The 98,396-nt window shown below is 64.1% G+C and carries 88 protein-coding genes and 2 tRNA genes; 39 read left to right on the top strand and 51 right to left on the bottom strand.

What is annotated here, in order from left to right; translation table 11 throughout:
* Nucleotides 1-105: 105 nt before the first annotated feature.
* Nucleotides 106-196: transfer RNA gene (locus HNQ95_RS24875), tRNA-Ser, on the bottom strand.
* Between the two features lie 451 nt (nucleotides 197-647).
* Here HNQ95_RS24875 and HNQ95_RS24870 point away from each other — a divergent pair.
* The 8 genes from HNQ95_RS24870 (at nucleotide 648) to HNQ95_RS24835 (ending at nucleotide 10,803) form a co-directional block, all read left to right on the top strand.
* Nucleotides 648-1,703, top strand: a complete 1,056-nt coding sequence (locus tag HNQ95_RS24870; RefSeq protein ID WP_067964251.1) for a porin — start codon at nucleotides 648-650, stop codon at nucleotides 1,701-1,703.
* 294 nt (nucleotides 1,704-1,997) lie between these two features.
* On the top strand, nucleotides 1,998-2,873 hold the full coding sequence (locus tag HNQ95_RS24865; RefSeq protein WP_246340962.1) for a tyrosine-type recombinase/integrase: 876 nt from the start codon (nucleotides 1,998-2,000) through the stop codon (nucleotides 2,871-2,873).
* Between the two features lie 280 nt (nucleotides 2,874-3,153).
* Nucleotides 3,154-4,263 (top strand): pyridoxal phosphate-dependent aminotransferase, encoded by a 1,110-nt coding sequence (locus HNQ95_RS24860; protein ID WP_182575491.1) that lies wholly within the window; start codon nucleotides 3,154-3,156, stop codon nucleotides 4,261-4,263.
* 195 nt (nucleotides 4,264-4,458) lie between these two features.
* Nucleotides 4,459-5,688, top strand: a complete 1,230-nt coding sequence (locus tag HNQ95_RS24855; protein ID WP_067964254.1) for a CAP domain-containing protein — start codon at nucleotides 4,459-4,461, stop codon at nucleotides 5,686-5,688.
* Between the two features lie 83 nt (nucleotides 5,689-5,771).
* Nucleotides 5,772-7,511, top strand: a complete 1,740-nt coding sequence (locus HNQ95_RS24850) for a type I secretion system permease/ATPase (protein ID WP_182575492.1) — start codon at nucleotides 5,772-5,774, stop codon at nucleotides 7,509-7,511.
* 2 nt (nucleotides 7,512-7,513) lie between these two features.
* Nucleotides 7,514-8,941 (top strand): HlyD family type I secretion periplasmic adaptor subunit, encoded by a 1,428-nt coding sequence (locus HNQ95_RS24845; RefSeq protein ID WP_182575493.1) that lies wholly within the window; start codon nucleotides 7,514-7,516, stop codon nucleotides 8,939-8,941.
* Between the two features lie 91 nt (nucleotides 8,942-9,032).
* On the top strand, nucleotides 9,033-9,677 hold the full coding sequence (locus HNQ95_RS24840) for a TetR/AcrR family transcriptional regulator (RefSeq protein WP_182575494.1): 645 nt from the start codon (nucleotides 9,033-9,035) through the stop codon (nucleotides 9,675-9,677).
* Entirely contained in the window at nucleotides 9,643-10,803 is a 1,161-nt protein-coding gene (locus tag HNQ95_RS24835) for an isovaleryl-CoA dehydrogenase (protein ID WP_182575495.1), read from the top strand. The genes HNQ95_RS24840 and HNQ95_RS24835 overlap by 35 nt, the downstream gene beginning before the upstream one ends.
* A gap of 17 nt (nucleotides 10,804-10,820) precedes the next feature.
* On the opposite strand, the gene HNQ95_RS24830 is transcribed toward HNQ95_RS24835, so the two are convergent.
* Nucleotides 10,821-11,213 carry a hypothetical protein gene (locus tag HNQ95_RS24830; RefSeq protein WP_182575496.1) on the bottom strand — a complete coding sequence of 131 codons (393 nt, stop codon included), beginning with the start codon at nucleotides 11,211-11,213 and terminating at the stop codon, nucleotides 10,821-10,823.
* Nucleotides 11,214-11,554: 341 nt separating this feature from the next.
* On the opposite strand from HNQ95_RS24830, the gene HNQ95_RS24825 reads away from it, so the two are divergent.
* The 5 genes from HNQ95_RS24825 (at nucleotide 11,555) to HNQ95_RS24805 (ending at nucleotide 16,825) form a co-directional block, all read left to right on the top strand.
* Entirely contained in the window at nucleotides 11,555-11,893 is a 339-nt protein-coding gene (locus tag HNQ95_RS24825; RefSeq protein WP_182575497.1) for an AbrB/MazE/SpoVT family DNA-binding domain-containing protein, read from the top strand.
* Complete coding sequence (locus tag HNQ95_RS24820; protein WP_246786995.1) at nucleotides 11,890-12,267, top strand: type II toxin-antitoxin system VapC family toxin; 378 nt, start codon at nucleotides 11,890-11,892, stop codon at nucleotides 12,265-12,267. Before HNQ95_RS24825 ends, HNQ95_RS24820 begins: the two co-directional genes overlap by 4 nt.
* Before the next feature lie 152 nt (nucleotides 12,268-12,419).
* Nucleotides 12,420-14,027: a carboxyl transferase domain-containing protein gene (locus HNQ95_RS24815; protein WP_182575498.1), complete on the top strand. Its 1,608-nt coding sequence runs from the start codon at nucleotides 12,420-12,422 to the stop codon at nucleotides 14,025-14,027.
* 14 nt (nucleotides 14,028-14,041) lie between these two features.
* Nucleotides 14,042-16,003 (top strand): acetyl/propionyl/methylcrotonyl-CoA carboxylase subunit alpha, encoded by a 1,962-nt coding sequence (locus HNQ95_RS24810; protein ID WP_182575499.1) that lies wholly within the window; start codon nucleotides 14,042-14,044, stop codon nucleotides 16,001-16,003.
* A 201-nt stretch (nucleotides 16,004-16,204) separates the two neighbouring features.
* Nucleotides 16,205-16,825, top strand: a complete 621-nt coding sequence (locus tag HNQ95_RS24805; protein WP_182575500.1) for a YitT family protein — start codon at nucleotides 16,205-16,207, stop codon at nucleotides 16,823-16,825.
* A gap of 53 nt (nucleotides 16,826-16,878) precedes the next feature.
* Here HNQ95_RS24805 and HNQ95_RS24800 read toward each other — a convergent pair whose 3' ends face one another.
* From HNQ95_RS24800 to HNQ95_RS24790, 3 genes are all read right to left on the bottom strand, one after another.
* The gene (locus tag HNQ95_RS24800) at nucleotides 16,879-17,541 is read right to left on the bottom strand and encodes a peroxiredoxin (RefSeq protein ID WP_067966898.1); all 663 of its coding nucleotides are present in this window, start codon (nucleotides 17,539-17,541) and stop codon (nucleotides 16,879-16,881) included.
* A 202-nt stretch (nucleotides 17,542-17,743) separates the two neighbouring features.
* Nucleotides 17,744-18,865 (bottom strand): ABC transporter substrate-binding protein, encoded by a 1,122-nt coding sequence (locus HNQ95_RS24795; protein WP_067964270.1) that lies wholly within the window; start codon nucleotides 18,863-18,865, stop codon nucleotides 17,744-17,746.
* Nucleotides 18,866-19,273: 408 nt separating this feature from the next.
* Nucleotides 19,274-19,540: an SEL1-like repeat protein gene (locus HNQ95_RS24790; RefSeq protein WP_067964272.1), complete on the bottom strand. Its 267-nt coding sequence runs from the start codon at nucleotides 19,538-19,540 to the stop codon at nucleotides 19,274-19,276.
* 438 nt (nucleotides 19,541-19,978) lie between these two features.
* On the opposite strand from HNQ95_RS24790, the gene HNQ95_RS24785 reads away from it, so the two are divergent.
* Entirely contained in the window at nucleotides 19,979-20,320 is a 342-nt protein-coding gene (locus tag HNQ95_RS24785) for a DUF2147 domain-containing protein (protein ID WP_067964273.1), read from the top strand.
* Nucleotides 20,321-20,407: 87 nt separating this feature from the next.
* On the opposite strand, the gene HNQ95_RS24780 is transcribed toward HNQ95_RS24785, so the two are convergent.
* Nucleotides 20,408-21,130 (bottom strand): glutathione S-transferase family protein, encoded by a 723-nt coding sequence (locus tag HNQ95_RS24780; protein ID WP_182575501.1) that lies wholly within the window; start codon nucleotides 21,128-21,130, stop codon nucleotides 20,408-20,410.
* A gap of 327 nt (nucleotides 21,131-21,457) precedes the next feature.
* On the opposite strand from HNQ95_RS24780, the gene HNQ95_RS24775 reads away from it, so the two are divergent.
* Together HNQ95_RS24775 and HNQ95_RS24770 are read left to right on the top strand one after the other, a co-directional pair.
* Nucleotides 21,458-21,652: a hypothetical protein gene (locus HNQ95_RS24775; protein WP_067964277.1), complete on the top strand. Its 195-nt coding sequence runs from the start codon at nucleotides 21,458-21,460 to the stop codon at nucleotides 21,650-21,652.
* A 64-nt stretch (nucleotides 21,653-21,716) separates the two neighbouring features.
* Entirely contained in the window at nucleotides 21,717-23,219 is a 1,503-nt protein-coding gene (locus tag HNQ95_RS24770) for an AMP nucleosidase (protein ID WP_182575502.1), read from the top strand.
* Nucleotides 23,220-23,246: 27 nt separating this feature from the next.
* Here the strand turns inward: HNQ95_RS24770 and HNQ95_RS24765 are convergent, their stop codons facing one another.
* A complete protein-coding gene (locus HNQ95_RS24765) occupies nucleotides 23,247-24,407 on the bottom strand; it encodes a hypothetical protein (RefSeq protein WP_182575503.1) in 1,161 nt (386 codons plus the stop codon).
* 127 nt (nucleotides 24,408-24,534) lie between these two features.
* Nucleotides 24,535-25,137, bottom strand: a complete 603-nt coding sequence (locus HNQ95_RS24760) for a DUF922 domain-containing Zn-dependent protease (RefSeq protein WP_067964284.1) — start codon at nucleotides 25,135-25,137, stop codon at nucleotides 24,535-24,537.
* Between the two features lie 209 nt (nucleotides 25,138-25,346).
* Here HNQ95_RS24760 and HNQ95_RS24755 point away from each other — a divergent pair, with 209 nt between their 5' ends.
* Entirely contained in the window at nucleotides 25,347-26,381 is a 1,035-nt protein-coding gene (locus tag HNQ95_RS24755) for an endonuclease/exonuclease/phosphatase family protein (protein WP_067964286.1), read from the top strand.
* A gap of 76 nt (nucleotides 26,382-26,457) precedes the next feature.
* On the opposite strand, the gene HNQ95_RS24750 is transcribed toward HNQ95_RS24755, so the two are convergent.
* Nucleotides 26,458-28,140 carry an electron transfer flavoprotein-ubiquinone oxidoreductase gene (locus tag HNQ95_RS24750; RefSeq protein WP_067964288.1) on the bottom strand — a complete coding sequence of 561 codons (1,683 nt, stop codon included), beginning with the start codon at nucleotides 28,138-28,140 and terminating at the stop codon, nucleotides 26,458-26,460.
* 290 nt (nucleotides 28,141-28,430) lie between these two features.
* Here HNQ95_RS24750 and HNQ95_RS24745 point away from each other — a divergent pair, with 290 nt between their 5' ends.
* Both HNQ95_RS24745 and HNQ95_RS24740 read left to right on the top strand, forming a co-directional pair.
* Nucleotides 28,431-29,045 (top strand): carbohydrate-binding protein, encoded by a 615-nt coding sequence (locus HNQ95_RS24745; protein WP_246340960.1) that lies wholly within the window; start codon nucleotides 28,431-28,433, stop codon nucleotides 29,043-29,045.
* 37 nt (nucleotides 29,046-29,082) lie between these two features.
* Nucleotides 29,083-29,940 (top strand): uracil-DNA glycosylase, encoded by an 858-nt coding sequence (locus tag HNQ95_RS24740; RefSeq protein WP_182575504.1) that lies wholly within the window; start codon nucleotides 29,083-29,085, stop codon nucleotides 29,938-29,940.
* 13 nt (nucleotides 29,941-29,953) lie between these two features.
* Here HNQ95_RS24740 and HNQ95_RS24735 read toward each other — a convergent pair whose 3' ends face one another.
* On the bottom strand, nucleotides 29,954-30,358 hold the full coding sequence (locus HNQ95_RS24735; protein ID WP_182575505.1) for a hypothetical protein: 405 nt from the start codon (nucleotides 30,356-30,358) through the stop codon (nucleotides 29,954-29,956).
* A 132-nt stretch (nucleotides 30,359-30,490) separates the two neighbouring features.
* On the opposite strand from HNQ95_RS24735, the gene HNQ95_RS24730 reads away from it, so the two are divergent.
* Nucleotides 30,491-31,285: a helix-turn-helix domain-containing protein gene (locus tag HNQ95_RS24730; protein ID WP_182575506.1), complete on the top strand. Its 795-nt coding sequence runs from the start codon at nucleotides 30,491-30,493 to the stop codon at nucleotides 31,283-31,285.
* Here the strand turns inward: HNQ95_RS24730 and HNQ95_RS24725 are convergent.
* The 3 genes from HNQ95_RS24725 to HNQ95_RS24715 all read right to left on the bottom strand — a co-directional run bounded on the left by HNQ95_RS24725 (nucleotide 31,263) and on the right by HNQ95_RS24715 (nucleotide 35,604).
* On the bottom strand, nucleotides 31,263-32,270 hold the full coding sequence (locus tag HNQ95_RS24725) for a stealth family protein (protein WP_182575507.1): 1,008 nt from the start codon (nucleotides 32,268-32,270) through the stop codon (nucleotides 31,263-31,265). The two genes, HNQ95_RS24730 and HNQ95_RS24725, sit on opposite strands and share 23 nt — an antisense overlap.
* Before the next feature lie 80 nt (nucleotides 32,271-32,350).
* Nucleotides 32,351-33,298: a DMT family transporter gene (locus tag HNQ95_RS24720; protein WP_182575508.1), complete on the bottom strand. Its 948-nt coding sequence runs from the start codon at nucleotides 33,296-33,298 to the stop codon at nucleotides 32,351-32,353.
* Complete coding sequence (locus tag HNQ95_RS24715; protein ID WP_182575509.1) at nucleotides 33,295-35,604, bottom strand: xanthine dehydrogenase family protein molybdopterin-binding subunit; 2,310 nt, start codon at nucleotides 35,602-35,604, stop codon at nucleotides 33,295-33,297. Before HNQ95_RS24715 ends, HNQ95_RS24720 begins: the two co-directional genes overlap by 4 nt.
* A gap of 149 nt (nucleotides 35,605-35,753) precedes the next feature.
* Here HNQ95_RS24715 and pepN point away from each other — a divergent pair, with 149 nt between their 5' ends.
* A complete protein-coding gene (gene pepN, locus HNQ95_RS24710) occupies nucleotides 35,754-38,399 on the top strand; it encodes an aminopeptidase N (protein ID WP_182575510.1) in 2,646 nt (881 codons plus the stop codon).
* Between the two features lie 234 nt (nucleotides 38,400-38,633).
* Complete coding sequence (locus HNQ95_RS24705; RefSeq protein ID WP_182575511.1) at nucleotides 38,634-40,964, top strand: PAS domain-containing sensor histidine kinase; 2,331 nt, start codon at nucleotides 38,634-38,636, stop codon at nucleotides 40,962-40,964.
* Between the two features lie 3 nt (nucleotides 40,965-40,967).
* Here the strand turns inward: HNQ95_RS24705 and HNQ95_RS24700 are convergent, their stop codons facing one another.
* The 14 genes from HNQ95_RS24700 to HNQ95_RS24635 all read right to left on the bottom strand — a co-directional run bounded on the left by HNQ95_RS24700 (nucleotide 40,968) and on the right by HNQ95_RS24635 (nucleotide 57,068).
* Entirely contained in the window at nucleotides 40,968-42,356 is a 1,389-nt protein-coding gene (locus tag HNQ95_RS24700) for a serine hydrolase domain-containing protein (RefSeq protein WP_182575512.1), read from the bottom strand.
* 138 nt (nucleotides 42,357-42,494) lie between these two features.
* Complete coding sequence (locus tag HNQ95_RS24695; RefSeq protein ID WP_067964310.1) at nucleotides 42,495-42,947, bottom strand: EF-hand domain-containing protein; 453 nt, start codon at nucleotides 42,945-42,947, stop codon at nucleotides 42,495-42,497.
* Between the two features lie 66 nt (nucleotides 42,948-43,013).
* Nucleotides 43,014-45,977: a bifunctional [glutamine synthetase] adenylyltransferase/[glutamine synthetase]-adenylyl-L-tyrosine phosphorylase gene (locus HNQ95_RS24690; RefSeq protein ID WP_182575513.1), complete on the bottom strand. Its 2,964-nt coding sequence runs from the start codon at nucleotides 45,975-45,977 to the stop codon at nucleotides 43,014-43,016.
* A complete protein-coding gene (locus tag HNQ95_RS24685) occupies nucleotides 45,978-47,414 on the bottom strand; it encodes an ATP-binding protein (RefSeq protein ID WP_154384994.1) in 1,437 nt (478 codons plus the stop codon). It lies immediately after the preceding gene.
* Nucleotides 47,414-48,088, bottom strand: coding sequence for a response regulator transcription factor (locus tag HNQ95_RS24680; protein WP_067964316.1), 675 nt, complete (start codon nucleotides 48,086-48,088; stop codon nucleotides 47,414-47,416). The genes HNQ95_RS24685 and HNQ95_RS24680 overlap by 1 nt, the downstream gene beginning before the upstream one ends.
* A gap of 186 nt (nucleotides 48,089-48,274) precedes the next feature.
* Nucleotides 48,275-49,804: a Do family serine endopeptidase gene (locus tag HNQ95_RS24675; RefSeq protein ID WP_067964319.1), complete on the bottom strand. Its 1,530-nt coding sequence runs from the start codon at nucleotides 49,802-49,804 to the stop codon at nucleotides 48,275-48,277.
* Nucleotides 49,805-49,921: 117 nt separating this feature from the next.
* A complete protein-coding gene (locus tag HNQ95_RS24670) occupies nucleotides 49,922-50,389 on the bottom strand; it encodes a cytochrome c-type biogenesis protein (RefSeq protein WP_067964321.1) in 468 nt (155 codons plus the stop codon).
* Nucleotides 50,386-52,371 carry a heme lyase CcmF/NrfE family subunit gene (locus HNQ95_RS24665; RefSeq protein WP_182575514.1) on the bottom strand — a complete coding sequence of 662 codons (1,986 nt, stop codon included), beginning with the start codon at nucleotides 52,369-52,371 and terminating at the stop codon, nucleotides 50,386-50,388. Before HNQ95_RS24665 ends, HNQ95_RS24670 begins: the two co-directional genes overlap by 4 nt.
* A gap of 16 nt (nucleotides 52,372-52,387) precedes the next feature.
* Nucleotides 52,388-52,828 (bottom strand): cytochrome c maturation protein CcmE, encoded by a 441-nt coding sequence (gene ccmE / locus HNQ95_RS24660; RefSeq protein WP_067964325.1) that lies wholly within the window; start codon nucleotides 52,826-52,828, stop codon nucleotides 52,388-52,390.
* A 3-nt stretch (nucleotides 52,829-52,831) separates the two neighbouring features.
* Nucleotides 52,832-53,968 carry a c-type cytochrome biogenesis protein CcmI gene (gene ccmI, locus HNQ95_RS24655; protein WP_182575515.1) on the bottom strand — a complete coding sequence of 379 codons (1,137 nt, stop codon included), beginning with the start codon at nucleotides 53,966-53,968 and terminating at the stop codon, nucleotides 52,832-52,834.
* A 99-nt stretch (nucleotides 53,969-54,067) separates the two neighbouring features.
* Nucleotides 54,068-54,511, bottom strand: a complete 444-nt coding sequence (locus HNQ95_RS24650; protein WP_182575516.1) for an RT0821/Lpp0805 family surface protein — start codon at nucleotides 54,509-54,511, stop codon at nucleotides 54,068-54,070.
* 105 nt (nucleotides 54,512-54,616) lie between these two features.
* A complete protein-coding gene (locus HNQ95_RS24645) occupies nucleotides 54,617-56,017 on the bottom strand; it encodes an ATP-binding protein (protein ID WP_182575535.1) in 1,401 nt (466 codons plus the stop codon).
* A gap of 22 nt (nucleotides 56,018-56,039) precedes the next feature.
* Nucleotides 56,040-56,705: a response regulator transcription factor gene (locus HNQ95_RS24640; RefSeq protein ID WP_067964332.1), complete on the bottom strand. Its 666-nt coding sequence runs from the start codon at nucleotides 56,703-56,705 to the stop codon at nucleotides 56,040-56,042.
* Nucleotides 56,706-56,771: 66 nt separating this feature from the next.
* The gene (locus tag HNQ95_RS24635) at nucleotides 56,772-57,068 is read right to left on the bottom strand and encodes a hypothetical protein (protein WP_182575517.1); all 297 of its coding nucleotides are present in this window, start codon (nucleotides 57,066-57,068) and stop codon (nucleotides 56,772-56,774) included.
* Between the two features lie 445 nt (nucleotides 57,069-57,513).
* Between HNQ95_RS24635 and HNQ95_RS24630 the strand changes: the two genes are divergently transcribed.
* The 3 genes from HNQ95_RS24630 to HNQ95_RS24620 all read left to right on the top strand — a co-directional run bounded on the left by HNQ95_RS24630 (nucleotide 57,514) and on the right by HNQ95_RS24620 (nucleotide 60,902).
* Complete coding sequence (locus HNQ95_RS24630; RefSeq protein ID WP_182575518.1) at nucleotides 57,514-59,667, top strand: transglycosylase domain-containing protein; 2,154 nt, start codon at nucleotides 57,514-57,516, stop codon at nucleotides 59,665-59,667.
* 115 nt (nucleotides 59,668-59,782) lie between these two features.
* Nucleotides 59,783-60,367, top strand: coding sequence for a DUF1214 domain-containing protein (locus HNQ95_RS24625; RefSeq protein ID WP_182575519.1), 585 nt, complete (start codon nucleotides 59,783-59,785; stop codon nucleotides 60,365-60,367).
* A complete protein-coding gene (locus HNQ95_RS24620) occupies nucleotides 60,360-60,902 on the top strand; it encodes a DUF1254 domain-containing protein (RefSeq protein ID WP_182575520.1) in 543 nt (180 codons plus the stop codon). Before HNQ95_RS24625 ends, HNQ95_RS24620 begins: the two co-directional genes overlap by 8 nt.
* Nucleotides 60,903-60,962: 60 nt before the next feature.
* Here HNQ95_RS24620 and HNQ95_RS24615 read toward each other — a convergent pair whose 3' ends face one another.
* Entirely contained in the window at nucleotides 60,963-61,130 is a 168-nt protein-coding gene (locus HNQ95_RS24615) for a hypothetical protein (protein WP_246719269.1), read from the bottom strand.
* A gap of 414 nt (nucleotides 61,131-61,544) precedes the next feature.
* Between HNQ95_RS24615 and HNQ95_RS24610 the strand changes: the two genes are divergently transcribed.
* The gene (locus HNQ95_RS24610; protein WP_182575521.1) at nucleotides 61,545-62,552 is read left to right on the top strand and encodes a DUF2336 domain-containing protein; all 1,008 of its coding nucleotides are present in this window, start codon (nucleotides 61,545-61,547) and stop codon (nucleotides 62,550-62,552) included.
* On the opposite strand, the gene HNQ95_RS24605 is transcribed toward HNQ95_RS24610, so the two are convergent.
* The 3 genes from HNQ95_RS24605 to HNQ95_RS24595 all read right to left on the bottom strand — a co-directional run bounded on the left by HNQ95_RS24605 (nucleotide 62,539) and on the right by HNQ95_RS24595 (nucleotide 65,514).
* Nucleotides 62,539-62,886 carry a DUF1491 family protein gene (locus HNQ95_RS24605; protein ID WP_067964346.1) on the bottom strand — a complete coding sequence of 116 codons (348 nt, stop codon included), beginning with the start codon at nucleotides 62,884-62,886 and terminating at the stop codon, nucleotides 62,539-62,541. The genes HNQ95_RS24610 and HNQ95_RS24605 overlap by 14 nt on opposite strands.
* Before the next feature lie 83 nt (nucleotides 62,887-62,969).
* Nucleotides 62,970-63,764 carry a peptidoglycan-binding domain-containing protein gene (locus HNQ95_RS24600; protein WP_067964347.1) on the bottom strand — a complete coding sequence of 265 codons (795 nt, stop codon included), beginning with the start codon at nucleotides 63,762-63,764 and terminating at the stop codon, nucleotides 62,970-62,972.
* A complete protein-coding gene (locus tag HNQ95_RS24595) occupies nucleotides 63,739-65,514 on the bottom strand; it encodes a sensor histidine kinase (protein ID WP_246340961.1) in 1,776 nt (591 codons plus the stop codon). The genes HNQ95_RS24600 and HNQ95_RS24595 overlap by 26 nt, the downstream gene beginning before the upstream one ends.
* Nucleotides 65,515-65,967: 453 nt before the next feature.
* Here HNQ95_RS24595 and HNQ95_RS24590 point away from each other — a divergent pair, with 453 nt between their 5' ends.
* Nucleotides 65,968-66,369, top strand: coding sequence for a DUF5330 domain-containing protein (locus HNQ95_RS24590; RefSeq protein ID WP_182575522.1), 402 nt, complete (start codon nucleotides 65,968-65,970; stop codon nucleotides 66,367-66,369).
* Between the two features lie 212 nt (nucleotides 66,370-66,581).
* Entirely contained in the window at nucleotides 66,582-67,010 is a 429-nt protein-coding gene (locus tag HNQ95_RS24585) for a SufE family protein (RefSeq protein ID WP_182575523.1), read from the top strand.
* A 327-nt stretch (nucleotides 67,011-67,337) separates the two neighbouring features.
* On the opposite strand, the gene HNQ95_RS24580 is transcribed toward HNQ95_RS24585, so the two are convergent.
* The 9 genes from HNQ95_RS24580 to HNQ95_RS24540 form a co-directional block, all read right to left on the bottom strand.
* Nucleotides 67,338-67,763, bottom strand: a complete 426-nt coding sequence (locus HNQ95_RS24580; protein ID WP_154384984.1) for a Ros/MucR family transcriptional regulator — start codon at nucleotides 67,761-67,763, stop codon at nucleotides 67,338-67,340.
* A 266-nt stretch (nucleotides 67,764-68,029) separates the two neighbouring features.
* Nucleotides 68,030-68,404 carry a monovalent cation/H(+) antiporter subunit G gene (mnhG, locus tag HNQ95_RS24575; protein ID WP_154384983.1) on the bottom strand — a complete coding sequence of 125 codons (375 nt, stop codon included), beginning with the start codon at nucleotides 68,402-68,404 and terminating at the stop codon, nucleotides 68,030-68,032.
* Nucleotides 68,401-68,715, bottom strand: coding sequence for a cation:proton antiporter (locus HNQ95_RS24570; protein WP_083948784.1), 315 nt, complete (start codon nucleotides 68,713-68,715; stop codon nucleotides 68,401-68,403). Before HNQ95_RS24570 ends, mnhG begins: the two co-directional genes overlap by 4 nt.
* Complete coding sequence (locus HNQ95_RS24565) at nucleotides 68,715-69,188, bottom strand: Na+/H+ antiporter subunit E (RefSeq protein WP_067964359.1); 474 nt, start codon at nucleotides 69,186-69,188, stop codon at nucleotides 68,715-68,717. The genes HNQ95_RS24570 and HNQ95_RS24565 overlap by 1 nt, the downstream gene beginning before the upstream one ends.
* On the bottom strand, nucleotides 69,185-70,759 hold the full coding sequence (locus tag HNQ95_RS24560) for a Na+/H+ antiporter subunit D (RefSeq protein WP_182575524.1): 1,575 nt from the start codon (nucleotides 70,757-70,759) through the stop codon (nucleotides 69,185-69,187). Before HNQ95_RS24560 ends, HNQ95_RS24565 begins: the two co-directional genes overlap by 4 nt.
* 4 nt (nucleotides 70,760-70,763) lie before the next feature.
* Nucleotides 70,764-71,141 carry a Na+/H+ antiporter subunit C gene (locus HNQ95_RS24555; protein ID WP_182575525.1) on the bottom strand — a complete coding sequence of 126 codons (378 nt, stop codon included), beginning with the start codon at nucleotides 71,139-71,141 and terminating at the stop codon, nucleotides 70,764-70,766.
* Entirely contained in the window at nucleotides 71,141-71,560 is a 420-nt protein-coding gene (locus HNQ95_RS24550) for a Na+/H+ antiporter subunit B (protein WP_067964367.1), read from the bottom strand. The genes HNQ95_RS24555 and HNQ95_RS24550 overlap by 1 nt, the downstream gene beginning before the upstream one ends.
* Before the next feature lies 1 nt (nucleotide 71,561).
* On the bottom strand, nucleotides 71,562-73,880 hold the full coding sequence (locus HNQ95_RS24545) for a putative monovalent cation/H+ antiporter subunit A (RefSeq protein ID WP_312870988.1): 2,319 nt from the start codon (nucleotides 73,878-73,880) through the stop codon (nucleotides 71,562-71,564).
* Between the two features lie 154 nt (nucleotides 73,881-74,034).
* Entirely contained in the window at nucleotides 74,035-74,397 is a 363-nt protein-coding gene (locus HNQ95_RS24540; protein WP_067966909.1) for an SH3 domain-containing protein, read from the bottom strand.
* A 125-nt stretch (nucleotides 74,398-74,522) separates the two neighbouring features.
* On the opposite strand from HNQ95_RS24540, the gene HNQ95_RS24535 reads away from it, so the two are divergent.
* Nucleotides 74,523-76,622, top strand: a complete 2,100-nt coding sequence (locus HNQ95_RS24535) for a S9 family peptidase (protein ID WP_154384979.1) — start codon at nucleotides 74,523-74,525, stop codon at nucleotides 76,620-76,622.
* A gap of 43 nt (nucleotides 76,623-76,665) precedes the next feature.
* Here the strand turns inward: HNQ95_RS24535 and HNQ95_RS24530 are convergent, their stop codons facing one another.
* The 4 genes from HNQ95_RS24530 to HNQ95_RS24515 all read right to left on the bottom strand — a co-directional run bounded on the left by HNQ95_RS24530 (nucleotide 76,666) and on the right by HNQ95_RS24515 (nucleotide 79,856).
* Complete coding sequence (locus HNQ95_RS24530) at nucleotides 76,666-77,619, bottom strand: cytochrome c (RefSeq protein WP_154384978.1); 954 nt, start codon at nucleotides 77,617-77,619, stop codon at nucleotides 76,666-76,668.
* Between the two features lie 10 nt (nucleotides 77,620-77,629).
* Nucleotides 77,630-78,067, bottom strand: a complete 438-nt coding sequence (locus tag HNQ95_RS24525; protein ID WP_067964374.1) for a c-type cytochrome — start codon at nucleotides 78,065-78,067, stop codon at nucleotides 77,630-77,632.
* 206 nt (nucleotides 78,068-78,273) lie between these two features.
* Complete coding sequence (locus HNQ95_RS24520; RefSeq protein ID WP_067964376.1) at nucleotides 78,274-78,870, bottom strand: superoxide dismutase; 597 nt, start codon at nucleotides 78,868-78,870, stop codon at nucleotides 78,274-78,276.
* 107 nt (nucleotides 78,871-78,977) lie between these two features.
* Nucleotides 78,978-79,856 carry a branched-chain amino acid aminotransferase gene (locus HNQ95_RS24515; RefSeq protein ID WP_182575527.1) on the bottom strand — a complete coding sequence of 293 codons (879 nt, stop codon included), beginning with the start codon at nucleotides 79,854-79,856 and terminating at the stop codon, nucleotides 78,978-78,980.
* A 141-nt stretch (nucleotides 79,857-79,997) separates the two neighbouring features.
* Here HNQ95_RS24515 and HNQ95_RS24510 point away from each other — a divergent pair, with 141 nt between their 5' ends.
* The gene (locus HNQ95_RS24510) at nucleotides 79,998-80,660 is read left to right on the top strand and encodes a haloacid dehalogenase type II (RefSeq protein ID WP_067964378.1); all 663 of its coding nucleotides are present in this window, start codon (nucleotides 79,998-80,000) and stop codon (nucleotides 80,658-80,660) included.
* Nucleotides 80,661-80,838: 178 nt separating this feature from the next.
* The gene (locus HNQ95_RS24505; RefSeq protein ID WP_067964380.1) at nucleotides 80,839-81,579 is read left to right on the top strand and encodes a L,D-transpeptidase; all 741 of its coding nucleotides are present in this window, start codon (nucleotides 80,839-80,841) and stop codon (nucleotides 81,577-81,579) included.
* A 75-nt stretch (nucleotides 81,580-81,654) separates the two neighbouring features.
* Here HNQ95_RS24505 and HNQ95_RS24500 read toward each other — a convergent pair whose 3' ends face one another.
* Nucleotides 81,655-83,202 carry a helicase HerA-like C-terminal domain-containing protein gene (locus HNQ95_RS24500; RefSeq protein ID WP_182575528.1) on the bottom strand — a complete coding sequence of 516 codons (1,548 nt, stop codon included), beginning with the start codon at nucleotides 83,200-83,202 and terminating at the stop codon, nucleotides 81,655-81,657.
* 157 nt (nucleotides 83,203-83,359) lie between these two features.
* On the opposite strand from HNQ95_RS24500, the gene HNQ95_RS24495 reads away from it, so the two are divergent.
* Both HNQ95_RS24495 and HNQ95_RS24490 read left to right on the top strand, forming a co-directional pair.
* Nucleotides 83,360-83,590 carry an AbrB/MazE/SpoVT family DNA-binding domain-containing protein gene (locus HNQ95_RS24495; RefSeq protein ID WP_067964384.1) on the top strand — a complete coding sequence of 77 codons (231 nt, stop codon included), beginning with the start codon at nucleotides 83,360-83,362 and terminating at the stop codon, nucleotides 83,588-83,590.
* Nucleotides 83,587-83,973: a type II toxin-antitoxin system death-on-curing family toxin gene (locus tag HNQ95_RS24490; protein WP_154384977.1), complete on the top strand. Its 387-nt coding sequence runs from the start codon at nucleotides 83,587-83,589 to the stop codon at nucleotides 83,971-83,973. The genes HNQ95_RS24495 and HNQ95_RS24490 overlap by 4 nt, the downstream gene beginning before the upstream one ends.
* Here HNQ95_RS24490 and HNQ95_RS24485 read toward each other — a convergent pair.
* From HNQ95_RS24485 to HNQ95_RS24470, 4 genes are all read right to left on the bottom strand, one after another.
* Nucleotides 83,970-84,440, bottom strand: a complete 471-nt coding sequence (locus HNQ95_RS24485; protein ID WP_067964388.1) for a GreA/GreB family elongation factor — start codon at nucleotides 84,438-84,440, stop codon at nucleotides 83,970-83,972. The two genes, HNQ95_RS24490 and HNQ95_RS24485, sit on opposite strands and share 4 nt — an antisense overlap.
* A gap of 65 nt (nucleotides 84,441-84,505) precedes the next feature.
* A complete protein-coding gene (locus tag HNQ95_RS24480) occupies nucleotides 84,506-85,510 on the bottom strand; it encodes an asparaginase (protein WP_182575529.1) in 1,005 nt (334 codons plus the stop codon).
* Nucleotides 85,511-85,582: 72 nt separating this feature from the next.
* Nucleotides 85,583-86,314: an SDR family NAD(P)-dependent oxidoreductase gene (locus HNQ95_RS24475; RefSeq protein WP_067964392.1), complete on the bottom strand. Its 732-nt coding sequence runs from the start codon at nucleotides 86,312-86,314 to the stop codon at nucleotides 85,583-85,585.
* Nucleotides 86,311-87,474 (bottom strand): acetyl-CoA acetyltransferase, encoded by a 1,164-nt coding sequence (locus tag HNQ95_RS24470; RefSeq protein WP_067966916.1) that lies wholly within the window; start codon nucleotides 87,472-87,474, stop codon nucleotides 86,311-86,313. Before HNQ95_RS24470 ends, HNQ95_RS24475 begins: the two co-directional genes overlap by 4 nt.
* A gap of 201 nt (nucleotides 87,475-87,675) precedes the next feature.
* Here HNQ95_RS24470 and betI point away from each other — a divergent pair, with 201 nt between their 5' ends.
* Genes betI through betB form a run of 5 tightly spaced genes read left to right on the top strand, consistent with a single transcriptional unit; the run spans nucleotide 87,676 to nucleotide 93,952 of the window.
* The gene (gene betI, locus HNQ95_RS24465) at nucleotides 87,676-88,266 is read left to right on the top strand and encodes a transcriptional regulator BetI (RefSeq protein ID WP_182575530.1); all 591 of its coding nucleotides are present in this window, start codon (nucleotides 87,676-87,678) and stop codon (nucleotides 88,264-88,266) included.
* Nucleotides 88,263-89,792 (top strand): choline-sulfatase, encoded by a 1,530-nt coding sequence (gene betC / locus HNQ95_RS24460; RefSeq protein ID WP_067964396.1) that lies wholly within the window; start codon nucleotides 88,263-88,265, stop codon nucleotides 89,790-89,792. Before betI ends, betC begins: the two co-directional genes overlap by 4 nt.
* A complete protein-coding gene (locus HNQ95_RS24455; protein WP_371818657.1) occupies nucleotides 89,792-90,790 on the top strand; it encodes a threonine/serine dehydratase family protein in 999 nt (332 codons plus the stop codon). The genes betC and HNQ95_RS24455 overlap by 1 nt, the downstream gene beginning before the upstream one ends.
* Entirely contained in the window at nucleotides 90,783-92,435 is a 1,653-nt protein-coding gene (gene betA, locus HNQ95_RS24450; protein ID WP_154384973.1) for a choline dehydrogenase, read from the top strand. The genes HNQ95_RS24455 and betA overlap by 8 nt, the downstream gene beginning before the upstream one ends.
* Before the next feature lie 53 nt (nucleotides 92,436-92,488).
* A complete protein-coding gene (betB, locus tag HNQ95_RS24445; protein ID WP_182575531.1) occupies nucleotides 92,489-93,952 on the top strand; it encodes a betaine-aldehyde dehydrogenase in 1,464 nt (487 codons plus the stop codon).
* 289 nt (nucleotides 93,953-94,241) lie between these two features.
* On the opposite strand, the gene HNQ95_RS24440 is transcribed toward betB, so the two are convergent.
* Entirely contained in the window at nucleotides 94,242-96,482 is a 2,241-nt protein-coding gene (locus tag HNQ95_RS24440; RefSeq protein ID WP_182575532.1) for a mannose-1-phosphate guanylyltransferase/mannose-6-phosphate isomerase, read from the bottom strand.
* A gap of 12 nt (nucleotides 96,483-96,494) precedes the next feature.
* Complete coding sequence (locus tag HNQ95_RS24435; RefSeq protein ID WP_182575533.1) at nucleotides 96,495-98,015, bottom strand: phosphomannomutase/phosphoglucomutase; 1,521 nt, start codon at nucleotides 98,013-98,015, stop codon at nucleotides 96,495-96,497.
* Between the two features lie 200 nt (nucleotides 98,016-98,215).
* On the opposite strand from HNQ95_RS24435, the gene HNQ95_RS24430 reads away from it, so the two are divergent.
* Nucleotides 98,216-98,292 (top strand) — tRNA-Pro (locus HNQ95_RS24430).
* The last annotated feature ends 104 nt before the right edge of the window (nucleotides 98,293-98,396 follow it).

Below are 98,396 nucleotides of genomic sequence, written 5' to 3'. Positions count from 1 at the left end.
ACAGAGGACCCTGCAGACCATCGACAACCCGTTCGGCACGAGGTTGTCACCCATGTCTTAGGTACAAACTGTTACCTATGTCTTCGGGCTGTACAAGCCTGAGGCTGGCGGAGAGGATGGGATTCGAACCCACGAGAAGCTTTTGACCTCTACTCCCTTAGCAGGGGAGCGCCTTCGACCACTCGGCCACCTCTCCGTTGCGCCGCTGGATAAAGAAAAGGCGCGGCACAATCAATAAGCCATTCTACATATCGGCATGAAAAAGCACCGCCTGGCGAGCTCGGCGTACGAATCGTCCGCTTAGCCGGGCTCCCGAAGAATCGGATCACCCACGATTCTGCGGAAAGAGTCCTCGATCAGGATCTGTGCCAGGCGCAAAAGCTGCGCTGGAATGGCTCCATTTCTTAATGACTTCTTTATGGGGGGTATCAAATCGTGTCATTTGTGCAACATGCCCCGGCGATCCAGCGTTGCGGGAGGCTTGCGGGCCGTGTTGGCTGTTGAACCGCGAACGCTCATGGGTAATGTCGGGGTCGAAGAGGGAGCGCGGTGCGCATCTTTTTCAAACGGGGATGGGGCAGGGAACGCTGTCCTTCAGCAAAAAATACCCAGACCCTCTTTTGAAACTTTTGACTGGAGGTCAGAAAATGAACATTAAGAGCCTTCTTCTCGGCTCCGCTGCGGCTCTGCTCGCAGTCTCCGGCGCTCGTGCGGCCGACGCTGTCGTCGTCGCTGAGCCGGAACCCATGGAATACGTCCGCATCTGCGACGTTTACGGCGCGGGCTTCTACTACATCCCCGGCACCGAGACCTGCCTCAAGATCGGCGGCCTCGTTCGCTACCAGATCGACTGGGACGACCAGGATGAAGGTTGGCGCAAGACCGCTGCTGCGCGCGTGAACCTGGATGCTCGTTCGGAAACCGAATACGGCACGTTCCGCCGCTTCATCGAGCTGCACTTCCAGCACAACGGCCAGGAATACGTCGTTGACACGACCGATGGCTCGTCCGAGTGGTCAGACACCCAGGGCTCCTGGATTCGTTATGCCTTCTTCGAACTCGGCGGCCTGATGATCGGTCGTAACGACACCCTGTTCGACGGCGCCCTGTCGGGTGAATTCGACGCCGGCGGCGGCGACTTCATCAACTCGATCCGCTACACCTTCGACGCCGGCAACGGCATCGCAGTGTCGGTGGCTCTCGAAGAAGAAGACAACAACTTCGACTACGTCCCGCTCGTCGTCGGCAAGGTTTCGGTTGCCCAGGGCTGGGGTTCGGTCGACCTGTTCGCCGCTTATGACGACCGCTTCTCGGAGTTCGCTCTGAAGGGTGTCGCCAAGATCAAGGCAACCGATGCTCTGACGCTCGAGCTGCTCGCAGCTTATGAGTCGGGCGCCACCTGGTTCGGTCTGGCTGACTTCTATGCCGGCTACGAATGGTCGGTCGGCGGTTACCTGAAGTATGCCGTCAACGATCGCCTGACCGTCGGCGCCGGTGGTCAGTACTTCGCTGACAGCCACTTCGGCAACTTCCTCACCAACACCACGACCGAAGTCGGCAACGACGACTGGTCGATCGGCGCGGTCATCGACTACAAGATCGTCGAGAACCTGAACGCCAAGCTCGCAGTCAACTACGACGACGGCGACAGCTTCACGGACGGCTCGTTCAACGGCTTCCTCCGTCTCGACGCATCGTTCTAATCGACTGACGTCTTAAGCATAAGCGGCCCGGGTTTAGACCCGGGCCGTTTTTCTACCAGCGGAAAGCGGCTGGGACATCGAACCGAAAGGGAGAAGCACGACGCTGTCAGGCTATTGAAGCCGAGCCCGGGTCGATCTGCCCCTGCCCGTTCAACAGCCCGAAGCTTGATCCATTAGTCCCCTTGCCTTGGCGGCCCGAGTGCGTAACTTTGCGCGCGGGGGAGTTGCCGAGGACTTATGAAAAAAGCAACTTCAAAGGACGATATTGTGAGCGGCCACATTTCAGCCGCCCTGATGACTGATTGCAAGGTAACTTACAATTTCAATACAATTAAAGAAGTAAAGTCATTCAGGGTCATAGACCTTTTTAATTCTTACAAAGACATTCTCTGGGACGACGGCAGGCACAAATACAACGTCAGCTCCTTCATCGGCGAGATCGACGAGATTCTTCTAGGCGAGCGCTTCAGCGCATTTTCCCAGGAGACACTCGACGGCCTGATAGGCTCCCTGCGCCAACGCGGTAACAGCAATGCGACCATCAATCGGAAGATGGCCGCTTTGAGCAAACTGCTGCGCAAGGCCTACAAGATGGGAGATGTCCACAGCCTGCCCGAGTTCCGCCGCCAGAAGGAGCGGGCGGGACGAATCCGTTTTCTCGAGCTCGAGGAAGAGGACAGGCTGTTTGCTGCCATCCGGGCCAAGAGTGAAGACGCCTACCGGCTTTCCGTTTTCCTGGTCGATACCGGTTGCCGCCTCGGCGAGGCGATCGGACTGATCTGGAACGACATCCAGGACACACGCGTCAGCTTCTGGATCACCAAATCCGGGCGCAGCCGGACGATTCCCCTGACCGCACGCGCCAGAGAAACGGCCAAATGGCCGGCTGATCGTGGGCCGCGTCCGAAAGGACCGTTCGCCATGCTGACGCAGCCGCAGTTCCGGGCAATCTGGAACGAGGCCAAGGCGGAAGTGGGTCTCGGCGCCGACGATCAGGTGGTGCCGCATATCCTGCGCCACACCTGCGCCTCGCGCCTGGTCCAGGGCGGCATCGACATCCGCCGCGTGCAGATGTGGCTCGGTCACCAGACGCTGTCGATGACGATGCGTTACGCCCATCTCGCGACAAACGATCTCGACCGCTGCGTGGTGGTGCTGGAGCGGCACTGATGCCGGCAAATGATTCGCATGATGCGCCCGGATTCGGGCCGCATCTGCGCGCGCGCCGGCAGCAACACGTTGCAATGGCTCGCGGGCTTGCTCGTCGTCACGCCGTCACGACCGCTCGGACTTTGCCGGATCGCCACGTCGCGGTGGCGTGAAGCCGGTCGCTGGCGCGCAAATAGGCTCACAAATCATATCCCTGCCCGGCTGCTTTTGTCGTATAGGCAAAACATCCAGAGATTGCCGCGCCCGGCCAGGGCCGGATGACGCCATCGAGTATGCTGCCATGACCAACCGCCCTGCCCTCACCCCCGTCATCGACGCCCTGCCCGTTACCGTGCCGTTTGTCGGGCCGGAGGCGCAGGAGCGCGATCGCGGCACGCCGTTTCGCGCCCGAATCGGTGCCAATGAGAGCGGTTTCGGACCTTCTCCGCGCGTGATCGCACGGATGGCCGAGGCCGCGGCTGAGATGTGGAAATACTGCGATCCGGATAATTACGATCTCAAGGTCGCACTGGCGCGCCATCTCGGGCTCGGCGTCGACAATGTCGTTGTTGGCGAAGGCATCGACGGCCTGCTCAACCTCGTCGTGCGCATGTATGCCCGCGAGGGTACACCAGTGGTGACCTCGCTCGGCGCCTATCCGACCTTCAATTTCCACGTCGCCAGCGTCGGCGCGCGCCTGGTGCCGGTGCCGTTCCGCGACGACAAGGAAGATCTCCAGGGCCTGCTCGACGCGGTGAAGCGCGAGAATGCGCCTGTCGTCTATCTGTCCAACCCGGACAATCCGATGGGCAGCTGGTGGGAAGCGGAGGAGATTCTTCGCTTTGCCGAGGCCTTGCCCGAGACGACGATGCTGGTGCTCGACGAAGCCTATGGCGAGACGGCGCCAGCCTCGGCGCTGCCGCCGGTCGACATTGCGCGCCTCAATGTCGTGCGCATGCGCACCTTCTCCAAAGCCTATGGGCTTGCCGGCATCCGCTGCGGTTATGCCTTTGGCGATGCCGAGGTGATCGCGAACTTTGAAAAGGTGCGCAACCACTACGGCGTCAGCCGCATGGCGCAGATCGCAGGCGAGGAAGCGCTCGCGGATCAGGCCTATCTTGCCCAGGTGGTCGCCAAGGTCGACGCCGGACGCAAGCGGATCGCTGGAATCGCCAGGGATAACGGGCTGAAGCCCCTGCCCTCGGCGACAAACTTCGTCACCATCGACTGCGGCGGCGATGCTGCCTTCGCGCTTGCCGTGATGCGCAACATGCTTGCCCGCGACGTCTTCATCCGCAAACCGATGGCGCCGGCGCTCGACCGCTGCATCCGGGTGAGCGTCGGGCTCGACCACGAGCTCGACATCTTCGCCGAAGAACTGTCCAAGGCGATCGCTGCCGCCCGCGGCTGATCACGACACGGGATTTTCAACCGTCGATAGACGGCGCATCCGCGCCCTGTCGTCTCGCGCGAAGATATATGCGTATATCCTAATTTATTCATTTCAGCGCCGCATCATCAACACACTTCCTGCCTAGGCCGGACGTGGGACGGACGGGACATTTGGGGGTTCATCAGCAATCAAGAACCAAACCGGGGAGACCCTATGCCTCAGCACAGCGCCAACGAGCAGTATTTGCTCGAGCTCATCAACGCGGAGCGCGCCAAAGTCGGCGCCCAGCCTCTGGCATTCGACAACGACCTAAGCGAAGCCGCCGAAAACCACGACAAGTGGATGCTCTCGGCAGATGTCTTTTCACACACAGGCTCCGGCGGCTCGTCGCCGACGACACGCATGAAGGCGGCCGGCTACACGCTCAGCGGCTCCTGGGCGACGGGCGAGAACATCGCCTGGGCCACGACCCGCGCGCCGACCGGCTATGTCGACGAAGTGAAGCTGCTTCACACCAACCTGATGAACTCCTCCGGACATCGGGCGAACATTCTCAACCCGAACTTCCGCGAGGTCGGCCTCGGCTTCGAGGTCGGTGACTACAAGGGCCGTTCATCCGCCTTCGTGACCGAAGATTTCGGCAAGACCGGTTCCGACCTGTTCCTGACCGGCGTGACCTTCGACGACAAGGACGGCGACCGCTTCTACGATCCCGGCGAAGGGCTTGGCGCGATCACCGTGACAGCCAAGAACGCCGCCGGCCAGACCTTCAAGACCACGACCTCGGCGGCAGGCGGCTACGACCTGGTGCTGAAGCCCGGCACTTACACGGTGACCTTCACTGGCGCCAACATCGCGACCTCGACGCAGACGGTCACGATCGGCACCAAGAACGTCAAGAAGGACCTGATCGACCCGGTGATGAAGTCGGGCACGCTGGCAGCCACCGCTTCGGTCGACGATGCCGGCGCAACAGCACCGACGACGCCGACCAAGACGGTCGACGTCGCCGACACCACCGATACCGGCGGCGACAATACCGGCGCAAACCTTGCGAACAACTGGCTCGCCGACTTCTTCAAGAAGATGGACCATTTCGGCCAGGACCAGGGTACGCGTAGCGACCCGGGTACGCGTGGCGTACGCGAGGTGGCCGGCTCCACTGAGACTTCTGCCAAGAAGACGGTGGCGTTCGATGGCGACCACTTCAACTTCAGCTCGAAGGTGGCAGCACATGTGAATGCCGATCATGTCAACGACATCGTCGATGGCGGCCATGTGCAGCAGGCCATCGACCACGTTGTCGCGACGCTGCAGGCCCATCTGCCGGCGGATGGTCACGCGGTGGCAGATGCGGGCGACGCAGCCCAGGCGGCGGTCGCCAAGATCCTGGCGCAGATGGCCGCCCATTCGAGCCATCAGAATGCCGACGTCGTCGCCTGATTTTCTGGCGATTCCAAAAAGGCGGGCTTCGTTCGGCGAGGCCCGCCGTATTGCAGTCAATCAATTGACCGCCATCAAGGGGAATGACCCTGTCTCACCCGTCCACTGACCTGAACCGCACGTCAGAGCTTTTCAAGGCGCTGCATTCGTTCAAGGGCGCCTTCGTCGCCGTTGCCGGCTTCAGCGGCCTGATCAACATCCTGATGCTGTCGGGCTCGCTGTTCATGCTGCAGGTCTATGACCGGGTGCTGCCGAGCCGCAGCGTGCCGACGCTTGTCGCGCTGATCATCCTGGTGGCCGTGCTCTATGCCTTCCAGGGCGTGCTCGAAGCCGTCAGGGCACGGGTGCTGACGCGGATCGGCGCCGGCATCGACGAAATCATCAGCGGCCGCGTGTTCAACTGCATCGTCAGGCTGCCGCTGCGCACGCGCGACCGCGGCGAAGGCCTGCAGGCCATGCGCGACCTCGATCAGGTCAGCGGTTTTCTCTCCGGCGCGGGACCGGCAGCCTTGTTCGACCTGCCGTGGATCCCGATCTATGTCGGCATCTGTTTTCTTTTCCATCCCTGGATCGGCGTTGCCGCACTTGCCGGTGCTGTGCTGCTTGTCGCGCTCACCGTCCTGACCGACCGCCTCGTGCGCGGGCCGACCAAGGCGATGTCGGGCTTCAGCACACGGCGCAGCGCGATCGCCCAGGCCGGCGCCCGCAATGCCGAGGTGCTGGCCGCAATGGGCATGGGCGACCGGCTGGCGCAGCGCTGGGCTAAGGCGAATGGCGACTTCCGCGAGGCGCAGGAACGCGCCAGCGACCTGACCAGCGGCTTTGGTGCCGTGTCGCGCATCCTGCGCATGATGCTGCAGTCGATGGTGCTGGCGCTCGGCGCCTATCTCGTCATCTACCAGCAGGCGACGCCCGGCATCATCATTGCCAGCTCGATCCTGACGTCGCGCGCATTGGCGCCGATCGAACTCGCCATCGCGCATTGGAAAGGCTTTCTCAACGCACGCCAGAGCTGGCACCGGCTCGACGCATTGTTCGCAGCAATGCCGGCGTCGGAAGGCGGCATGGAGCTGCCGGCGCCGACAGACGAACTCACTGTCGAGGGCATCAGCGTGGTCGCGCCCGGCGATCGGCGATTTGTGCTGCAGGACGTCGAATTCTCGCTTCGGGCGGGAGCCGGCATGGGCGTCATCGGCCCCAGCGGCTCCGGAAAATCCTCGCTGGCGCGCGCGCTGGTCGGCGTCTGGCCGCTGATGCGTGGCAAGGTGCGGCTCGATGGTGCGGCGCTGGAGCAGTGGCCGGCTCAGGCGCTTGGCCGCCATGTCGGCTACCTGCCGCAGGATGTCGAACTGTTTGCCGGAACCGTCGGCCAGAACATTTCGCGTTTCGAGGATAGCGCTCCTTCCGAGACGATCATCGCGGCGGCGAAGGCTGCGGGTGTGCACGACATGATCCTGCGTCTGCCCGAGGGCTACCAGACCGAGATCGGCGAGAGCGGTGCTGCCCTGTCCGCCGGCCAGCGCCAGCGCGTGGCGCTGGCCCGCGCGCTCTACCGCGATCCGTTCCTGGTCGTGCTCGACGAACCCAATTCCAATCTCGACGCATCGGGCGACCAGGCGCTGACGCAGGCCATCGAGCGCATCAAGGCGCGCGGCGGCATCGTCATCGTGGTGGCGCACCGGCCGAGCGCGCTGGCGGCACTCGACCATCTGCTGGTCCTCGGCGGCGGCAAGCAGCAGGCCTTCGGCCTCAAGAGCGAGATTGCAAGGCAGGCACTGCAACCGGTGCCGGTGCCGCTGCATGCGGTGGGAACGGCGGGCTGACCATGACACTGGTGACCAACCATTTTTCGGCAGACCGGCTGAAGGCAGCGAGAGATCTTGCGACCTCGGCAAAGACGCAAATGCTTGCCCTGCTCGACAAGGGCGCGATGCCGGTTGCCGGCGCCACTCCGCAACAGCAGCGGCTGCGCAAGGACATCAGGCGCAACGTCCGCCTGGGCGGCTTCGCCGCGCTGGCGCTTGTCGGCGGCCTCGGCCTGTGGGCGGCAACAAGCAGCCTGTCGGGCGCGGTGGTGGCGGCGGGTCACCTTGTCGTCGATTCCAACGTCAAGGCGGTCCAGCATCCGCAGGGCGGCGTCGTCGGCGCGCTCAACGTGCACAATGGCAGCATGGTGTCGGCCGGCGAGGTGCTGGTGCGGCTCGACGACACCGTCGCCAAGGCCAATCTCGCCATCGTCGACAACGGCCTGGACGAGCTGATGGCGCGACGCGCCCGGCTGATCGCCGAGCGCGACGGAACCGAGGCGGTCGCCTATCCGGCCGAACTCACGGCCCGCGCCGCCGATCCGGCGATCGCGCAACTGATCGAGGGCGAGAACAAGCTTTTTGCGCTGAGGCGGCAGGCACGCGACGGGCAGGTGTCGCAATTGCGCGAACGCATCGCCCAGTTCCGCGAGGAGATTTCCGGCATCGAGGCCCAGCAGAAAAGCAAGAAGCAGGAGATCGCCCTGATCAAGGTCGAGCTCGCGGGCATGGAAGAGCTGTGGAAGAAGAAGCTGGTGCCGATCTCGCGGCTGGCCGACCGGCAGCGGGCGCAGGCGCAGCTCGACGGCGAGGACGGCCAGCTGACGGCGTCCGCGGCGCAGACGCGCGGCCGCATCAGCGAGACCGAGCTCGCCATCATCCAGATCGACCAGGACATGCGCAGCCAGGTGGCCGGCGAGCTGCGCGAGATCGACGCCAAGGCCGGCGAACTCAGGGAACGGCAGGTCGCCGCCGAGCAGTCGCTGAGGCAGATCGACATCCGCGCGCCGCAGGCCGGCCGGGTCCACCAGCTGGCGATCCATACCGTCGGCGGCGTGGTCACGCCGGGCGAAGCGATCATGCAGATCGTGCCGACGGCGGATGCGCTGGTGGTCGAGGCGCGCGTTGCGCCGCAGGATATCGACCAGGTGCGCATCGGCCAACCAGCGACGCTCAGGCTGTCGGCCTTCAACCAGCAGACCACGCCTGAAGTGGACGGCACCGTCGACCGTGTGTCACCCGACATGATCGAGGACCAGAAGGCCGGGCTGTCCTATTATGCCGTGCGTATCGCCCTGTCGGCCAAGAGCCTGGAACAGGCGGGCTCACCGGAGCTCAAGCCAGGCATGCCGGCCGAGGTGTTCCTCAAGACCACCGACCGCACGGTGCTGTCCTATCTGTTCAAGCCTTTGACCGACCAGGCCAGCCGCGCCTTCCGCAGCGACTGACGCCGGCCGTCATCCACAGACGGCGTTTCGTACCCCTTGAATTAATTAAACGTTCGTTTTATTAATCCAGCCATTCGGGAGGAATGGCTGGATGGCGCGAACTGCGGGTTCGGACGGCGGCAGGACGGAAGCGGCGATCCGCGAAGCGGCGGTACAGCTGATCGCGCGTCACGGCTTCGAGGCGGTGACGATGCGCCAGCTGGCGGCCGAGGTCGGCGTCCAGGCTGCCGCGCTCTACCGCTATTTCCCGACCAAGGAAGACCTGCTTCACACGCTGATGCGCGAGCATATGGAGGCGCTGCTCGGCGCCTGGGAGGCGGCGCGTCCCGACAATGACGATCCGCTGGCGCGGCTGACCAGCTTCGTCGCCAACCACATCCGTTTCCATGTCGAACGCCGGCACGCCACCCATGTCTCCAACATGGAGTTGCGCAGCCTTTCGCGCGATAATCTGACCAGCATCCTCAAGCTCCGCACGGCTTACGAGAAGGAGCTCAGGACCATCCTGCGCGACGGCGCGGATGCCGGCCTGCTTGATATCGACGACACCGGCCTGACGGCGATGGCGATCATCCAGATGATCACCGGCGTCATCGTCTGGTTTCGTCCCGATGAGAGACTGTCGGTCGACGAAGTCACCGCGACCTATCTTGCCATGACGATGCGCCTGACCGGCGCCAGGACCAATGCGGAGGACCGCCATGTACGACAAGACGCTGAACTTCGGGCTCGGTGAGGACATAGACAGCCTGCGCGAGATGGTCCGGCGCTTCGCCCAGGAGCGCATTGCCCCCATCGCCGCCGACATCGACCGCAGCAATGAATTTCCCGCCCATCTCTGGCAGGAGCTGGGTGCGCTCGGCCTGCTCGGCATCACTGCCGAGGGCGAATATGGCGGCTCGGAAATGGGCTATGTCGCCCATGTCGTGGCGGTCGAGGAAATCTCCCGCGCCTCGGCCTCGGTCGGCCTGTCCTATGGCGCGCATTCGAACCTCTGCGTCAACCAGATCAAGCGCTGGGGCACGCCGGAGCAGAAGGCGAAATACCTGCCCAGACTGTGCTCGGGCGAGAATGTCGGCGCGCTCGCCATGTCGGAAAGCGGCTCCGGCTCCGACGTCGTGTCGCTGCGCCTCAGGGCCGAGAAGCGCAACGACGTCTATGTGCTCAACGGCTCCAAGATGTGGATCACCAACGGGCCCGATGCCGACACGCTGGTGGTCTATGCCAAGACCGATCCGGAGCGCAAATCGCGCGGCATCACCGCCTTCATCATCGAGAAGACGATGAAGGGCTTTTCGGTGGCGCAGAAGCTCGACAAGCTCGGCATGCGCGGCTCCAACACCGGCGAGCTGGTGTTCGAAAATGTCGAGGTGCCGTTCGAAAACGTGCTGCACGAGGAAGGCCGCGGCGTCGAAGTGCTGATGTCAGGCCTCGACTATGAGCGCGTGGTGCTGGCCGGCGGGCCGATCGGCATCATGGCGGCGTGTCTGGATGTCGCCGTGCCTTACGTGCACGACCGCAAGCAGTTCGGCCAGCCGATCGGCGAGTTCCAGCTCGTGCAGGGCAAGCTTGCCGACATGTATTCGACGATGAATGCCGCGCGCGCCTATGTCTATGCCGTGGCCGCTGCCTGCGACCGCGGCCAGACGACCCGCAAGGACGCCGCCGGCTGCGTGCTGTTTGCGGCGGAGAAGGCAACCGTGATGGCGCTCGATGCGCTGCAGCTGCTCGGCGGCAACGGCTACATCAACGACTATCCCACCGGCCGGCTGCTGCGCGACGCCAAGCTCTACGAGATCGGCGCCGGCACCAGCGAGATCAGGCGCTGGCTGATCGGCCGCGAGATCATGGCGGAAGGCTGATGAAGCCTCCCGCCCGGTCACTGGAAAGCCCTTGGCAGATCGGCCGTCGGCTTCGACACGATCTGATGGGCGTCGCGCCAGATGACCTCGCGCTGGCCGGCCGTTTTGATCGTGCGCACTGGCAGACCGCCCTCGCCGATCAGCCAGGCGCAGTAGCGCGCACGGCTGATCGCCTCGGCGGCGTGCGGGTCGAACCAGCAGATGCCCCAGATCGAGTTACGCCGCTTGAAGTGGCGACCGATCCTGCCGGGCATCGGCAAATGCTCGTTGAACCAGTCGAACTGCTCACGCAGTTCGGCCAGGATCCAGTCCGGGCAGCCATTCCTGTAGAGATACCAGGACGCGCGGAAGAAGCCGGCCTCCACCCGGCTGTTCGGATGGATGAGCGGCGTAACGAAACGCACATACATGATGACAACCGCGCGGCCTCGACGGCGGCGCGCTCCCCTGCAACTTCGGTGAATTCGAGCTGTGAAAGTGCCGCCCTTCGGCGGCCTCAGCCTTTTGCCGAAGGGAGACGGAATGTCAGGCGCATATCGATGCGTCTCATCGGTCGTCTCCAAGAGGACGGGTTGCGGAGCATGCGGACGAGCCAGCAGCTCGCCCCATCGGGAGCGGGCACGTACACGCATTCCGGATCGATATCAAGCCAAAACAATCAGAGGTTTCCGCAACTGCCTGGCAGCCTGTTTGCCGCAAATGGTCATTCATGGCACAATCTCTCTTTCTGCCACAGATCGGGGTTTGCGCCATGACTGAGCCAGAGACGCCCAAAGGCTTCGCCGAGGAGCCGCAGAAGCCATACAACTCCAGGATCCGGGCCGAGTTGCTGCGCAAGCCGCCGAAGTTCGAGCGCTTGCGCGTGGGCGACGGCGGCCGCATCGTCATCCCCGCCGCCATGCGTGAGGAAATGGGCATCAAGCCCGGCGACGATCTCGTCGCCCAGGTCGAGAACGGAGAGCTGAGGCTGATCTCGCACCAGATGGCCCTCACCCGTGTGCAGCAAGAGATGGCCAAGTACAAGAAGCCGGGAGAAAGCGTTGTCGACGAGTTCCTGGCCGAACGCCGCGCTATGTGGGGTGAAGAGTGATCGTGCTCGACGCCTCGGCCGTGCTGGCGGCGATGTTGCAGGAGCCCGGAGCCGACCGGGTCCATGCGCTCGTCGACAAGAGCGTGATCTGCGCCGTCAATGTCACGGAGGTCATCTCGAAGCTGACCGACAAGGGCTACGACGAAGTTGACGTACGCCAGCAGTACGAGAACTTGAGTCTCGATGTGGTGTCGTTCGACCAACACCTGGCGCTGGTCGCCGGGCACCTGCGCGCATCGACGCGCCACAAGGGCTTGTCGCTGGGTGACCGCGCCTGCCTGGCGCTGGCGATACTGACGGAACGAACAGCCGTCACCGCCGACAGGAAATGGGCCGACCTGGATGTCGGCTGCAAGATAGAGGTCATTCGCTGAGAGGCGATCGAGAGCGGAGATGGCTCGACAGCAACAAACCGACGTCTGGACTTCGCCGAAATTACGAGGCTAGTGCGTTAGATTCGCCACCCACCATGACTGCTTCGCGCTCTTGCGCGCTGCATCGCATGGGTATCACTCCAAGAGGAAAAATGCCGACGCTTCATTCCCAGCTCTCCCCCTCCTCCGAAAGCTTCAAGGCCAATGCGGCGCGCCTGCGAACGCTGGTGGCCGACATCAGCGAGAAAGCTGCGACGGTGGAGCGCGGCGGTTCGGAGGATGCGCGCAAGCGGCATATGTCGCGCGGCAAGCTTCTGCCGCGTGAAAGGCTGGCGCAACTGCTCGACGCCGGCTCGCCCTTCCTCGAGGTCGGCCAGTTCGCCGCCTTCGGCCTCTATGGCGGCGACATCGCGTCCGCCGGCGTGATCGCCGGCATCGGCCGCGTCGAAGGCACCGAGGTGATGGTGGTGGTCAACGACGCCACGGTGAAGGGCGGCACCTATTATCCGATGACTGTGAAGAAGCATCTGAGGGCGCAGGAGATCGCGCTGCAGAACAATCTGCCCTGCATCTATCTCGTCGATTCCGGCGGCGCCAACCTGCCCAACCAGGACGAGGTGTTTCCCGACCGCGATCATTTCGGCCGCATCTTCTTCAACCAGGCCAACATGTCGGCGGCGGGCATTCCGCAGATCGCCTGCGTCATGGGCTCGTGCACGGCGGGCGGCGCCTATGTGCCGGCGATGTCCGACGAGACCGTCATGGTGCGCAACCAGGCCACCATCTTTCTCGCCGGCCCGCCGCTGGTCAAGGCGGCGACGGGCGAAGATGTCAGCGCAGAAGAGCTGGGCGGCGCCGACCTGCACACGCGGGTGTCGGGTGTCGCCGACCACTATGCCGTCGACGACGAACACGCTCTGGCGATCGTCCGGCGCATCGTCAAAAACCTGAATCGGAAGAAGGACATCGGGCTGGTCCTGAAGACATCGATTCCGCCCGTTCATGCGCCGGAAGAGGTCTATGGCGTCATCCCGGCCGACCTGCGCCAGCCCTATGACGTGCGCGAGGTGATCGCGCGCGTCGTCGACGGCTCCGAATTCGACGAGTTCAAGCAGAACTACGGCACCACACTGGTGACGGGCTTTGCCCATGTCCACGGCATGCCGGTCGGCATCATCGCCAACAATGGCGTGCTGTTTTCGGAGAGCGCGCTGAAGGGCGCACATTTCATCGAGCTGTGCTGCCAGCGCAAGATCCCGCTTGTCTTTCTGCAGAACATCACCGGCTTCATGGTCGGCGCCAAATACGAAGCCGGCGGCATTGCCAAGGACGGCGCCAAGCTGGTGACGGCGGTGGCGACCGCCCAGGTGCCGAAGGTCACCATCATCATCGGCGGTTCGTTCGGCGCCGGCAATTACGGCATGTGCGGCCGCGCCTACTCGCCACGTTTCCTGTGGATGTGGCCGAACGCGCGCATATCGGTGATGGGCGGCGAGCAGGCAGCGACAGTGCTTGCCATGGTCAAGCGCGAAGGCATCGAGCGCAAGGGCGGCAGCTGGAGCAAGGAAGAAGAAGCCGAGTTCCGCGCACCGATCCTCGAGAAATACGAGCGCGAGGGGCACCCGCTCTATTCGTCGGCCCGACTGTGGGACGACGGCATCATCGACCCGGCCAGGACGCGCGAGGTGCTGGCGCTCAGCCTGTCGGCAGCGCTCAACGCGCCTGTACCAGACACCAAATTCGGCGTGTTCAGGATGTGATGGGGGATCAAGGAATGTTTTCGAAAATCCTCATCGCCAATCGCGGCGAGATCGCCTGTCGCGTCATCCGCACCGCCCGCAGGATGGGCGTGAAGACGGTGGCGGTCTATTCGGACGCCGATGCGCGCGCGCTGCATGTCGCCATGGCCGACGAGGCCGTGCATATTGGCGGCTCGCCTGTCGCCGAGAGCTATCTGCGCGGCGACGTCATCATCGCGGCGGCCAAGGCGACCGGCGCCGAGGCGATCCATCCCGGTTACGGCTTCCTGTCCGAGAACCCCGGTTTCGTCGACCAGGTGACGCAGGCAGGCCTCGTCTTCATCGGCCCGTCGGCAGATTCGATCCGCGCCATGGGGCTCAAGGATGCCGCCAAGCGGCTGATGGAAAAGGCCGGCGTGCCGGTCGTTCCAGGCTATCACGGCGAGGCGCAGGAGATCGTCATCCTCGCTTCCAAGGCGCGCGAGATCGGCTATCCCGTACTGATCAAGGCGCGTGCCGGCGGCGGCGGCAAGGGCATGCGCCGCGTCGACCACCCCGACGATTTCGCCGATGCGCTGTCCGGCGCACGGCGCGAGGCCAAGGCCGCCTTCGGCGACGACCGCGTGCTGGTCGAGAAATATGTCGACAAGCCGCGCCACATCGAAGTGCAGGTGTTCGGCGACAATTTCGGCAATGCCGTGCATCTGTTCGAACGCGACTGCTCGGCGCAACGCCGCCACCAGAAGGTGATCGAGGAAGCCCCTGCCCCCGGCATGACCGCCGAATTGCGCGCGGCGATGACCGATGCCGCCGTCAAGGCCGCCAAGGCGATCCAGTATTCCGGCGCCGGCACGATCGAGTTCATCGTCGATGCCTCGGACGGGCTGAAGCCGGATCGTTTCTGGTTCATGGAAATGAACACGCGGCTGCAGGTCGAGCACCCGGTGACCGAGATGATATCGGGCGTCGACCTTGTCGAATGGCAGCTTCGGGTCGCCTCGGGCGAGCCGATACCGCTGGCGCAGGAGGACATCACGCTATCAGGCCATGCCTTCGAGGCACGGCTCTATGCCGAGGATCCCGCCAAGGGTTTCCTGCCGGCGATCGGCACGCTGCATCATCTCAGCTTCCCCGGGGAAGCTGCGGCGGGCACCGAACTCCGCATCGAGACCGGCGTGCGCCAGGGCGATGCGATCTCGCCCTTCTACGATCCGATGATCGCCAAGGTGGTGACGCACGGGCCTGATCGCACAACCGCGCTCGCAGCACTCGCCGACGCAGTCACCCGCACCGAAGTGGCGGGCTCGACGACAAATGCGGCGTTCCTGGCTGCCCTTGCCCGCGACCCCGACTTCGCCTCAGGAGATGTCGACACCGGTCTGATCGGGCGCAAGCAGGACGAGCTGACGGTGACCGCGCCGCCGAGCAGCCGGGCCGTGGCGCTTGCCGCACTGGCTGCCACCGGAGCCATGGCATCTGCTGCCTCTGACGATCCGTGGTCCAGCCTCACCGGCTATGCCCATTTCAACCCGCTGGCGCGGCGGGCGACTTTGTCGTTCGGCGGCACGGGCATTGTCGCCCACATCACGGCGCGGCCGGACGGGCGTTTCCAGGTCAGGCCGGAGGGCGGCGAGGCCTTCGTGCTAAGCGCGGGCGCGGGCGCGGGCGATGCGGGAGCGACGGTCGCGGCGTGGCCCGGCCATGTCACGGTGTTCGAAGCTGGCCGCTCCTTCGACTTCGCCATCAGCGATCCGTTCGCACGCGCTGCCGAAATCGGCGAAGGCACGTCGAGCATGCGCGCGCCGATGCCGGGCCTGGTCAAGCTCGTTCGCGCGACAAAGGGCGACAAGGTGGCAAAGGGCCAGCCGCTGCTGGTGCTGGAGGCGATGAAGATGGAGCACACCATCACCGCCACCCATGACGGGGTGATCAGCGAGATCGCCGCCGAGGGCGCGCAGGTGACCGACGGAACGGTGCTGGTGCGCTTCGAGGAGTAGTCAGTCTCCGCTTTTCTTCGAATCGCGGAAGCCCTCCATCTTCTTGTTTTTGCGCAATTCCCGGGAAAACCGCCGCACAGTTTTCCCGGCTCTTACGCGAGCCTTGCTGTTTGCGCATGCCAGACCAGCCCGAAAATCTGTATCGGATTTCGGGCTGGTGCCGTATTGCTGCGATGCAGCAAACATGGACAGGCACGCGCAGTGACCAATATCAGCAACAGTGATGCCCTCCCGCATCGCCAGTACGAGGACGTGCTGGCACTGCTCACCGGTACCATGATGGTGGCGCTCGGGCTGGTGCTCTACACCAATGCCGGGCTGATCACCGGCAGTTCGGCCGGACTGGCGCTGCTTGTCCAATACGCCACCGGCTACGGCTTCGGCGCCATCTTCTTCGTCATCAACCTGCCGTTCTATTATCTCGCCGTGAAGCGCATGGGCTGGCCGTTCGCGCTGCGCACCTTTGCCGCCGTGGCGCTGATTTCGCTGCTGTCGCGGCTAGTGCCCGACTGGATCGGCATCGGCCACCTCAACCCGCTCTATGCAGCGATAGCGGGCGGCGGCCTGATGGGCATGGGCCTACTGGTGCTGTTCCGCCATCGCGCCGGGCTCGGCGGCTTCAACATCCTGGCCTTGTACCTGCAGGACAATCATGGCATCCGCGCCGGCTATTTCCAGCTCGCGGTCGACCTCGTCATCCTTGTCGTGTCGCTGTTTTACCTTGAGCTCGACAAGGTCGCACTTTCGGTGCTGGGTGCCGCGGTGCTCAACCTGATCATCGCCATCAACCATCGCCCCGGCCGTTATGTCGGCATGAGCTGAAACGCAAAAGCCGCGCCAGACGGCGCGGCCCTGCGTGCGACAGCTATGCCGGATCAGCCGGCGGTCGGCTGCTTGGTCTTCCTGAGATAGGGCAGGACGCGCTCGAACGAGCCGAAGCGCTTGATCGCGTCCTCGTCGGAGACGGCTGCGGTGACGATGACATCGTCGCCCTGCTTCCACTGCACCGGCGTTGCCACCTGGTATTTGGCGGTCAGCTGGATCGAATCCAGCGCGCGCAGGATCTCGTCGAAGTTGCGGCCGGTCGACATCGGATAGGTCAGGGTCAGCTTGACCTTCTTGTCGGGGCCGATGACAAACACCGAACGCACCGTGGCATTGTCTGCCGGGGTGCGGCCTTCCGAGCTGTCGCCAGCCGTCGCCGGCAGCATGTCGAAAAGCTTGGCAATGGCAAGCGTCGGGTCACCGATCATCGGATAGTCGACCTTGTTGCCGGAGAGCGTCTCGATGTCGGCCTTCCATTTGTGGTGGTTCTCGACCGGATCGACCGAAATGCCGATGATCTTGGCATTGCGCTTGGCAAAGTCGGCCTTCAGCCCGGCCATGTAGCCGAGTTCGGTGGTGCAGACGGGCGTAAAATCCTTGGGGTGCGAAAACAGCACGGCATAGCCGTCACCGATCCAGTCGTGGAAGCTGATCGCGCCTTCCGTCGTGTCGGCCTTGAAATCCGGGGCAGTGTCATTGATGCGAAGGCTCATGGTCGGTTCCTCCTGAATGCGACGCACACGGCTTGCGCCGGCCAGAACGGCCTGATTTCGGCGTCCACGTGCGAAAATCTCATTTTGCGCCAAGCGCGTGAAAACGACAATGGCCGGGACGTGCCCGGCCATTGAATGCATCTCTGTGGCTTACTGCCACAATGGCCGGGACGTGCCCGGCCATTGAATGCGTCCAGACGGCTTACTGCTTGATCGGCGCGTATTTGCCGTCGTGCCACTGGTTGATGTCATAGCTGGCGTTCTTGAGATCGCCCTTCTCGTCGAAGACGACATCGCCGACGACGGTGCTGATCGGCTTGCCATCCTTGAGCGCCTCGGCGACCTTCATCGGATCATCCGTGCCGGCACGCTCGATGCCCTGCGCGAAAGCCTGGATGGTGGCGTAGGAGAACAGGGTAAAGCCTTCCGGCACGAAACCGCCGGCCTTGATCTTCTCGACAGCTTCCTTGGCCTCGGGCTTGGCCTGCGGGTCGGAGGGGAACACGAACAGCGTGCCCTCGCCGGCCGGGCCGGCGATCTGCCAGAACTCGGGCGAAGCGATCGAGTCGGGCATGATCAGCTGATACTTGAAGTTCTGCTCGGCCGACTGGCGCAGGATGAGGCCGGCTTCGGGGTGGTAGCCGCCGAAATAGACGACGTCGGCCTTGAGTTCCTTGAGCTTGGTGACCAGCGCCGAATAATCCTTCTCGCCGGCATTGATGCCTTCGTAGAGAACTTCGGTCAGGCCACCGGCATTCATCGTCGCCTTGACGGCGTCGGCGACACCCTGGCCGTAGGCGCTCTTGTCGTGCAGCACGACGACGTTCTTGCCCTTGTACGTCTCGGCGATCCACGGGCCGATGAAGGCGCCCTGGGCGTCGTCACGCGTGTAGAGACGCATGATCGTCGGCCAGCCCTTCTTGGCGGCGTCGTCGGTCAAGACCGGGTTCGAGGATGCCGGCGACATCATCAGCGCGCCGCTCTCGGCATAGACGGCGGAGGCCGGGATGCTCGAGCCCGAGCAGGCGTGGCCGTCGATGAACTTGATGCCGTTGGCAACGATGCGGTTGGCGACCGAAACCGCCTGCTTGGGATCGCAGACGTCGTCTTCGATCGACAGCTTGAGCTGGCGCCCGAGAACGCCGCCCTTTTCGTTGATCGCCTTGACGGCGGCTTCCGCACCTTGCTTGAACTGGTCGCCGATATTGGCGAGCTGGCCGGTCATCGGGCCGGCTACGGCAATGCCGATATCCTGCGCGTAGGCTGCGCCGGCGCTGAGCGACAGGCCGACCAGTGCCGCGCCAAATGTACGTTTCAAATGCATTGTTACCCTCCCTGGGACGCTCCGGTTTCCCCGGATCGCGTCATGCGTGCAATCGCCGAAAGCTGTCATTGCGACCGGGACTTGTCTTGGCGCATCGGCGTCAGGATGTTGTGCCTGCAAACGGGGCGGCGGGCAATGCGGTGGCCGAACGATGCTGCCACGCCATGGGGCCAAAACAAAAAGGCCGCGCCGATCTTATGTGATCGGTCACGGCCTTTTTCGTGGAGAGCGCCGCGAGCATCTTCGGCCCGTCGGACATTCGCCTGCCCTGTCTAACTCGGTCCAGCTGGTGATGAGACATGCTGGAGGTCATGTCCCTGGCACATCTTGCTCGTCCTTCAAGCAGTGCGCTCTTGGAATTGGGGGCTGCCATCCCGGCGCCCCGGCTCTTCCCCCGAAGAAGCTTGATCAGTGCATCGTCATCCATTCGCGCGCTTCGCGCAGCGCCTTGACGATGTCGAGCTTGGACATCGTGCCGGAGAGCTCCGAGCGCAGGGCGGCCGCCCGGGCCGAACCCTTGATCGCGGCGATGTTGAACCATTTGTGGGCGGCAACCACGTCGACCTCGCAGTCGCGGCCGGTCGCATACATCATGCCGAGTTCGAGAAGAATGTCGGCCTGAGCGGTGGTTCCCATCGCGCCGAAGCCAGCGTCAAAGATTTCGAAACGTGCCATTTTCTTATCCCCTGCCTGTCTCCTGAGAGCCGGCCCGGTGGTGTTCCGGAGCTGCCCTTTCGATGCTTCCGAGAATGCCGGGGAGCCTTGAATCCGCCGTTAAATGGCTTGCTTAACTCGAAGAAAACAAACTGAAAACAAAGGGTAAAGCTCGGAATTCATTAAGGATAGGAGTCCTTGCGGCAGCTGGAATTTGCAGAAAATGCGATGAAAATTCTCCAGTCGCCGGATAAGTCTTTGATAACCACGCGGCACATTGATCGATAGCCAGGGATGAACTTCGGCACCCGGATGGCGCTTTTCGGCGGTCTCAAAAAGGCTCAAAACTAACCCAGCGGCACCACTTTCGTTTTGCCGACGGCTGCATTACGCTTACGTTTGCGTAAATGTCAGGCAGGGAGAGTGCCTGTGGGCGACAATTCAACCGGGAGGACTTCAATGCTTCGCAAGATGAGCCTGGCCATCGCGGCCACCCTGATGATGGCGGGTGCGGCCTATGCCGATCCGATCGAAGGCAACTGGAAGACGGAAGCCGGATCGACTGCCGCGATCACGCCCTGCGGCGGCGGCTTCTGCATCACGCTGAAGGACGGCAAGCACGCCGGCAAGAAGATCGGCACCTTCAATGCCAATGGCGGCACCTATGCCGGCAAGATCACCGACCCGGCCAATGACAAGACCTATACCGGCAAGGCCTCGGTCGCCGGCTCGACGCTCAAGATGAGCGGCTGTGTGCTCGGCGGCCTGATCTGCAAGACGCAGAACTGGAAGAAGCTGTAAGGCGACCAGGAAACAGTCGTCAGTATCAGGGGGAGGCAGTGCCGGCGGGCGCTGCCTCCCCCATTCGTTTTTGCGCTGTCTGCGCGTTCAGGCCCTGGCGCGCTGGCCGAACAACACCTTCTGGGCTTCCTTGTCGTCGGCGAGGTTGCGGCGGTGGTCCTCACCGACGGCGAGGCCACGGCTCACTGCCGGACGAGCCAGCAACGTGTCGAACCAGCGCTTGAGATGCGGGAAGTCCTCGAGCTCCTGGCCCTGGTTCTTGTAAGGCTTGACCCAGCCGAGCGAGGCGATGTCGGCGATCGAATAGTCGCCGGCAAGGAATTCGCTATCGGCGAGGCGCTTGTTCATCACGCCATAGAGCCGGTTGACCTCATTGGTGTAGCGATCGATGCCATAGGCGATCTTCTCCGGCGCATATTGCCGGAAGTGATGGGCCTGGCCGGCCATCGGGCCGAGGCCGCCAACCTGCCAGAACAGCCACTGATCGACCTCGGCGCGGCCGCGCTCGTCCGAGGGATAGAGCTTGCCGAACTTGCGGCCGAGATATTGCAGGATCGCCCCGGATTCGAAGATCGAGATCGGCGCGCCGCCCCATTTGCCGTCAGCGGTCGGCCCTTCCGGGTCGATGATCGCCGGCATGCGGTTGTTGGGCGCGATCTTGAGGAATGACGGCTCGAACTGCTCACCCTTGCCGATGTTGATGTATTTGACGGTGTAAGGAACGCCCAGTTCCTCCAGCATGATCGAAATCTTCCAGCCATTGGGCGTCGGCCAGTAATAGAGTTCGATCGGCAATGTCTGGCTGGTCATTCCGCAGTCTCCGTTGGTGAGCGTTGCTCAGGAGATATGCGCAGCGGGGCGAAACACAACCCTGCGGACCCATCAAGGCTCGTCAATAAATTTGAACCGAAGATGAACGGAGGTCTCAGAACCCGTTCAGTCGCAGCTTGGCATAGTCCGATCCATCGAAGGAGAAGACACCAATGCTCGCCCGCCGGTTCACCATCGTCTGCCTGCTCAGCGCCCTGTTCGGGATCATGTTCGCAACGCTGGTGGCAGAGACCAGCCGCCCTGCCCGCTCCTGGGAAATCGTGAAGAAGTAACGACGCAACACAAGATCGAAAAGAAGCAACGCCAATGACCCGCACCGCAACCCAGATCAAGAAGACGCTCCGGCTGCTGCCGCGCGCCGCCATGATCCTGATGGTCCTTGCCGCTCCGGTGCTGGCCGTTCCGCAGCTTCGCGCCGATTACGGCTCGACCATCGAGGCACCTGCCGCCCGCAAGAGCGGCGTCGGCTTCGTGCTCCTGGTCAGCCTGCAGCGCACCTGAGAGATTTGAAAGGACGCGCCGCGAGACCTCTCGCAGCCGTCATAATTGATCTCTATAATAGGTCATGGAAAAGCGAATCTATCCTCAACCTATCGAATCGATCTCTTCGCCGCTGCCGTTTCCTCGGCAGAGCTTTACTGATGCCGACAAGGCGGTTGCTGCCTTGCAGGCGCTTTACGAGCGCAACACCGCCTTCCTGCGCGACGCCTTCGCCTCGCTGGCAGCCGGCGCCGACACCAATGTCAGGTTCCGCGCCTGCTATCCCGAAGTCGGCGTCACCACGACATCCTACTCCCAGGTCGACTCGCGCCAGGCCTATGGCCACATGCCGACCCCGGGGCATTTCTCGACCACGATCACCCGGCCGGACCTGTTCCAGAGCTACCTCACCGAGCAGCTCAAGCTGATCATGCGCAACCATGGCGGCCCGGTGACGGTTTCGGAATCGACGACGCCGATCCCGCTGCATTTCGCCTTCCTCGAGGGCACCCATGTCGACGGTGCCGCCGCTGACCGCATCCAGCGGCCGATCCGCGACCTGTTCGACGTGCCGGATCTCGACGGCACCGACGACCACATCGCCAACGGCACCTTCGAGATCATGCCGGGCGAATCCCGCCCGCTGGCCGTGTTCACCGCCCAGCGCATCGACTATTCGCTGCACCGGCTGGCGCATTACACGGCCACGACGCCGCATCACTTCCAGAACTTCGTGCTGTTCACCAACTACCAGTTCTATATCGACGAGTTCGTCGTTTTGGCCCGTGACCTGATGGCCAAGGGCGTCGGCGGCTATACGGAATTCGTCGAGCCGGGCGGCGTGGTGACCAAGGCGGGCCAATCGGCGCCATCGGAAGGCACGCCGGCGGCAAGGCTGCCGCAGATGCCGGCCTATCACCTGAAGAAGCCGGGCCATGCCGGCATCACCATGGTCAATATCGGCGTCGGTCCTTCCAACGCCAAGACCATTACCGACCACATCGCCGTGCTCAGGCCGCATGCCTGGCTGATGCTCGGCCACTGCGCCGGCCTGCGCAACACCCAGGCGCTGGGCGACTATGTGCTGGCGCATGCCTATGTCCGCGAAGACCACGTGCTCGACGACGACCTGCCGGTGTGGATCCCGATCCCGCCGCTGGCCGAGGTGCAGGTGGCGCTGCAGGAGGCCGTGGCAGAAGTAACCGGCCTGTCCGGCTACGACCTCAAGCGCATCATGCGGACGGGAACCGTCGCCACCATCGACAACCGCAACTGGGAACTGCGCGACCAGCGCGGGCCGGTGCAGCGGCTGTCGCAGTCGCGCGCCATCGCGCTCGATATGGAGTCGGCGACGATCGCCGCCAACGGCTTCCGCTTCCGCGTGCCCTACGGCACGCTGCTGTGCGTGTCCGACAAGCCGCTGCATGGCGAGCTCAAGCTGCCGGGAATGGCGACCGAGTTCTACAAGCGGCAGGTGGCGCAGCATCTGACCATCGGCATCCGCGCCATGGAAAAGCTGGCCGAAATGCCGAATGAGCGGCTGCATTCGCGCAAGCTGCGCAGCTTCGCCGAGACGGCGTTCCAGTAAGCTGCCGACCGAGAGCTCGGCCGCAGCCTAGTGCTTGCGGCCGAAGACGGCGGTGCGTCTGACAAAGCCGCCGCCGAAACGCGGCGGCGATCCTGCAGGCGGCTCGTCCGAGCCGCCCTCGCCCTTGCGGTAGAGCTGCAGGCTGTTGCCCACGGCCTTTGCCGTGCGCTCCTTCTGCTCCCAATCGGCGATCAATTCGCGCCGCTTGTCCCGGTCAGGCTCGACCGAGGCGGCGACCGAGCGCATGCCGCCTGGGACCAGCGTGCGGCTCTCATGTTCCATCGTGGTGTAGCTGTGCTGCCGGGAGAAGCGCAGGGTCAGCGCGTAGCACGGCTCGCGCATGCCGATCGGGTGCTGCTCGGCAGCAACATGCCGGACACGATAGGAATAGTCGCCGTTTTCGGGACCGAAGGTCTCGTCGTCGGGGACGACATAGCCATTGGGCTGAATGGCGACGCGGATGAAGGCAAGCGCTGCGTCGTAAAGATCGATCCACGGAATGGGCGCCGGTGCGACATAGACTTCGCGGCCGATATAGTCGGCGCCGCCCAGGGTCAGCAGGCCAGCCGGTTGTTCGTTGAAACCGGGCGCCGGCTCGCCGGCGAAAAGCTTGGGATGGACGGTCAGCATGCTGGGCTGCGGCTGGTCCAGAAACGCCGTGAACTGCTCGCCGGCGATCAGCATGTTGCTCTGGGTCCAGTGAATGGCGCTGGCGGGCTGGACCTTGAGAAGGTGGCGGCAGACCTCGCCGAGGATCTCGACGCGCATGTTGAATTCGCGCAGCGTCGCCCCCGGGCGCTGCATGCCGATCTGGCTGAAGAAGCCCGCAATGTCAGGATTGTCGGTGACGCCGCCCATCACGCCATGGTGGACCTCGACAAGGACATGCGCGGTGTGCCGGCGCACGCGCTCCCGGGCATCCGGCATCAGCAGCGTGGTTGCCGCGGAGCCGAGGGTCGGGGCGAAAACCGCCGCATCGGCGGGCCGGGGAAAATAGGTGACGAGGATCTGGAATTCGCCGGGGCCCCTCATCAGGACGAAATGGCGGTCCTCCTGGACGACGTTGAGCGGCAATTGCCTCTCGAGCATCGCCTTGCGGAAGGCGTTGAGATGCGGCGACGGATAGATCTCGTCGCCGCCCTCATAGAGGATCGCTGCCTGGATGTTGTTGGTGTACCTGCCGGTCATGGTTGCACCTCGCCTCACCGCAACGGTGCCATTTGGCCGCAAAAGCAAGGTTAACTTCCAGCGCAACCACAAGCTGTGGTTAAGAATCCCCTTGCGTCATAGAGCTTTGCGCCCGAGGCGGGCAAGATCACTGCCCGTTGACGAAGGACAGGATCAGGCGATGGACGTTGCCGCCATCGTTGAGCTCGACGCGGTCGAAGTCGCTGCTCTGCTGGCGTTGCGCCAGCGACGCCTCCGACAGCGGCTTGATGATCTCCTGCCTGATCTTTTTGCAGCCGGGATCGCCCGGCACAGAGAGGCCGATGGTGGTCCGCTCGATCGTCGCCACCATGTCCTTGATCATCTGGCCGTGCACCAGCTCGTGGCGGCGGACGCCTTCGTAAAAGACGTCCCAGCGCTGCTTCAGCCCGTCCGGCAGGCGTCCGGACGGTTTGGGCAAGGTGTAGGTGATGATCAGCTTGGGCTTTGCCGAAACCAAGGTGCAGCCGTCGCCTTGCGGCACGTAGTTGCGCTGCCATGTAAGCTTGAAATTGGTGTGGGCGATGGCGCGGCCGATGCCGGCCTTCGGGCCGCGCTCGCCGATCGAGGCGTAGAGCTCGGGGGCCGTGCTTCCCGAGATTGCGTAGGTCTTGACCTGCTCGACCACCTGCCCCTCGGCATGCGCGGCAAAGGGAGCCATGACGAACAGCGCCGCACATGCGCGCAGCCAGCGATGGGCGGTCGAATTCATTCCAGTCTCCACAAGGCCGATCAGTTGCGCATCACGAGCGCATCGATGCCGATTTCCCGGCCATCGGTCTCACAAGTCGCCCGGCATTTCAACCGCCGGTCGCCAGCGCTGCCACCTTGCCCGTCCTCGCCGACGGAGCTTTCCAGCAAAGCGCAAGCGGCCCATAATCGATCATCAATGGGCCGCATTTGTTGCTACATGAAACTGGAATGACGACGTTCTACAGACTGGGCAGGATCGCCTGCTTCCTGGCGATGATGATCTTGTCGGTGCCGCTGGTCGCCGGCTTCTTCGGCGCCTGGCATCCGGCGCTCGACTCCTTTGCGCATTTCAGGGTGCACCTGGCGGTGGCGATGATGCTGGCGGCATTGCCGCTGCTGTTGACCTCGCTGCGCTGGCAGGCCGTTGCTGCGCTGGCATTCGGTGCCGCAGCCCTGTCCACCACCTCGAGTTCGCTGCCTTTGCCCGGGCTCGGGCCTGTGCATGCGGCGTTCCAGCCGCGCGCCGATGGCCGGCCGGTCTACAAGATGCTGCAGATGAACCTGCGCTTCAAGAACACCCAGCCTGAGAAGGTGCTGTCGCTTGTCGGTCGCTGGCAGCCCGACGTCATCACCTTCCAGGAGGTGTCGGCGATGTGGGAAGGCAAGCTGCAGCCGCTGTTTGCGCGCTACCCCTACCGCATGATGTGCCCCTATCCGAACGGCATCTTCGGCTCGGCGATCCTGTCGCGGCGGCCATTTGTTGAAGGCAGTCAGCCGCAGTGCTTCGGCGGCGGCGCGCTGGCAACGGCCAAGGTCGATTTCGGCGGCCGGGCAAGCGACGTGGTGTCGATCCATCTCGGCTGGCCCTGGCCGTTCGAGCAATCGCAGCAGATTGGCGAGTTGAGCGGCAATCTCGCAGCGCTTGGCGAGAGCGCCATTCTCGGCGGTGATTTCAACGCCACGCCGTGGAGTGCCGCGGTCGCCCGCGTCGCCAGGCTCGGCGGACTGACGCTGATGCCGGCTGCCGGCCGCACCTGGCTGACCTTCATGCTGCCCGACTTCATGCGCTTCGCCGGGCTGACCATCGATCATGTCATGGCCAAGGGCGACGTGCTGGTCCACGCGGTGACGATGGGCGAGGATGCCGGCTCGGACCACCGTCCGCTGCTGATCGAGTTCTCGTTCCGCGACAGCGCCACCCATCCGGAAGACAGCGAGACGCAGACGGTCAGGATCGAGACCGGCGAGCCGCCGCACAGCTGAGATCGCCCCGCAGACGGAAACGGCCCGGAAGTCGATGACCCCGGGCCGCTGAAATCGTCATGTGCTGCTTGCCAGCTCACATGTTGGGATAGACCGGCCCTTCGCCGCCCTGCGGCGGCACCCAGTTGATGTTCTGGTTGGGATCCTTGATGTCGCAGGTCTTGCAGTGGACGCAGTTCTGCGCGTTGATGACAAACTTGGCGTCGGCGTGGCCGGGATCGCCGGCGATCGAATTGCCGTCCTTGTCGACCCACTCATAGACGCCGGCCGGGCAGTATCGGCTCGACGGGCCGGCGAAGACGCCATATTCCGAGCGCTTCTGCAGCTCCATGTCCTTGACCTGGAGGTGGACCGGCTGGTCTTCCTCGTGGTTGGTGTTGGACAGGAACACCGACGACAGGCGGTCGAAGGTCAGGACGCCGTCAGGCTTGGGGTAGTCGATCTTCTTGTGCTTCGACGCCGGCTCGAGCGACTGGGCATCCGACTTGCCATGCTTCAGCGTGCCGAAGGGCGAGACGCCGAACAGCGTGTTGAGCCACATGTCGAGGCCGCCAAGGCTGACGCCGAGGATGGTGCCGAAGCGCGACCACAGCGGCTTGACGTTGCGGACTTTCTTCAGATCCTTGCCGATGTCGGTCGAGCGCCATGCGGCTTCATAAGAAGCGAGCTCATCATTGGCACGGCCGGCGCCGATGGCCTCCGCCACGTGCTCGGCGGCGAGCATGCCCGACAGCACGGCGTTGTGCGACCCCTTGATGCGCGGAACGTTGACCAGACCGGCCGAGCAGCCCATCAGCACGCCGCCGGGGAACGAAAGCTTCGGCACCGACTGGTAGCCGCCCTCGGTGATGGCGCGCGCGCCATAAGACAGGCGCTTGGCGCCGTCGAAGGTGTGGCGGATCGCCGGATGCGTCTTGAAACGCTGGAACTCCTCGAAGGGCGACAGATAGGGGTTCTTGTAGTTGAGGTGGACGACGAAGCCGACCGCAACCATGTTGTCCTCGAGGTGATAGAGGAACGAGCCGCCGCCGGTCTTGAAATCGAGCGGCCAGCCGAAGGAGTGCTGGACGAGGCCCGGCTTGTGATGCTCGGGCGCGACCTGCCACAGTTCCTTGAGGCCGATGCCGAATTTTTGCGGCTCCTTGCCGGCGCCGAGATCGTATCTGGCGATCAGCTGCTTGGCGAGCGAACCGCGGGCGCCCTCGCCGATCAGGACATATTTGCCCATCAGCGCCATGCCGGGCGCGAAGGACGGGCCATGCGAGCCGTCGCGCTCGACACCCATGTCGCCGGTGTAGACGCCGGTGACGGCGCCTTGGTCGTTGTAGATGAGGCCGGCAGCGGCGAAGCCGGGATAGATCTCGACGCCGAGCGCCTCGGCCTTCGTTGCCAGCCAGCGGCAGACATTGCCGAGCGAGACGATGTAGTTGCCGTGGTTGCTCATCAGCGGCGGCATGAACATGTTCGGCAGCTTGACCGAACCTGCCGGCCCGAGGACCAGGAAGTGGTCGTCGGTGACGGGCGTCTTGAACGGGTGGTCGCTGTCGTCGCGCCAGTCGGGCAGCAGCCGGTCGATGCCGATCGGATCGACGACGGCACCGGACAGGATGTGAGCGCCGACCTCGCCGCCCTTTTCGAGCACGACGACGGACAGTTCGGGATTGACCTGCTTGAGCCGGATCGCCGCCGCCAGACCCGCCGGACCTGCACCGACGATGACAACGTCGAATTCCATGCTCTCGCGTTCGATATCGCTCATCAATCCCTCCGCGTTGGCTAGCCCTGTCCCAGGGGCAATCTGTAGCTAAGCGCTGCATAGCGCATCGTCGGCAAACGTCAAACGGACCAATCCGCACATCGGCTGTTTGGCCTAACGACGCTCTCCTCCGAGCAATGAATTATCTTACGTTAACGTAAAGGTCAAAAGATTTCACCTTTCGGCTGTGGGTTATGGCCCGTACTGTCACGAAACAGGTGTTGTTCAACAGCCTTTTCGTCCATTGATTCCATATGCGCCAACACGTGCCTTGCAGGACCGGACTGGAGCGCTTGCACCCCAAACGCCACATCCTGGCTGGGGCTGCCCTTCTTATTGCGACATGTCTTGTCAGCGAAGGTCGCTCGCAGGAGACCGAGGCCGGTCAAAAGGTCTGGAATGCCGGGGCCTATTCGTTTTCCGATGAACTCGGCGGCTTCCAGATCACCGGCGTTTCGGGAACCGGCACCAGGGAAGACCCCTTCGTCATCAGGGAAGAACTGGATTCGTCGACGCCGGTGACGCTGACGATCCGCACGACCCGGCCGATCCGGCCCTTCGACAGCTCGGGCTTCTATGCCAATGGCATCATGTTCATGCGCATCGAGGCGCTGAACAACAGCGGCCAGGCGTGGGTGGAATTCGAGTTCGAGCTGCAGGAGCAGCAAGGCCAGGCCAGCGTGTTCGGCGACGGGCTGTCCTTCGACCAGCGCCGCACCGACAACGTCAACATCTCCTCCGACAGCTTCGCCCAGTACAGCCGCGACTTCGAACCATATGACCGGCTGCGCTTCATCGACGGCAAGGTCGACCCGCTGGCAATTGCCGGCTTCAGCTTCCTGGTCACCGACTACACACCACGCTGGCGCTTTTATCTGGTGCAGGACCCGCGCATTCCGTCCTCGTGAACTTGCAAACCGGCGGCGTAACGCCGTAACTGTGCCAATGGCCTCACTTTCGGGAAACGAACCTCCGGATCTGCGCGATCTGCTCGCCTTCTATGCGGCGGCGGGGGTCGATGATGCGCTTGTCGACGACCCGATCGACCGCTTTGCCGAAAACGCCCAGCAGCGCCTGGCGGCATCACGGCAGCTGGCGGACAGGGCGGCCGAGGCGCCCCGCCCCGGCGCCGCCCCTGCCACGGCACCGCCTCAGCCGCGACCGGCAGCGGTTGCCGCCGTGCCTGACGAGGCGCAGGCCGCCGCGGCACGCGAACTTGCCTCCAAGGCAGCAACGCTCGACGAGCTCAAGCAGATCATGGAAGGTTTCGAGGGCTGCAATCTGAAGGCCACGGCCAAGAGCATGGTCTTTGCCGACGGCAACCCCGAAGCCGATCTGATGCTGGTCGGCGAAGCGCCCGGCCGCGACGAGGACCTCGAAGGCCTGCCGTTCGTCGGCCGCTCGGGCCAATTGCTCGACCGCATCCTTGCAGCGATCGGGCTCGACAGGACATCAGCCTATATCGCCAACGTGATTCCGTGGCGTCCGCCCGGCAACCGCACGCCGACCCCGCATGAAACGGAGATCTGCCGGCCATTCGTCGAGCGCCAGATCGCCCTTGCCAGGCCCAAGGTGCTGGTGACGCTTGGCGGCCCCTCGGCCAAGCTGCTGGTCGGCTCGCAGGACGGAATTCTGAGACTGCGCGGCAGCTGGAAAAACCATGTCACGGCAGACGGCACCGTCATCCCTGTCATGCCGACGCTGCACCCGGCCTATCTGCTGAGAAATCCCGCCCACAAGAAGCTTGCGTGGCGGGATTTCCTCGAGGTCAAGGCGAAGCTGCGGCAACTCGGCAGCCTCTAGCTTTTGTCGCCGATCAGGCAGCCGCGACCACTGACGTGGCGCGGCGGATGCCGATGAACTGCAGTTCGGCGAAGACCGCGACCGCCAGCGCCTGGGCAACCACGAAGGCGATGCCGAGTGCATTCGGCGCCACGACACCGCTGACGAGCAGGCCGAAGCTGGCGACCACCCACAGCACATTGATGGCGATGATGTCGATCATGACGAGCTTCGACACCGTGGCGCGGCGGGCGATGACCACCAGCATGGCAACGAAGGGCACCAGCACCAGGCCTGCCCAGAACAGCAGTTGCGCCGGCAGTTCGAGCAGCGGCGACAACAGCGGGGTGCCAAGCATCATCAGCAGGCCGGCCGCGCCGCTGATCAGCGCATCAGCATGGAGGACGTTGCGAAGGAAGGGGGTGACGGTGATGGACATGGCTGGCTCCTGTTCGGTTGTGGAGGCTGTCTGCGACCGCCTTCCTGAAACCGAACATCTCACCGCCGCTGAACCAATGCGATTACGCTTGAGGTAATAGCAATCAGAATTGCCTCTGCTTAGTGTGGCGGCATGACAAACACACAAAACTCCGTAGGCGACCTCATCCGCGAATGGCGCACCAGGCGGCGCATGAGCCAGCTCGACCTGGCGATGGAAGCTGAAATCTCGCAACGGCATCTGAGCTTCATGGAAAGCGGGCGCTCGGCGCCGTCGCGCGAGATGGTACTGCATCTGGCCGAACAGCTCGAAATCCCGCTGCGCCAGCGCAACCAGCTGCTGCTCGCCGCCGGATACGCACCGAGCTTCAGCGAAAAACCGCTCGACCACCCCTCGCTGGCACCCGCCATGGAGGCGGTGCGCATGGTGCTGAAGGGGCATGAGCCCTACCCCGCCATCGCGGTCGACCGGCATTGGAACCTGATCGAGGGCAATGCGGCGCTCGGCCCGATGCTTGCCGGCGTCGATGCCGCCCTGCTCGAGCCGCCGGTCAACGTGCTCCGGCTCAGCCTGCACCCGAAAGGCGTGGCGCCGCGCATCGTCAACCTGCATGAATGGCGCTCGCATCTGCTCGAACGGCTGAAGCACCAGAACGACACGGCAGGCGACCCGGTGCTCAAGGCGCTGGAGCAGGAATTGCTGACCTATCCCGACGGGCCGCGCCAGGGCCGGCCGCTGCAGGCCGATCCGCTGGCGATCGCCCATCCGCTCCGGCTGCGCGTCGGGGACGACGTGCTGTCCTTCATCAGCACGATCACCGTGTTCGGCACGCCGCTCGACGTGACTCTGTCGGAAATCGCCATCGAATCCTTCTTCCCCGCCGACGAAGAGACGGCGGCGCGGCTCAGGTGCCTGGCCGTTCAATAGCGTCAGGCCGCGATAAGACACGATCCTTTTCGAACGGCGACGGGTCCGGAAAGATCGCCGCCAGGGCTGCCTGCATCTCCACGGCCCTGACACCGGCACGCGCCTCGTCGTCGATCTCGTCATTGAGACAGAAAAAGGCCGGCGGTGCTGCGACCAGGCCTGCCAGCGACCGACTGAACGCCTCGTCGTCCCGGACGGCCACGACATTCTCCTGTACCAGCTTCACCTGCACGACGCCGTCGGCGCGGCCGCGATCACGCTCGGCAATGGCATTGATGTAGAGCACCTTCGCCGACGCGTCCGTGCTCTGGCGGAAACGATGCCGCGCCGTGCGGCGCAGCCAGAAGCCGAAGCGGTCGTGCAGCCAGGCCAGCTTGTCGAGTTCCAGCAGCAGCGGGACATGCGGCGGGTAGGACCAGCGCCTGCGGCGGAACGCCAGGCACAAAAGCAGATTGTTGAAGGCGAGCGTCCTGATGTAGCGATCCGCCCGCAGCCGAAACCGTGGCAGCCTCGCCGCCATGACGTGAAGCCGCGCACGACCATCGGGCAAGACGAACTCTTCCTTCGATACCATCTGGCCGACGAAGAAGTCGTCGTTGAACAGCAGGAAGCGATTGGCGACACCGGCCCTCCCGATGCCGTGCAGATTGGCTTCGATGGCGCTGGAACTGAACACCGGCAGGCCGGAAGGCTCGGCGAAGAATTCCGCATGGGTGACGAGGTTGATGCCGGGACGATCGAGGTCGAGCCATGACGGCACCTGACCGTTGGTGACGAGATGGATGGTGCGGACCCAGGGCAGATGGAAATGGATCGACCGCAGCGCATAACGCAACTCGCCATTCTCGCGAAAACGACAGGATGCCGGCCTCAGCCATGGCCGCTTCGGCCAGTGGCGCAGCAGGCTTTCACGGTGGACAGGATCGCTGCCGTCGACCCAGGGCATGACGACGTCGATCGGGTCGGAAAATGCGTTCAAAGTCATGGCTCGCCCTTCGACGGGAATTCAGTCGCCTCAGATCAGTCCGAGGAGCGGGCAGGCTCCGGATGCATTGCCGTCGCCGCCTATTGCGGCGAGGACGCTTTCTTGACCGCCTGGCGTTCCAGGCCAAGGCGTTGTTCGCGCCAGATGATGAAGATGCCGGCGGCGATGACGATGATGCCGCCGACCAGCGTATGGATGGTCGGCAGGTCGCCGAAGACGAGATAGCCGACGGCGATGCCGAGCAGCAGGGAGGTGTATTCGAAGGGCGCGACGGTCGAGGCCTCGGCGTGGCGGTAGGCCTCGGTCATGAACAGCTGGGCGATACCGCCGCAGAAGCCGCCGGTGACGAGCAGCGCCGTCTGCTGCCAGCTCAGCGACTGCCAGCCGAAAGGCAGGCTGAACAGGGCCATGACGCTGGCGGTCAGCGAGAACCACAAAACGATGGTTGCCGTGCGTTCGGTGTGGACGAGGTTGCGCACCAAAAGCATGGCGATGGCCGACAGGCCCGCGCCGATGATGGCGGCGACAGCTCCCATCGCCGCCTTGTCGCTGACGCCGCCGGGAGAGGTGAACAGCGTCAGGTTGGGCCACGACACGATCAGCACGCCGACGAGACCGACGGCAACCGCGGTCCAGCGATAGGCGCGAACGTTTTCGCCGAGGATCAGCGCGCTGAAGACGACGACGAGCAGCGGCTGGGCATAGTTGAGCGTGATCGCCTCGGGCAGCGGCAGTTGGGTCAGCGCATAGAAACCGAAGCCCATGGCGGTGACGCCGGCGAGCCCGCGCATGATGTGGCCGAATGGCCGCCTGGTGGTGACCGCCGTGCGCAGCTCACCGCGGCAGGCGAGGAAGACGAGGATCGGAAAGATGGCGAAGAAGGACCGGTAGAAGACGATCTGGCCGGCGGGCACCTGGCCGGCCAGCTTGATGGCCGTCGACATGCCGACAAAGATCGCCACCGAAATGACCTTGAGAGCGATACCTGTAAGCGGCGACGACGCCGCCTGAACCACGTTTTGCTTCACTGCTGCCGTGCCGCCTCTATCGCCGCCCAGATGCGCAACGGCGTCGCGGGCATTTCAATGTGGGTGATGCCGTAGGCGCGGTGGAGCGCGTCGGTGACCGCGTTGAGCGCCGCCGGCGTGGCGCCGATGGTGCCGGCCTCGCCCGCGCCCTTCATGCCCATGGCATTGGTGGTCGAGGGCACGTTGCGCGTCTCGAAATGAAAGGACGGCACGCTGTCGGCGCGCGGCATGGTGTAGTCCATGAAGCTGGCCGTCAGCAGCTGGCCGTCCTCGCTGTAGACGGCCTCCTCCTGCAACGCCTGGCCGATGCCCTGGACGACGCCGCCATGGACCTGGCCGGCAAGCAGGATCGGGTTCACGGTTGCGCCGAAATCGTCGACGATGGTGTAGGCGACCACTTCGGTGGTGCCGGTTTCCGGATCGATCTCGACCTCGCAGATATGCGTGCCGTTGGGATAGGTCGCCTCGTCCTGAACAAATTCGCCCATCGCCTTGAGATCGTCGGGGTTTTTCGCCGCCGCATGGAGATCGGCGAAGGCCATGGCGCGGTCGGTGCCGACGATGCGCGCCTCGCCATTGCCAAGCTCGATATCGGCGGCCGCCGCCTCCAGCTCGTCGGCTGCGATCTTCTTCAGCTTCTCGGCAAGGGCAGCACCGGCGCGGGAGGCGGAAACGCCGCCAAGCGGGATCGAGCGCGAGCCACCGGTGCCGCCGCCCTTGGCAAGCTGGTCGGTGTCGCCCTGGTGGACGCTGATGCTGGCGACGTCGAGATTGAGCTTTTCCGAGACGAACTGGGCATAGGCAGTGGCATGGCCCTGACCGTTGGACTGGGTGCCGATGAACACCGAGACGGTGCCGTCGGCATTGAGTTCGACCCGCGCCGGCTCGGAGCCGGCGAAGGCGCAGGCTTCGATGTAGGTCGCCATGCCGAGCCCGCGGATCTTTCCACGCGACCGGGCTTCGGCGAGACGGTCGGGGAATGCAGCCCAGCCGGCGCGTTGCATCGACAGGTCCATATGCGCCTCGAACTCGCCGACATCGTAGAGCCGGCCGGTCTGGGTGCGGTACGGGAACTGCTCCGGGCGGATGAAGTTGCGGCGGCGGATCTCGTCGACAGTGAGACCGAGATCGCGGGCGCAGGCGTCAGTCAGCTTCTCGACCAGAAGCGCTGCTTCCGGGCGCCCTGCGCCGCGATAGGCATCGACAGGACAGGTGTTGGTGTAGACACCTTCGATCGTCACATCGAGCGCCTGGATGTCGTAGACGCCGGTCGACATGCTGGCACCGATATAGGCGATGACAGGGCCATATTGCGAGACGTAGGCGCCGACATTGGAGAGCAACCTGACGCGCAGGCCGAGGAAGCGGCCGTTCCTGTCCATGGCCATCTCGGCTTTGACGACATTGTCGCGGCCTTGCGCGTCGGTGAGGAAGTGTTCGGTGCGGTCGCTCGCCCATTTGACCGGCCGGCCAAGCCGCCTGGCCGCTTCCAGCACCAGCGCATGCTCGCGGTAGACGAAGGCCTTGGTGCCGAAACCGCCGCCGACATCGGGAGTGACGACGCGCAGCTTGTCGCTCTCGATGCCGAACACCTGGCCGGTCAGCACATTGCGCATCGAATGCACGCCTTGCGAGCCGGTGGTGAGCACGAAGCGGTCTTCGTCGTCGCGCCACTCGCCGATCGCCGAGCGCGGCTCCATGTAGTTGCAGATCAGGCGGTTGTTGATGAACTCGATGCTGGTGACGTGATCGGCTTTGGCAAAGACGCTGTCGGCCCTCGCCTTGTCGCCGAGATGGTAGGTGAAGGCGCGATTGCTGCCGAGCTCAGGCCAGACCAGCGGCGCCTCGGCGTCGAGGGCAGTCGCCGTGTTGGCGGCGGCGTCCTCGCCGTCATAGTCGACCTCGATCAGCTCGGCGGCGTCCTGGGCAAGCGCGCGGCTGTCGGCGACGATGAAGGCCACCGCATCGCCGACATAATGAACCCGGTCGCGGCACAGGATCGGAATGTCGCGTGTCGGCGCCCGCGTGCCGTCAGGCTGCTTCTGCATGACCGTCGACTTGAGGGCGCCGAGATGGGCGACATCGGCACCTGACAGGACCAGGTGGACTCCAGGGGCGGCGCGCGCGTCCTCGAGCGAGCCGATCGTGAAGCTGGCCTTGGCGACGGGCGAGCGCAGGACGTAGCCGTGCAGTTGCGCAGCGGCGGCGATGTCGTCGGTGTAACGGCCCTTGCCGGTGATGAAGGCGCCGTCCTCGACGCGCAATACGGACGCGCCCATTCCGAATTTCGGCGTGACGACTGTCATATCTGCCTCGTGAGGATTGGTGGGGAGCGCAGCGAATGTGCGGTCCCGGACAGTTTTGCCGAGGGGGCGTTTCGTGTAAAGAGCAGCGGCCGCATATTTATTCTACCAACCTGCGGCCAGCATCCGGAAGTCGACAGGAAGGCCATCACATGCGCACTGATACTGGACAGGTGTTTCGTCTCGAAGACTACCGGCCCAGCGACTACCTGATCCCGAGAACCGAACTCGACTTCCGGCTCGGCGAAGACAGCACCAGGGTGGTGGCGCGGCTGACGATCGAGCGGCGCGCCGGCATCGACAAGCCGGTGCAGCTCGAACTCGACGGCGACGGCCTGACCATGCGCCGCATCGAGATCGATGGCGAAGCCGTCGATGCCGCCGATTTCGACGCGACGCCAGACCGGCTGGTCATCTACAATCCGCCCGCATCCGGCCGCTTCACGCTTCTGATCGAGACCGAGCTGGCGCCGTCGCGCAACGAGGCGTTGATGGGCCTCTACCGCTCCAGCAATGTCTACTGCACCCAGTGCGAGGCCGAGGGCTTCCGCCGCATCACCTATTTCCTCGACCGGCCCGACATCCTCTCGGTCTATACGGTGCGGATGGAGGCACAGCGCACCGAAGCGCCGCTGCTGCTCTCCAACGGCAATCCGGTCGAGCATGGCGACCTCGAAGACGGCTGGCACTATGCCGTGTGGCACGACCCCTTCCCCAAGCCGTCCTATCTCTTCGCGCTGGTCGCCGGCGATCTCGGCTGCATCAAGGACCGCTTCGTCACCGCCTCGGGCAAGCAGGTGGAGCTCGGCATCTATGTCGAGCACGGCAAGGAGAACCAGGCCGGCTACGCCATGGACGCGCTGCGCCGCTCGATGACATGGGACGAGGAGGTGTTCGGCTGCGAATACGACCTCGACGTGTTCAACATCGTCGCCGTGTCCGACTTCAATATGGGCGCGATGGAAAACAAGGGCCTCAACATCTTCAACGACAAATATGTGCTTGCCGACGAAGAGACCGCGACGGACATCGATTTCGCCAATATCGAGGCGATCATCGCGCATGAATATTTCCACAATTGGACAGGCAACAGAATCACTTGCCGCGACTGGTTCCAGCTCTGCCTCAAGGAAGGGCTGACGGTTTTCCGCGACCATGAATTCTCCGCCGACCAGCGTTCGCGGCCGGTCAAGCGCATCGCCGAAGTGCGCACCTTGCGCGCCCACCAGTTCCCCGAGGACCAGGGGCCGCTGGCCCACCCGGTCCGCCCCAGGCGTTATCGCGAGATCAACAACTTCTACACGCCGACGGTCTACGAAAAAGGCTCGGAAGTGGTGCGCATGATCCGCACCATCCTGGGCGCCGAAACCTTCCGCCGTGGCATGGACCTCTATCTCGAGCGCCATGACGGCGACGCAGCGACCATCGAGGATTTCCTCCAGGTGTTCGAGGACGTGTCGGGCCGCGACCTGTCGCAGTTCGCGCTCTGGTACCACCAGGCCGGCACGCCCAATCTGAGCGTGACGACGCGGCACAACGCCGCCACCGCCGAGTTCACCATCGAGGTCGAGCAATCGGTGCCGCCGACACCGTCGGAAAGCCGCAAACGGCTGATGCACATCCCGCTCGCCTTCGGCCTGGTCGGCAGCGACGGCAAGGACATGGCCTATGGCGGCGCCGAGGGCGCAACGGTCGAGTACGGCGTCATCCATGTGCGCAAGCGCAAGCATGTCGTGACCTTCTCCGGCGTCACCGAGCGGCCGGTGCTGTCGCTCAATCGCGGCTTCTCGGCGCCGATCACGCTGAGCATCGAGCAGCGGCCGGAAGACCAGATCTTTCTTGCCTCCCATGACAGCGACGCATTCTCGCGCTGGCAGGCGTTCAACACGCTTTTGACCGACGCGATCATCGCGGCATTCAGGAACTTCCTCGGCGGCAAGCAGCCGAAATTCGGCGCCGAGCTGACAGGACTGGCCGGGCGCATCGCGGTCGACGACACGCTCGAGCATGCCTTCCGCGCTTTGGCGCTCGCTCTGCCCGGCGAGGCCGACATTGCCCGCGAGATCGGCAAGAACATCGACCCCGACGCCATCTTCGCCGGACGCGAGGCGCTGGCACGCAGCATCGCCGAAGCCAATGCAGGCGTCTTTTCGCAGCTTTACGACGAGCTGCTGATGTCAGGTCCGTTCTCGCCGGATGCGGCGAGCGCAGGACGGCGGGCGCTGCGCAACACGCTGCTCGACTATCTCGCGATCCTGCCCGATGGCGCCAAGCGCGCGTCGGCACATTTTGCTTCCGCCACCAACATGACCGACCGGGCTGCGGCCCTTGCCGTGCTGGCACATCGCCATGCCGGCAGCGCGGAAGCCAAGGCAGCACTTGCCGAGTTCGACAAGCGCTATCGCGGCGACCCGCTTGTCATGGACAAGTGGTTCATGATCCAGGCGACGGCGCCGGGCGCCGGCGCGGTCGATGCGGTGCGGGCGCTGACCGAACACCCGGCCTTCTCGATCGCCAATCCCAACCGGGTGCGCTCGCTGATCGGCGGTTTTGCCAGTGCCAACCAGACCGGCTTCCACCGCGCCGACGGCGCCGGCTACACCTTCTTCACCGAGACGGTGCTGACGGTGGAAAAGCGCAACCCGCAGGTCGCGGCGCGGCTGGCAACGGCACTGCGGTCGTGGCGTTCGCTCGAGCCGAAGCGCCAGGCCAAGGCCCGCGATGCCTTGCTGGCGATACAGGCCAAGGAAGGTCTGTCGGCCGACCTGCGCGACATCATCGAGCGCACGCTGGCCTGACCGGGCCGGCTTGCCACCGACATCGCCCGAAATGAGGCGGCTTCCGACACCGGGGGCCGCCGCTTTCATTTGCGCGCTACCACGCCGCCAATTCGTCAGGCTTTTAGTCGAACTTTAATCTTTTTCGCGCCGGCCACTGGACAAGGCGAATCAGCTTTGATTCTTTAGTGACGATTCGGATGTTCGGCGTATTCCGCATCGAGTTACCAGGAAACGGGATTTGGGGAGCCATTTATGGCAAAGGCGGACGCGTGGGGCGCGCCCGATGAGACTGCTATTGGCCGTCGCAGGCAGGCGCGCAGCGCTGGCCTGGCGGGCAATGCACGCCTCATCGCCGAACCCGCATACCGCCGCCTGCTGGCCGCCGAGCCGCTGCTGCGCCGCTCGATCCCGACGCTGATCGTCGTCTTCCTGATCGTGATCGCCGGCACACGCTTCCTGTCGCTGATGGCGCAGCGCGACGACGTCGAGCGCAACGCCAAGGCGATCCTGGCGCTCTCGGCCGGCGAGTTGGTCAACGCGCTGATGGTCGGCGCCACCACCGAGCGGCCGCTTGCCGCCGCAAGCCAGGACCTGCTCGAACGCACCAGCCAGCAAGGCACGCTGAGCCGCAGCCATGTGGTTGCTTTGACCGACCAGAATTTCCGCATCGTCGCCGTCAGCCCGCAGTCGACCGGCTGGCAGGGCCAGGCGCTCGACGGCCTTGTCTCGGGCGGGCAGCCGCTGTTCATGTTCGGCGACCGCGCCGGCGTGATGGAGGTGCGCATCGGCGGCCGGGACTGGCTGGCAGCGGTCAGCATCGCCGACGACAAGCGCGCCGCGGCCGCCGCCATGGTGCCGCAGGATGCGGTGTTCGCCGACTGGCGCAAGACGGTGTCGCTCAATGTCGCGCTGTTCGTGATGACCGCCGGGATGCTGATCGTCATCCTGTTCGCCTATTTCAGCCAGGCGGCGCGCGCCCAGGCCGCCGACGGCATCTATCTGGAGGCGCATGAGCGCATCGACCTGGCGCTGGTGCGCGGCAAATGCGGGCTGTGGGACTGGGACATGGTGCGCGGCAAGATGTATTGGTCGCGCTCGATGTACGAGTTGCTCGGCTACGAGGCCTGCGAGGCGATGCTGTCGTTCGGCGAAGTCGCCCGCATCATCCATCCCGAAGACGGCGACCTGTTCGAACTGGCCAACCAGGTGATCATGCGCGAGGTCGACCATATCGATCGGGTGTTCCGCATGCGCCATGCCGACGGCCGCTGGGTGTGGATGCGCGCCCGCGCCCAGGTTGTCGATCCGGAAGCGCCTGAGATCCAGATGACCGGCATTGCCGTCGACATCACCGAGCAGCGCCACCTCGCCTTGCGCTCGGAGGCCGCCGACCAGCGGCTTCGCGCGGCGATCGAAAACATCACCGAATCCTTCGTGCTGTGGGATGCCAACGGGCGGCTGGTGATGTGCAATTCGAAGTACCAGCACGACAACGGGCTCGCCGATCGCGACGTGCTGCCGGGCACGGCGCGCGAGGAGATCGAGGAGCGCATGGTCGCTTTCGCCTCCGAGCGGCGGCTGGCCAATGCCAACGGCCCGCGCGGCGGCGCCACCTATGAGCGGCAGCTGGCCGACGGTCGCTGGCTGCAAGTCAACGAGCTCACAACGCGCGATGGCGGCATGGTGTCGGTCGGCTCCGACATCACCCAGATCAAGCAGCACCAGGACAAGCTGATGGAGAGCGAGCGCCGGCTGATGGCGACGATCCACGATCTCAGCCTGGCGCGGCGCTCCGAGGAAGAGCGCTCGCACGAACTGGTCGAGCTCAACCGCAAATACATGAAGGAAACCGAGCGCGCCGAGGCGGCCAACCGGGCCAAGTCGGAATTCCTCGCCAACATGTCGCACGAGCTGCGCACGCCGCTCAATGCGGTGATCGGCTTCTCCGAGCTGATGGAAGGTCGCCTGTTTGGCCCGATGGGCTCGCCGCGCTACGAGGAATATGCCCGCGACATCAACTCCAGCGGCAAATACCTTCTGGGCGTCATCAACGACATCCTCGACATGTCGAAGATCGAGGCCGGCCAGTTCTCGATGGACCGCGAGGAGATCGATCTCTGCCCGCTGATCCGCGAGACGGTCCGGGTGGTGTCGCTGCAGGCGGCACAGAAGTCGATCACCGTGGAGACGCAGATCGCCGACTCGATGACGCTGTTCGCCGACCGCCGCGCGGTCAAGCAGATCGTCATCAACCTCTTGTCCAACGCGGTGAAGTTCACCGGCGAAGGCGGACGCATTTCGGTGCGGGCGCGCAACGCCTCGGGGGCGCTGACGCTGTCGATCGAAGACAATGGCTGCGGCATTCCCAAGGACGCATTGGGCAAGCTCGGCCGGCCGTTCGAGCAGGTGCAGAACCAGTTCTCGAAGAACCATGCCGGCTCGGGCCTCGGCCTCGCCATTTCTCGTTCGCTTGCCGAACTGCATGGCGGCGCGCTGAAGATCCGCTCGACCGAAGGCGTCGGCACCATCGTGTCGGTGCGCATCCCGGTGAAGAAGGTCGAGCGCCTGGCCAAGGCCGCCTAAGCATCACGGCATTTCAGGCAACCGCGCCTCGATGAACTCCAGCGGCCGTGTGCTGGCAGGCGGATCGAGATTGGACAAGGACACCAGCACATAACCCAGCTTGGGGAACACATGCAGGTCCCCGCTCATGCCCGGCGCGCCGCCATTGTGGCCAAACCCCTTCCAGTTGCCCTCGCCGACAACCGCGAAGCCAAGGCCGAACATCTGGACCTGCGTGCTGGTCGCCTGATCGAGCATGTTCTTCGAGATCAGCCTGCCCGTCTGCAGCGCGTCGACGAAACGCCAGAGGTCGCCGACGGTCGAATAGCCGCCGCCGGCCGGGGTTCCGCGCCAGGGCAGCGTGGCCGTGTTGGGCGCAAGCCTGCCGCCTTCATTGAGATAGCCGGTCGCGCGACCGGGGACAGTCTCGCTTTCCGGCAAAGAGCCCGTCGATGTCATGCCGGACGGCTCGAAAACGTTCTTCTCGACATAGTCGTCATAACTCACCCCGCTGACCTTCTCGATCAAGGCGCCGAGCAGGATGAAGCCGTAGTTCGAATAACGCTGCGTGGTGCCGGGCGCAAACAGCGGGGCGCGCGTACCATAGAGCGCGATGTAGTCGGCAACAGCTTTGAGCTTGAGCCGGTTACGGTCGAATTCGGGACCGAAGATATCTCCGGTGCCGCCGGTGTGGGTCAGCAAATGGCGAACGGTGACCTTCCGGGCAATGTCCTTGTCGGGATAGTCGCTGAGATGTTTGCCGACCGGGTCGTCGAGGCCGAGCCTGCCGGCTTCGACGAGCTGCAGGATTGCCACCGCAGTGAACATCTTGTTCATCGAGCCGATGCGGAATCTGGTATCGACCGTCACCGGCAGGCTGCGCTCGCGGTCGGCCAGACCCCAGGCTTTCTCCAGCACGACCTTGCCGTCCCTGGCGACCAGCACCGCGCCGGAAAAGCTGTCGGCAACAGTCGCCTCGTCCTGGCGTTTGACAAGTGCTGCGAGCGCCTCCGTCAAGGACAGGCGCTTGGGGCCCAGACCAGCCGGCGGCGCCACCGGGTCGAGGCGAAAGCCCGTCAGTTTGTGTTCCGAGCCGTCGCTCAACGACAGCTGCAACCGGGCAAAGCGGTCGCCGGCCTTTTCCCGGAGAATGGCGGTGAGCGCGGTGGCGTCGCTGGTCTCGACCTTGACCAGTTCGAAGCCGCCCGTCTGGGCGCGCAAGACAGCCATGCCGGCGATCGGGTCGCTGGGCCGATAGGCGCGGTCGAATGCCTCGGCCTTGGCCGCATCGCCGCTGTTGAACGCCTCCAGCAGTTCGGCCAGCACCTTGCCCGCCGGCGTCGGCGGCAAGGCCGATTGCGCCAAGGCGCCGGTAACAATGAACATCGAGAGAATGGCGGCGATCCAGCCCATGACGGGTCCTCCTGTGCAGGAGGCAAGCAGAGGCCGGCTTGATTGCGACAAGGTTGCGCGAAGCCGTGTCCGGACAAAACAAAACCTCCCGGAGAGGCAATCTCCGGGAGGTTTCTCAGCTCAGGTCAAGCGTCGACGTCAGCGCTTGCCGTCGCGGCCATGCCAGCCGCGAACCGGCATCTCGTCCTTGACGATCTTGCCGTCGTCATTGCGGTCGAGCAGCGCAAACAGCTTCTTCTGGCGCCCTTCGATCTCGGCCTTGGTCAGCTCGCCATCGCCATTGGCGTCGAAGCGCTTGATCAGGCGCGCGGCCATGCGCTCGGCGCGCATACGCTGGATCTGGTCCGCCACCTCGGCAACGGTGATCTTGCCGTCGGTGTTCTCATCGGCGTCCAGCAGCCGGTTGTTCATGGCGGCCGCGAACTCCTCGAAGGTGACGTCGCCGCTCTTGTCGGCATCGGCCCTTTCGAAGCGCATCTCAGGCTTCATGTTCTGGCCGCGCGGCCCTTGCCCGTTGGCGGCAAAGGCTGAGGTTCCGGCCGTGCCCGCGAGGGCGAGAAAGGCGATCGCGATCCTTGTTGACGTGTTCATGGGGTTTCTCCTGTTGCATCGACACCCCCGATGCTGATCGAAGTGCTCATGCGGCGTCCCATCGCCTCATTTGCCCTTCGCACGGAGCAGAAGGTCAAAGTGGCCCCTGACCTTTTGCGACGTCTCCTTGAGATGTGCCTCCAGCACGCTGAAATCGGGAAGGTCGGTTGCCGCAAGCAAAAGGTCCGACAATCCCGGCGGAACGTCGTTCCGCTCGAACGCACCGGTGAGACACAGCCTCGTCATCTGCGTGATCGCCTGATAGAGCCCGTAGGCATCGATGAGATCCTGCCGTACCTGCGCATCGGCAAAGCCAGGCGCAAGCCGGTGCAGCGTCTCGGCCGTTCCGGTGGCGTGGCCTTGGCCCTCGATCCGGCCGGTCAGGACCGCGACCTGAGCGATGAATTCCAGGTCGATCAGCCCGCCGGGCACAAGCTTGATGTCCCAGAGATCGTGCGGCGGCTTTTCGTCCTCGATCATCTCACGCATCTCGCGGGCCTCGGTCATCACCTTGGCGGCATCACGCGGCAAGGAGATGATGGCCGCGACCTCGGCTTCGACCTCGGTGCAGAGCGAGGCGTCGCCGGCGATCGGGCGGGCGCGGGTCAGCGCCATATGCTCCCAGGTCCAGGCTTCGCCGCGCTGATATTTGCGGAATGAGTCGATATGGGTGGCCACCGGCCCCTTGTTGCCAGAGGGGCGCAGCCGGAGGTCGAGCTCATAAAGCACGCCTTCGGCCGTCGGCGCGGACACCGCAGCGATCAGGCGCTGGGTCATACGCGAGAAATAATGCGACGGCGCCATCGGCTTGTCGCCGTCGGACTCCTCCGCGGTCTCGCTGTGGTCGTAAAGCAGGATCAGGTCGACGTCGGAGCCGGCGGTCAGTTCGCGGCTGCCGAGCTTGCCCATGCCGAGGATCGCCACCCTGCCGCCGGCAACCTTGCCGTGGCGGCGGGCGAATTCGGCCTCGACGGCCTCGAGCGCCGCTCCGACCGTCAGGTCGGCGAGATCGGAAAAAGCCTTGCCGGCACGGGCGGAGTCGATCGCGCCGGCGAGCAGGCGCACGCCGATCAGGAATTTCTGCTCGGCGGCGAAGATGCGCAGGCGATCGAGCACCTCCTCATAGAGCCGGGTGCTTTCGAGGAAGGCCGCCAGACGCGCGGCAAGATAGGCGCGGTCGGGCAGTTCGGACAGCAATGCCGGGTCGAGCAGGCCATCGAAGACATGCGGCCGGCGGGTGATGATGCCGGCCAGCCGGGGGGCTGCGCCCATGATTGTGGCTAGCAGTTTGAGCAGGGCCGGATTGGACTGGAGCAGTGAAAACAGCTGGATGCCCGCCGGCAGGCCGGCGAGGAACTCGTCGAAACGCATCAGCGCCTCGTCGGCGCGGCGGGTCTTGCCGAAGGCTTCGAGCAGTGCCGGCGTCAGTTCGGTCAGGCGTTCGCGCGCCTCGGCTGACTGGGTGGCGCGGTAGCGGCCGAAGTGCCAGCTGCGGATGACGCGGCAGATGTCGGAGGGGCGCTGGAAACCCAGCTGGCGCAACGTGTGCAACGTGTCGGGATCGTCGACGTCGCCGGTGAAGACCAGATTGCCGACGCCGGAAGAGAGTTCGGGTGCCGCCTCGAACAGCGCTGCATAATGGCGCTCGACCTCCTGCAGCGAAGCGCGAAACGCCTTGGAGAAGGCATCCGCATCGGCAAAGCCGAGCATATGGGCGATGCGCTGGAGGCCTTCGTCGTCCTCCGGCAGCATGTGGGTCTGCTCGTCGGCGACCATCTGGATGGCGTGCTCGACGCTGCGCAGGAACCAGTACTGCCGTTCGAGCGCGTCGCGCGCCTCGGGCGTAATCCAGCCGCGCAAGGCAAGCTGCGTCAGCATCGGCACCGTCGCCTTGCCGCGCAATTCAGGGAAGCGGCCGCCGGCGATCAGCTGCTGGGTCTGGACGAAGAACTCGATCTCGCGGATGCCGCCGCGGCCGAGCTTGACGTTGTGGCCCTTGACCGCGACCTCGCCATGGCCCTTGTGGGCGTGGATCTGGCGCTTGATCGAATGGACGTCGGCGATCGCCGCGTAATCCATGTATTTGCGCCAGACATAAGGCTGGAGCTCCTTGAGGAAGGCCTCGCCGGCTGCGATGTCGCCCGCCACCGGACGCGCCTTGATCATCGCGGCGCGTTCCCAGTTCTGGCCGCGGCTCTCGTAGTAATGCAGCGCGGCCAGGACCGGAATGGCGAGCGGCGTCGAGCCGGGATCGGGACGCAGGCGCAAATCGGTGCGGAAGACATAACCGTGCTCGGTGCGGTCCTGCAGGATGCGGACAAGCCGCCGGGTGAGCCGCGCGAACAGCTCCGTTGCTTCATACGGGTCGGCAATCGCCGGCGCCTCGGGGTCGAAGAACACCACAAGGTCGATGTCGGAAGAGAAATTCAGCTCATGGGCGCCGAGCTTGCCCATGCCGAGCAGGATCCAGCCGGAGCCGACAGTCGGGTTTTCGGGATCGGGCAGCTTGAGCTTGCCCTGGCCATGGGCGTCGCGGAGCAGGAAATTTACCGCCGCACCGGTGCACAGGTCGGCCAGGTCGCTCAGCCGGCGCACGCTATCCGCTGCACTCGCCTCGCCCGACAGGTCGGCAAGCGCAATCAGGAAATGCGCCTCGCCCTTGAGCCGGCGCAAGCGCATCATCAGGGCGTTTTCGGCGATGCGGTCCTCGAACGGGATAGCGGCAATCGCGATGCCGATGTCTGAAAGCCGCTGTTCGATAGTCTGGTCGAACAGCCTGTCCAGCATCTCCGGCTGGCGTCGGGCGCTGTCGCGCATGAATTCGGAAAGATCGAAGACGGCAGCGAGAAAGGACTGGGCCGGGCCTTTCGCCTTGAGGAACGTGGCCAGACGGTCGAGCCCCTCCTCCTTGGCCGTGCCGGCAAACTCCGCCAGCTCGTCTTGCGCGCGTGCCGGATCGAGCGGGGCGACGGTGCTTACCGGCTCCAGGCGCCACTCGATCGCTGTCTTCTTGGCGGCCTCGATCTTCATCTATGCGTCCTTCGATCCGGGAAAGCCCATCAGGACCGATAATCCGGGATTGCCGGGCAGAAGATCAAGCCGCCCATTGTGAAACTTCATCACCGCCTTGGCGAGGCTGAGCCCGAGGCCCGAGCCCGGCTGCGAGCGGCTCTTTTCCAGCCGCACGAAGCGTTCGATGGCGCGCGCCCGATCGCCTTCGTCTGGAATGCCGAGGCCGTTGTCCGACACCTGCAGCCTGACTTCGTCGCCGTCGCGCTGCAGGGTGACGCCGACATGCGGCTTTTCGACCGCGCCAGCCGAGTATTTGATGGCGTTGTCGATGATGTTGGACAGCGCCTGAGCGATCAGCTCGCGATTGCCGTTGACGACGACCGGACCGGCGACGGACGACTCTAAGCCAACGCCCAGTTCCTCGGCGACCGGCTCGTACAGTTCGACGACGTCGTGAACCACGGCGGCGAGATCGACCTTGTCGGTGGATTCGGCGGAGTAGCCGGCCTCGAGGCGCGAGATCATCAGGATGGCGTTGAAGGTGCGGATAAGCTGGTCGGACTCGGCAATGGTGCCTTCGAGCGCCTCGCGATAATCGGCGCCGGTCTTCTTGCCCGACAGCGCCGCCTCGGCGCGGTTGCGCAGGCGCGTCAGCGGGGTCTTCAAATCATGGGCGATGTTGTCGGAGACCTGCTTCAGCCCATCATTGAGATGGGCGATGCGGGCCAGCATGGCATTGAGGTTTTCCGAGAGCCGGTCGAATTCGTCGCCGGCGCCTGTCACCGGCAGGCGGCCGCTGAGGTCGCCGGCCATGATGCGGCGGCTGGCCTCCGAGACGCCGTCGATGTGCTTGAGGGCGCGGCGGCCGACGAAATACCAGATCAGCAGCGCGCCGAAACCCATCATGGCCAGCGCCAGCATCAGCGAGCGCTGGATCACGTCGCGGAATCGTTCGGGTTCGCCGAGGTCGCGGCCGACCATCAGGATCATCTGGTTGGGCAGGCGCAGCACCACCGCGATGGCGTTGTGGCCGACCTCGGTCGGTGTTTCCGTCTCGGCAGACTGGCGCCTGCCGGCAGCTTCGCCGTAGCGCTCATAGGAAAAGGGCAGTTCGGTCCAGCCTTCGCGCTGCAGCACGCCCGGCTGGATGCTCTGGACGTTGCCCGACAGGATCTGGCCATTGGGGTCGGCAAGCAGATAGAGGTTGGCGCCGGGCTGGCGCGAACGCTGCTCGACCACGCGTACCAGCACCGGGATGCCGCCGCGCTGGTAGCCGCGGGCAAGGCCCTGGACCTCTTCGTTGATGGTTTCCTGGGTCTGGACCATCAGCATGCGTGCCGACAGCGACGTCATGTAGAAGACAAGCAGCACCGCGCAGAGGGCGAAAAGCAGGAGGTAGAGCGCCGAAAGGCGCGCTGCGGTCGTCTTCATGATGGCCGGCAGCCTGAATGCCATCAGCCCGCCTTGAGCATGTAGCCGGCGCCGCGGATGGTGTGCAGGATCGGCTTCTCGAAGCCCTTTTCGATCTTGCCGCGCAGGCGCGAAATGTGGACGTCGATGACGTTGGTCTGGGGGTCGAAATGATAGTCCCAGACGTTTTCGAGCAGCATTGTGCGCGTCACCACCTGGCCGGCATGGCGCATCAGATATTCGAGCAGGCGATATTCGCGCGGCTGCAGCACGATCTCCTGCGCAGCGCGCCGCACCGTATGCGACAGCCGGTCGATCTCGAGATCGCCGACCCGGTAGAGCGTCTCGGATTCACGCGTCGGCGCGCGCCGGTTGAGCACTTCGACACGGGCCAAAAGCTCCGAAAACGCATATGGCTTGGTGAGATAGTCGTCGCCGCCGGCGCGCAGGCCGGTGACCCGGTCGTCGACCTCGCCGAGCGCCGACAAGATCAGCACAGGTGTCGTGTTGCCGCGCGAACGCAGGCCGGCAATCACCGAAAGACCATCGCGCCGCGGCAACATGCGATCGACGACGAGCACATCGTATTCGGCAGCATCGGCAAGGGCGAAACCTGAATCGCCATCGCCCGCGACATGGGCGGTGTGGCCGGCTTCCGCGAAGGCCTTCTGCATGTAGTCGGCGGCCTCACGGTCATCTTCGATGACAAGAATCTTCATGCCGTCGTTATACGCGATTTTGCGGGATGTCAGAGGCGACATGTCGTTTCCTCTCAACGTGAAAGCGGCAGCGGGCTGATGGGAGTCCGCTGCCGCCGGGCCGGAATAGAAGACTGACAGACTATCCGGCCGTCATCTCCCGTCATGCGGTCGGGGGTGATGAAACCACGCGACGGGAGCGACCGATCAGCCCTGGTTCAGCGGCAGGGCGACGAAGCGGTTGGAGTCTTCGCGGCTGATCTGGAACAGCACCGCCTTGCGGCCCGCCTTCTCCGCCTGGTCGAGCGCCTTGGTGACGTCGGCCGCCGACTGGACCTCGACAGCGTTCACCGCGGTGATGACGTCGCCGGCCTGGATGCCGCGATCGGCGGCGTCGCTGGAGGGATCGACGTCGGTGATGACAAGGCCTTTGCCATCCTCCGAGCGGGTCACGGTCATGCCGAGATCGGCCAGCGTGCTCGGCTCGGATGGCGATGCCGGCTGGTCGGCGGAGGCCTTCTTGTCGCCGCCCGGGATTTCGCCGAGGTCGACCTTCAGCGTCTCGGCCTTGCCGTTGCGCCAGACAGTGATGTCGACCGACTTTCCTGGCGTGATGCCGGCGATGAGGCGCGACAGTTCCTTCGGCGAGGCGACGTCCTGGCCGTTGACCCCGGTGATGATGTCACCGGCAGCAATGCCCGCCTTCTTGGCCGGGCCGGCGTCCTGGGCGCTTGCAACGAGCGCGCCCTTCTCGTCCTTGAGACCGAGGGACTCCGCGACATCGGCGGTGACCGGCTGGATTTCCACGCCGAGCCAGCCGCGCTGCACGCTGCCGTTCTTCATCAGATCCTGCACCACCTGCTTGGCGGTCGAGGCGGGAATAGCGAAGGCGATGCCGACATTGCCGCCCGAGGGCGAGAAGATGGCGGTGTTGATGCCGACGACTTCGCCGTTCAGGTTGAAGGCGGGACCGCCCGAATTGCCGCGGTTCACCGCAGCGTCGATCTGCAGGAAGTCGTCATAGGGGCCGGCACCGATGTCGCGGCCACGGGCCGAAACGATGCCGGCAGTGACGGTGCCGCCGAGACCGAACGGATTGCCGACGGCGACGACCCAGTCGCCGACACGAACCTTGGCGTCGTCGGCAAAGCCGACATAGGTGAACTTGGTGCTGGCATCGACCTTGAGCACGGCGAGGTCGGTGCGCGGATCGGTGCCGATCAGCTTGGCGTCATATTCCTTGCCGTCATTGGCGACGACGGTATAGGCGGTGCCGTCCGAGACGACATGGTTGTTGGTGACGAGATAGCCGTCCTCGGAGATGAAGAAGCCCGAACCCTGCGCCACCGGCCGCGGCTTCTGGCTGCCGTCGCGACGGTTGAAGCGCGGACGGTTCTGGTCGCCATAACCATCCTGGCCGAACTGACGGAAGAAACGCTTCAGCGGGTGGTTGTCGGGGAGATTGTCAAAACCCTGCTGGTCGGAGAAAGGCGACATGCCACGGTCGGAAGCCGGATCGATCCGGGCCTTGACCTGCACGCTGACCACGGCCGGCGAGACCTGCTGGACGACGTCGGCAAAACCGGGCGCCTGGGGCGCTTCGACGCGCACGGCCTCGGCATAGACGGGCGCGGTTCCGCTGGTGACGGCGCCGAGGCCGATCGCGCCCGCCAGGGCGACGGATGCGGCGGCAGCCATGAGACGCTTGCGAGAACGCGAAAGGGGGGTGGTGCTCATTGTCTCTGATCCTCTTGAACAGGATGCCGGGGTGCGCATCCGTTGGTTCAAGAGATAGAGGAGCTCACATTACGCGATCATTTCCGAAGCATGAAACTTTGGTAATGTTGACGTGGCTCAGGCGTCCTTGTTCAGGATCGCGTCGAGTGCTGCCTGCTCGTCCTTTGTCAGGCCGGCCGGCTCCTGCCTGCGCCGCGAGCGGGCCTGCAGGACGACAAAGGCGCCGCCGCCGAGCAGCAACAGCACCGGCGTGCCCCACAACAAGGCATTGCGTAGATTGAACTGCGGCTTGAGCAGCACGAACTCGCCATAACGCGAAACGATATAGGCCATCACCTGCTCGTCGCTGTCGCCGGCCAGCAACCGCTCACGCAGCAGCACGCGCAGGTCGCCGGCCAGTTCGGCATCGGATTCGTCGATGGACTGGTTCTGGCAGACCATGCAGCGCAGCTCTTCCGAAAGCAGCCGCGCGCGCGCCTCGAGCTTCGGATCGGCGAGCATTTCGCTGGGCTTCACCGCAAGCGCGGTTCCCGCAAACAGCAGTGCGGCGACAAATCCGGCAAGCGCCGCCAGCCGGGTCTTCATGGCGTCACCGCAGCTGGTTTGGCGGCGGACTTGCGCCGCGCCGGCGCGCCCACCCGCAGGCGGCGGTCGAGCAGCGAGACGAAGCCGCCCAGCATCATGACAAGCGATCCGCCCCAGATCAGCGTCACCAGCGGCTTCCACCAGACACGCACGACCACCGAGCCGTCTCCCGCTTCATCGCCGAGCGAGATGTAGAGCTGGCTGAGCCACATCGTCTTGATGCCGGCCTCCGTCGTCGGCATCTGCCGCACCGGATAGAAGCGCTTGGACGACATGATGACATCGCTCGGCTGGCCATTGATGCCCAGCAGGGAGAAATGGCCCTGATCCTCGGTGAAGTTGGGTCCACGCACCGGCGTCAGCCCGTCGAAGCGCAGGCGGTAGTCGGAGATCTCAACCACCTGCCCCGGCTTCATGACAAGGATCGCTTCCTTTTCGAAGGAGAGCACGCCGACGATGCCGAGCAGCGTCAGGCCAAGGCCGAGATGGGCGATCGCCGTGCCGAACACCGAGCGCGGCAGGCCGACGAAACGGCGCAGCGCCATCCTGGGCGCGACATTGCCGATGCCGGCCTTCAAGGCGAGGTCGGTGAGCGCGCCGAGCACCAGCCAGGCCGAGAGACCGGCGCCGAGGGCGGCGAAGACGGAGGCGCCGTCGATGAACAGGTAGGTCACCAGCACCGCCAGCAAGGCAGCACCAAAGGCAAACATCAGCCGCTGCGCCACGGCAAAGACATCGCCGCGTTTCCAGGCCAGCAACGGACCAAATGGCACGACGACCAGCAGCGGGATCATCAGCGGGCCGAAGGTGAGGTTGAAGAACGGCTCGCCGACGGAAATCTTGTCGCCGAACAAGGCTTCGACGACCAGCGGATAGAGCGTGCCGATCAGCACGGTCGCAGTCGCCGTGGTCAGGAACAGATTGTTCAGCACCAGCGCGCCTTCGCGCGAGATCGGATGAAAGATGCCGCCGGCCGCAAGCTGCGACGCCCTGAAGGCAAACAGCGCCAGCGAACCGCCGATGAACAGCGTCAGGATGCACAGGATGAACACGCCGCGGCTCGGGTCGCTGGCGAAGGAGTGGACCGAGGTCAGCACGCCCGAACGCACCAGGAAGGTACCGAGCAAGGACAGCGAAAACGTCAGGATGGCGAGCAGCAGCGTCCAAATCTTCAGCGCCGAGCGCTTTTCCATGACGATGGCCGAGTGCAGCAGTGCGGTGCCGGCGAGCCAGGGCATGAAGGACGCGTTCTCGACCGGGTCCCAGAACCAGAAGCCGCCCCAGCCGAGCTCGTAATAGGCCCAGTAGGATCCCATGGCGATGCCGCCGGTCAAAAACACCCAGGCGGCAAGCGTCCACGGCCGCACCCAGCGGGCCCAGGCCGCGTCTATGCGGCCTTCGATCAGGGCTGCGACCGCAAAGGAGAAGCAGACGGAAAAGCCGACATAACCGAGATAGAGCAGCGGCGGATGAACGGCGAGGCCGATGTCCTGGAGGATCGGGTTGAGGTCCTTGCCCTCGATCGGCGCCGGCACGAGGCGGGCGAACGGGTTGGAGGTGATCAGGATGAACAGCAGGAAGGCCGTGCCGATCCAGCCCTGGACGGCGAGCACATTGGCGCGCAGCGTGGCCGGAAGGTTGCTGCCGAAGGCCGCGACCAGGGCGCCGAAGAAGCTGAGGATCAGCACCCACAACAGCATCGAGCCTTCGTGGTTACCCCAGGTGCCGGTGAACTTGTAGATCAGCGGCTGCAGCGAGTGCGAATTCTCCCAGACATTGGCGACCGAGAAGTCGGACTGGACATAGGCCATGGTCAAGGCGGCGAAAGACAGGGCGATCAGGGCAAAACCGGTGACGGTCACCGGACCGCCGACAGCCATCAGCCTGGTGTCGCCCTTATAGGCCCCGTAAAGCGGGACCAGCGACTGCACCAGCGACAGGGCGAACGCCAGGATAAGCGCGAAGTGACCCGTCTCGACCATCAGCGCTGCCCGCCATTCATTGCGTCGTTTCCTGCCATACACCCTTTGCCTTCAGGCTGTCGGCGACTTCCTTGGGCATGTAGTTCTCGTCGTGCTTGGCCAGCACACTGTCGGCGATGAACTCGCCGTCGGGGCCAAAGCTGCCTTCGGTGATCACGCCCTGCCCCTCGCGGAAGAGGTCGGGCAGGATGCCTGTATAGCGCACCTTCACCGTCTTTTCGGAATCGGTGACGCCGAACTCGACCTGGGTGCCCTGCCCGCGCAGGATGCTGCCGTTCTCGACAAGGCCGCCGAGGCGAATGCGCTGGCCGGGCTGCAGGGTCGCCGTCTGCAGGTCGGCGGGCATGTAGAAATAGGACGCCTTCTGGCCAAGCGCGTAGAAGGTCAGCGCGGTGGCGGCGCCCAGGAAAGCCAGCGCGCCCGCGATCACCGAAAGCCGTTTTTGCTTGCGCGTCATCGTCTACTCCGTGACATCAAGGCCAAGCGAGCCTGCAAGTTCGGTCAGCTTGCGGCCGTCCTCGCTGTCGCGGCCCAGCGCCGCATAGGCGCGGCCGAGCGCATCCTGCGCCAGATCGGTCTTGCCGAGCACCTGGTATGAACGCACCAGCCGGACCCAGCCTTCCGGATCGCGCGGGTTCTGGCGCAGCTTTTCGTCCAGCGTCGCCACCATGCCCTCGATCATCGCCGTGCGATCGCCCGACGACATGGATGCGGCGGCGTCGATGTCGTCCTGGCTCGGTGCAGGCGCGCCGGCGGCCTCCTTGACCGGTGCGGTACGCACCTCGGCCTGGGCTATCGCCTGCTCGGTTGCCGCACGCCACGGCGAGTCGGCAGGCAGGCTTGCAGCCAGCAGCCGCCAGGCAGCGGCGGCGTCTGAAATCTTGCCCTCCTGGGCGAGCGCCAGCGCCAGGAAATAGCGCGCCTTGGCATCGGCGGGCTCGAGCTTGAGCGCGGCCTCGAAGGCGAGACGCGCGTCCGACGTGACGATGCCGCCCGCGGCGGCGGCAATCGCCTCGCCGAGGCCGGCCTGGCGCGCAGTGGTCGAGCCGAGGATGCGGATGGCGTTGCGATAGGCGGTGACGGCGTCGTTGGCGCGCCCGATCCTGAGATAGACAGGGGCGAGCACGTCCCAGCCGCGGCCGTCGGACGGATTGGCCACCAGATGCGCCTCGGCGCGGGCAATCAGCTCGTCGACCGAGCTGTCCGCCGGTTTCTGCGACAGGCGCGCGCTCAATGGCTGGGAGGGAACGGTGGGCGAGCCGATCGCGGTGTAGACGCCCCAGCTCAGCAGCGGCACGGCCAGCACGGCGATCATGCCGACGAGACGCGGTCCGAGCTGCGATGCCTTCTTTGGCTCGCGCGCATTTTCGGCATCCAGCCTGATGATCCGGCGCGCGATCTCGGCGCGGGCCTGTTCGGCATCCGCGGCAGCAATCAGCCCGCGCGCCGCATCCCTGTCGACCTCGCCAAGCTGGTCGCGATAGACTTCGAGGTCATGGCTGGCATCGTCCCTGGCCCTGGTCTGCCGCGTCAGCGGCAACAAGACCGCAAGGCTTGCACCAAGCGTCAGAACAGCGGCTATGATCCAGAACAGCATGTCACCTAAATAGCCAGCAGCCTCCAAGCTGCCAACATCTCCGTGCTGCGGCTTATTGACGGTTCGAACGCCCCTGCCAAAGCAACAACACGTGAAGACTTAGGTCAGCGGCGTCCAGCTTCCATCAGCATTGCGGCAGGCCGTGCCGCGCGCGATCAACGGCGTGCCGGTGGTGAACACGGTCTGCGAATACTGGCGGCAGTCCTGAGAGCCGACGCGATAGGGCTGCGCGGCCACGACTTCGCCGGAACGATCGCCGCCCTTCCAGGCGACCGCCTGTCCACCCTGGCCATATTCCAGCGCGCGGTACTCGGCTTCCAGCGCCTTGCGCCGGTCGTCGCCGTTCAGGCCATTGCCGATCGTGCCGCCGATGAGGCCGCCATCCATGGCATTGATGATGCGCGTGGCAACCTTGCCGCTCGAGCCATCGTCACCGCCGCCAAGCGCCGGCACCACGCCGCCACCGCTGCTCAAGCTGGTGGTCGTGCAGCCTGAGCCGGCAAGCAATCCCGCAACCAGTGCTACCTGAAGTGTCCTGCTCATCACCGGTCCCGAATTTGCGTCCGCTTACAAGGGCTTGGCGCCGCGTTAGATTGCATCTTTGGCCGAAATGGGGCCGATTCGGCCAGCCATTTCTCCTGCTATTCCCTACTGGACGCCGCGCAACTCGACGACGGCCTTCAATCCGCCCATCGTCGAGCGCTCGAGCCGAAGCGTGCCGCCATATTCCTTGACCAGATCGGCGACGATCGCCAGCCCGAGGCCGGTACCCGGCTTGGTCTCGTCGAGGCGCTTGCCCCGCTGCAACGCCTCGCGCGCCTTGTCCTCCGGAATGCCCGGACCGTCGTCCTCGATCAGGATCGAAAAACGTGGCGGCTCCTCATTCACCGGCTCGGCCGCTTCGACTGAAATCCTGACCGCACTGTGCGCCCATTTCATCGCGTTTTCGAGCAGATTGCCGACGACCTCCTCGAGATCTTCGCGTTCGCCGGCGAACACCACCTCGGTCGCCGGCAAGTTTAGTGAAAACGCCGTCCCCCGCGAGAGCTTCTCCATCACCCGCACCATGCGCTGGAGCAAAGGCGCCACCGGCGTGCGGTAGACCACGCTTTCGCGCTGTGCGGCCACCCGGGCGCGCTGGAGATAATGGTCGATCTGCTTCTGCATGGCGGTGGCATGGTCGGCGAAAAGCTGCCCCTTGGGCCCGCCCAAGGCGCGGCCCTCGTTCAGCATCACCGCCAGAGGTGTCTTCAGCGAATGCGCCAGGTTGCCGACCTGGGTCCGTGAGCGCTCGACGATGCGGCGGTTGTTTTCGATCAGCGCATTGGTTTCGTTGGCGAGCGGCTGGATCTCGGCGGGAAACCGCCCGGTCAGGCGCTGCGCCGTGCCTTCTCGCACCATGGCCAGCGCGTTGCGCACGCGCGCCAGCGGCTGCAGGCCGAGCAGGATGGCGATGGCGTTGATCGCGATCATGCCGAGGCCGAACAGCGAGAGATAGGTGAACAGGCGCCATTCGAAGCCGCTGATCTCGGCTTCGAGCTCGGAGCGGTTGCCCATGACGCGGAACCGCGCGATGCGGTTCTGCGCATCGAGCACGAACTCGGTCTCGAAGACCTCGAGTTCCTCGCCGACGATGCCGGCGACGCGATAATGGCGCTGGAACTCGGCGTTGAACGGCACGTCGGCGACGTCAGGCGATGTGACCGGCTCGGTCATCGACGACGACCTGAGCTGGCCGACGAGGCCCTTGGACACCGGCTCGACAGACCAGTACCAGCCCGATTCAGGCTCGGAGAACCTGAGATCGCCGAGATCGGGGCCGCCGGTCAGCGTGCCGCTGTCCGAAACGCCGACAGAGCCGATGAGATTGAACAGATGCGCCGACAACAGGCTGTCGAAACCACGCTCGCTGGTCTGGCGGTAGAGCGAGCTGATGACGGTGAAGATCAGGGCAAAGGCGAGGATCGCCCAGACGGTCGAGAACGCGATGACGCGAAACGCGAGGGAACGAGGTCCGAGCCCGAGTGCGTAACGCTTCCAGCGCCCCAGTCGTTTGGCCAGCTGTTCCGCCTTACGCCTCCGGCTCGCGCATGCGGTAGCCCATACCGCGGACGGTTTCGATCATGTCGATGCCCATCTTCTTGCGAAGACGCCCGACAAACACCTCGATCGTGTTGGAATCCCTGTCGAAATCCTGGTCGTAGAGATGCTCGACAAGCTCGGTGCGCGAGACGACTTCGCCCATATGGTGCATCAGATAGGCAAGCAGCCGGAACTCATGCGAGGTCAGCTTGAGCGGCACGCCGTTGACGTCGGCCTTGGAGGCCTTGGTGTCGAGCCGGAGCGGCCCGCAGGACAGTTCGGACGAAGCATGGCCGGCGGCGCGGCGGATCAGCGCCCTCACCCGCGCCAACACTTCCTCGATATGGAACGGCTTGGTGACGTAATCGTCGGCGCCAGCATCGATGCCGGCAACCTTGTCGCTCCAGCGGTCGCGCGCCGTCAGCATCAGCACCGGCATCTTGCGGCCCTCGCGGCGCCAGCGCTCGACGACGCTGATGCCGTCCATCTGCGGCAGGCCGATATCGAGCACGATGGCGTCATAAGGTTCGGTGTCGCCGAGGAAATGCCCCTCCTCGCCGTCAAAGGCCTTGTCGACGACGTAGCCGGCATCGGTCAGCGCCTCGGAGATCTGGCGGTTCAGGTCCTTGTCATCTTCGACGACGAGTATGCGCATGCGGTTTTGCGACCAGTGAAAAGATGATGGAGATATAGGCGATTCCGGAGTTGCGGGAAATCCAGACTAGTCGGCCGGCACCACGACCTCGACGCGACGCGGACGCTGGCCGTCCTTGGCCGGCACCAGCACCACGATGACGCAGACCGACTGGCCGCCCTGGTTGGATTCGGACGCCCGCGCCAGGGTGCCACCATGCTCGTCGGCCACTTGCTGGCCGATCGAGTAGCAATCCGCGGCAGCCACGAGATATTCGCCACCTTCCGCCGACGGCATCGGCGCCGCTGCCGCCGAGGTGGCAAACAGGCCAAGCGCGCAGACCGCAGTCATGGCAGGCCGGAATATGGAGCGAAGCGTTTTCATGGCAGGATTTCTAATACGCCAGTGCTGAACGTGGAATGAACAATGAATTCATGCAAACACGCGCATATGCAAGTCTGCTCATTCTCGCCGATCCGCCCTTTGCCGACATCCGGGCAAAGATCGCAACCGGCGCCGGACGCCCAGGGATCACCCGCATCAGGGTATCGGTCATCGCCGCATCGTCGACACCGCCAAAAAGCCTGCCCCGATCGGCATGGTCATGGCGGCGGCCCGGATCGCAGATTTCGGGGGTTCGGGTTCAATATGTTCATGATCTCCGGGGTAAAGCAGCTTGCCTGCTAATCGCTGGACTGTGTTCAACTTGCTCTTGTCGCGGCAACAAAAATCGGGGACAAGTCGAAGCTGGGCCGAGGGACGCGCGCCCTGAATTCGCCAGCAAAAGCGTTTTGGTGTAAGCTGCAGTCACGTGCCGGGCTCGTCTCGAATGGAAAATCCCATCCCACCGCGCAAGAAACGAGGCCGCATCTCGGCGGGTCTGCTGGCATTCGACGCCTGGCTCGACTCGTCGCTGTATGAACTCCGCTTCCGGGCGCAGCAGTTCTGGGAAAATGCCACCATCTTCTTCCGCCGCTTCCGCGTCAAAGGCTGGCGCCGCGGCGTCATCGAGGTCCTGAGCGAATCCTTCACCATGGCCGCAGGCGGCTCGGTGGTGATGCTGGCGCTGGCCATGCCGGCCTTCCAGGAAACCACCGGCAACTGGCGCAACCAGGACGACTTCGCCGTCACCTTCCTCGACCGCTACGGCAACGAGATCGGCCAGCGCGGCATCATCCAGCGCGACTCGGTGCCGGTCGACGAGATGCCGGACCATGTCATCAAGGCGGTGCTGGCGACCGAGGACCGGCGCTTCTTCGAGCATTACGGCATCGACTTTCTCGGCCTTGTCAGGGCCATGTCGGAAAACGTCCGCGCCAATTCGGTGGTCCAGGGCGGTTCGAGCCTGACCCAGCAGCTGGCCAAGAACCTGTTCCTGACCAACGAACGCACCGTCGAGCGCAAGGTCAAGGAAGCCTTCCTGTCGATCTGGCTCGAATCGAACCTGTCCAAGAAAGAGATCCTGCAGCTCTATCTCGACCGCGCCTATATGGGCGGCGGCACCTTCGGCATTGCAGCTGCGGCCGACTTCTACTTCGGCAAGCAGGTCAAGGACCTCAACCTCGCCGAGGCGGCGATGCTTGCCGGCCTGTTCAAGGCGCCGACCAAATACGCGCCCCACATCAACCTTCCCGCCGCCCGCGCCCGCGCCAATGTGGTGCTCAGCAACCTGGTGCAGGCAGGCTTCATGACCGAAGGCCAGGTGCTGTCGGCACGGCTGCATCCAGCCGACATCGTCGACCGTGGCGACCGCAAGAGCCCCGACTATTTCCTCGACTGGGCCTTCGACGAGGTCAAGAAGATCGCAGCGAAATCAGGCATCCACTCGCTGGTCGCCCGCACCACCATCGACATGAACATCCAGAAGGCGGCGGAAGAGTCGGTCGAATTTCACCTTCGCCAGTTCGGCAAGGAGTATCACGTCACCGAAGGTGCGGTCGTCGTCATCGAGACCAATGGTGCGGTGCGCGCCATCGTCGGTGGGCGTGACTATGGCGCCAGCCAGTTCAACCGCGCCACCAGGGCGCAGCGCCAGACCGGCTCGTCGTTCAAGCCCTATGTCTATGCCACCGCCATGGAAAACGGCTTCACGCCGGAATCGGTCATTTCGGATGGCCCGATCAGCTGGGGTGCCTGGTCGCCGAAGAACTACACCCGCGGCTATTCCGGGCGCATGACGCTGTCGACCGCGCTGATCAAGTCGATCAACACCGTGCCGGTACGCCTTGCCAAGGACCATCTGTCGATCCCGCCGATCAAGGCGATGGCCGAGGCGATGGGCGTCGAATCTCCTGTCAGCTCGCACAAGACGATGGTGCTTGGCACCTCGGGCCTGACCGTCATGGATCAGGCGACCGGCTACAGCGTGCTGGCGCAGAACGGCATCGTCGGCACCCGCCACGGCATCACCCAGCTCGTCACCCATTCCGGCCAGCTCATCTACGACTACAGCAAGGATGCGCCGCCGCCGCACCGCGTGCTGTCCGAGCAGGCGGTCGCCTCGATGAACTCGATCATGGTGCAGATCCCCGAGGTCGGCACGGCGCGCAAGGCGGCGCTGCCCAACATCCGCTCCGCCGGCAAGACGGGAACCACCCAATCCTATCGCGACGCCTGGTACATCGGCTACACCGGCAACTACACAGCCGCCGTCTGGCTGGGCAATGACGACTTCTCGACCACCAACAACATGACCGGCGGCTCGCTTCCTGCCATGGTCTGGCAGCGCTTCATGGCCTACGCCCACCAGAACATCGACCTCAAGCCGATTCCCGGCATCAAGGATCCCTATGTCGATCCGGCGGCCATCGCCAAGGCAGAGGAAGCCGCCAAGAACGGGCCGCAGCAGGCCGTCGATACCTCCGACCGTCCTCCCGTCCTGTCCAGCACGACCACCCGTGCGCTGCGCGACATCGCCGACGTCTTCCACAAGGCGCCCGCGATCGTTGCACCGCCCGAACCCGAGACGCTGTCGGCACTGTGACATCGGGGCAAGGATCCAGCCAGCACATGTTCGCCCACCGGTTGCAGCCGCTGCCCGCTTGCCTTCCTGTCAAAGGGCAGGATATTCCTCCGCCAACTCCATCCTGCGGCGGCTCATGCTGAAACAATCGATCCTGATCGCCCTCGCCATCGCCATCGCTGTCGGCGGCGGCGCTGCCAGTGTCGGCATGGTGCTGAACTCGCAGGAGGGCATCGGCGCCGTGTCAGTCGGCCCCTGGACCGCCTTTCCCGACATCGGCACCCCGGAAGCCGACCCCTATTCGAAAGCGCGTGTCGCCCGCGACGGCGTTCTGGCGCTGGGCCGCGCCGAAGGCCTCAGCTTTGTCGCCGACCGCGACTCCGCAGGCGTTACCCTGAAGAGCGAATGCAACTACCGCATCGAAGGGTCGCTGCCGGTCGCCCGATTCTGGACGCTCTATGCGACCGACAGGGCGCATATCCCGCTCAAATCGGGGATACGCCGCGATGCCACGCTGCATTCACTGGAAGTGCTGCGCCAGCCCGACAACTCGATCAGCGTCGCGGTCGGCACGCGGCCCGAACCAGGCAACTGGCTCTCGGTCACAGGTGTCGGCGCGATGAACCTGGTGCTGACCTTCTACGACACGCCCATTGCCAGCAGCACCGGCCTCTCCGGCATCGAGATGCCGCGCATCGTCAGGGTCCAGTGCAATGCGTAGGCTGCTTCATGCCCTGGCGATCGGCCTGATCGGCGCCGGCATCGCCCACATCGTCATCCTGCTTCTGGTGCCGAGCTTCTCCGAGCGCGATGCCTGGTCGCGCCTTGCCATGGTCGCCGGCCCCAACAAGGTCGTCCGTCTCGACCAGGAGATCGGCGGCACGCCGGTGGTGAAGGCGCTCGATCCGTCCTTCTTCGAGGCCGCCTGCCGCTTCGATCTCGACGAAGGTGTCGTCCGCATCGACAATGCCGGCAAGGTCCCCTACTGGTCGGTCTCGGTCTACGACCGCAGCGGGCAGAACATCTACAGCTTCAACGACCGCACCGCGACCGACGGCACCCTCGATTTCGTTGTGCTGACACCGGCACAGATGATCGACCTGCGCAAGGAGCTGCCAACCGAGTTCGAGAGATCGATTTTCGTCGAAACGCCCATCGATGAAGGCATCGTCGTCGTTCGCGTCTTCGTTCCCGACGACAGCTGGAAGCCGACGGTGTCGCGCTTCCTCGACGGCATCAACTGCGACATCCAGTAAGGGTGCGCAGCAAGCCGGGCGTGCAATGCCCAGCCTTGCGGATGCTCCGCTCCGTTGCCTTCAGTGACGCGGCACCGGATCGTTGCGGCGGGGCGCATCGTTGCGCAACTCACCGGCACCCGAAGCCGGGCCCTTGGTCCGCTCGTAGCGCACGCCTGGAAAGATGATGATGGATGCCGAAGTTTCCGCTGTCCGGGGAGACCGGCGGATGGCCGCCTGACGCGGCATGAATGACACAACACTGCCCATGGTTCGCGATTTCCCTCTCGGTTCGACCGGAGTAAGCACGCAACGCCTCCGCTTCGATAAGGCCAGCAGAGAGGTTAACAGACCGTTACTGCCAAGGATTTGATTCAATTCCTGGTTCTCGCCTGCGCCCTTGGCACCCCCTTGATATCCGATCGCCGTTAGACGCGCGTGAAAGCAGCAGCATTGCCGATGACACGGGCCTGGTGCGGCCCGCTTTGCCCGGTTTCGCTGGAAAATCCGCGTAACCAATTGGTAACAAACGGATTCCTTAACGCCAGAGTTAACAGTGCGCTAACAAATCCTCGCTAAGTTTATGTTCACCTTAGGAAGCCATGGCGCGTGGGCGTCAGACGATCCAGGGCAGTGTCGAGTTTTTGTCAGGCGTACCCGTTCGTGTCAGCATCGGACTTCAGGCAGATTGCCATCGGACGCGAAACCGGTAAGCCAGAGCGGCTGTTCCGAGCAGCAGTCTCAGCCTTCTGCGCCCTGCCCCGGCCTTCGCGCCGCGAGATCGCCCAACTGGAAGACCTGACTCTGCCGCTGTTCGACAAGGTGTCGGTGGAAGCCCGCCGGTTTGTCGCCGCAGCCCTTTCGGAAAGCGAATACGCGCCGTTCGGCCTGGTCCGCAAACTCTGCGACGAACCCGTCGACATCGCAGCACCGCTGCTCGTGCGGTCACCTGTTCTGTCCGACGTCACGCTGATCGCGCTGATCGGCCGTCACGGCCTGCCGCATGCGCGCGCGATCGCCCGCCGCCCGAACCTGCACAAGACCATTGCCGACCTGATCCGGGTGCTCGAGCGCCCACGCTTGGTGTATCCCGAAGTGACCAGGCAGCAGGAGACGGCCGCCAACGCGTCGCAAGCCGCCGAAGCGATCGCTGCACCCGACATGTCCAATGGCCCCGTCCCCGGTGAGCTTGCCGAGAATGTCCGCCGCAAGCTGCGCGCGATGATGACGCCGGCCACGCCCCGCCAGGCAATGCCGGATGAAGAGCGCGCGCCGGCCTACGACAGGCTCAAGACGACGGCGCTGACGGGCAACGACAGCTTCTTCCAGACAGCGCTTGCCGACGCGCTGGAAATCGACCTTCTCGCCGCTCGCTCGATCACCGAGAAGTCTGGCTATTCCCAGCTCATCGACGCGCTCAAGGCGCTCGACCTCGCCGAAGAGCAGGCATTCCTGCTCGCCGCTGCCATCCTGCCCGGCCAGTTCGCCCATGCGGAATCGGTCAGGCTGTTCCTGGAGCGCTATCGCGCCCTGCATCGCGACGTGGCACTCGACCGTGTTCGCGACTGGAAGGCCGCGTCGGTCGGTGCCCGCATCCGCAGCAATGCCGAGCGCCTGCAGACGAGGGTCAAGTCCTCTACGCCCAAGGGCGACCGGCTCAAGGCGTCGTAATCGCAACGAGGTCGACGATCCCGGTCTTGCCGGGCTCGATCTCGACCACCCAAATGTCGGGGTCGAAACGCCGCTCGCGTTCGAGCCGCTTTTCGATCGCCGTGCCGTCATCATCGCTTTCAAGCAGGCTGAACTGGCGTTCGCCGGGTCGGGCCATGTCGTAGCTGGTCTGCGGTGCCGGGCCGTAGAGGTTCGAGCGGCCGAAACGATCGCGGGTGAGGATGAAGACGGCACCGGCTTCCAGCGCGCCACGGTTGAGGATCGCGCCAAACCCGCCTTCGCCGAAGACGCGACGCAAAAGGGCCGACACCCAGAAGTCAGTGGTGAGACGCATAGGACCGGCCCGATCGCAGTTTCGACGAAGCCTCTATAGCGGCTCGGCGCGCACAGGCCAATCCGAGCCAATGCTGCCCTGCTTCAGTTGGTCAGGCCGATCTCGCGCATCTTGGCATAGACGCCAGGGTCGGGCTCGCCCGTTTCCGGCAGCCCGAACAGAGCCTGGAATTCACGGATTGCGGACTTCGTCCGTGCCCCTGGGACGCCGTCGATCTCGATGCCGTCATTGCCGAAAGCCTTCAGCCCGGCCTGGATCTTCATGATCCGCGCGCTGGTATCTGCGGCAGGCTCGGCACGTGCCGGCGTCGCAGCCTGTGTTGCCCTTTGTGCCGCTGCAGGCATCACCTGTTCACGTGGTGTCGGTCGCGGGGCTATGCCTGCGGTGGTGTCGGCCGCGCCCAGTTGCTCGAGCAGCTGCGCGTCGATTTCGCCTGATGCCGCCATGCCGACCTTCTTCTGGTAGGCCTGGATGGCGCCGCGCGTTGCCGGACCGTTCAACCCGTCGACGTTGCCGTCGTAGAACGCAAGGTCCTTGAGAATACCCTGCACCCGTTCGATGCGCGGATCGCCCTGCGGGCGCACGGCCTCCGCAGCCTCCTCGGGACGTTCGATCTTGATCGTCGTCTCGGGCGCGTTCTGGTTCATGTCGGGAAACTCGACCGCTTCGCGGGTCGAGAAGAAGGCGCCCTTGTGCGCATAGGGCTGATACCAGAGCGCATTCGCCGAGACATAAAACAGCGCCACCATGAACGCCGTCGATCCGCCCACCAGGACCGGGTTGCGGGCAATCAGCCCGCCGAGCGCCAGGACGCCGTCCTGCAGCGGGCTACGTTCCTCAATGACCTGCCGTTTAGCTTGCTTTGCGGAGCGGGCCACTGCGCATCTCCTTGTTCCTGCCGGCAGGAAGCTTCATCAACTCGCCCCGCGCAGGCTCGGGCCGGTAGGCGGGGCCCTCGATGGGCAGGCTGATGGTGACGGTCGTTCCTTCGTCCGGCGCGCTCTCGATCGACATCGTGCCGTCGTGCAGGGCAACCAGTCCCTTGACCAGCGACAGTCCGAGGCCGGTGCCTTCGAAGCGGCGGGTATAGTCGTTCTGGATCTGCGTGAACGGCGTGCCCAGCCGCGACAGGTCGTCCTGTGCAATGCCGATGCCCGTGTCGGAAACCCAGAAGTGCAGGCGCGAACCGAGACGCTTGGCGCCGATCTCGACCCTGCCGCCATCGGGCGTGAACTTGACCGCATTGGAGACGAGGTTGATCAGCATCTGCTGCACGGCGCGCCGGTCAGCCTTGACCTCGCCGGTGCCGGCGGCCACCTCTACCACCAGGTCAAGCGACTTGGCCTGCGCCTGCAGCGCCAGCATCGAAGCGCACATGTCGACAGCATCGCGGAACCTGAACGGCTCAGGCGTGATCGCATAGCAGCCCGATTCGATCTTGGTGACGTCGAGGATCGAATTCACCACGTCGAGCAGGTGCTGGCCGGAATCGCGGACGATGCCGACATATTCCTTCTGGCGCGGCTCCTTGAAGCCACCGAACATCTCGTGCAGCAACATGTCGGAAAAACCGATGATGGCATTCAGCGGCGTCCGCAGTTCGTGGCTCACGGCAGCCAGGAAGTTGCTCTTGGCGAGTTCGGCGCTCTTGACCGCATCGGCTGCCGTCGCCAGTTGGTCACGCAGATCGGAAACCGTGTCGTTGTTGCGGACGACGGCAACGAAGGCCTGGCCGTCGGCCTTCATCAGCTCGAGCGCGAACGGCCGGAAATTGTCACCGGCGTCACCCTCATTCTGCCTGGGCAGGCGCAGGCGCAATTCAACCTCGCGCAGTTGCGCACCGTCGCGCATGTCAGCCAGCGCGCAGAGATAGCCGACACGATCGGCAACATGGATGCGGTCGAAAAGCGCCGTTCCCAACAGCAGCTCCGGCTGCAGCCTGAGCATTGTCCGAGCCTGCTCGGAGACGTCGGTCACGTCGCCATTATGGGCAATGCGCAGCACAACCGCCTTGAGGATCGTTTCGAGAGAACCAGCGGGCGCGTCTTGCTGTTCGACGCGGCGATCGAGGAAAGCACCGGCACGAACGGCAAATGTGGCAAGCCAGGCAACCGGCAGAAGCCACTGCCAGGCCGAGACGGCTGCGCCATCTGCAAAAGGCATGGAACCGAGAGCAGCCTGGGACAGCAGCGCGACGGCGGCCGCCACAGTGCCAAGCTTTGCCGCCTTGCGCGTCCGCCAGACCCACAGCGCCTCGAGCGGGAGTGCCGCGACAAGCAATGTCGCCGGCGACGTCAGTCCGCCCGCCGCGGCAACGATCGCAGCGATCGCAGTCGTTGCGACAACAAGAGATGTCGCGCCGATCTGTCCGGTCTTGCCGGTCGCAGCAATCAGCAATGCAGCAAGCCAGCTCAGGCTGAAGGCCGCGAAAATGACGGCAAAGGTCGAGGCTGCGCCGAGATTGGCAGAGACCAGGAACACACCCGCGCCGGCAACCAGGAAAGGCGCCGCCAGCAGCAAGCCGACGAGGCGCCGCTGGCGCGAACGCTCGATGCCATCTGCTGACGGATGGACCAGCCGGTCGCAGCCGCCGGCCATCGCGCCGGAAAACTCACCGTATCTGGTCATGACAAAACTCAACGCTACGCACTCTTCCGTGGCTCGCTTTGCGGCTCTTCTGTAGTTGTCCCAAACTCGCACCGAGCCTTTAATGAAGGGATAAGGCTGGCCGACCGAAACCCGGCTACGCGGCGAATATCGGGATCACAGCGCCGACATTCGAGAACAGTTATCGCCATGGTAAACAGGGGGTTATTTGCCGACTTGGCGCCTGCGAATCTGTCCTGGCCGCATTTCCCCGCGGTTTTTCAATTTAAATCAATTGCTTACGGAAACCGTGAGACATTGCCTGCGAAACCACCTGCGCAAGCCGAGCCAGTCCGTTAAACTTTGGTGAAAAGCCTGCGCAAAATGCCACCGTTTGCAGCAATCGCTCCTTTGTTCCTCCATGTCATTGTCGGCTCAACAAGATGTGGGTCGACAAAAAAACAATCAGGCCCGCCACACAGTAAGAGGCACACCATGGGCTTTCTCATCAGGACCGCATTCTGGTTCTCGCTCGTCCTTCTTGTTCTGCCGCTCGGCACCGGGCCGAATGGCGAGAACAGCGTGAGCCCGCTGCAGGCGATCTTTGCCGCCCGCGAAGCCGTCGGCGACCTCGCCGGCATCTGCGAGCGCAAGCCTGACGTCTGCGAGACGGGCAAGGCCGCGATCCAGACCATCGGTGTCAGGGCCCGTGAAAGCGCCCGCATCGCCTATCAGGCGCTCGATGAGCAGTTCGGCCAGCCCGACACGGCAACGCAGACCGGCAGCGTTCCCGAGGCTGCTCCAGAGGCTGGCCCGGAAGCTGGCCCGGAAGCTGGCATCGTGCCGGCCGAGGCTGCCGCCGTGCCGACCCCGAGGCCCGCGGCTCCGGCCAACTGATTTCCGACACAAGGCATTGCCGCGAACGGAGCAGGCGTTCGGGCAGCCAATCCCTTTCGGTTCAGCGCTTCGGCTCAGCCAGCCCGGCTGCAAGCTCAAGGCGCCAGGCCCCACCGCAGGTCGCCCGCCTCTGGCGCCTGCGGTGTCTTTCTTTGTTCGTGACGGGCTTTTTTCGTGACGGGCAGCGATGCTGCGACTATATCCAACCCATCATGACGGCTTCGATCGACACCATTCGCGACGACTTCTCATTCCTCGAGGAATGGGAGGACCGCTATCGCTATGTCATCGAATTGGGTGAAGCGCTGCCGCCCTTTCCGGAAAGCGCCCAGACCGACAGCAACAAGGTGCAAGGCTGCGTCAGCCAGGTCTGGCTGGTGACCCATCTTGGCGACGGGACCGACCCGGTCATCCATTTCCAAGGCACTTCCGACGCCCATATCGTGCGCGGCCTGGTTGCCATCATGCTTGCGCTCTTTTCAGGCCATCGCGCCAGCGAGATCACGGCCATCGACGCCGAGGCGACGCTGAAGGAGCTTGGCCTCAACGAGCATCTGTCGCCCCAGCGCGCAAACGGCCTGCGTTCGATGGTCAAGCGCATCAAGCGTGATGCCGAGGCAGCGCTCCACCAGATCGCCTGAGCCTCCGTCTCAGCCGCATCTCGGGCGCCTCCGTCCCTTGATGCTGGGCAGCACCTTTTCAGCTCGGCAGCACCTTGCGGTGACGTCGACGCATTGTCGTGCGGCGAGCACCGCATCGGCCGAGCAGGCAATCGAACGCGAGAGGCCCAGAGGATCGCCACCGGAGCGATGATCTCGATCGCCGCATCGTCCTCAGGCAGGTGCGCGACCGGCTGACGAGCGTCTTTCCTGGCCAGCCGGACCAGCTGTCGCTGTGCCGCACCATCCCAGGCCAAAACGCAATGCGGCGCCCGCGGGCGCCGCAAGCTGAAACTCTTTCGAAGGGCGTTACTTGCTCTTGCGCTTGCGGCCGAGGCCCATCTTCTTGGCGAGCTGCGAACGCGCAGCCGCATAGTTGGGCGCCACCATGGGATAGGCGGCGTCAAGGCCCCACTTCTCGCGATACTGGTCGGGGGTCATGTTGTAGTGCGTCATCAGGTGACGCTTCAACGATTTGAACTTCTTACCATCTTCAAGGCAAATGATGTAGTCGTCGTGCACCGAGCGCTTGGGATTGACGGCCGGCTTCTGCTTGTCGGCTGGCGGCGTCTCGGTGACATTGCCAACGCGGCCGAGAGCTGCGTGGACATCTGCGATCAGGCCCGGAAGTTCTCCCACCGGAACTGGATTGTTGCTGACATAGGCAGCCACCACATCGGCGGTCAACTCGATCAGCGTGTCATTGTTGGTTGCAGGCGTTTCGGAAGTATCCATATGCTTAGGCCCCAATGTGACTGGATGTTTTTTTGCCCGATATTCCGATCGGGATGCGGTGCGTTCTTGTATCGTAGATTGCCTCTGCGACTCGCACTCCATCACTTTAATGAGCCCGTCTCCAGAACAAGTCAATTCACTATTCTTTGTGAACTACAACAACAATGATTTCATCACTTCTCTAACAAATGAACCTTTTTGATACGCTGACGCCTTCAAATGAGATGATTTTTGACAACGCTGAAAGTTGTCCCGAAAGGTCATTATCAACCTTCAGTGCCAGAGGGGCCGTTCTTCTTTGCCACGGCAGCCGTTTCAGCCAAATCGTCGCTCACTGCCCCCTCCCACATGCGATAACCGGCCGAATATGCCGCCTTGGCAAGCAGATGGGCCGAGATCGGCGCTGTCAGCAGGAAGAACACGACCCCAGCCAGCGCCCGCAATGCGGTTGCCGGTTCGCCGATGTGCGCAGCAAGCGCGATCAGCATCAGACAAGATCCCACCGTGCCGGCCTTCGACGCCGCATGCATGCGCGTGTAAAGATCAGGAAGTCGCAACAACCCGACAGATGCCACAAGCGCAAACAACGCGCCGACGATGATGAGACCTCCGGCCAGATAGTCGGCTGCTCCGTCGATCATGGCCTGTCCTCTTCGGCTTCTTCTTTCTTCGCATCGATGCCGCCGCTCAACACGAAACGCGCGAAGGCAACCGTCGCCAGGAAGCCGACAAGACCAAGCGCGATGGCGACATCGACATACAATGTGAAGCCCGAACGCACGCCAAGAACGGCAATAAATCCGATAGCAACGGCAACAAGCATGTCGAGCGCCAGGATCCGGTCCGGCAAGGACGGCCCCTTCACGACGCGCACCACCACCAGCAGAAACGAGATGGTGAGAACGCCCAACGCAAAGATCGCGCTGATGTTGAGGAAAGCAGTTCCAGACATCATCTGAATGCCTCCAGTATTCTGCGCTCGAAGCCTTGGGCGATGTCGCGCCGCGCCTGGTCCAGGTCGGAACAGTCCATCCCATGAATAAACAGCGTGCGCCGGTCATCGGAAACGTCGACTGACAAGGTGCCGGGCGTGAGCGTGATCAGATTTGCGAGCAAGGTGATCTCGAAATCCCGGTCGACCTTCAAAGGATAGGCGAAGATGCCGGGTTTGATGTCCATGCGTGGCGACAGCACCAGCTTTGCAACCCTGAAGGCCGAGAGGAAAAGTTCCTTGATGAACAAGGCAATCAGCAGAAGAAGCGCCACCGGGCGGATGACGGCCCTGGTGGCCTGGATCTGGTCGCGCACCAGGAACAGGACCACCCATCCGACGGCAAAACCAAAGACCAGATTGGGGATCGAGTAGCTTCCCGAGACAGCGACCCAGACAAGCGCCAGTATCAATTCGTTGCGGAAAGGGATCATGATCCACTCCCCGCCGGGAAGACTGCCTGTATATAGGCCGAAGCGTCGAGCAGTCCGCTGGCCGCCGCCGTCGAGAGCCGAATGAAGGGCTCCGGCAGGACGCCCATCGCGAGCATCGCCGCAACAAGAACGACAAGGGCTGAGCAACCCGGCGCCGACATCGGACCAGCGGCCGCTGTCTTGTCACTTGAAGCTTTGTCACCTGGAGCCTCGCGCCAGAAAGCGAGGATCAACACACGACCAAGGGCCACGGTCGCCAGGAAGCCGCTCACCAGGATAGCGGCCGCAATCTGCCAGGCTCCACTGTCGAGCGACGCCCGCACCAGCATCACCTTCGGCCACAGTCCCGAGCCGGGAGGCAGGCCGGCTACCGCGAGCGAGATGATGAAGGCGAGCGCGGCGAGAAATGGACTTGCGCCATAGAGCCCTGACAGGCTGTGCAGCGAAAAACTGCCGCCGCGCTGGCGCATCAGCCCGCCGAGCAAGTACAGCGCCGACAGCGCCAGCATCGAATGCAGTGCGTAGAAGATCGCGCCCGACAGCCCGCCATTGCTGCCCAGCGCGATGCCGGCAAGCATGATCCCGACGCCCGAGATGACCAGGAAGCCGGCGATCCTGCGGATGTCGGATTGCGCCAGGGCGCCAAGCGCGCCGATAAGCATGGTCGCCACCGCCACCCAGCCGATGAGACCGGCCAGCACCAACCGTTCGGCGGCGAAGATCATCACCAGCGTCCGCAACAGTGCGTAGATGCCGACCTTGGTCAAAAGACCGCCAAACAGCGCGCCGGTGATGACGGGCGGCGTGTGATAGGACGCCGGCAGCCAGAAATTGAGCGGAAAGGCCGCCGCCTTCATGCCGAAGGCGAGCAGATAGAGCGTGGCCAGCGTCATCAGCGGCGCAGCCGTGCCGATCTGGCCTGCGCGTGTGGCAAGGTCGGCCATGTTCAGCGTGCCGAACGTGCCATAGAGATAGCCGGTCGCGATCAGGAACAAGGTCGTGCCGACCAGGTTCAGGATCGCATATTTGGTGGCGCCGTCGATCTGCGCCTTGTCGGACCCCAGGATCAGCAAGCCGAAGGACGAGATCAGGAAGACCTCGAACCAGACATAGAGGTTGAACATGTCCCCGGTCAGGAAGGCGCCGCTGACGCCGGCCATCATCAGCATCAGGAACGGATAGAAGCCGTAGCGCCTGCCGGTCGCGTCGATGTCGCGCAGCGAATAGGCGCAGCAAACGAATGCGACGAGCGAAGCCGTCAGCGAAAATGCAGCCCCCAGCACGTCAGCGGTAAAGGAGATGCCGAATGGCGGCAGCCAGCTTCCCATCGTCATCGACACCGGGCCTGTTGCCAGCACGCGCTGCAGCAGCAGGCCATTGGCGCCGACCATGACCACGAGCACAACCAGCGCCAGCACCGCATGCCAGCGAATGCTGTGCCGGATCAACAGAAGCACGGCCCCCCCAATGATCGGCAGTACGACCGGGGCAATGACCAGCCAATCGACTGATGCAATCGGCCCGGCAACCATCGCAGCGGCCTTGTCGACGATCTCACCTTGCACGGCCATGGTCTCAGTACCCCATCGGCGGCAAGCCGTCGTCCACGGGCTCGGCGACACGCATGCTGTCGGTGTCGTCGGTACCGATCTCCTGATAGGCGCGATAGGCAAGCACCAGCAGGAAGCAGAAGAAGCAGAACGAGATGACGATTGCCGTCAGGATCAGCGCCTGCGGCAACGGATTGACCACGGCGCCCGCCGGCACGTCGAGACCTTCCGCGATGATCGGCGGCACCTCGCGGATGATGCGGCCATTGGTGAAGATCAGAAGATTGACCGCGTTGCCGAACAGCACAACGCCGAGCAGGATGCGGATGATGTGCCGCGACAGCATCAGATAGATGCCGGCAGCGAAGAACAGGCCGACGAGGATGGCGAACACGGCTTCCATCAGTCGTGCTCCCTGTCTTCGAGCGCCAGAGCGATCGAGGTGAACGAGCCGACCACGACCAGATAGACGCCGATGTCGAAGACGATGACCGTCGACAGGTCGATAGACATCCCGAAGAAGGCGGGCGACATCCACAGCCCGGTCAGGAACGGCACGCCGAACAGAAGCGACGGCAGACCAGCCGCAGCGGCGGCAAACAGCCCAAAGCCTGATATCGCCATGGGGTGGAAGTAGAGTGCCCGGCGCACCGCCGGCACGCCAAAGGCGATGCCGTGGATGGCGAAGGCGGATGCCGCGATCAGGCCGCCGGTGAAACCGCCGCCCGGCTCATTGTGGCCGCGCAACAAGACGAACACCGAAAACATCAGCATCAGGCCGGTGAGGTAGGGTGCGGCGGTGCGGAAAATCAGCGTCTGCATGTTACGCCTCCTTCCTGACCGGGGCATGAACGTCCGCCTTTTTCGAGCGGATGCGTATCAGCGCAAGGATGGCGAGGCCCGTCACCATCACCACGGCGATTTCGCCCAGCGTGTCGAGGCCGCGGAAATCGACGATGATGACGTTCACCACATTGCGGCCATGGGCGATGGTCTTGGCGTAGGTGTTGAAGAACTGCGACAGCCGGTCGTCGAACGGCAGTTGCGTCACCTTGAGCAGAAGCAGCGCGAAGGCCGTACCGCAAGCTGCGGCAATTGCCATGTCCAGAAGCTTCTGCGCATGCGGGCGGCGGTCGGTCGGCGCAAGCCTGAGCCGCGTCATGACCAGCGCCAGGATCACCACCGACAGCGTCTCGACCATGAACTGGGTGAAGGACAGGTCTGGCGCGCCGAACAGCATGTAGAGCAAGGCGACGGCAAAACCCTGGATGCCGAGCGAAACGATGGCCGTCAGCCGGCTGCGCGCCTTGACCACGGCAGCGACGCCGATCACGGCGATGGCCAGAACGCCCCATTCATAGAAGCGCAATGCCGGCACATCAGGCATCGAGGGCAGCTCGCCGAACAGCACCATCGGCAGCAGCAGCGCTGCCGCCACCGCGACGAAGGTAACAGTCATGTAGATGTCGAGGCGGCCGTTGTGGATGATGCGCGTCAGACCTGTCGCGAGCCGCAAGAGGCCGCGCAGCACCTGGTCGAAGCCACGGTCCGGGCCCCAGCCGATCGCCTGGAGAACGCCAGCCGTCGCGCCGCGCAAGCTGTCGAGCCTGACATAGGCGGCGATGCCCAGCGCGACCGTCAGGCCGGACAGCAACAGCGGCACGCCGATGTGCGGGATCGTCGAGATGGTGACCTCGATGGGGCTGCCGGCAACGGCGCTCGCCGCGGGCGACGACAGGAACCGATGCGTGATCGGCGCGGCAACGGCCGCAGCCAGTCCCAAGGCTCCGAGCACAGCCGGCCCCAGCCACAGCGATATCGGCCCTTCATGCGCCGCCTTCGGCGTCCTCAAGGCATCGCCGAGGAAAGGCCGAAGTGCCACCGCAAATCCGATGGCAAACATCAGCGCATTGCCGCAGACGGCTATGACGAGCAGCACGGCCTGCCAGCCCTCCGGCGAACCAAGTGCATAATAAATCTGTTCCTTGGCCAGAAAGCCTGAGAACAGCGGCAGCCCGCCCATCGAGAGTGCTGCAAGCATCGCGGCAACGAAAGTGATCGGCATGGCCTTGCGCAGGCCGCGCAGGCAGGTGATGTCGCGCGTACCCGCCTCATGGTCGATCAGGCCGGCGACCATGAACAGCGCGCCCTTGAACATCGAATGGGCGATCAGATAAAGCGCCGCCGCCTCGATCGCCTTGTCGGAACCAAGGCCTGTCAGCATCACCAGCAGTCCGAGAGAGGAGACCGTGGTGTAGGCGAGCATCAGCTTGAGATCGGTCTGCCTGACAGCGAGCAACGTGCCAATCGCAAGTGTCGCGCCGCCGAACACTGGCAGGATCGTCTCCCAGGCCGCAGTGTCGCCCATCACGGGATTGAGGCGCATCAGCAGATAGACGCCTGCTTTCACCATGGTCGCCGAATGCAGGTAGGCCGAGACGGGCGTCGGCGCTTCCATGGCGTTGGGCAGCCAGAAATGGAACGGAAACTGCGCCGATTTGGTGAAAGCGCCGCCCAACACAAGCAACAGGGCAGCAAGGTAGAGCGGGCTGTTGCGCAAGGCGTCGACGGAGCCGAGCAGCGACGAGAGCTCGCTCATGCCGGTTGCCTGGGCGATGACCAGCAGACCTGCCAACAGGGAAAGCCCGCCAATGCCGGTGACCAGCAGCGCCTGCAGTGCCGCGCGCCGCGAAGCTTCCCGCCCGTGGTCGAAGCCGATCAAAAGGAACGACGTGATCGACGTCAGCTCCCAGTAGACGAACAGCATCAGGAACGAATCCGAGACGACAAGTCCCAGCATCGCTCCCATGAACAGCAGGATGAACGAGAAAAAGCGGCCCTGATGCGGGTGCCCTTTGAGATAGCCGCCGGCATAAATCACGATCAGCGTGCCGATGCCTGATATCAGCAGGGCAAAGGTCAGTGACAGGCCATCGAGAAACCAGGAGAAGCGAAGACCGAGACTCGGAGCCCAGTCAAATCCACCAGAGATCGAACTGCCTTTGCTGACCGCATCGAGCATGCCGGCAAGATGCAGAAAAACGACCAGTGGAATGGCGGCCAGCAGCCAGCCGGCATTGTGTTTCATCACGCGAACGAGCGCAGGTGCAAGCAACGCTCCCGCAAACGGCAGCATGAGTATCAGGAAGGTCAGCGGACGGGCCCTCTTTGTGTCTCACGTTGTTGACCTGAGGGCATAGACGTCGGGCAGCCAAAGGGCAAGCGCAATCGGACCTTGTCAACGACAACCGCTTTCCGCCGTTGCGGCAGCTGCGGCAATGTCACCTGGAAACGCGTCAGTACGGGGTGATGTAGCGACCATAGACCCAGCCGGTGACGTAGTTGCCGTTCTGTGCGGGGTCATGCCAGACCTGGCACCAGCTGTAGCGGACCCGCTGCTCCTGCTTCCACACGGGCAGACGGCTGATGTCGCGCAGATCGACCCCGCCGGTGCAACGGCCGGTCATCTGCAGCACCTTGCCGTTGGGATAGGCCGCCTGCTTCTGCGAGCCGTTCGACGGGAACTTGCGGATGTTGAGCGTATCGCCCCACGGCACCCTGGCAACTTCCCAGGCGGAAAAGGCAGCGGCATGGGATTCGGCCGCGAAAACGGCGACTGTCGAGGCAATGGCAACTGCTGCGGCGGTCTTCTTGAACATCTGGTCTTCTCCTTCGGCATGGCCGGTCACATATACGTTGCCGCCACACTGCAACTCCGCCCTTGAACCCGCCCTGATCGACGTGTTCATTCGGCATTCAAGATTCAGCACCCACGCGAGACCTAATGACCCGACCCAAGATCTTCGCCGACATCGCCGCGCCCGTGACCGACAAGCGCCCCGTCTCCGACACGCGCCACGGCATCACGCGCGTCGACGAATATGCCTGGCTGCGCGCCGACAACTGGCAGGAGGTGTTCCGCGACCCGAGCGTGCTCGATGCCGATATCCGCAGCCATCTCGAGGCGGAAAACACCTATCAGGCCGAACTGATGGCCGACACCGTCGAGCTCAGGAAGGCGCTGTTTGCCGAGATGAAGGGCCGCATCAAGGAAGACGATTCCTCGGTGCCGATGAAGGATGGCCCTTTCGCTTATGGCTCCTCGTTCAAGAAGGGCGGCGAGCAGCCGCGCTACTTCCGCATTCCGAGCGAAGGCGGTCCGGAAGAGATCATCCTCGACGGCGACAAGGAAGCCGACGGCCACGCCTATTTCCGCCTCGGCGGCATCGACCACTCGTCGGACCACAAGCGCCTGATCTGGGCCTTCGACGACAAGGGGTCGGAATTCTACACGCTGCGCGTGCGTGACATCGGCAGCGGCGCGGAACTTGACGACGTGGTCGGCGACACCGGCGGTTCGGGCACATGGGACGCGGCCAATACCGGCTTCTTCTACACCCGCCTCGATCCCAACCACCGGCCGTCAAAGGTGTTCTACCATGGGCTCGGCACGGACGCCGCAGCGGACCGGCTGGTCTATGAGGAAACCGACCCCGGCTTCTTCATGAATGTCGGCGGCACGCGCTCCAACGAATGGATCATGATCTCCATCAGCGACCATGAGACATCGGAGTACCGCCTGTTTCCGGCGACCGATCCGCTGGCGGCGCCAAAACTTGTGGCAGCGCGCGAGATCGGCCTGCAATACGACCTCGAAGAAGGCGGCGACATCTTCTTCGTGCTGACCAACGCCGATGGCGCCAAGGACTTCAAGATCATGACGGCGCCGGTCAGCGATCCGGCGCGAAGCAACTGGAAGGAGCTGGTCGCCCATGAACCTGGCCGCCTCATCCTGTCGGTGGTCGGCTTCAAGGACTTCATGGTCCGCCTCGAGCGCAAGGAGGGCCTGCCCCGCATCGTCGTCCATGAGCGCGCCACGGGTGCCGAGCACCTGATCTCCTTCCCCGAAGAGGCGTTCTCGCTCGGGCTGTCGGGTTCCTACGAATACGACACCGACACCATGCGCTTTTCCTATTCGTCGATGACCACCCCGTCGCAGCTATTCGACTACAACATGCGGACACGCGAACGAACCCTGCTCAAGACGCAGGAAGTGCCGTCGGGCCACAACATCGAGGACTATGTCACGCGCCGCCTGATGGCTCCGGCGCCGGATGGCGAACTGGTGCCGATCTCGCTGATCCATCACCGCGACACGCCACTCGACGGAACAGCACCCTGCCTGCTCTATGGCTACGGCTCCTACGGCATGACCATTCCGGCTTCGTTCAACACCAACTGTCTGTCGCTGGTCGACCGCGGCTTCGTCTATGCCATCGCCCATATCCGCGGCGGCAAGGACAAGGGTTATGCCTGGTACGAGGACGGCAAGCGCGCGACCAAGGTCAACACCTTCACCGACTTCATCGCCTCAGCCCACCATCTCGTCGCCGAGCGCTACACCGCGCATGAGCGCATCGTCGCGCAAGGCGGCTCGGCCGGCGGCATGCTGATGGGAGCGGTGGCCAACATGGCGCCCGAGGCCTTTGCCGGCATCATCGCCGAAGTGCCCTTCGTCGACGTGCTGACCACCATGCTCGACGACACCTTGCCGCTGACGCCGCCGGAATGGCCCGAATGGGGCAATCCGATCGCCTCGGAAGCGGACTACAAGACCATCGCCGCCTACTCGCCCTACGACAATGTCGCTGAGGTCGACTATCCGCCGATCCTGGCGGTGGCCGGCCTGACCGATCCGCGCGTCACCTATTGGGAGCCGGCCAAATGGGCGGCACGGCTGCGCGAGCGCAAGTCGGGCAACAGCCCGGTGCTGTTCAAGATCAACATGGATTCGGGCCATGCCGGCGCCTCCGGCCGCTTCTCCAGGCTCGAGGAAGTCGCCTTCAACTACGCTTTCGCTCTGAAGGTGGCCGGGCGCGCCTGACATCGCGATGGAGAGACCGGCGGCCTCTGGCCGCCGGTGGGGCTCAACCCGCGGGCTTCGGCTGCTGCGCCGGGTAACCGTTGGCCTGTGGCGGGATCGCCTTGAGATAGGCGGCGATCGCCTCCCGGTCGGCGGCAGTCAGTCTCGCCATGTTCTTCTGCACCTCGACCATGGTGCCGCCCACGGAATCGAACTCCGGCGTGAAGCCGGTTTCGAGATAGCCGGCGATATCGGCTTCGGACCAGCCGCTGATGTCCTTGCCTTCGGGCGTGATGTTGGGCACGACGCCGTCGCCTTCGGCTGCCCTAGCGCCGGCCAGCCACTGGCCCTTTTCGGTGCCGCCGGCAAGGCTGCGCGGCGTGTGGCATTCGCCGCAATGGCCGGCACCCTCGACAAGGTCACGCCCATGCAGCACCTTGTCGGGCGTGCCCTCGGCAAAGGCGACCACCGGCTGATCGCTGAGATAGAGCTGTTTCCACAGTCCCAGCCCGAGCCGTATGTTGAAGGGGAAGCCAAGCTCGTGATCAGGCGCCCTGCCCTCAACCGCCGGCAGCGTCTTCAGGAAGGCGTAGAGGTCGGCGACGTCAGCCGGCTTCATGCGGGCGTAGGAGGCATAGGGAAATGCCGGATAGAGATGCTGGCCCTCGCGCGACACGCCTTTCAGCATCGCATTGGCGAAGTCTTCGAGCGACCATGCGCCGATGCCGTCATTGGGATCGGAAGAAATGTTCGGCGCGACGAAGGTGCCGAACTGCGTCTTGAGTTCGACGCCGCCGGCGAGCTGCAGCCGCGCGTCGCCTTCGGATTTCGGCCTGGCGTGACACGAGGCGCAACCGCCGGCGTCGAATATGCGCTGGCCGCGGCCGGTGTCGCCGGTTCCCAACGCAGCCAACATGTCAGGCGCCAGCCTCTCCGGCACCGTCAGCCACCAGAAAATTGCGGCCCCGGCGCCGCCAAGCGCCAGAGCCGCAACTGCGATTTTCCTGAAAACAGCCATCCGCGAGGGGTCAGCCCTTCTTCACGCGGAACGCCTCGTGGCAGGTGCCGCAGGTCTGGCCGATGGTGCCGACCTGCGCCTTCAACGCATCCAGATCCGCAGCCGGGCTGGCGACTGCGGCGGCAGTGACTTCCTTGAACTTGTCGACCTGGGCCTGGAAGCCGGCCAGGTCTTCCCAGATCTTCGGCGAGGCGGTGGTGTCGCCCTTGTCGCTGCCGGCGGGGAACGACGCTGCCACGTCGATCTTCTGGACGTTGTCGTTGAGCGCGGTCAGGGCGGCGACGACAGCCGCCGCATCGAACGGCGCCTCGCCCTTCACCATCTTCACCAGTGTGCCGACTTGCTTCGCATTTTCCTTCATCACTGCCTGGCGGTCAGCAATCACATCGGCGAATGCTGCGGTGGTGGCGAGCGCGAGCGCTGCGACGGCAAACACAATCTTTTTCATCAGGTCCTCTCTCGGTTGCAACAGCTGCCTAGGGCCAACGGCGAAACTGGCCGAATTCGTCCTGAAATTCTCTTCACGCTTCCGTGACTGTTAGAGTTTTTCGAACATTTCCACCCAAACGCAAAAACCCCGGCGGTTGCCGGGGTTTCAGATGCGTCGGCCGGTCACCGGTCACATCAGGGGATGCGACCGGGCGGGTCTGCGGCTCAGGCCTTTTCGTAGAGCTCGAGCACGTAGTCCCAGTTGATCAGGCTGTCGACGAATGCCTCGAGATACTTCGGACGGGCATTGCGATAGTCGATGTAGTAGGAGTGCTCCCAGACGTCGACGCCGAGGATCGGGGTCGCGCCGTGAACCAGCGGGTTCTCGCCGTTCGGGGTCTTGGAAATGGCGAGCTTGCCATCCTTGACCGACAGCCAGGCCCAGCCCGAGCCGAACTGCGTGGTGCCGGCAGCGATGAAGTCGGCCTTGAACTTGTCGTAACCGCCGAGATCGGCATCGACGGCCTTCTGCAGTGCGCCTGGCAGCTTGTTGCCGCCGCCGCCCTTCTTCATCCACTTCCAGAAGTGGACGTGGTTGTAGTGCTGGGCGGCGTTGTTGAACAGGCCGGCGTTCTTGCCGAACGACTGCTTCACCACCTCTTCCAGCGACAGCTTGTCCATGCCCGCTTCGGCAGCCAGCTTGTTGCCGTTGTCGACATAGGCCTTGTGGTGCTTGTCGTGATGGTACTCGAGCGTCTCCTTCGACATGAAGGGCTGCAGCGCCTCGTAGTCGTAGGGCAATTCGGGCAATTCAAAAGCCATGGATCATACTCCCTTGCTGGCAATTTCGCGGCATGACTATGCCGTCTACAGATAGGTCGTCGTCATCTTGGAAACAGATGAGAGGCACTGTTTTTTCTTCGCTGCACTCAGGCCTTGCCGGTAGAGTGAGCCCACTCCCAATATAGCTCGCGAGACTTTTTTGCTACCGGTCCCGGCTGCAGATTTCGGTCTTCGATGCGCGTCACCGGAACGACCTTGGAATGGTTTCCGGTCGAGAAAATCTCGTCGGCTTCGAGGAATTCGCGCACCGAAAGCATCTTCTCGATAACGGTGTGGCCGCTCTCGGCAAGCAACGACATTGTCCGGCTGCGGGTGATTCCGGACAAGAAAGTTCCATTCGGCGCCGGGGTGAACACCTGGCCGTTCTTGACCAGGAAGATGTTCGACGATCCGGTCTCGGCGACGTTGCCCAGCATGTCGAGCACCAGCGCATTGTCGAAACCGCGCATCTTGGCATCGAGGATGGCGCGGCCGTTGTTCGGATAAAGGCAGCCGGCCTTGGCGTTGGTCGGCATCGTTTCCATGCTCGGGCGGCGAAATGGCGACAGGCCGATCGAAAATCCGGTCGGCGGCAGCATCGGTGATTCGTAGAGGCAGAGGCAGAACCGCGTCGAAGACGGGTCCGCCGGGACACCCATGTAGCCGCCATGCTCGGCCCAATACATCGGCCTGATGTAAACGGCGGTCTTGCCGTCGAATTTCTTGAGCCCATCCCAGGTCAGCCCGACGATCTGCTCCGGGCTCATCGTCGGCTTCAGACCGAGCGCGATCGCCGAGGAGTTGACCCGCCGCGAATGCGCTTCAAGATCGGGCGCCACGCCCTCGAACCAGCGGCCGCCGTCGAAGACGCTGGACCCAAGCCACATGGCGTGGCTGCGCGGGCCGATGAGCGCGACATTGCCCTCGTGCCAATCGCCATCGACATAGGTCCAGGTCGTGGATTGTGCAGCCGCAGCGAGCGTCATGGTCTTTTCCCGTCGCATCTTGTTGGTGTCGGGCATCGAAAAGGCTTTGGCCGGCCCCGTCAACCGGCAGCAGGCCTAAATGTTGGAGCCAGCCGATAGTTGTGCTTGCGCTCGCCGCCAAGCCGTTGGAAAACCACAGGCATGCGCCACGCCGCCTACATATTCGACGCCTATGGCACGCTGTTCGACGTGCACGCCGCCGTTCGCCGCCATGCCGCCGACATCGGCCCGGACGGCCAGCTGCTGTCCGAGATCTGGCGGGCCAAGCAGCTCGAATATTCCTGGGTCCGCACCCTGATGGGCGCCTATCTCGACTTCTGGCAGCTCACCGAACAGGCGCTCGACTTCGCCTTCCGCAAGGTGCCCTCCGTCGACCCGGCGATGCGCAGCAAGCTGCTCGACGCCTATTGGCGGCTCGATTGCTATCCGGAGGTCCCTGCCGTCCTGCGCAACCTGAAGGACAATGGCGCCAGGCTGGCGATCCTGTCCAATGGTTCGCCCGCCATGCTTGAGGCAGCCACCCGTTCTGCCGGGCTCGACCTCATCCTGGACGAGATCTTCTCCGTCGACAGTGTGCGCCGCTTCAAGACGGACCAGTCGGTGTATGATCTGGTGGCCAGCAGCTGGCGCCTCTATCCCGAAGCGATATCGTTCCAGTCGTCCAATCGATGGGACATTGCGGGTGCCGCCAAATTCGGCTGCCGTACCGTCTGGATCAACCGCGCCGACCAGCCGGACGAGTACCGCGACTTGCCACCATCCCTGATCCTGCCGTCGCTGGAAGGTTTAGTTACAATTGGTTAGCTAACCATAGGTCAGTCATGTTGCCATAACGCAACAGTGATTGGCGCGTCACATCGTTGCCATGCTTTGTCCACCCTAAGGTCTGATTTTGACCTGCCTATCTCCGTGAGCGTTAAGGGAACGCGACCGTTTCCTTGAATTCACCATTTCTTTCGAACTGGACTCCTAGATCGCAGCCATGCCCATATCACATGATTCATCCCGCCCTCTGACGAGGCGCGGCTTTCTCAATCTGGCGGCCGCAGGTGCTGCCACGGCAGCGCTTTCGGCCTGCTCGACCGTCAGCGGCGGCGGCCAGTTCGTGCAAGCGCCTCAGATCGTCCCGCCGACGCCGACCATCGATCCGGCCTTCGGCGACTACGTCAACATGTATGGCCCGGTCAGCGACGAGGGCTATGAGGTTCCCGGCATTCCGGTCAAAAAGGTGAAGCCCCAGTTCCTTCGCCAGATCGTCGCCGATCCGACCGGCGAACGTCCCGGCACGCTGGTCGTCGATACCTCGACCCACTTCCTCTATCTCGTGCGCGAAAACGGCCAGGCGATCCGCTACGGCGTCGGCCTGGGCCGCGCCGGCTTTGCCTGGCAGGGCCGCGCCGTCATCCAGTGGAAGCGCAAGTGGCCGAAGTGGACGCCGCCGGACGACATGATCGGCCGCCAGCCGGAACTCGAGAAGTACAGCGTCCGCAATGGCGGCATGGCCCCGGGGCTCAACAACCCTCTCGGCGCCCGTGCGCTCTACATCTTCCAGAACAACGAAGACACGCTCTACCGCGTCCATGGTTCGCCGGAATGGTGGACGATCGGCAAGTCGGTGTCGTCGGGCTGCGTGCGCCTGATGAACCAGGACATCATCGATCTCTACGACCGCGTGCCGTCCAAGACGCCGATCCTGGTCACCAACGGCCTCGGCATGGCCTGACCAGCCCAGGGCGGCCCATCAACGAAAAACGGCGCGTCATCGACGCGCCGTTCTTCTTTGGAGCCTCAGGGTGTTTCAAAAGCCCTTCTTCAGGCTGCCCAGAATGCCGCGCACCAGCGCACGGCCGACCGACGAGCCGACGGAGCGCACGACCGACTTCAGCGCAGCTTCCGTCACCGTCTGCCGGTTCGAGGTTCGCGGCCTGGGCGCAGTGCCGGTGTTGCGACCACTGGGCGCCGGCGCATCATTGCCAAAGCCCGGAATGGTCCAGCCGCTGCCGCCGCCGGTATTCGCCTGCTGCTGCGCCTGCTCCTGGGCCTTGAGCGCTTTCTTCTGCAGCATCTCGAAGGCCGATTCGCGGTCGACCGTCTGGTCGTACTGTCCGGCGACAGGGCTTTCGTTGATCAGCTTCTGGCGCTCTTGCGGCGTGATCGGCCCGAGCCGCGATGCCGGCGGCCGGATCAGCGTCCGCTGCACCATGGACGGCACACCCTTGGCCTCGAGCGTCGAGACCAACGCCTCGCCGGTGCCGAGCTGGGTGATGGCGGTGGCGCAGTTGAAGTCGGGGTTCGGACGGAAGGTATCGGCAGCGGTCTTTACCGCCTTCTGCTCGCGCGGCGTGTAGGCGCGCAGCGCATGCTGGACACGGTTGCCGAGCTGGGCGAGCACGGTTTCGGGGACGTCGAGCGGGTTCTGGGTGACGAAATAGACGCCGACGCCCTTGGAGCGGATCAGGCGCACGACCTGCTCGACCCGGTCGACGACGATCTTGGGTGCCTCATCGAACAGAAGGTGGGCTTCGTCAAAGAAGAACACCAGCTTCGGCTTGTCGGGATCGCCGACCTCGGGCAGCACCTCGAACAGCTCCGACAGCAGCCAGAGCAGGAAGGTGGCATAAAGCCTGGGGTTCATCATCAGCTTGTCGGCGGCCAGCACGTTGATCGCGCCGCGGCCGTCGCGCGTCGTGCGCATGATGTCGGCGATCTTCAGCGCCGGCTCGCCGAAGAAGTGGTTGCCGCCCTGCTGCTCGAGCACCAGCAGCGACCGCTGGATCGCGCCGACCGAAGGTTTGGTGATATTGCCATAGCGGGTACCGATTTCGTCGGCCCGATCGGCGATGTTGGCCAAGAGCGACTGCAGGTCCTTCATGTCGAGCAGCAGCAGGCCTTCCTCGTCGGCAATGCGGAAAGCGATGTTGAGCACGCCTTCCTGCGCCTCCGTCAGGTTCATCAGCCGCGACAAAAGCAGCGGGCCCATTTCGGAAATGGTCGCGCGGATGGGATGCCCCTGTTCGCCGAACAGGTCCCAGAAGATGACAGGGAATTCCTGGAACTCATATGGGTCGAGCTTGATCGCCTCGGCGCGGGCAGTGAGAAAATCCTTGGCCTCGCCGATCATCGAGATGCCCGACAGGTCGCCCTTGATGTCGGCGCAGAACACCGGAACGCCGGCATTCGAGAAGCCCTCGGCCAGTATCTGCAGCGTCACCGTCTTGCCGGTGCCGGTCGCGCCTGTAACCAGGCCGTGGCGATTGCCGTATTTCAACAGCAATTCTTCGGGTCGTTGATAGCTATCGTCCGGCTTGCGGCTGGCACCAATGAAAATGCTGTCGTCCTGCGCCATGGGCGTTGTCTCCGGCAATGCTATTTTCCGACCGCAGCTGCGGCCACCCGCAAGGTATAGTGGCGGTCTACGCAAGCGACAATGGCTTGGTTCCGGCCGGGGCTTGGTTCCGGCGAGTCGGCATGTTATACATAAGTTATAACATGGAGACTTGGCCATGAATGTGACGGTGCGCAAGATCGGAAACTCGGAAGGCGTGATCCTGCCGAAGGAGGTGCTGGAGCGGCACAATCTGAGGGCTGGCGACACGCTGGTTCTCACCGAAGACGGCAACGAATTGCGCCTCAGCCCGGCACAGGACGACCCAGAGGAATTCGAGCGCAAGATGAAGATCGCGCGCGAACGGATGAAGAAGTACGAGGTTGCCTATCGCGCACTGGCGAAATGACCGAGTTCCACTCGCGTCAATTCGTCGAGGCGCTGCATGCCGAACAGCTGCGCCTGCACGGTGGCGCACCGGGCGTTCGATCAGAGGACATGCTGGAGTCGGCGCTGGCGCGCCCGCTGCAAAAGGTCGCTGACGGCACACCGGACCGATGCGAACTGGCAGCGGCCTATCTGTTCGGCATCGCCAAGAACCATCCCTTTGTCGACGGCAACAAGCGCACGGCATTTGCCGCAGCGGACTTGTTTCTGTTTTTCAATGGCTTGAGCGTCGAGGCATCGCAACAGGACGTTATCCAGTTCGTGCTCATGATCGCAGCCGGCGAAATCGATGAAGCTGGCGCCACCGCATTCTTCCGCGACCACACGGTTCCGGTCGAAAGCTAGCTGCCCAGTTCGACGATTTCCCATTCATGGCCGTTGACCGAGGCGAGGTCGCCGACCGATTTGCCGAACAGTGCGACTGCCATCGGCGAGGCATGCGAGATGCGGCCCTTGGCGGCGTCGGCCTCGTCTTCGCCGACGATCTGCCAGACGTTGCGCTTGCCCTTGTCATCCTCGATGACAACCTTCATGCCGAAGCGGACGACCGTGCTGTCAGGCTCGGGAACGGACACCTCTGCCGTCTCGCGGCGCGACTGCCAATAGCGCAGGTCGCGCGACACGGTCGCAATGCGCTCGCGGTCGGCATCGGCCTCGGCCTTGGCCAGATCCTCGCGCAGGCTGGCGAGCTGGGCCTCGATATGGGCGAGGCCTTGCTCTGTGACCAGGTTTCGCGACGCACTGACCGGCCGCTCGCCGATGTCGGCGATTACGTTTTCGCTATCGTCTTCGCGGGTAAAAGCTCTGCTCATCAACCGAACCTAGGTGTTCGCTGCATGGATAACAAGCCAGCCACGCTGACCCGCCCATTGCGTCCTCAGCCGAATGCAGCGCTGGGCCGAAGCGACGCAACTTCAATGCCGTTCCAGTTCCTGAGCACAGGATTGGCAGCCTTTTTCATGGTGCCGGACAGCGCTTCATCAGCGGCCAGAAGCCTGGCCAGAGCCGCCGCGATCATGACCTCGGCCGCCCTGCCGGCGCCGTCGTCGCATTTCAACGCAATGCCGAGCCCAAGTTCGGGCACGGCCGCGCAAAACACGCCTTCGGCGCCGACCTTGACGAAGATCCGTCCGGGTGCAGTCTGCATCAACTCCGTATCGGCCCTGTCGGTTCCAGCGACCAGAAAAGGTTCGCTCATGCAGGCCGACATCAGCCGGCGTGCAGCCCCTGCCCGGTCCGCGCCGAGACCATTGCCGGTGACCATGCGCGCGAACCCCAAGGCAAGGTTTTGCAGCGGCACGGCAAAGGTCGGGATCGAACAGCCGTCAATGCCGCGATTGGCCTCGTCGTGCCGGGCTCCTGTTACCGCTTCCATCGTCTCGCGAACCATCTCCTGGAAACGATGCTCGGGCCTGACATAACCCTGATGCGCGATGCCGAGGTGGCGGCAGGTGCAGACGAAGGCGGAATGCTTGCCCGAGCAATTGTTGTGCAGCGCACTTGGCGAGGCGCCGCTGCGGGCCAGCGCGATGGTGGCGCCGTGATTGGACGGCCAGTGCGCGCCGCATTCGAGCGCATCGACGTCGAGGCCGGCCTTGGCGAGCATGGCATTGGCAAGCTCGGCATGGGCGACTTCGCCGGAATGCGAGGAACAGGCCAGCGCCAGTTCACGATCGCCGAAGCCATATGCATCGGCCGTGCCGCTTTCGACGAAAGGCAGCGCCTGGATCGCCTTGACCGCCGAGCGCGGGAAGACCTGTTGCTGCGCATCGCCCATGGCCCAGACCTGCTTGCCGTCGCTGTCGACGACGACCACCGCACCACGATGCACGCTTTCAACGAGGTCGCCGCGCAGCACCTCGACAAGAACCGGATTTGCCATTTTCAACGTGCCTTCATGCGCTAGCGGACGATTTTTGCCGGGCGTGACGCCTGCCCGACTAGCCGTGCAGCATCATGCCTTGTCACCCGATAGCGCGGCGGCGAGGAATCCGCCATCCACTGCGAGCGTATGACCGTTGACATAACTTGCTTCCGGCGACAGCAGGAAGGCAACCGCGGCGGCGATCTCCTCGGGCTCGGCATAACGGCCCTGCGGCATCAGCCGCGGCGCGATCCCGCTGCCATTGCCATCCGCTTCGATCTCGGTCGGCCCGGCTGCGACGGCGTTGACACGAACGCCACGATTGCCGACCTCCAGCGCCAGCACCTCGGACATCAACTTCAGCCCGGCCTGCGAGGCGGCGACGGCGAGCCTGCCGCGATGCGCGCGCAGGCCGGCGACCGAACCGACATTGACGATGGACAGGGACGCCCCCATCCGCTCGAGCGCGGCATGGGCGGCGATGAACGGCCCGACCAGATTGACGTCGAGCGCTTCGCGCAGCATTTCAGCACTGGTGTCTTCGGCACTTGCATGCCGGTCGAAGCCGGCCACCGCCACCAGTCCGCCAATGAGACCAAGGCTGTCGACCACCTGGTCGAACGCTTCGGCGACATTGTCCTCGTCTGTCGGGTCGGCCTCGATGAAGAGGACATCGTCATTGTCGATTGCGTCTGCGGCAGCGGCAAGGGCTGCCGCATCGCCATCGATCATTGCCACCGGCCATCCATCTGATACCAGGCGCTCGGCCACGGCAAGGCCGATGCCCGACGCACCGCCGATGACGACGGCCGAATGCCTCATCTGATGCGGTCCAGGATCGACACGTAGTTGGCGACCGCGGCACCGCCCATGTTGAAGATGCCGCCGAGCCTGGCGTCCTTGACCTGGATGCCGCCGGCCTCGCCGGCAAGCTGCATCGCGGTCAAGACATGCATCGACACGCCGGTCGCACCGATCGGATGCCCCTTGGCCTTGAGACCACCCGAGGGATTGACCGGCAGGCGGCCATCCCTAGCGGTGATGCCCTCCATGACGACGCGGGCACCCTCGCCGCGCGGCGCAAGCCCCATGGCCTCATATTCGATCAGCTCGGCGATGGTGAAGCAGTCATGCGTCTCGACGAAGGACAGGTCGTCGAGCGAAACGCCCGCCGCCTTCAACGCCTGGTTCCAGGCCAGCTCGCAACCTTCGAACTGCAGGATGTCGCGCTTCGACATCGGCAGGAAGTCCTGCACATGCTCGTTGGCGCGGAAAGCAATCGCACGCTTCATCCTCAGCGCCGTGGTCGCATCGGTCAGCACCAGGGCTGCCGCACCGTCGGAGACGAGAGAGCAGTCGGTGCGCTTCAGCGGGCCGGCGACAAACGGGTTCTTCTCGCTCTCCTGGCGGCAGAAGTCGAAGCCGAAATCCTTGCGCATCTGGGCGTACGGGTTTTCGACGCCGTTCTTGTGGTTCTTGGCAGCGATCATCGCCAGCGCATCGGACTGGTCGCCATAACGCTGGAAATAGGCCTGGGCGATCTTGCCGAAGACGCCGGCAAAGCCAGCCGGGGTGTCGCCATCCTCGGGCAGATAGGAGGCGCGCAACAGGTTCTTGCCGATCTCCGGTCCCGGTGTCGTGGTCATCTGTTCGGCGCCGACCACCAGCACGATGCGCTGGCCGGCATTGACGGCACGGATGCCCTGGCGCACGGCGGCAGAGCCGGTGGCGCAGGCATTTTCGACACGCGTCGCCGGCTTGAAACGCAGGCGGTCGTCGGCCTGCAGCACAAGGCTCGCGGTGAAATCCTGGGCGGAGAAGCCGGCATTGAAATGGCCGAGCACGATCTCGTCGACATCTTCCGGCCCGACGCCCGCATGCGCCAGCGCCTCGGTGGCAACCTGCGTGATCAGGCTTTCCAGCGTCTCGCCTTCCAGCTTGCCGAAACGCGAATGCGCCCAGCCCACGATGCATGCGGTCATCTTCGTCTCCATCGTCATTGGTATGTTGCGCCATTTGGCGGGCGATTCCAACGCCCTTCAATTCCGTTCAAGTATGAACAGTTTTCGACAACATTCAATGGTCCAGATGGGGGTTCCATGACGCATTCGAGACGACACGCGCCGTGAATTTTATTGATTGACGAGTCAATTAAAAATACTTTGGCCACTGGAGGATCCCGCATGCCCAAAGTCGGAATGGAGCCGCTGCGCCGCAAGGCGCTGATCGACGCGACGATCTCGGCGATCGGCGAGCGCGGCAACCTGGACGTGACCATGTCGGAGATCGCCGGACGCGCTGGCGTCTCCTCCGCACTTGCTCATCACTATTTCGGCGCCAAGGACGAACTGCTTGCCGCGACCATGCGGCACCTTCTGTCCGAACTGCTGATCGACACGACCGCCGCACTTCGACAGGCAGAGACGGCGCGCACCCGCGTCTCCGCCGTCATCGCGGTCAACTTCTCCGACAAGCAGTTCCGGTCGGAGACGATCGCCGCCTGGCTTGCCTTTTATGTCGAGGCGCAGAAATCGCCGGCGCTGCGCCGGCTGCTGCGTGTCTACGCCCATCGCCTGCATTCTAATCTGATGAGCGGCCTGACCCGGCTCCTGCAACGCCATGAGGCTGAGCGCGTCGCCGAGGCGACAGCGGCGCTGATCGACGGTCTCTACATTCGCCGGGCGTTGCGGGAGGGAATTCCCAATGCCGCCTCGGCCATTGCACTGGTCGAGGACTACCTCGAAACCAAGCTCTCGCAGGCGGGCAACGCATGAAGACCAGTCAGCCCAACATCCTCATCGTCATGGTCGACCAGTTGGCCGGGACGTTCTTCCCCGACGGTCCAGCCGACTTCCTGCACACCCCGCACCTCAAGGCGCTCGCTGCGCGCTCGGCACGTTTCCGCAACAACTACACCGCCTCGCCGCTCTGCGCGCCGGGCCGCGCCGCCTTCATGTCCGGGCAGTTGCCATCGCGCACCGGCGTCTATGACAACGCCGCCGAATTCACCTCGTCGGTCCCGACCTTTGCGCATCACCTGCGCGGTGCCGGCTACCACACCGTGCTGTCGGGCAAGATGCATTTCGTCGGCCCGGACCAGATGCACGGTTTCGAGGAGCGGCTGACGACCGACATCTATCCGGCCGATTTCGGCTGGACGCCGGACTATCGCAAGCCGGGCGAACGCATCGACTGGTGGTACCACAATCTCGGCTCGGTCACCGGCGCGGGCACTGCGGAAATTTCCAACCAGATGGAGTATGACGACGAGGTCGCTTTCCTGGCTGCCCAGAAGCTTTACGATTTCGCCCGCGTCTCCGATCAGGCCGAGCGCCGTCCCTGGTGCCTCACCGTCTCCTTCACCCATCCACACGACCCCTATGTCGCGCGCCGCCAGTATTGGGACCTCTATGAGGACTGCCCCGCCCTCGACCCCGAGGTCGGCTTCATCCCCGAGGACCTGCAGGACCCGCATTCGCAGCGCCTCTACCTCGCCAGCGACTATGCCAGCTTCGACATCACGCCGGAGCAGGTGCGCCGCTCGCGTCGCGGCTATTTCGCCAACATCTCCTATATCGACGACAAGGTCGGCGAGCTGCTGTCGGTGCTCGAACGCACGCGCATGCTCGACGACACCGTCATCCTGTTCTGCTCCGACCATGGCGACATGCTCGGAGAGCGCGGCCTGTGGTTCAAGATGTGCTTCTACGAAGGCTCGGCGCGTGTCCCCCTGATGGTCGCGGGCAAGGGCCTGCCGGCGGGCCTGATCGCCGAACCGACCTCCAATCTCGACGTGCTGCCGACGCTGTGCGACCTCGCCGGCATCGACCTCTCCGCCATCGCGCCCTGGACCGACGGGCAGTCTTTGCTGCCATTGGCGCGCGGCGAACAGCGCAACGCGCCGGTGCTCATGGAATACGCCGCCGAAGGCTCCTATGCGCCGCTGGTCGCCATCCGCGACGGCCGCTTCAAGTTCGTCCACTGCGAGATCGACCCGCCGCAGCTGTTTGATCTGGAATCGGACGCCAACGAACTGCGCAACCTCGCAGCTGACCCCGCTTATGCCGATCTGGTCACCGACTTCATGGCAAAAGTCCGAGCCCGCTGGGACATGGCGGGCTTCGACGCCGCCGTGCGCGAAAGCCAGGCGCGGCGCTGGGTGGTCTATCCCGCGCTGCGCAACGGCGCCTACTACCCATGGGATTTCCAGCCGCTGCAGAAAGCGTCGGAGCGCTACATGCGCAATCACATGGACCTCAACGTGCTCGAAGAGAGCAAGCGTTTCCCGAGGGGTGAATGATGAGCACCGAAGTTCCAGGTCTCGACCGGCTGCGAGAAGCCTATGCCGAGACGTCGCAGGCGACGCAGTTGACGCCGCTGCTCGAATCCGCCGTCCTTGCCCGTGAGACTGGTGCTGCGCGTGTCTTCGTCAAGGCGGAGTCGCTGCAATGGTCCGGTTCGTTCAAGGCGCGCGGCGCCTATTGGCGGCTGAAGCAGCTTTCGCCTGAAGAAGCCAGACGCGGCGTTGTCGCCTTCTCCTCCGGCAATTTCGCCCAGGGCCTTGCCGCGGCCGGCCAGTCGCTCGGCATTCCCGTCACCATCGTCATGCCCATCGACGCTCCCGCCGCCAAACGCGAGGCGACCAAGGCCTATGGCGCGCGCGTGGTCCTGACCGACCATGGCGACCGCGCCCGCGAAGAGGTCGCTGCCGCCAGGGCACGCGAAATCTCCGAGACGGAAGGGCTCGTCCTGCTTCACCCGTTCGACGATCCCGAGATCGTCGCCGGCCAGGCCGGCGCCGGCCTCGAAGCGCTCGACCAACTGGCAGCAAAGGGTGTGGTCGCCGACATCGTGCTCTGCCCCGTCGGCGGCGGCGGGCTGATCGGCGGCGTGGCTTTGGCCTTCCATCACCTGTCACCGTCGACCGAAGTGTTCGCCGTGGAGCCCGAGGGCTTCAACGGGCTGGGCGCATCGCTCGCCAATGGCGCGCTTTCCGCCGTGCCGCTGGCGGAGAAATCGATCTGCGACGGCCTGATGGCGCGCCGGCCGGGCGAAGCGCCCTTTGCCGCCATCACGACCACCAATGTTCGCGCGCTGACCGTCGACGATGCCTCTGTCCGCCGCGCGATGACCACGGCCTTCGAGCGGCTGAAACTCGTGCTCGAGCCGTCGGGCGCCTCGTCGCTGGCGGCACTTCTGGGAGGAAAGGTCGACGTGGCCGGCAAGACCGTGCTCGTCGTCGCAACCGGCGGCAACGTCTCGCTCGCCGATTTTTTGGTCCATGTGAACAATGCTTGAAGCAGATTACGTAATCGTCGGCTCCGGCTCGGCCGGCTCGGCCATGGCCTATCGCCTGTCGGAAGACGGCAAGCACTCCGTCATCGTCATCGAATATGGCGGCACCGATTTCGGCCCGCTGATCCAGATGCCGTCGGCACTGTCCATCCCGCTCAATATGAGCCGCTACGATTGGGGCTTTGCCAGCGAGCCGGAGCCGCATCTCGGCGGCCGCGTTCTCGCCACCCCACGCGGAAAGGTTCTCGGCGGCTCGTCCTCGATCAACGGCATGGTCTATGTCCGCGGCCATGCCCACGACTTCGATCACTGGGCAGAACAGGGCGCCACCGGCTGGGGCTATGCCGACGTGCTGCCCTACTTCAAGCGCATGGAGCATTCGAATGGCGGCGAGGAAGGCTGGCGCGGCACCTCGGGTCCGCTCAACGTGCAGCGTGGGCCGCGCAAGAACCCGCTCTACCAGGCCTTCGTCGAGGCCGGCCGCCAGGCCGGTTTCGAGCTGACCGAAGACTATAATGGCGCCAAGCAGGAAGGCTTTGGCGCGATGGAGCAGACCATCCATGGCGGGCGCCGCTGGTCGGTCGCCAATGCCTATCTCAGGCCGGCGCTGAAACGCGGAAATGTCCGTATCGTCAATGGCTTCGCCCGGCGCGTGGTGATCGAGAACCAACGCGCCACCGGCGTCGAGATCGAGACTCGCAGGAAGATTCAGGTCGTTAAGGCACGACGTGAGGTGATCGTCGCCGCCTCCTCCATCAACTCGCCGAAACTGCTGATGCTGTCGGGCATCGGACCGGCCGAGCATCTCAAGAAGCACGGCATAGCAGTCGTCGCCGACAGGCGCGGCGTCGGCCAGAATCTCCAGGACCACATGGAGCTCTACATCCAGCAGGAGGCGACCCAGCCGATTACCCTGCACTCGGTCTTCAACCCGTTCTCCAAGGCGCTGATCGGCGCGGAGTGGCTGCTGTTCAAGACCGGCCTCGGCGCCACCAACCATTTCGAAGCCGCAGCCTTTGTGCGCTCGAAATCAGGCGTCGACTACCCAGACATCCAGTTCCACTTCCTGCCGGCGGCCGTACGTTACGACGGCAAGGCGGCGGCCAAGTCGCATGGCTTCCAGGCCCATGTCGGGCCGATGCGGTCGAAGTCGCGCGGCGCGATCACGCTTCGCTCAAACGACCCGTGGGACAAGCCGGAGATCCGCTTCAACTACATGTCGCATCCCGACGACTGGGAAGACTTCCGGCACTGCATCCGCCTCACCCGCGAGATCTTCGGCCAGGCCGCCTTCGACCCGTTCCGCGGCAAGGAGATATCGCCAGGCAGCCATGTGCAGTCGGACGAGCAACTCGACGCCTTCATCCGCGAGCATTCGGAAAGCGCCTACCACCCTTGTGGCACCTGCCGCATGGGCCGCGCCGACGACCCGACCAGCGTCGTCGATCCCGAGTGCCGGGTGATCGGCGTGGACAGCCTGCGCGTTGCCGACTCCTCGATCTTCCCGCGCGTCACCAATGGCAACCTCAACAGCCCGTCGATCATGACTGGCGAAAAGGCGTCCGACCACATATTGGGGCGGACACCGCTCGCCCCGTCGAACCAGGAGCCGTGGATCAATCCGCGCTGGCAGGTCTCCGACAGATAAAGCATCATCCGGCCTACCCGCCGGACCATCGAATAGACAACTGGAGCAAACGCATGCGCGCCCAGCCCAAAGCCTCGCATTATGTCAACGGCCGCTACATCGACGACGAGCGTGGAGCATCGATCCCGGTCATCTATCCGGCAACCGGCGAGACCATTGCCGAGCTGCGGTCGGCAACACCCAACATCGTCGAGCTGGCGATCGAGGCCGCGCGCGAGGCGCAGCCGGCCTGGGCACGGCTGAAGCCCATCGAGCGCGGCCGCATCCTGCGCCGTGCCGCCGACATACTGCGCGCCCGCAATGAGGAGCTGTCGCGCATCGAGACGCTCGACACCGGCAAGGCGATCCAGGAAACGCTGGTGGCCGACGCCGCCTCCGCCGCCGACTGTCTCGAATATTTCGCCGGTGCGGTCGCGGCCTTCAACGGCGACTATGTCGATCTCGGCGGCCCCTTCGCCTACACCAGGCGCGAGGCGCTCGGCGTCTGCGTCGGCATCGGCGCCTGGAACTACCCGATCCAGATCGCCGGCTGGAAGTCGGCACCCGCGCTCGCCATGGGCAATGCCATGGTGTTCAAGCCGTCTGAGAACACGCCCCTGTCCGCTCTTGCGCTGGCCGAAATCTACACCGAAGCCGGCCTGCCTGACGGGCTGTTCAATGTCGTCCAAGGTTACGGCGATGTCGGCGCGGCACTCGCCGCGCATCCGGTCGTCGACAAGATTTCGCTCACCGGCTCGGTGCCGACGGGCAAGAAGGTGTTGTCGCTCGCCGGCTCGCATATGAAACACGCGACGATGGAGCTCGGCGGCAAGTCGCCGATCATCGTCTTCGACGACGCCGATCTCGAAAACGCCGTCGGCGGCGCGATGCTCGGCAATTTCTACTCGACCGGCCAGGTCTGCTCCAACGGCACCCGCGTCTTCGTCCAGAAGGGCCTGCACGACCGTTTCGTCGAACGGCTGGTCGAGCGCACCAAGTCGATCCGTATCGGCGACCCGCTCGACCCCGAGACGCAGATGGGCCCGCTGGTCAGCAAGGCCCAGCACGACAAGGTTCTCGATTACATCGGCGTCGGCAAAGGCGAAGGTGCCGAGTTGCGTTGTGGTGGTGGGGTGCCCTCACTGCAGGGCTTCGAAGGCGGCTTCTTCGTCGAGCCGACCGTGTTCACCGGTGTGAAGGACACCATGCGCATCGCCCGCGAGGAGATCTTCGGCCCGGTCATGAGCGTGCTGTCCTTCGACAGCGAGGACGAGGTCATCGCCCGCGCCAACGACACCGAATTCGGCCTCGCCGCCGGCGTCTTCACCAAGGACATTGCGCGCGGCCATCGCGTCATCGGCGAGCTCAAGGCCGGGACGTGCTGGATCAACGCCTACAATCTGACGCCGGTCGAAATCCCCTTCGGCGGCGCCAAGCAATCGGGCATCGGCCGCGAGAACTCGCTCGCCGCCCTGTCGCACTATTCGCAGCTCAAGACGGTCTATGTCGAAACGGGCGACGTCGCGAGCCCGTACTGAAGCTTGGCCTGGTTGCCGGGCTGGCTTGGTGTGCCGCTGAGCTGAACATTGGGGATGCTTGGAGGTGTCGGCGCGGCCCCTCCTCCACCCTTCGGGCGCCTTCTCCCCGTGAACGGGGAGAAGGAAGAAGCGGCCAGCCCTCTTCTCCCCGTTTACGGGGAGAAGGTCCCGGCAGGGGGATGAGGGGCAGCGGACCGAGGGCCAGCAACAACTGCGGCGCTCAAGCCGCCTCGCATCGCCTGAATAGCAAAAAGCCGGTCAATTGGCCGGCTTTTTTGTTGGTTCGAAGTCAGTGCGCGACGTCCTCGGTCTTGTCGAGATACTGCGTCAGCGCCGTCACCAGATGGTAGAAGATGCTGGCCGGCACTTCCTTGGCCAAGGAGCGGCCGCGCTCGTCGATCTGGTCGATCCACAGGCCCTGCGGTGCGGGGTCGATGTGCCAGCGGAACAGGCGTCCGACACGTGCTTCGATCTCGGGCTTGAGGTCGGGGCCGCCGGTGCCGTCGAGCGCGACGGCCGCCTTGATCGCCTCGGTCTGCGGCCAGCTGCGCGAGATGTTGTCGAGCGGCAGGCCCTGCCGCGACACCGCGCCATAGGCCAGCCCCGTCGCACGGTTGAGGCCGTTGGCAACCGCCGAGGCATAGAGCTTGCGGCCGAAGGCGACGAGATCCTTCTGGCCGCTCTTGTCGGCAAAATCGACAAGCAGCGAGGCCCATTCGAAATGATGGCCGGGTTCGGTCCACTGGCCCTTTTCGCCAGGTGCCGGATGCCAGTCGCGGTCGAAGAACTCGCCCAGCGTCCAGCTGTCGACCTCGAAGAAGTGGCTGCGGAACAGATCGATGATACGCGCGGCGCGCCTGAGATAGGCGCGGTCACCCGTCACCGCGTGCCAGGCGAGAAACGCCTCCAGCAGATGCATGTGCGGGTTGGAGCGGCGCACGCCCTCGCCATCAGGGCTTTCCATGAAGCCGGTCATGCGCTCGTCCTCGAGGTGTTTGTCGAGGAAGGCGAATGTTTCGGTGGCCAGCACCAGCGCCTCGGCATTGCCCGAGCGATGCGCATGGGCCAGCGCTAGGAGCACGCAGGCGTGATCATAGGCGTCCTCGACCGGATCGAGCACGCTGCCGTCAGGGTTCAGCGTCCGCACCCAGCCACCGCGTTCGGTGCGGCCTTTGTCGGCCATGAAGCGGATGCCGTGGTCGATCAGTTGGTCGGCCCTGCCATCCCAGCCGCGCTGCTTGGCCACCGCAAAGGCATAGACCTGTCGCGCCATGGTGCGCATGCGCTTGGGCTTGGCCAATGGCCTGGCGTCGAAGCCCAGTGCCTCGTAGAAGCCACCGAACTGCTCGTCGACACCCGATGTCGACCACAGCGGCAGCGTCTCGTCCATCAGCCAATGCTGCACCCGCCGACGCCAGGCGCCGTTGGCGATGACACGGCCATGCGCCGGCGTGAACTTGGTCTCCAGCCGACCGCTCTTTTCGAGCTGCTCGACGATCTTCTTGACGTTCTGGCTGTGGCTGACCGGGGCGACGAAGGTCGCGTCCGAGGTCGAGACGATGGCGACGTCCTTCAGGCCGATGGCCGAAAGCAGGCGGCCTTCGCCGCGCAGATAGGAATTCTCGCAGTCGATGGCGACGACATCGCCGACGATGACGTTGCCGTCCTTGTCGGAGGGGCTGACGTCGAGCAGCGACTGCCACGACCCGAGATCGTTCCAGCGGAAACTTGCCGGCACCATGGCGATGCCGTCGACACGCTCCATGATGGCGTAGTCGATCGAGTTGGACGGGATGTCCTGGTAGAGATCCAGCGGCATGTAGACGCCGGAGAGGTCGCTGGTCTGGGCCTGAAAGGCTGCTTCGGCCTTCTGCCAGATGTCAGGCTGGTGCTTGAGGAAGGCGGCGCGCATGGCGCTGGCCTTGAACAGGAAGATGCCGGCATTCCAGAAGAAGTTGCCGGCGGCGAGATAACCTTCGGCCGTCTTGAGGTCGGGCTTTTCGACGAAGCGGGTGACGTCGGAAACGCCGCCGCCTTCGGCACCGGCCTCGATGTAGCCGTAACCCGTCTCGGGTGCGGTCGGGCGGATACCGAACACCACCATCCGGCCGGCCACGGCTGCCGGCACCCCGTTTTCGACGGTTTCCCAGAACTGGCGCTGCGTCGAGATTTCGTGGTCCGAAGGCACCACCAGCACGGTGCCGTCGCCATAAGCCTTGATCGTCTGCAGTGCGGCAATCGCCACGGCCGCAGCCGTGTTGCGGCCCGTCGGCTCGAAGATCGCGCCGCCGCCGGCAAGATCGATCGCCGCGAGATCGGCGCGCACCCGTTCGGCATGGCGCTCGGACGCGATCAGATAGATCGGCGTTTCGCCTTCGTCGCGCGCGGCAAGCCGCTTCAGCGTCTTGACCAGCATCGAGCCGTCGCCTGACAGGTCATGGAACTGTTTGGGGTTGTCCTCGCGCGACAGCGGCCAGAGCCGGGAGCCGACGCCGCCGCTCATGACAAAACTGACGATCCTCTCGGCCATGCCCGCTCCCCCTCAGAAGGTCTGGTTGTAGGCGCCGACGGACGGATTGCGCCGCAGCACCGCGTCAACCGCCTCGAACATCTCACGCCGACGCTCCGACGACACCGGGCTTTCCACCACCACGACCAGTTCCGGCTTGTTGGAGGAGGCGCGAACCAGCCCCCAGGTGCCGTCCTCGGCAACGACACGCACGCCGTTGACGGTGACGAGATCGACGATCTTCTGTCCGGCGAAGATATCGCCATTGCGCTTCATCGCCTCGAAATCGGCAACGACCTTGTCGACGACGCCATATTTCAGCTCGTCGTCGCAATGCGGCGACATTGTCGGCGTGCCATAGGTCAGCGGCAGGTCGCGATAGAGATCGGCCATCGACTTGCCGGGGCTGCGGTCGAGCATCTGGCAGACGGCGATCGCGGTGACGATGCCGTCGTCATAACCGCGGCCGATCGGCGGGTTGAAGAAGAAATGGCCAGACTTCTCGAAGCCGGCGATGGCGCCCAGTTCGGCGACGCGGCGCTTGAGATAGGAGTGGCCCGTCTTCCAGTAGTCGGTCTTGGCGCCATTGGCGGCCAGCACGGTGTCGGTGTTGAACAGGCCGGTGGACTTCACGTCGACGACGAAGGTCGCGTTCGGATGGAGCGCCGAGATGTCACGCGCGAGCATGACGCCGACTTTGTCCGCAAAGATCTCGTTGCCCTCATTGTCGACCACGCCGCAGCGGTCGCCGTCGCCGTCGAAGCCGAGCCCGACATCGGCGCCTGTTTCCAGCACCTTGTCCCTGATCGCATGCAGCATCTGCATGTCCTCGGGGTTGGGGTTGTAGCGTGGGAACGAATGGTCGAGCTCGATATCGAGCGGGATGACCTCGCAGCCGATGCGCTCGAGCGCTTCCGGCGCAAACGCCCCTGCCGTGCCGTTGCCGCAGGCGGCGACGACGCGCAGCTTGCGGGTGATGCGTTTGCCGGCCACCAGGTCGTCGATATAGGTCTTGCGGAAATAGGGCACGAACTCATAGGAGCCGCCGCCGGTCAGGTCGAAGTCGCCATTGAGCACGATTTCCCTGAGCGCCGACATTTCGTCCGGGCCGAAGGTCAGCGGCCGCTGCGCGCCCATCTTCACGCCGGTCCAGCCGTTCTCGTTGTGCGAGGCGGTGACCATGGCGACCGACGGCGTGTCGAGCGCGAACTGGGCGAAATAGGCCATCGGCGACAGTGCCAGGCCGATGTCCTTGACCCGTGCGCCCGCCGCCTGAAGACCTGACACCAGCGCCAGCTTGATCGACATCGAGTAAGAGCGGAAATCGTGGCCGACGACGATGTCGGGTCCGGCGCCGAGACGCCGGATCAACGTGCCGATGCCCATGCCCAGCGCCTGGACGCCGATCAGATTGAGTTCCGGCTCCTTGGGCGAGCTCGGATGGCCGAACCACCAGCGCGCATCGTATTCGCGAAAGCCGGTCGGCTTGACCAGTGCGAGCGTCTCGAATTCGAACGTATTGGGAGATGCTTGGGCGACTGGCTTGAAATTCACGACTGCACTCCGGCGCCATGCTGCGCATAGATTCTGTTCGGCATCGAATACCGCAAGATCGGGGCACTGTCCCCTCCCGCCACGGCAGCAAAAAGGCTTAAAAGCACAACAAGATTACTCACTTGCGAAAAATTGCGCCAGTCGAACCTTTGGCGCTTGCAGGAAGCAAAAGCGGCAGCTATAAGCCCGCCCACTGGTCACGGAGTGTAGCGCAGCCTGGTAGCGCACATCGTTCGGGACGATGGGGTCGCAGGTTCGAATCCTGCCACTCCGACCAGAAAAATCCCTGTACAGCCCGAAGACATAGGTAACAGTTTGTACCTAAGACATGGGTGACAACCTCGTGCCGAACGGGTTGTCGATGGTCTGCAGGGTCCTCTG

This window comes from Aminobacter ciceronei, from assembly GCF_014138625.1.
Lineage (GTDB): Bacteria > Pseudomonadota > Alphaproteobacteria > Rhizobiales > Rhizobiaceae > Aminobacter > Aminobacter ciceronei.
This window is presented reverse-complemented; position numbering and strand designations above follow the sequence as displayed.

Coding starts and splice junctions, on each gene's coding strand:
- HNQ95_RS24870 (WP_067964251.1), top strand. CDS start 648: ATGAACATTAAGAGCCTTCTTCTCGGCTCCGCTGCGGCTCTGCTCGCA.
- HNQ95_RS24865 (WP_246340962.1), top strand. CDS start 1,998: ATGACTGATTGCAAGGTAACTTACAATTTCAATACAATTAAAGAAGTA.
- HNQ95_RS24860 (WP_182575491.1), top strand. CDS start 3,154: ATGACCAACCGCCCTGCCCTCACCCCCGTCATCGACGCCCTGCCCGTT.
- HNQ95_RS24855 (WP_067964254.1), top strand. CDS start 4,459: ATGCCTCAGCACAGCGCCAACGAGCAGTATTTGCTCGAGCTCATCAAC.
- HNQ95_RS24850 (WP_182575492.1), top strand. CDS start 5,772: ATGACCCTGTCTCACCCGTCCACTGACCTGAACCGCACGTCAGAGCTT.
- HNQ95_RS24845 (WP_182575493.1), top strand. CDS start 7,514: ATGACACTGGTGACCAACCATTTTTCGGCAGACCGGCTGAAGGCAGCG.
- HNQ95_RS24840 (WP_182575494.1), top strand. CDS start 9,033: ATGGCGCGAACTGCGGGTTCGGACGGCGGCAGGACGGAAGCGGCGATC.
- HNQ95_RS24835 (WP_182575495.1), top strand. CDS start 9,643: ATGTACGACAAGACGCTGAACTTCGGGCTCGGTGAGGACATAGACAGC.
- HNQ95_RS24830 (WP_182575496.1), bottom strand. CDS start 11,213: ATGTATGTGCGTTTCGTTACGCCGCTCATCCATCCGAACAGCCGGGTG.
- HNQ95_RS24825 (WP_182575497.1), top strand. CDS start 11,555: ATGACTGAGCCAGAGACGCCCAAAGGCTTCGCCGAGGAGCCGCAGAAG.
- HNQ95_RS24815 (WP_182575498.1), top strand. CDS start 12,420: ATGCCGACGCTTCATTCCCAGCTCTCCCCCTCCTCCGAAAGCTTCAAG.
- HNQ95_RS24810 (WP_182575499.1), top strand. CDS start 14,042: ATGTTTTCGAAAATCCTCATCGCCAATCGCGGCGAGATCGCCTGTCGC.
- HNQ95_RS24800 (WP_067966898.1), bottom strand. CDS start 17,541: ATGAGCCTTCGCATCAATGACACTGCCCCGGATTTCAAGGCCGACACG.
- HNQ95_RS24795 (WP_067964270.1), bottom strand. CDS start 18,865: ATGCATTTGAAACGTACATTTGGCGCGGCACTGGTCGGCCTGTCGCTC.
- HNQ95_RS24790 (WP_067964272.1), bottom strand. CDS start 19,540: ATGGCACGTTTCGAAATCTTTGACGCTGGCTTCGGCGCGATGGGAACC.
- HNQ95_RS24785 (WP_067964273.1), top strand. CDS start 19,979: ATGCTTCGCAAGATGAGCCTGGCCATCGCGGCCACCCTGATGATGGCG.
- HNQ95_RS24780 (WP_182575501.1), bottom strand. CDS start 21,130: ATGACCAGCCAGACATTGCCGATCGAACTCTATTACTGGCCGACGCCC.
- HNQ95_RS24775 (WP_067964277.1), top strand. CDS start 21,458: ATGACCCGCACCGCAACCCAGATCAAGAAGACGCTCCGGCTGCTGCCG.
- HNQ95_RS24770 (WP_182575502.1), top strand. CDS start 21,717: ATGGAAAAGCGAATCTATCCTCAACCTATCGAATCGATCTCTTCGCCG.
- HNQ95_RS24765 (WP_182575503.1), bottom strand. CDS start 24,407: ATGACCGGCAGGTACACCAACAACATCCAGGCAGCGATCCTCTATGAG.
- HNQ95_RS24760 (WP_067964284.1), bottom strand. CDS start 25,137: ATGAATTCGACCGCCCATCGCTGGCTGCGCGCATGTGCGGCGCTGTTC.
- HNQ95_RS24755 (WP_067964286.1), top strand. CDS start 25,347: ATGACGACGTTCTACAGACTGGGCAGGATCGCCTGCTTCCTGGCGATG.
- HNQ95_RS24750 (WP_067964288.1), bottom strand. CDS start 28,140: ATGAGCGATATCGAACGCGAGAGCATGGAATTCGACGTTGTCATCGTC.
- HNQ95_RS24740 (WP_182575504.1), top strand. CDS start 29,083: ATGGCCTCACTTTCGGGAAACGAACCTCCGGATCTGCGCGATCTGCTC.
- HNQ95_RS24735 (WP_182575505.1), bottom strand. CDS start 30,358: ATGTCCATCACCGTCACCCCCTTCCTTCGCAACGTCCTCCATGCTGAT.
- HNQ95_RS24730 (WP_182575506.1), top strand. CDS start 30,491: ATGACAAACACACAAAACTCCGTAGGCGACCTCATCCGCGAATGGCGC.
- HNQ95_RS24725 (WP_182575507.1), bottom strand. CDS start 32,270: ATGACTTTGAACGCATTTTCCGACCCGATCGACGTCGTCATGCCCTGG.
- HNQ95_RS24715 (WP_182575509.1), bottom strand. CDS start 35,604: ATGACAGTCGTCACGCCGAAATTCGGAATGGGCGCGTCCGTATTGCGC.
- pepN (WP_182575510.1), top strand. CDS start 35,754: ATGCGCACTGATACTGGACAGGTGTTTCGTCTCGAAGACTACCGGCCC.
- HNQ95_RS24705 (WP_182575511.1), top strand. CDS start 38,634: ATGGCAAAGGCGGACGCGTGGGGCGCGCCCGATGAGACTGCTATTGGC.
- HNQ95_RS24700 (WP_182575512.1), bottom strand. CDS start 42,356: ATGGGCTGGATCGCCGCCATTCTCTCGATGTTCATTGTTACCGGCGCC.
- HNQ95_RS24695 (WP_067964310.1), bottom strand. CDS start 42,947: ATGAACACGTCAACAAGGATCGCGATCGCCTTTCTCGCCCTCGCGGGC.
- HNQ95_RS24690 (WP_182575513.1), bottom strand. CDS start 45,977: ATGAAGATCGAGGCCGCCAAGAAGACAGCGATCGAGTGGCGCCTGGAG.
- HNQ95_RS24685 (WP_154384994.1), bottom strand. CDS start 47,414: ATGGCATTCAGGCTGCCGGCCATCATGAAGACGACCGCAGCGCGCCTT.
- HNQ95_RS24680 (WP_067964316.1), bottom strand. CDS start 48,088: ATGAAGATTCTTGTCATCGAAGATGACCGTGAGGCCGCCGACTACATG.
- HNQ95_RS24675 (WP_067964319.1), bottom strand. CDS start 49,804: ATGAGCACCACCCCCCTTTCGCGTTCTCGCAAGCGTCTCATGGCTGCC.
- HNQ95_RS24670 (WP_067964321.1), bottom strand. CDS start 50,389: ATGAAGACCCGGCTGGCGGCGCTTGCCGGATTTGTCGCCGCACTGCTG.
- HNQ95_RS24665 (WP_182575514.1), bottom strand. CDS start 52,371: ATGGTCGAGACGGGTCACTTCGCGCTTATCCTGGCGTTCGCCCTGTCG.
- ccmE (WP_067964325.1), bottom strand. CDS start 52,828: ATGACGCGCAAGCAAAAACGGCTTTCGGTGATCGCGGGCGCGCTGGCT.
- ccmI (WP_182575515.1), bottom strand. CDS start 53,968: ATGCTGTTCTGGATCATAGCCGCTGTTCTGACGCTTGGTGCAAGCCTT.
- HNQ95_RS24650 (WP_182575516.1), bottom strand. CDS start 54,511: ATGAGCAGGACACTTCAGGTAGCACTGGTTGCGGGATTGCTTGCCGGC.
- HNQ95_RS24640 (WP_067964332.1), bottom strand. CDS start 56,705: ATGCGCATACTCGTCGTCGAAGATGACAAGGACCTGAACCGCCAGATC.
- HNQ95_RS24635 (WP_182575517.1), bottom strand. CDS start 57,068: ATGAAAACGCTTCGCTCCATATTCCGGCCTGCCATGACTGCGGTCTGC.
- HNQ95_RS24630 (WP_182575518.1), top strand. CDS start 57,514: ATGGAAAATCCCATCCCACCGCGCAAGAAACGAGGCCGCATCTCGGCG.
- HNQ95_RS24625 (WP_182575519.1), top strand. CDS start 59,783: ATGCTGAAACAATCGATCCTGATCGCCCTCGCCATCGCCATCGCTGTC.
- HNQ95_RS24620 (WP_182575520.1), top strand. CDS start 60,360: ATGCGTAGGCTGCTTCATGCCCTGGCGATCGGCCTGATCGGCGCCGGC.
- HNQ95_RS24615 (WP_246719269.1), bottom strand. CDS start 61,130: ATGCCGCGTCAGGCGGCCATCCGCCGGTCTCCCCGGACAGCGGAAACT.
- HNQ95_RS24605 (WP_067964346.1), bottom strand. CDS start 62,886: ATGCGTCTCACCACTGACTTCTGGGTGTCGGCCCTTTTGCGTCGCGTC.
- HNQ95_RS24595 (WP_246340961.1), bottom strand. CDS start 65,514: ATGACCAGATACGGTGAGTTTTCCGGCGCGATGGCCGGCGGCTGCGAC.
- HNQ95_RS24590 (WP_182575522.1), top strand. CDS start 65,968: ATGGGCTTTCTCATCAGGACCGCATTCTGGTTCTCGCTCGTCCTTCTT.
- HNQ95_RS24585 (WP_182575523.1), top strand. CDS start 66,582: ATGACGGCTTCGATCGACACCATTCGCGACGACTTCTCATTCCTCGAG.
- HNQ95_RS24580 (WP_154384984.1), bottom strand. CDS start 67,763: ATGGATACTTCCGAAACGCCTGCAACCAACAATGACACGCTGATCGAG.
- mnhG (WP_154384983.1), bottom strand. CDS start 68,404: ATGATCGACGGAGCAGCCGACTATCTGGCCGGAGGTCTCATCATCGTC.
- HNQ95_RS24570 (WP_083948784.1), bottom strand. CDS start 68,715: ATGTCTGGAACTGCTTTCCTCAACATCAGCGCGATCTTTGCGTTGGGC.
- HNQ95_RS24565 (WP_067964359.1), bottom strand. CDS start 69,188: ATGATCCCTTTCCGCAACGAATTGATACTGGCGCTTGTCTGGGTCGCT.
- HNQ95_RS24560 (WP_182575524.1), bottom strand. CDS start 70,759: ATGGCCGTGCAAGGTGAGATCGTCGACAAGGCCGCTGCGATGGTTGCC.
- HNQ95_RS24555 (WP_182575525.1), bottom strand. CDS start 71,141: ATGGAAGCCGTGTTCGCCATCCTCGTCGGCCTGTTCTTCGCTGCCGGC.
- HNQ95_RS24550 (WP_067964367.1), bottom strand. CDS start 71,560: ATGCAGACGCTGATTTTCCGCACCGCCGCACCCTACCTCACCGGCCTG.
- HNQ95_RS24540 (WP_067966909.1), bottom strand. CDS start 74,397: ATGTTCAAGAAGACCGCCGCAGCAGTTGCCATTGCCTCGACAGTCGCC.
- HNQ95_RS24535 (WP_154384979.1), top strand. CDS start 74,523: ATGACCCGACCCAAGATCTTCGCCGACATCGCCGCGCCCGTGACCGAC.
- HNQ95_RS24530 (WP_154384978.1), bottom strand. CDS start 77,619: ATGGCTGTTTTCAGGAAAATCGCAGTTGCGGCTCTGGCGCTTGGCGGC.
- HNQ95_RS24525 (WP_067964374.1), bottom strand. CDS start 78,067: ATGAAAAAGATTGTGTTTGCCGTCGCAGCGCTCGCGCTCGCCACCACC.
- HNQ95_RS24520 (WP_067964376.1), bottom strand. CDS start 78,870: ATGGCTTTTGAATTGCCCGAATTGCCCTACGACTACGAGGCGCTGCAG.
- HNQ95_RS24515 (WP_182575527.1), bottom strand. CDS start 79,856: ATGACGCTCGCTGCGGCTGCACAATCCACGACCTGGACCTATGTCGAT.
- HNQ95_RS24510 (WP_067964378.1), top strand. CDS start 79,998: ATGCGCCACGCCGCCTACATATTCGACGCCTATGGCACGCTGTTCGAC.
- HNQ95_RS24505 (WP_067964380.1), top strand. CDS start 80,839: ATGCCCATATCACATGATTCATCCCGCCCTCTGACGAGGCGCGGCTTT.
- HNQ95_RS24500 (WP_182575528.1), bottom strand. CDS start 83,202: ATGGCGCAGGACGACAGCATTTTCATTGGTGCCAGCCGCAAGCCGGAC.
- HNQ95_RS24495 (WP_067964384.1), top strand. CDS start 83,360: ATGAATGTGACGGTGCGCAAGATCGGAAACTCGGAAGGCGTGATCCTG.
- HNQ95_RS24490 (WP_154384977.1), top strand. CDS start 83,587: ATGACCGAGTTCCACTCGCGTCAATTCGTCGAGGCGCTGCATGCCGAA.
- HNQ95_RS24485 (WP_067964388.1), bottom strand. CDS start 84,440: ATGAGCAGAGCTTTTACCCGCGAAGACGATAGCGAAAACGTAATCGCC.
- HNQ95_RS24480 (WP_182575529.1), bottom strand. CDS start 85,510: ATGGCAAATCCGGTTCTTGTCGAGGTGCTGCGCGGCGACCTCGTTGAA.
- HNQ95_RS24475 (WP_067964392.1), bottom strand. CDS start 86,314: ATGAGGCATTCGGCCGTCGTCATCGGCGGTGCGTCGGGCATCGGCCTT.
- HNQ95_RS24470 (WP_067966916.1), bottom strand. CDS start 87,474: ATGACCGCATGCATCGTGGGCTGGGCGCATTCGCGTTTCGGCAAGCTG.
- betI (WP_182575530.1), top strand. CDS start 87,676: ATGCCCAAAGTCGGAATGGAGCCGCTGCGCCGCAAGGCGCTGATCGAC.
- betC (WP_067964396.1), top strand. CDS start 88,263: ATGAAGACCAGTCAGCCCAACATCCTCATCGTCATGGTCGACCAGTTG.
- HNQ95_RS24455 (WP_371818657.1), top strand. CDS start 89,792: ATGAGCACCGAAGTTCCAGGTCTCGACCGGCTGCGAGAAGCCTATGCC.
- betA (WP_154384973.1), top strand. CDS start 90,783: ATGCTTGAAGCAGATTACGTAATCGTCGGCTCCGGCTCGGCCGGCTCG.
- betB (WP_182575531.1), top strand. CDS start 92,489: ATGCGCGCCCAGCCCAAAGCCTCGCATTATGTCAACGGCCGCTACATC.
- HNQ95_RS24440 (WP_182575532.1), bottom strand. CDS start 96,482: ATGGCCGAGAGGATCGTCAGTTTTGTCATGAGCGGCGGCGTCGGCTCC.